The sequence below is a fragment of the Variovorax sp. UC74_104 genome, from assembly GCF_044055375.1.
Lineage (GTDB): Bacteria > Pseudomonadota > Gammaproteobacteria > Burkholderiales > Burkholderiaceae_C > Variovorax.
On the sequence record NZ_CP171978.1, the window covers coordinates 1,979,225 to 2,092,314 of the forward strand.

A 113,090-nucleotide genomic window follows, 5' to 3' on the forward strand; every position below is an offset into this window, starting at 1 on the left:
GCGGGTTGGCCAGCACCAGGCGGCCCTGGCTCCAGCTCGACAGCGCCGCCGACAGCCAGCGCGCCGGCGCGAACAGCACCACCGCGGTCAGCACGCCGGCGAGGGCGCCGAGCAGCGCCCAGCGCCAGCCGCGGCGCGGTCGGGCTTGGGGGACGGGGGGGCGGCTCAGCATGCGGGGCGCTTGTTGCTGCTCATCGCGCCGCGGGCAGCGCCATGACGACGGTGCCGTCCCAGCGCACCGGCGGCGTCTTCGGCGCGTCCTTCGCGCCAGGTGCCGACGGTGCCGGTGTCGAGGCCGGTGCGCGGGTCAGGTGGACTTCGCGCGGCACCGCGTGCGCATTGCCGCGCGCCTGGCCGAGCCATTGGGCGACCGTCGCGGCGGGCGCTGCACGCAGCGAGACGGTGGCGGCGCCGTCGCCGCCGGATGCCATGAGCTGCGCGTTGCTGGTGCCCAGGCCTTCGCGCACGGAGGTCTCGAGCGCGCGCATCGCATCGTCGCGGTTCAGGCGGGGCTGCGATTGCAGCGCCTTCGCGCGGGCCTGCAGCGTGGCCATCTGCTGCAGCTGCGCATCGAGCTGCGCGTGCTCGGCCGGTGCCGCCGACAGCGTGCGCAGCGCGGGAGCGAGCGCTATCCACCACAGCAGCGCCAGCGCCACGAGCGCGGCGGCGGCGGAGACCATGCGGCGCTCGCGCGCTTCCAGGGTGGCCCAGCGGGCCTTGAGCTGTTCGCTGAAATTCATCGGTTGGCCTCGGCCTGTACCAGCAGGAGGTCGCCCTCGGTGCGCACGTTGTAGCCACGCGGCGCCATCGCGCCTGTGATCTGCGAAACCTCCGAGGGCTGCAGCCCCAGGCCGCGCAGGCGCAGCTGGCCGGCGCTGTAGTCGACGGCGCTCGGCACCTTGCCGGGGGGAAGCACGGCGGCGAGCGCGCCGACCATGGGTTCGAAGTCGCTGTTCGCCACGTCGCCCACGGCCTGCTGCAGCGAGGCGACCTCGCGCTGCATCTGCACCGGCGCGTCGACCACGACCTTCACCGAGGGGAAGGTCGCCGTCAGCATCGCCTTGGCGGCCTGGCGCTTCGATTCGAGCGCGTTGCGTTCCTTCCAGGCCCAGGCGTTGAGGCCGATGAGCTGGGTGAGCAGCAGCGCGACCACGCCCCAGCGCGCAGCGCGCCACTCGGGCGCGTAGCGCAGCGTCTGCACCACCGACGCGAATTTCTTGCCCGCGCGCGCGCGGCCGGTCACCGCGAGGTCGAACTGGGCGAGCTCCCATGGCGTGCGCGCGGCCTGCAGCCAGCGCTGCGGCGACTGCACGATGGGCACGCGGCGCTGCAGCAGCGATTCGGCGGCCTCGGCCACGGCGGGTTCGGTAGAGATGACGGCGGTGTCCAGCGGCAGGCCGTCGGACAGGGCCTGGCCGGCGCCGGCCAGCGGCAGCGAGACCACGCCGTCGGCGTCGCACACCGTGAGCCTCGGGGCCTCCGGTTCGCCGGTGACCAGCAGCATCGGCGGACCGTCGGCCGGCTGCGGTGCGAATTCGGGGACGATGCGCACCACGCGGCGGCCGGCTGCCTCGATCCCCTGCACGACGCTGCGCAGCCAGATGCGGTTGCAGGCCGCCACCCACACGGGCGCTCCGGGCTTGGCGTCAGGCTCGAGCGCGAAGTGCAGGGCTTCGGGCTCGTCGAGCAGGTGTTCCTCCAGCAGGCCGTCGAGCACGGCGCGCAGCTTCGACGCGCTGCCCATGCTGCCCTTGGGCAGCGTGACGCGGTGCCACGAGAGAGCCGCGGAGGGAATGCCCAGCATGACCTCCGTGCTCGAGGGCAGCAGCGCCAGCAACGCCCGGCCCTGGTTGCGCAATGCGATGCCGTCGTCGCCTGCCTGGGCCCAGTCGTACTCTCCCGCGGCATCGGCCGGAGGGAGGGGAGCAATGAGCAGCAGGGGAGTCATGTGGATCTTGGAAAAGCCGGTGATTGTAGGTGCGCGTCTGACAAGATGACGCTCTGTTTTTCATAGCGCGTCGCGCAGAGGCTACGCGCGTTGGAGGGCTTTTAGGCTACAAATATTGCATCGAGATCAGGGTTTGACCGTAGTGTCCGTTGCGCCGGCGCCGCGCGTGCGCCAGATCGTCGTCACCGTGACACCGTTTCGCTGTAGCAATGAGCGTTCCTCCACGTAGGTGCGATCGAGCCGCAGCTTGCCGTAGACCTCGAAGAACTGGGTGCCGACGCCGTGCTGGGCGGCGTTGAACGGTGCGGTGCCGCTGGGCAGTGCGGCGTTGGCGGCGGCGATGTCCTTGAAGAAGGCGCGCGAGCGGCGCTCCACCAGCTGGCGCGCGCTGGCGATGTTGAGCGACTCCATGCTGGCGCTGATGGCTTCGGCGCTCGCCGTGTTGAGGTTGAGCGTGGTCTTCACCGGCAGGATCGTCACGTAGGGCTCGAGCGCCGCGGCCGTGGAAGGCGAGAGGCCCAGCCACACCAGTTGCGAAACCTGCTGCGGAAGCAGCGGCGCGGCACCCGAATCGCCGCCGCTGCTGCCGCCGCCACCACCGCTGCTGCCGTCGGTCGAAGTGCCCGTGGCAAGCGCGGCAGCGAGCCCGGTGGTCATCAGGCTGAGCTCCGACGCGGGCAGGCCCAGCAGGTTGAACAGCCGCGTGAAGGTGGCGACGCCCGCGGGCGACGGCTTGCCGTTGTCCACCAGCGCGAGCACGTTGAGCTTGGACTGCGCATCGACGATGCGGCCCGAAAGAAAAGCGTCCGGCAGCCCTTCGAGGTTGTCGCTGGCCACGTTCTTCTCGGCCGAGAGAAAGCTGTTGAGCCGCGCTTCCTCCAACGGAACGGCCCAGGGCTCGCCCAGGTGGTCGGGACCGCCGGCGCGGCCGTCCTCCCCGAGGATGAGGCGCGACCAGTCGAGCGCGCCGATCAGCACCCAGGCCGCCTGCACGCGTGCACGTTCGGCGCCTTCGACCTCGGCCGAGCGCCATTGCTGCCACAGCGCCGCGGCGGCGAAGGTGGCCACCAGCATCACCGTCAGCATCGCGGCGAGCAGGGCGGCGCCGCGCTGGCGGTGCCGTTCGCCGTTTGCTGCTCTTGTTTCGGGCGTCGGCGTCATGAGGTTTTCGGCGCTCCGACGGTCGGCTTGACCCAGTCGCGCGTCAGCGTGCCCGATAGGCCCTCGCCCGGCGGAAGCGTGATGACGAGGCGCACGCCGTCGGGCATGGCGACGACGGGGCCCGAAGGGTTGTTTGGATTGGGCTGCGCCACGGGCAGCTGGCTGGCCGGTACCCAGCTGTTGTCGCGGAAGAAGAAGATCTGCCAGCTGTTGGCCGGCACCAGCGCAACGTCGCTGAAGCCGCCGTTCGAGCCCGCGCCGCCGTCCTGCGCCCAGGCGGCCGCGAGGTTCCAGGCCTGCTGCCAGTCGCCGCGCGTGGTGAAGGGCAGCGATTGCCAGCGCCGCCAGCGCACGCCGTCGGGGCCCGACTTCAGCGTCCACGCCACCACCTGCACCGACGGCGCCGTGTCGTCGCTGCCGCGGCGCGTGAGCCGCAGCACCCGGCCGTCCCAGTCGATGGGGCGCGTCTGCGCGATCGTGGTCACGGCGTCGAGATCGGCGCCCCATTGCGCGAGCGTGGCCTGCAGCGTGAGCACGGTGTCGGCGCGCTGCTGGTTCTGCGTGGTGGCGCGCGACATGCTCTCGAGCCCGCGCCAGCTCACGAGCGAGAGCAGCGCCATCACCGCGATGGCGACGAGCAGCTCGATCAGCGTGAAGCCGCGCGCGGCGCGGATGCCAGCGTGCTGTTGCATCGGCATCGATCAGTACCTCCCCACCACGGTGGAGATGCGCAGGATCGGCGAGTCGGCTTCGTCGCGCACCTGCACGTCGACGCGCCGGAAGTTCGGGTTCAGCGTGGGGATGGTCGAGGTGGTCACGTTGAACGAGACGCCGGCCTGCAGGCAGATCGACCCGGAGTCGCCCACCGCCGGCATCTGGCGCGACAGGCGGGCCTTGGCGAGTTCGTTCTCGGCGCACAGGTCGGCCAGCACGAGGTCGGACTGGCGCTGCGCGTTGCGCGTGAGCGACATGGTGGCCTGCGAGCCTGCGGCCAATGCGATTGCCACGATGCCGAGCGCGATCAGCACTTCGATCAGCGTGAAGCCGCCGGTGCGCGAGGGCGAAGCAGGGTGGCGTCGTCGCGTGTTCATGTCACTGGACCGCCGAGACGGTGAAGGGGCGCACCCCGTCGGTCGAGATGCGCAGCGCACGCGCGGGCGGGCCGGCGGAATAGAGCATGACCTGCTGCGCCGCGATGATCGGATCGGGCCCGAGTTGCAGCGCGGGAACGAGCGTGCCGTTGGCGAGCGAGACCTGGGCGGTGATGCCCTCTGCGGCCCAGCCGTCAGGCAGCGAGCCGGGCAGGAGGCCGTCGAACCTGAAGCTGCCCTCGACCGGCCGCCACCGCACCACGATGCCGCTGGCGCGCGACTGTGCGCGGGCCGACTCGAGCAGTGCCGCAAGCCGGTCGGCCTCGCGGTCGAGGTTGGCGGCGCTGGTGTCGCGGATGGCGAAGCTCACGGCGGCGGTGGCGATCGCGATGATTGCGATCACCACGATCAGCTCCAGCAGTGTGAAGCCGCCTGGCCGGCGGTGGCAGCGGAGTGGATGCGGGGTGAGGGGCGGCGCGTGCGAGCCGCCGCTGCTACTGCCAGCTGCCGATGTCGGCATTCTTGCCCTCGCCGCCGCTCTGGCCGTCGGCGCCGAACGAGAGCACGTCGATCTCGCCCTTGATGCCCGGGTTCAGGTACTGGTACGGATGGCCCCAGGGATCGTTGGGCAGCTTCTCGACGTAGGGCTTCCAGTTGGGAGCGGCCGGGCCGGTGGTCGGGCGGGTGAGCAGCGCCTGCAGGCCCTGTTCGGCGGTGGGGTAGCGCTGGTTGTCCAGGCGGTAGAGCTTGAGCGCCTGCATCAGGTTGTTGATGTCGGTGCGGGCGGCCGTCACGCGGGCGTCGTCGGCGCGCTCGATCACGTTCGGGACGATGAGTGCCGCCAGCACGCCGATGATGACCAGCACGACCATCAGCTCGATCAGCGTGAAGCCGCGTTGGACGGTACGGGTAGCGGCACGGAGGAATTTGTTCATAGCTTGTGCGGACATGATTCGGAAAGCGCGCTGCATGATAATCCGCGGCCATGACAAGTCCTTACTCCGCAGCCCGCTGGCATGCCCCACTTGCAACGACGGGGCTTTGGGCGCTGGCGGCCGGTGCCGCGGTGTTCTGGGCGCTTCGCCTGGCGTCGCCGACGGACGCTGTCGCGGCTGCCGCGGCCATGCCTCGGCCTTCGGTGGCGGCGGACTCCGATTCGGTGGCGCGCCTGCTGGGCGTGCTGCCCGAGTCGCGCACGGCTCCTGTGGCCCCGGAAGCGGCCAGCCGCTTTGCACTTTCTGGCGTGGTGGCCGATCCTTCCAGGCAGGGGGCGGCGCTGATCTCCATCGACGGCAAGCCGCCGCGGCCGTTCCGCGTCGGTTCGACGGTCGGCGAGAGCTACGTGCTGCAGTCGGTGGGCCTGCGTTCCGCGACGATCGGCTTGCGCGCCGACGGTCCGGCCGCGTTCACGCTGCAACTGCCGGTGCGCGCGCCGATCAGCGTTTCCAGCCCCGCGCTGGCGGCGGCACCGGTGTTGGCCGTGCCGCCTGCGACGATGCCGGCGGTCGCGGCTCCGCCGCAAATGCCGCAGCAGCAGATGCAGCCTCCGCCGCCGCAGCCCGGCGGCGCGTTGCTGCAACAACCGGCTGCGATGGCTGCGCCGCTGCAACAACAACAGGCCGCGCAGTAACCCCGTCAGGGCCCGTCAGGGTTCTGGATCGATGAGCGAAGCCGGCCTTGCGCCGGCTTCTGCTTTTTCAGGCCTGAAGGAAGAGCCGGTACGCCGGGTTGGCCGTTTCCTCGACGTAGGGATAGCCCAGCGTCTTGAGGAACGCGTCGAATTCGGCGGACTCGCCGGCCGGCACCTGCAGGCCGACGAGGATGCGGCCGTAGTCTGCCCCCTGGTTGCGGTAGTGGAACAGGCTGATGTTCCAGCTAGGCTGCATCAGGCTCAGGAACTTGAGCAGCGCGCCCGGGCGCTCGGGGAACACGAAGCGCAGCAGGCGCTCATCGTGCGCGAGGCCGGTGCGTCCGCCCACCAGGTGCCGCAGATGCTCCTTGGCGAGTTCGTCGTGCGTGAGGTCGAGCGCATCGAAACCATGCGCAGCGAAGGTCCGTGCGATGACGGCCGATTCACCGCGCGTCGATGTCGTGAGGCCGACGAACACATGCGCCTTGGCCGCGTCGCTGATGCGGTAGTTGAACTCGGTCACGTTGCGCAGCGCGCCGCCGCCCGTGCCCGGCGCTTCCGACTCGCTGGCAGGCATCTCGCCGATCAGTTCGCAGAAGCGGCGGAAGCTGCCGCGCTCCTCGGGCATGGTGACGGCGAACAGGGCCTCGCGCTCCTCGCCGACCTCGGCGCGTTCGGCGACGAAACGCAGCCGGTCGAAGTTCATGTTCGCGCCGCACAGGATCGCCGCATAGGTTTCGCCATGGCGGCCGTGCTGCGCGACATATTCCTTGATGGCCGCGACCGCCAGCGCACCGGCCGGCTCGACGATGCTGCGCGTGTCCACGAAAATGTCCTTGATGGCGGCGCACACCGCATCGGTATCGACGGCGATGTATTCGTCGACCAGCTCGCTGGCGATGCGGAAGGTTTCCTCGCCGACGAGCTTGACGGCGGTGCCGTCCGAGAACAGGCCGACGTCGGGGAGGTTCACGCGCTGATGCGCCGCGACCGACTGCATCATCGCGTCGGAGTCGTTCATCTGCACGCCGATCACCTTGACCTCGGGGCGCACGGCCTTGATGTAGTTAGCCACGCCGGAGATCAGCCCGCCTCCGCCGATCGCGACGAACACCGCGTCGAGCGGGCCTTGGTGCTGCCGCAGGATTTCCATTGCGATGGTGCCTTGGCCGGCGATGACGTCCGGATCGTCGAATGGATGAACGAAGGTCAGGTTCTGCTTCGCCTGCAATTCGAGTGCGTACAGATAGGCATCCGAATAGCTGTCGCCGTGCAGCACGATTTCTCCGCCGAAACCACGCACCGCATCGATTTTGAGTTTGGGCGTTGTCACCGGCATCACGATCACGGCGCGAGTGCCCAGCTTGCGCGCGCCCAATGCAACGCCTTGCGCGTGATTGCCCGCCGAGGCGCAAATCACTCCGCTCGCCAATTGCGCAGGACTCAAATGCGCCATCTTGTTATATGCGCCGCGCAGCTTGAAGCTGAAGACCGGTTGCTGGTCTTCGCGCTTCAATAGAACAGTGCTGCCCAGCCGCTCGCTGAGCGCGCGCGCCTTCTCGAGCGCGGACTCGACTGCAACGTCGTAGACCCGGGCATTGAGTATTTTTCTGAGATAGTCGGCGGGCGTCAGCGTTGTTTTAAGAGGTGCGTCTTGCACGATTTTTTCCAAGGGAGTTTTCATTTGCTAACTGCCGATGATAAGAGGCATCGAGATTGCATGCGAGATATGACATGGACACAAATGTCATAAACCTCTTCAGCAAAGCCCCAGCTGCAAATGATTCGGGTTTTTTTGGACGCACCTATCCCGCGATTCATCCGACCGCAGATCAATTTACAAATGAGCAGAATCTGTTATCAATTTCTGTCAGTGATCTTTCGAAGAAGCTGATGCAAGCGGAGGCCGCGCGCGTTCAGCGAAAGGAAATTGGGCGTGCGACGTGGCAGGTGATGGGCAACAGATTGCGTGCGCACATCGTTCCGTTGCTCGGTGATGTGCCGGCGCAGTCCTTTGCAACCGCGGACGCGCAGCGCTTGATCGATCACCTCGGAGAGCAGGGCTTCACCAGCACGACGATTGCCCAGTACCTGGTGCTGTTGCGCAAGGTCGTGATGCATGGCGTGCACATCGGTGTGCTCCGCGACGCGCCTGCGTTTCCGAAGGTCAAGGTGCGCAGCCAGCCGCGAGGCAGCTTCAGCGTTGCCGAGTACCGCGCGATCATCAGGACCGCGCGCAGCCTGCGCGGGCATTCGCATCCGGTACTCGATCAGCTCGGGGCGGGGGAGCGCTTCTGGATTGCGCGCGAACTGCTTGTGATGCCGGACGAACTGCCTTGGCTTGTCCGATGGATGGTCAACACCTTCGTGCGTCCGAGCGACATCAAGTTCATGAAGCACAAGCACATCGAGGTCGTGCGCGGCAAGCACGTCTATCTGCGGATGAACCTGCCGGAGACCAAGCGGCACAGCCAGCCCATCGTGAGCCTGTGTCCCGCCGTGCGGGTCTACGAATGCCTGCTCGCCTATCGTGAAGAGCACGGATACGGTGGGGCGGAAGACTACGTATTCATGCCCCAGCTGAAGAACCGCGAGCACGCGCTCGCGGTGCTCAACTTCTGCTTCCACTGGGTGCTCGAGAAGGCTGGTCTCGAAAAGGGACCGCTGGGTCAATCGAGGACGCTGTACTGCCTGCGCCATACCGCAATCACGCTGCGGCTTCTGTATGGTCAAGGTATCGACATGCTGACCTTGGCGCGCAATGCGCGCACGAGCGTCAACATGGTCGAGCGTTTCTACGCTTCGGTGTTGAGCGGAGAAATGAATGTGGGATTGCTGCAGAGCCGGCGCAGCCGGGTGAGCTGAAGGGCGGAAAAAGCAAAAAGCCGCCCGGCATGGGCCGGGCGACTTGAGGCTTTGTTGCCGCGTCGAACTGGCGGGAGCCAGCATCGAAGTCAAACAGAAAGCTTGAAAGGCTGGACTATCAGAACGCGTGGCGAATGCCGAAGTCGTAGCCGGTGGAGGTCTTCGGCGTGAACACGCCTTCCGACGCCTTGTAGAAACCCGGGCCGCCCACCGTCAGCGCTGCGCCGTTCTTGTTGCTGACGCGAGCGATCGTGGCGTACAGAGCGGTGCGCTTCGACAGGTTGTGCACATAGCCCAGAGCCAGCTTGTTGGCCTTCGGATCGGCGTTGTTCGCGATGAACGGGCTGTACGGCCGGTTGTAGTCGTACTTGACTGCCGAGTAAGACGCACGGATGAGTCCTGCGCCGACCGGCACGGTCACGCCGAGCAGGTAGCCGTTCAGATCCACGTCGGGGCGGGCTCCGGAGAGGGGCGTGATTTCATAGTCGCGCGAGTTCTTGGCGCGCGACAGTTCACCGAACAGCTTCACCGGGCCGAAGTCGTACGAAGCGCCCAGGTTGAACGTCTTCACCGAATCGGTGGTGCCTGCGTAGTACTGATCGGCAACCGTGCTGTTGCCATAGGACACTGCCACGCCCAGCGGGCCGTTCGCGTAGCCGAAGCGACCGCCGATGTAGCGGCCTGCGCGGCTCTTCGAGGTGCTGCTGTCGTTCGGGGTGAATCTGCCGTTGCTGTACTTGTCGTTCTCGTGGAACGCATACATCACTTGGCCATAGAAACCACCCAGGTTCGGGGGCAGGAAATAGCCGATCGAGTTGCTGGCGCGGAAGTAGTTCTGGTTGCCGCCGAAGCCGCCGGTGTCCTTGGCGCCATAGGTTTCTGCATTGAAGCCGTTGGCCGTGTTGATCAGATTGGCGCCGACGCCGTTCGTACCGAATGGATCGAACACGGTGTCGTTCCAGAACGTCGGGGTGTAGTCGCGGCCGATGCGCAGTTCGCCGAAGCCGCCCGACAGGCTCACGGTCGAGCGACGGACGAAGCTCGCAACGCCGGTGGAGCCGTCGTCAGCGGTGACGGGGGCTTCGAGCCAGAAGCTGGCGGCCAGGCCGCCGCCCAGATCCTCGGTGCCGCGGAAACCCAGCCGGCTGGTGTTGTAGCCGGAGTTGGCCAGCGCCTTGCGGCTGACCTTGACGCTGCCCTGATTCGTATGGAGGGGAGCGCCGAAGCTGTTTTCCAGGACGGTGGGCTTCAGATCGCGCGAGCTGGACGAGTAGCCGCTGATCGACGCGTCGACCACACCGAACAGCGTGACGGACGACTGGGCCGAGGCAACACCGGCAACAGCCAGGGCAGCCAGAGCAACTGCCCTTCAGGCGAGAAAACTAGAGTGGTTTCCGGGGCGGGCGGGAGTGATTCGGGCAGAAAAAAGCCCCGAGCTTTGCAGCTCGGGGCTAAATCCACCAATTGGAAGGGTGGAGGAGACAACTTGCCGCGCATACGTTTGCGCAATGAAATAAAGTATATCGACTGTTTGTTGCGTTGCAACAAGCAAGTGATGCTTTTCCCACACATAAATGGATGCTCGCGTGCATTTTGCCGGCATCCCCCACCTGGAAGTCCGAAAAACCATGGAATGCACAGTAAGTTGGACCGGAGACGCAGGTACCCGATCGGCCATGGGCTTCGTTGCCGAGACCGGCAGCGGCCACGTCCTGATGATGGACGGCGCCCCGGATGCCGCGAAACCCGAGAATGGCGGCCAGAACCTCGCGGCAAGGCCGATGGAGACTGTGCTGGCCGGTACGGGCGGGTGCACCGCCTACGACGTCGTGCTGATCCTGAAGCGCGGGCGGCACCGCGTCGAGCGCTGCAGCGTCAAACTGACCAGCGAGCGCGCGGAAAAAGACCCCAAGGTCTTCACGAAGATCCACATGCATTTCACCGTGGCGGGCAAGGGAATTCCGGCTTCGGCCGTGGAGCGCGCGATTGCCTTGAGCCACGAAACCTACTGCTCCGCCAGCATCATGCTGGCGAAGACGGCCGAGATCACCACCAGTTTCGACCTGATCGAAACCTGAGCCACGCAGGCTAGATGCGGTGCGCCAGCGTGGTCATCACGCGGGACGCCACCCGCATCATCGCCTTGGCCGGCGCCGGGAGCTCCGCCGCGCCGGCATCGACCGCCTGCGACGCATGGCGCGCTTCGTCGAGCTTCATCTGTTCGACCACCGCCCTCGAGGCGCTGTCTCCGGGCGGCAGGCGGTCGAGGTGGCTGTCCAGGTGAGCCTCCACCTGGCGTTCGGTCTCCGCGACGAACCCCAGGCTCAGTGGATCTCCCAGTCGGCCCGCCACCAGGCCGAGGCCAAAAGCACCTGCGTACCAGAGCGGATTCAGGATCGACGGACGGGCGCCCAATTCATCGAGCCGTTGCCGGGTCCATGCCAGGTGATCGGTTTCTTCGTGTGCCGCCTCGATGAAGTGAGCGCGCAACCCCGGATCGCGTGCCACAGCCGCCTGGGCCGTGTAAAGCGCCTGGGCGCAGACTTCGCCGACGTGGTTTACGCGCATCAGCGCTCCGGCTTCCCGGCGTTCGGCCTCGCTCAACTCGCCCGTTGCCTGGGTTGCCTGGGAGGAGGCTGGAGTTGCGCGGGTAGCGTGGGGCCGGGCAAAAAGCGTGCGCAACGCCGAGTCTGCCGCGGTCAGAACTGAGTCGATCATGAGCGTCATGGAGCTATTTGAACGCACATGCGAAATGCCCCGCCGCGGGCTCATGATTTTTCACAATGTGGTGTATCTGGAGCCATAAGTCCTTTGTTGCAGGCGTGCAACGAAACGCGAGGGCCATCCAAGATTTCGGGCGATTTGTTTTGCCCTGCCGCAGCGGCTCTGGTGCAATAGCATCAACTTCCCAAAAGGAGGTTGGCCCGGGGTCCGGTGGGAGCACAAAAGTGCCAGTCACGGTGAGCCCTTCGCACCGGAGCCCTATGTTTAACCTTGGAGAAACTTGCAATGAAAAAATCTCTAGTTGCTCTGGCTGCCCTGGCTGTTGCCGGTGTTGCCTCGGCTCAGTCGTCCGTCACGCTGTTTGGTGTGGTCGACGCGTCGATCAGCGGCTATTCGAACACCGCGCGCGACAACCGCGCGACCGTTTTCCCCAACGCTTTCGGCATTCCCGTCTACCTGAACCAAGGTTCGGTCAAGACCAGCCGTAGGGCACTGGCTAACTCGGGTTACAACTTCGAGCCGCATCGGCTTCCGTGGTACGGAAGACCTGGGCGGTGGCCTGGCAGCCAGCTTCTGGCTCGAAGCTCCGATCTCCAACGACGACGGCCAGCAAGGTATCGCGACGTTCGCTCGTCGTTCGACCGTGAGCCTGTCGGGCGGTTTCGGTGAAATCCGTCTGGGCCGTGACTACACCCCGACGTTCTGGAACGACACCGTGTTCGACCCGTTCGGCACCAACGGCGTTGGCACCAACCTGGTTTCGACGGCTAACGACAATTTCGGTGGCTTCGGCACCCCCCGCAGCTTCGACCGCTCCGTTCACCAACGTGGGTTCGAGCAACTACGTCCGCGCCAGCAACTCGATCGGCTACTTCCTGCCGCCGAACCTGGGTGGCTTCTATGGTCAAGTGCAATACGCTCTGGCCGAGAAGACCAAGTACAACTCGGGCATCTTCACGCCTGACGTGGCCAACAGCCAGCGTCAAGGTCGCTACATCGGCGGCCGCTTCGGCTACGCAAACGGTCCTCTGGACGTTGCGCTGGCTTACGGCAGCAGCACGGTCGGCGACAACTACTACGCTGGCACGACCACCAAGGTCAACACCCTGAACCTGGGCGCTTCGTATGACTTCGGTCCCGTGAAGCTGTTCGGTGAACTGTCGAAGGCCAAGAACAAGATCGACTACGAAGTGACCCCGCTGGCTGGCGGCCGTCCCGACATCGATCTGACCGGCTACCTGCTCGGCGTGACCGTGCCGGTCGGCGCTGGCCTGATCCGCGCTTCGTGGTCGCACGTCAAGCTGGACCAGAACCTGCCGAACAACCCGTTCGCTCTGAACACGCCTGATCCCAAGGCCAACAAGATCGCTCTGGGCTACGTGCACAACCTGTCGAAGCGCACGGCTCTGTACGCAACGATCGCTCGCGTCAGCAACAAGAACGGTGCTAGCTACACGGTTGGCGGCCCGGCTTTCTACAACAACGCAGCTGGCGCCTTCACCCCGAAGAGCTCCACCGGCTACGACTTCGGTATCCGTCACGCTTTCTAATCTGACGCTGGCGCAAGCCAGCTTCGGTTAAAAAGTCAAAAGCCACTCGGCGCAAGCCGAGTGGCTTTTTTTCGTCCGAACCTTCCTCGGATTCCCTCGGGAAACCACGATGCGCACCCCCGGGGAACCCCCGTGCGGGCACGCACCTTGCACTGCTAGCATGCCCGTTCACTTTGCTTGCTGAATGATTGCCTTCGTACTGCGCCGCCTGATCCAGGCCGTGATCGTGATGATCGCGGTCGCGTTCATCGCCTTCCTTCTTTTCCAATACGTCGGCGACCCCGTCGTGTTCCTTCTCGGACAGGACGCCAAGCCCGAGCAGATCCGCGAGCTGCGCGCCGCATTGGGGCTCGATCAACCCTTCTTCGTGCAGTTCTGGCACTTTCTCGTGAATGCGGCGCAGGGCGAGTTCGGGCTGAGCCTGCGACAGGGTGCGAAGGTGTCTCGCCTGATCGGCGAGCGCTTCCCCGCCACGCTCGAACTCGCGCTGGTCGCCGCCGTGCTGGCGCTCTTCATCGGCATCCCGATGGGCGTGTACACCGCGCTGCGCCGCGGCACCTTCATGAGCCAGGTGTTCATGACGGTGTCGCTGCTCGGCGTGTCGCTGCCGACTTTCCTGATCGGCATCCTGCTGATTCTGGTCTTCGCCGTCACGCTGGGCTGGTTCCCGAGCTTCGGCCGGGGCGACACGGTGAAGTTCGGCTGGTGGACCAGTGGCCTCTTCAGCGCCGACGGCTGGCAGCACATCGTGCTCCCGGCGGTGACGCTGGCGATCTTCCAGCTCACGCTGATCATGCGGCTGGTGCGTGCCGAGATGCTGGAGGTGCTGCGCACCGACTACATCAAGTTCGCGCGCGCACGGGGCCTGTCGAACCGCGCCATCCATTTCGGCCACGCGCTCAAGAACACGCTGGTGCCCGTGATGACCATCACCGGCCTGCAGCTCGGCGGCCTGATCGCCTTCGCCATCATCACCGAGTCGGTGTTCCAGTGGCCCGGCATGGGCCTGCTCTTCATCCAGGCCGTGACCTTCGCCGACATACCGGTGATGGCCGCCTACCTGTGCCTCATTGCGCTGATCTTCGTGGTGATCAACCTCGTGGTCGACCTGCTGTATTTCGTGGTCGATCCGCGCCTGCGCGTCGGCAAGGCAGGAGGGCACTGACATGGCGGCAGCCACGCCCATGGTCCCGCGCCTGAAGGCCTCCGGCCGTGCGTTCGCGCACATCGCGAGCTTCTACCCCGAGATCACCGCTTTCCGCCGCGACCTGCACGCCCACCCCGAACTCGGCTTCGAGGAGGTCTACACCTCCGGGCGCGTGCGCGAAGCGCTGCGCGCCTGCGGCGTCGACGAGATCCACGAAGGCATCGGCAAGACCGGCGTGGTCGGCGTCATTCGTGGCCGCTCGACGGCCAGCGGCCGCATGATCGGCCTGCGGGCCGACATGGACGCCCTGCCCATGCGCGAGGACAACGACTTCGGCTGGCGCTCCGCCTGCGACGGCCTCATGCACGGCTGCGGCCACGACGGCCACACGGCCATGCTGGTCGGCGCCGCGCGCTACCTCGCCGAAACGCGCGACTTCGACGGCACCGCAGTGCTCATCTTCCAGCCCGGCGAGGAAGGCTTTGCCGGCGCGCGCGTGATGATCGAGGACGGCCTGTTCGACCGCTTCCCGGTCGACGCCGTCTACGCGATGCACAACTGGCCCGCCATGCCGGCCGGCACCGTCGGCATCAACCGCGGCGCGATGATGGCCGCGGCCGACCGCATCACCATCGAGATCAAGGGCAAGGGCGGCCACGGCGCGCACGCCTACCAGACCATCGACCCGGTGATCGTCGCGGCGCACATCATCACCGCGGCGCAGACGATCGTGTCGCGCAACGTGCGCCCCATCGATGCCGCCGTCATTAGCATCTGCGCGATGCAGGCCGGCGACCTCGGCGCGATGAGCGTGGTGCCCGGAGAGGCGACGCTGGTCGGCACCGTGCGCACCTTCAGCTCGCGCGTGCAGGCGCAGGTCGAGCAGCGCCTGAACGAGCTGTGCGCGGCCATCGCCTCCGGCTTTGGCGCGACCGCCAGCGTCAAGTACGAGCGCATCTACCCGGCCACCATCAACACCTCGCCCGAGGCGATGTTCGCGGCCGACGTGGCCGAGTCGCTGGTCGGCGCGCGCAATGTCGAGCGCAGCATGGAGCCCAGCATGGGCGCTGAAGACTTCTCCTTCATGCTGCAGAAGAAGGCCGGCGCCTACCTGCGCATCGGCCAGGACGTGCGCGACGGCGCCTACCTGCACAACAGCCGCTACGACTTCAACGACGAGATCCTGCCGCTAGGCGCCGCGCTGCATGCCGGCCTGATCGAGCAGGGCATGCCGCTTGCCGCTACCCGCGGTGCGCAGCCAGGGAAAGCAGCCGCCACCGCGGCGACGTGATTTGTTCGATTCCAACCCGAGGAGTGTTCCCATGAGTTTCAAGAAGAATGTGGCTGCGGCCGCCGTTTTGTGCGCCCTGAGCGCCTTCAGCATGGTCGCCGGCGCGCAGACCATCCGCATCGCGAACCAGGGGGACGCGCTATCGCTGGACCCGCACTCGCTCAACGAGTCGCTGCAGCTGAGCACCACCGCCAACGTTTATGAAACCCTGGTTGGACGCAACAAGGACCTGAGCGTCGCGCCGCTGCTGGCCACCAGCTGGAAGCAGACCTCGCCCACGGTGTGGCGCTTCGAACTGCGCAAGAACGTGCAATTCCACGACGGCACGCCGTTCACGGCCGACGACGTTCTCTTCAGCTTCGCGCGCGCCTCGGGCGATGGCTCGGACATGAAGTCGAACACCACCGACATCAAGGAAGTGCGCAAGGTCGACTCGCACACCATCGAGATCGAGACCAAGGGGCCGTTTCCCATTCTTCCCGACGTCATCACGCAGCTCATGATCATGAGCAAGAAGTGGTGCGAGGAAAACAAGGCCGTCACGCCCGTGGACCGCCGCAAGGGCATCGAGAACACCGCCTCGTTCAAGGCTAACGGCACCGGTCCGTACCGCGTGCGCGAACGCCAGCCGAACGTGCGCACCGTGTTCACGCGCAACCCGACCTACTGGGGCAAGATCGAAGGCAACGCGCAGGAAATCATCTTCACGCCGATCGCCAACCCGGCCACCCGCGTCGCCGCGCTGCTCTCGGGCGAGGTCGACGTGATGGAGCCCGTGCCGGTGCAGGACATCGCGCGCGTCAATGCCAGCCCCACCGCGCGAGTCATCGCCGGGCCCGAGCTGCGCACCATCTTCCTGGGAATGGACCAGAAGCGCGACGAACTGCTCTATTCCAGCGTGAAGGGCAAGAACCCGTTCAAGGACAAGCGCGTGCGCCAGGCCTTCTACCAGGCCATCGACATCGTGGGTATCCAGCGCACCGTAATGCGAGGCGCCTCGCGCCCGACGGGCCTGATGGTCGGCCCCGGCATCAACGGCTGGACCGAAGCCCAGGACAAGCGCCTGCCGCTGGACGTCGAAGGCGCCAAGAAGCTGCTGGCCGACGCCGGCTACCCGAATGGCTTCGAAGTCACCATGAACTGCCCGAACGACCGCTACGTCAACGACGGCCAGATCTGCCAGAGCGTGGCCTCGAACCTTGCGAAGATCGGCATCAAGATCAACCTCGCGGCCGAGACCAAGGGCACCTACTTCCCGAAGGTGCTGCGCCGCGATACCAGCTTCTACATGCTGGGCTGGACCCCGACCACCTACGACTCGCACAACGCGCTGACCGCGCTGATGGCCTGCCCCGACGACAAGACCGGAGCCGGCCAGTTCAACCTGGGCGCGTACTGCAATCCGAAGGTCGACGAGCTGACCAAGAAGATCCAGTCGGAAACCGACAAGTCCAAGCGCGACGCGATGATCAAGGAAGCCTTCGACCTCCACACCGCCGACGTGGGCCACCTGCCGCTGCACCAGCAGACGCTGGCCTGGGGTGTGAGCAAGAAGGTGTCGCTCACGCAGATGGCCGACAACTACATGCCGTTCAAGTGGATGAGCATCAAGCCGTAAGACAGCGGGCCGCCCGCACGGCGGCCTGACCATGGGCCCGCTTCTTGCGGGCCCATTCCTTTTTCCCTCACGATGAGAAATAACCCCCACGCTTCCCTTGCTGCGCAAGGTCCGCTGCCCCCCGAGGGGGCCGCTCTTCATCTTGGGGCGGCCCGGCGATGAAAAAAACACTAGCCCGCTGGCTCGACAGCGATGTCGGCTACAGCTTTCGCAACTCGCCCGTGGCGATCGTCGCGGCGTTCATTGCGCTGATCTGCGTGTTCTGCGCGGTGTTCGCCGGCTGGGTCTCGCCTCACAACCCCTTCGACCTGGCCTCCCTGGAACTGGGCGACGCGCGGCTGCCGCCCGCATGGAGCGCCGAAGGCACCTCCAAATATCTGCTGGGCACCGACGACCAGGGCCGCGACATCCTCTCGGCCGTGATCTACGGCGCGCGCATCTCGCTCATCGTCGGCCTGGTGTCGGTGGTGCTGTCGGTGGCCGTCGGGGTGGTGCTGGGCCTGCTGGCCGGCTTCTTCGGCGGCTGGCTCGACTCCTTCCTCATGCGCGTGTGCGACGTGATGCTGTCGTTCCCTCCGATCCTGGTCGCGCTGCTGATCGCCGGCGTCGGCCGCGCGCTGTTTCCGGCGGCGCACGAGTCGCTCGCCTTCGGCGTGCTGATCATCTCCATCTCGCTGACCGGCTGGGTGCAGTACGCGCGCACGGTGCGCGGCTCCACGCTGGTGGAGCGCAGCAAGGAGTACGTGCAGGCCGCGCGCGTCACCGGCGTGGCGCCGCTGCGCATCATGCTGCGCCACGTGCTGCCCAACGTGCTGGGGCCTGTGACGGTGCTCGCCACCATCCAGGTGGCGACGGCGATCATCACCGAAGCCACGCTGTCGTTCCTCGGCGTCGGCGTGCCGCCTACTTCGCCTTCGCTGGGCACGCTCATCAGCATCGGCAACCAGTACCTGTTCTCGGGCGAATGGTGGATCACCGTGTTCCCCGGCCTCATGCTGGTGCTGATCGCGCTCAGCGTGAACCTGCTGGGCGACTGGCTGCGCGACGCGCTCAACCCCCGCCTGCGATGAGAGAGGTAGCGCCATGAGCCTGTTGCAAGTCAAAGACCTCGTCGTCGAATTTCCCCACCGCCGCGGCACGCTGCGCGCACTGGACCGCATTTCCTTCGACATCGCGCCCGGTGAAATTCTGGGCGTGGTGGGCGAATCGGGCGCCGGCAAGTCGCTCACGGGCGCGGCCATCATCGGCCTGCTGGAGCCGCCGGGCCGCGTGGCCGGCGGCGAGATCCTGCTGGAGGGCCAGCGTATCGACAACCTCGGCTTCGATGCGATGCGGCCCATCCGCGGGCGCAAGATCGGCGCGATCTTCCAGGATCCGCTGACCTCGCTGAACCCGCTCTACACCGTGGGCCGTCAGCTGGTGGAAACCATCCGCGCCCACCTGCCGGTGACCGAGGCCGAGGCGCGCAAGCGGGCCATTAGCCTGCTGCAGGACACCGGCATTCCGGCCGCCGAGCAGCGCATCGACCACTTCCCGCACCAGTTCTCCGGCGGCATGCGCCAGCGCGTGGTGATCGCGCTCGCGCTCGCGGCCGAGCCCAAGCTCATCGTGGCCGACGAGCCGACCACCGCGCTCGACGTGTCGATCCAGGCGCAGATCATCCAGCTGCTCAAGCAGGTCTGCAAGGAACGCGGCGCGGCGGTGATGCTGATCACGCACGACATGGGCGTGATCGCCGAGACCTGCGACCGCGTGGCCGTGATGTATGCGGGTCGCATCGCCGAGATCGGCCCGGTGCACGAGGTGATCCACCAGCCGGCGCATCCCTACACCTCGGGCCTGATGGGCTCGATTCCCGACATGACCAGCGACCGCGAGCGCCTCAACCAGATCGACGGCGCGATGCCGCGGCTCAATGCCATTCCGGCCGGCTGCGCCTACAACCCGCGCTGCCCGCGCACCTTCGCGCGCTGCCTGGTCGAGCGCCCCGAGCTCATGCACGCCGGCGCCACGCGCGCCGCCTGCTGGCTGCACGACGCGGCCGACCCGCACGTCGGCCAGGCCGAGATCGCCGCGAGGCACCACGAAGCGATGGCGGCCGGCGAGCGCGCCACGCTCGAGGCGGCCGAGACCATCGTGGAGGTGACGCGATGAGCGCTGTAGTGAACGAGCCGCTCGTCGTCGCCCACGACCTCGCGCGCACCTTCGACGTCTCGCCGCCCTGGCTCAACCGCGTGCTCGAACGCAAGCCGCGCGTGCTGCTGCATGCGGTGGACGGCGTGAGCTTTTCGATCGAGCGCGGCAAGACGCTGGCGCTGGTGGGCGAATCGGGCTGCGGCAAGAGCACCGTGGCGCGGCTGCTGGTGGGCCTCTATGCGCCCACGCGCGGCGGGCTGAAGTTCGACGGGCAGGACGCGCACGCCGCTTTCAAGACGGCTGAAGGCCGCAAGCTGCGCCGCCGCATCCAGATGATCTTCCAGGACCCGTACGCGAGCCTCAATCCGCGCTGGATCGTCGAAGACATCATCGGCGAGCCGCTGCGCGAGCACGACATCCTCACAGACAAGGCCGCGCTGCGCGAGCGCGTGGGCGAGCTGCTGAAGTCGGTGGGCCTGTCGCCGCTGGACATGAGCAAGTACCCGCACCAGTTCTCCGGCGGCCAGCGCCAGCGCATCTCCATCGCGCGCGCCCTGGCCACACAGCCCGAGTTCCTGGTGTGCGACGAGCCCACTTCCGCGCTCGACGTGAGCGTGCAGGCGCAGGTCCTCAACATCATGAAGGACCTGCAGCGCGAGCAGGGCCTGACCTACCTCTTCATCTCGCACAACCTCGCCGTGGTGCGCCACGTGGCCGACCAGGTTGGCGTGATGTACCTGGGCCGGCTGGTCGAGGTGGCGGACAAGCAGGACCTGTTCTCGACGCCGCGCCATCCCTACACGCGCATGCTGCTGGACGCCATTCCGCAGATGAAGCAGACCGGCCGCTCCCGCACCCCGGTGCAGGGCGAAGTGCCGAACCCGCTCAATCCGCCGGCGGGATGCGCCTTCCATCCGCGCTGCCCGCATGCGAATGCGCGCTGCTCGGCGGAGCGGCCGAAGCTGTCGAGCATCGGCGGTGTGCAGGTGGCCTGCCATGCGGTGGAAGAGGGGCGTATCTAGCGGCCGTCTCTTCGGCTTGCGGAAAAGTGTGCGTAAAGGCACGGCGTTGCGCCGCGAACCGCCGCAGAGTCGGGTGATGCCCATGACCACGACCCTCGCTACCTCCGACCTCGGCCGCCGCGGCTTCCTGATGGGCACCGCGCTCGGCGCGACCGCGGTGCTGGCCTCATTGGCCTGCAGCGTGCAGGCCGCGGGCACGGCCGGGCGCCGCATGCCGGTGATCTTCATCGGCCATGGCTCGCCGATGAACGCCATCACCGACAACGCCTTCACGCGCCGGCTGGCAGCGTGGGGCAAGGAGCTGCCGCGGCCGTCGGCGATCCTCAGCGTGTCGGCGCACTGGCTCAGCCGGGGCGCCACCGGCGTCGGGGTGCAGGAGCGGCCGAAGACGATTCACGACTTCGGCGGCTTTCCGCAGGCGCTGTTCGACATCGAATACCCGGCGCCGGGCCATCCGGCCTTCGCCCGCGAGACCGTCGGCGCGGTGAAGCAGGCGCCGGTGATCGCGACCGACCAGTGGGGCCTGGACCACGGCACCTGGACGGTGCTGAAGCACCTCTACCCCAAGGCCGATATCCCGGTGTTCCAGCTCAGCATCGACTACGACAAGCCGGCCGCCTTCCACTACGCGGTGGGGCGCGACCTGGCCGCGCTGCGCGACAAGGGCGTGCTGGTGATGGGCAGCGGCAACGTGGTCCACAACCTGCGCGCCACCGACCGCGGAACGCCGGACGGCCCGAGCGCCAGCCGGCCGTGGGCGCAGTCCTTCGACGATGCCGTCAAGTCCGCGCTGGCGGGCCGGGACGACCGGGCGCTGGTCGACTACGCGAAGCTGGAAGGCGCATCGACCGCGGTGGCGACGCCCGATCACTACTACCCGTTCCTCTACGCGCTGGGCGCCGCCGGCAGCAGCGAGCGCGCGAAGACGGTCTACGAAGGGTTCCAGTCGGGCACGCTCAGCATGCGTTGCCTGCAGTTCGGCTGAGCGGGCCTGGAGCAGCTGAGGGCAGGGCTTACTGCTCCTCGCCCCAGGAGAAGCCGTCGCGCGCGATCATCGCGCTCGATGCGCTCGGCCCCCAGGTGCCGGCCGCGTAGGGGCGCGGGCCGCCGTCCGATTCCCAGCTGTCGATCAGCGGCTCGACCCAGCGCCATGCCTCTTCCTGCTCGTCGCTGCGCACGAAGAGGTTGAGGCGGCCGTCGATCACGTCCAGCAGCAGCCGCTCGTAGGCACCGACGCGCTCGGAGCCGAAGCGCTTGTCGAAGTCGAGGTCGAGCTGCACTGGCGCCAGCTGGGCGGCAGAGCTCTGGTTGCCGTTGCTGCGCTGGCGGTTGTCCTGCGCCTGCGCGAGCATGTGCAGCTCCAGCCCGTCCTTGGGCTGCAGGTTGATCACCAGCTTGTTGACGTTGCCCGCCGGCGCGCGGTAGATGGCGTGCGGCGTGGGGCGGAAGTTGACCTCGATGCGCGCGTCGCGCGAGGCCAGCCGCTTGCCGGTGCGGATGTAGAAGGGCACGCCGGCCCAGCGCCAGTTGGCGATCTCGGTGCGCAGCGCCACGAAGGTCTCGGTGCGGCTGTCTGGGCTCACGCCCGGCTCGTCGCGGTAGCCCTGCACCCGCTCGCCGTAGGCCGTGCCGGCCGTGTACTGGCCGCGCACCGCATGCAGGCCCAGGCTCTCGGGCGTCCAGGGCTTCAGCGCGCGCAGCACCTTGAGCTTCTCGTCGCGGATGGCGTCGGCGTGCGCGTTGATGGGCGGCTCCATGGCCACGGCGCACAGCAGCTGCAGCGCGTGGTTCTGCACCATGTCGCGCAGCGCGCCGGTCTGGTCGTAGAAGGCGCCGCGCTTTTCCACGCCTAGGTCTTCCGCGATGGTGATCTGGATGTTGGCGATGTGCTCGCGGCGCCAGATGGGCTCGAACAGCGCATTGCCGAAGCGCATGGCGAACAGGTTCTGAACCGAGGGCTTGCCGAGGTAGTGGTCGATGCGGAAGACCTGCTTCTCCTTCGAGCACCTTGCCCACGGCGGAGTTGATGGCGCGGTTGGAGGCCAGGTCGTGGCCCAGCGGCTTCTCCAGCACGATGCGGGTGCGCGGGCCGTTCAGGCCGGCTGCGGCGATCTGCTCGACCACCTGGGTGAAGAGCGCGGGGGCGGTGGCCACGTACATCACGACCGTCTTGGCGTCGCGCTGGTTGAGCAGGCCGGCCAGGCGGGCGTAGTCGTCGGGCTTGGAGAGGTCCATGCGCAGGTAGTGCAGCATGGAGGCGAACTTCTTGAATTCCTCCGGCGAGGGGCGCTTGGCGCCTTCGACCGCGCTGAAGCGCGACTGGATCAGCTCCCGGTACTGGTCGTCCGACAGGTCGTCCCGCGCCACGCCGACGATGCGCCCGTCGGGAGGCAGGCTGCCGTGCCGGAAGGCCTGGAACAGCGCGGGCATCAGCTTGCGCCACGCGAGATCGCCAGTACCGCCGAACAGAACGAGATCGAAGCTCATGAGAAAACTTTCCTTCCTTGTCTGAATGCCTGGCCAGGCTGCCCTGGTTGCGACCTTCGTCGAAACCCTGGTCTCAAAGGCGACTGCGCCAGCCACGATGGTACTTGTACGGATTCGCCGGGCCTGTACTAAAGCTACGCTGCCCGATGGCCGCGAGGCCTTTTTTTATTGCCCGGAGCAGGACAGAGGAAGAGATACACCATGAACAAAAGCAAGATTCTTACCGCCGCGGCACTGCTGGGCCTTTCGGCCGCGGCCTCGGCCCAGACCGTCAACGTGATCTGCTCGGTCCAGGCCGAATGGTGCAACGTGATCGCCACCGTCTACGCCCGCACCACCGGCGTGCGGATCAACATGGCGCTCAAGGGCTCGGGCGAGGCCCTGGCCCAGCTGATCGCCGAGAAGGACAACCCCAAGACCGACGTCTGGTTCGGCGGCACCGGCGATCCGCACCTGCAGGCGGCCGAGCAGGGGCTCACGCTCGAATACAAGTCGCCCACGCTGCCGCAGCTGCATCCGTGGGCGCAGCAGCAGGCCAAGCAGTCGGGCTACAAGACGGTGGGCATCTACTCGGGCCCGCTGGGCTTCGGCTACAACCCCGAGCTGCTGGCCAAGAAGAAGCTGCCCGTGCCCAAGACCTGGGCCGACCTGCTCAAGCCCGAGTACAAGGGCGACATCCAGGTGGCCAACCCGGCCTCCAGCGGCACGGCCTATACCATGATCGCCACCCTGGTGCAGCTCATGGGCGAGGACAAGGCCTTCGACTACCTCAAGGCGCTGCACAGGAACGTCGGCCAGTACACCCGCTCGGGCACCGGTCCGATCAAGGCTGTGGCGCGGGGCGAGACGGCCGTGTCGATCAGCTTCGTGCACGACGGCCCGGGCGAGAAGATGCAGGGCTTCCCGGTCGAGACCATCACCCCGAGCGACGGCACCGGCGCGGAGATCGGCTCCATGAGCATCGTCAAGGGCGCGCGCAACCTCGACGCGGCCAAGAAGTTCTATGAATGGGCACTGACGCCCGCCGCACAGGAGCTGGGCGCGGCCAACAAGCAGTTCCAGCTGCCGAGCAACGTGAACGCCAAGCTCGACCCGCGCATCCCTGACTTCAAGAAGATCAAGTTCATCAACTACGACTACGCCAAGTACGGCGCCAGCGCCGAGCGTCGGCGCCTGATCGCGCGCTGGGAGAAAGACGTCAACTCGCTGCCGCGCTAAGTGGAAGCGCGTGCTATCGAAGGCGCGCCGGTCAACCCGGCGTCGCTGGCGGCGGCCCGGCGCTCGCGGCGCTGGATCTGGGCGTGGGTCGCGCTGGGCCTGGCGGCCTACCTGCTGCTGCCCTGGTATGCGATCCAGGACTCGACCTGGTACGAGGCCGTTCCGCAGGTGTTCAGCCAGGCGGAGGGCGCCAATGGCCTGATGCAGGCCGCCACGCAAGGCCGCAGCTGGCTCTTCGTCGGGCTCGCCGGATTGCTGCTGTGCGCCGTGGGCGCGTGGCTTCCGGCCGGCCGGGCGCAGGGGCGCTGGCTGCTCGCTGGCGGGCTGATCGGCGCGCTCGGTCTTGCCGTCACCGGCTTCACCATCGGGGCGCGCGGCTGGAGCGTGGCGGCGCTCAACGCGCAGTTCGGCGAGCTGGCGGTCAACCAGTTCGGCATCGGCGCGGGCGGCTTCGTGGCGCTCACTGCGCTGGTGCTGCTGGCGGCCTTCGGCATCGCGCGGCTGGGGCTTTTCAAGGGCGACCTGTTCGTCTCGGCGGCGGTCGTCGGCTGCGGCGTGCTGATGGCGCTGTTCATCGCCTACCCGGTGAGCAAGGCGCTGTCGGGCGCGTTCTTCAACGAAGACGGACAGTGGTCGGTCGCCGCCTTCGTCGCCCGCGTGTTCACCGAGCGCATCTGGGGCCTGGGCTGCCTCGCGGGTGGCGTGCGCTGCGGCGTGGCCTGGAACACGCTGGTGCTGGCGCTGCTCACGGCGGCGGGCACCACCTTCCTTGGCACGCTGATGGCGCTGATGGCCGAGCGCGGCAGCAAGCGCGGGCAGGGCGCGCTGCGGGTGCTGGCGCTGCTGCCGATCATCACGCCGCCCTTCGTGGTGGGGCTGGGGCTGATCCTGCTGTTCGGCCGCGCAGGCATCGTCAACCAGGTGCTGGAGAGCGTGTTCGGCATCGAGCCCACGCGCTGGTTCTACGGCATGCCGGGCGTGCTGGTGGCGCAGCTCTTCGCCTTCACGCCCATCGCCTTCATGATCATGCGCGGCGTGGTGCAGGGCATCGCGCCCAGCCTGGAGGAGGCCGCGCAGATGCTGCGCGCCGACCGGCGCCGGGCCTTCTTCACCATCACGCTGCCGCTGCTGAAGCCGGGGCTGGCCAACGCCTTCCTGGTGGGCTTCATCGAAAGCATCGCCGACTTCGGCAACCCGGTGGTGGTGGGCGGGCAGTTCTCGGTGCTCTCGACCGACATCTTCTTCGCCATCGTCGGCGCGCAGTACGACCAGGGCCGCGCGGCCTCGCTGGCCTGGGTGCTCACGCTGTTCGCGCTCGGCGTGTTCGCGCTGCAGCGCGGCCTGCTTGGCAAGCAGAACTACACCACCGTCAGCGGCAAGGGCGACGCCGGCATCCCGATGGCGCTGCCAGACGGCGTGCGCCGCACCATCCTGTGCATCGCCGGGCCGTGGATCGCGTTCACTGCCGTGGTCTACCTGTTCGCCTTCGCGGGCGGCTTCGTGCAGACCTGGGGCCGCGACTACACCTTCACGCTCAACCACTTCAAGACGGCGTTCTCGCTCGAATGGGGGCAGTTCGGGCTGGTGTGGGCCGGCACCGCGTGGAACTCGCTGCTCACCACGCTCAAGCTGGCGGGCATCTCGGCGCCCATCACCGCAGCGCTGGGCCTGCTCATCGCCTGGCTGCTGGCGCGCAACGAGTTCAGGGGGCAGGGCCTCTTCGAGTTCGGCGCGCTGCTGGCCTTCGCGATTCCGGGCACCGTGCTCGGCGTGAGCTACATCCTGGCCTTCAACGTGCCGCCCTTCGAGCTCACGGGCACGGGGCTCATCATCGTGCTGTGCTTCATGTTCCGGAACCTGCCGGTGGGCGTGCGCGCCGGCACCGCGGCCTTCAAGCAGCTCGACCGCTCGCTCGACGAAGCCTCGCTGATGCTGCGCGCGTCGACCTCGCAGACGCTCTTCAGGGTGGTGCTGCCGCTGCTCAAGCCGGCGCTGGTGGCCGCGCTGGTCTACAGCTTCGTGCGCGCGATGACGACGGTGAGCGCGGTGATCTTCCTGGTCACGGCCGAGAACGAGCTCGCCACCACCTACATCATCGGCCGCGTGGGCAACGGCGACTACGGCATCGCCCTGGCCTACTGCACGGTGCTGATGATCCTGATGTCGCTGGCGATTGCGCTGGTGCAGTGGGTGGTAGGGGAGCGCAAGTTGGGGCGGCGCGGGGCAGCGCCCGGACACCAGGGGCATCACAAAATGGAAAGCTTGGCACCATGAACGGCATCGAATTCCGCAATGTCACCAAGCGCTACGGCGCAGACAAGAACGCACCCCTGGCCGTCAAGGGCATCAGCTTCGAGGTGCCCGTGGGCACGCTCACCACCATCCTCGGGCCCTCGGGCTGCGGCAAGACGACCACGCTGCGCATGATCGCGGGGCTGGAGTCGCCCACCTCGGGCTCGATCCTGATGGGCGGGCGCGACGTCACCACGCTGGGGCCAGCCGAGCGCAACGTGAGCATGATGTTCCAGAGCTACGCGCTGTTCCCGCACATGAACGTGATCGAGAACGTGGCCTACGGGCCGCGCATGAGCGGCGTGAAGAAGGAAGAGGCCGCGACGCGGGCGCGCGAGGCGCTGCGCGGCGTGGGGCTGGTCGGCTTCGACGAGCGGCTGCCCAGCGAACTCTCGGGCGGCCAGCAGCAGCGGGTGGCGCTGGCGCGCGCGCTGGTGCTGGAGCCGGCGGTGCTGCTCTTCGACGAGCCGCTGTCGAACCTCGACGCCCGGCTGCGCCGCGAGATGCGCGAGGAGATCCGCGCGCTGCAGCAGCGGCTGAAGCTCACGGTGGCCTACGTCACGCACGACCAGAGCGAGGCGCTGGCGGTGAGCGACCAGATCATCGTGATGGACCACGGCGTGATCGCCCAGCGCGGCACGCCCGAGCAGCTCTACGGCCGGCCCGAGAGCGAATTCGTCGCCGGCTTCATGGGCGAGGCGATGGTGTTTCCGGCGGTGGCCGAGGTCGACGGCAGCGTGGCGCTGGGTCCGCTGCGCCTGCAGCCGCGCTACGCGGTGGCGCCCGGCACGGTGAAAGTGGCGGTGCGGCCCGAGGCCTGGCGGATCGGAGGTGCCGACGCCACAGGCGGCCTGCCCGCCACGCTGCGCAAGTCGGCCTACCTCGGCAGCTTCTACGAATACGGCTTCGACACCAGCCTGGGGCCGGTCTTCGTGGTGTCGACCGACCTGTCCAGCCCACTGGCGGCCGGCGCCCAGGCCACCCTGTCCCTGGGAGCCCATGGCGTGAGCGTGGTGCCGGGCGCATGAAACAATGGGGCCATGAACGTGGTTTTCGACCTGGGCGCCGTGCTGTTCGCATGGGAGCCCACCCGGCTGGTACAGGCCCATCTCGCCCCACACGCCCCCACTGAAGCCGCCGCGGCGGCCATGGGCCGCGTGCTCTTCCATCACGACGACTGGACCAGCTTCGACTGCGGCACCCGCACGCTGGCCGATTCCATCGCCCGCATGTCGGCCCGGCTGGCGCTGCCGCCCGAGCCGTTGTTCGCCATGCTCGACGGGCTGGGCGAGCGGCTGGAGCCCATCGGCGTCACGGTCGAGATGCTCGAGCAGCTGATTTCGCACCGCGATGCCGGTCAGCCCGTGCGCCTGTACTACCTGTCGAACATGCCCGCGCCGTATGCCCGCGCCATCGAACGCCGGCACGCCTTCATGGGGCGCTTCGACGGCGGCGTGTTCTCGGGTGACGTGAAGTTCCTCAAGCCCGAGCGCGAGATCTACGAAGTGCTGGCGATGCGCTACAGCCTCGATCCGGCGCAGACCGTGTTCATCGACGATTCCGCCGCCAACGTGGAGGCTGCACGCGCCTTCGGCTGGCAGGCCATCCACTGCACCTCGCCGGCCATGCTGCCATCGCAGCTGCAGCGCTACCTGCCGGTCAGTATCACCTTGCCGGTGTCGAACCCCAGGCTGCGGGCGTAGTCCAGTTCGGCCTGCAGCACCGCGTCTTCCAGGCGCGGGGCGCGCGACAGCACCCAGAGGTACTCGCGGTCGGGCGTGCCGACCAGCGACACCTGGTAGTCGCGGTCGAGCTTCAGGATCCAGTAGTCGCCCCAGACCATGGGCAGCCAGCCCAGCCACGCCGGGGCGAATCGCACCTCCAGACGGCCCGCGCCGGGCTGGCCGGCCACGGGCACCACGCGGGCGGTGCCGACGGCCTCGTCGAAATTCCCGTCCTCCCTCACGCAGCGGTTGCGCACCTGCACGGTGCCGTCCGATTGCAGCGTGTATTCGGCCGTCACGGGGCCGGCGCACTGCTTCTGGAAGCGGTTCGGCAGGCGCGCCTGCTCGTGCCAGAGGCCCGCATAGCGCTCCAGGTCGACCGGCGCCACCACCTGCAGCGGCGCGCGCATCAGCGGCGCGCCGTCGGCCGGGCCGGCCGGCCGCGCCAGGCGGGCGCGGGCAGCGCTGCGCGCCGCGCCCATCGTGAACCACGCGGCCACCCCGCCGACGACGAAGGCCGTGGCCATCGCCCCTATCGCGTTGCCGGTGCGGCGGTCATCGAAAGGCTGGACGGCTGCGGCGCCGGTGCGCGGGCGTTGGGTCATTGAGGCACTCCTGGAGGATGAAGACATTCGGCGTAGGCCTCAGGCTAGCCATCGCAGGCGTGCGTGACCGTAAGCCGCGGACCACAGGCGCTGTAGGGCACGGGGGCCGGGAAGATGGGCCGGGAGGGGGCCGACAACCCCACCGGCCGCAGGCTGATGGAGCCGCGTTGAAACCCGTGCTACGGTGCGCATGAAAGCATCGGCCGGCGCGCAACTGCGTGCAGGTCTTGTCACAACCGGCACAGGATAATGATTTCATGAACCAACTCGATGCACTCCGCCAGTGGACCACCGTCGTCGCCGACACCGGCGACTTCAAACAGCTCAGCATTTCCAAGCCGCAGGACGCGACCACCAACCCGTCGCTGATCCTCAAGGCCGTGCAGAAGCCCGAGTACCGGCCTCTGCTCGACGAGACCGTGAAGAAGCACGCAGGCAAGCCGCTCGACGAGGTCATCGACCGCCTGCTGGTGAGCTTCGGCACCGAGATCCTCTCCATCATTCCGGGCCGCGTCTCCACCGAGGTCGACGCCCGCCTGTCCTTCGACACGGCCGCGACCATCGCGCGCGGCGAGCGCATCGTGGCGCTGTACAAGGCCGAAGGCATCGACACCGAGAAGCGCCTGCTCATCAAGGTGGCCTCCACCTGGGAAGGCATCGAGGCCGCGCGCCAGCTGGAGCGCAAGGGCATCCGCACCAACCTGACGCTGTTGTTCTCCTTCGCGCAGGCCGTGGCCTGCGGCGCGGCGGGCGTGCAGCTGATCTCGCCCTTCGTGGGCCGCATCTACGACTGGTACAAGAAGTCCGCCGGCTCCAGCTGGGACGAATCCGCGAACGCCGGTGCCAACGACCCGGGCGTGAAGTCGGTGCGCCAGATCTACGGGTACTACAAGCAGCACGGCGTCAAGACCGAGGTGATGGGCGCGAGCTTCCGCAACGTCGGCCAGATCAAGGCGCTGGCCGGCTGCGACCTGCTGACCATCAGCCCCGAGTTGCTGGCCGAGCTGGCCGCGAGCAACGAGCCGCTGCAGCGCGCGCTCGACCCCAAGTCCACCGGCGCCGACGTCGCCAAGGTCAGCTACGACGAGGCGGGCTTCCGCTTTGCGCTCAATGAAGACGCCATGGCCACCGAGAAGCTGGCCGAAGGCATCCGCGCCTTCGCGGCCGACGCCGTGAAGCTCGAGAAGCTCATGCAGGAAAGCGGCAAGTAAAGATGGCCATGACCCTTCGCTGCGACCGCGCGCCGGCCTGGGCGCAACTGCAGTCCGCCTTCGAGACTGCGGGCCGCCAGTTCGACCTGCGCCATGCCTTCGTGGAAGACGCCGGCCGCTTCGAGCGCTTCAGCCAGGAGGCGCCCCACGTCTTCGCCGACCTGTCGAAGAGCCTGATCGACGCGCGCACCGAGGAGCTGCTTTTCAAGCTGGCCCGCGAATGCGGCCTGGAGGCGCACCGCGACGCCATGTTCGCCGGCGAGCACATCAACAACACCGAGGACCGCGCCGTGCTGCACACGTTGCTGCGCGCGCCTGCCGATGCGCCCACGGGCCCGAAGACGGCCAGCAAACTGCGCGAGGTGCATGCCACGCTCGACGCGATGCTGGCCTATGCGGAGAAGGTGCGCGCCGACCACACGATCACCGACGTGGTCAACATCGGCATCGGCGGCTCCGACCTCGGCCCGCAGATGGCGGTGCTGGCGCTGGCCGAGTTCGCCGCGCCGGGCAAGCGCTTCCACTTCGTCTCGAACGTCGACGGCCACGAGCTGGCCGGCGTGCTGCAGGGGCTGGCGCCGGAGCACACGCTGTTCCTCATCGCCTCGAAGACCTTCACCACCGCCGAGACGATGACCAACGCGCAGTCGGCCAAGCGCTGGTACGAGCAATCGGGCGGCACCGACATCGCGGGCCACTTCGCCGCGCTCACCACCAACGTGGAAGCCGCGAAGAAGTTCGGCATCGACACCACCTTCGGTTTCTGGGACTGGGTGGGCGGGCGCTATTCGCTGTGGTCGGCCATCGGGCTGCCGATCGCGCTGGCCATCGGCGCAGATGGCTTCCGCAGGCTGCTCGCCGGCGCGCATGCGATGGACGAACACTTCCGCACCGCGCCGCTGGAGCGCAACCTGCCGGTGCGCCTGGGCCTGCTCGACGTCTGGTACCGCAACTTCCACAAGTTCACCAGCCGCAGCATCGCGCCGTACCACAGCGCTCTGAAGCGCGTGCCGGCCTACCTGCAGCAGCTCGAGATGGAGAGCAACGGCAAGCAGGTGGATGCAGACGGCAAGCCGCTGGCCTTCGGCACCTCGCCGGTGCTGTGGGGCGAGCCCGGCACCAACGGCCAGCACGCCTACTTCCAGATGCTGCACCAGGGCACCGACGTGACGCCGCTCGAGTTCGTGGCGGTGCGCGATGCCTCGCATGACCTCCAAGGCCATCACCCGAAGCTGCTGGCCAATGCGCTCGCGCAGGCGCAGGCGCTGATGGTGGGCAAGCTCGACGAGGGCGGCCACAAGAACTTCCCCGGCAACCGGCCGAGCACCTTCTTCGTGTTCGAGAAGCTCACGCCCGAGGCGCTGGGCGCCTTCCTCGCGATGTACGAGCACCGCGTGTTCACCAGCGGCGCGCTGTGGGGCATCAACAGCTTCGACCAGTGGGGCGTGGAACTCGGCAAGGTGCTGGCCAAGGACATCGAACCGCGCCTTGCATCGGGCGACGTCACGGGGCTCGATGCCTCCACCGCGGGCCTGCTGAAGCGGCTCGCAAGCTGATCCTGCGCCCGCAGCAAAGGCTTTTCGGAGCCTTTTGTTTTAAGCCGGGCTATGGCTTACGGCTGTATTTGCCGTTGAAAGACGCGTCGATATGATGGCCCGGGGAAATTTCCCTGGGACCAACACAAAGAGGAGTCGATCAATGGATTTTCAAACAGCGGTCAAGACATGTCTGAGCAAGTACGCGGACTTCACGGGGCGCGCATCGCGCTCCGAGTTCTGGTGGTTCGTGCTCGCACAGCTCGTCGTTCTCATCGTGGCGAGCCTGATCCATCGCTTCGTGTACGGCATCGCGGCGCTCGGCCTGCTGCTGCCCGCACTGGCCGTGGGAGCGCGCCGCCTGCATGACATCGGCAAGAGCGGCTGGTTCCTGCTGCTGGCCCTCATTCCGCTCGTCAACCTCGTGCTGATCTACTTCTACGTGCAGCCGACGCAGCCGGAATCGAACAGCTACGGCGAGCCGCCGGCCGCCTGAGTTTCAAAAGAAGAAGAGAGGAAAGGGCCGCGCGAGCGGCCCTTTTCCTTTGGGGCGGGAGTGCCTGCGGTCGAGGTTCAGGCCGCAGCCTCCGCCGCCGTTTGTGCCGCGGTGTGCGCCGGCGCGCCGCTCGCCATGCGCACGCACAGGTCGAAGGCCTGCTGCAGCCCCTCGATCTTCGCGATGCCCTTGCCCGCGATGTCGAAGGCGCTGCCGCTGGCCGAGGTGGCCACCGGCACCGGCAGGCCGCCGTGCAGCGTCACGCCCTGCTCGAAGCCCATGAGCTTCATCGCGATCTGGCCCTGGTCGTGGTACATCGACACCACCGCATCCACGTCGCCGCGCCGCGCGCCAATGAACACCGTGTCGGGCGAGAAGGGACCGCGCGCATCGAGGCCCTCTGCGCGCAGCTGCTCGATGGCGGGCGCGATGATCTCGATCTCCTCCATGCCGATGGAGCCGCCGTCGCCCGCGTGCGGATTGAGTCCCGTCACCGCGATGCGCGGCCGCGCCACGCCCGCGCGCTGCAGGGCATTGGCGATGATCTTCACCGCATCGCTCACGCCCTGCACCGTGATGTGGCCGGCCACGTCCTTCAGCGGAATGTGCGAGGTCACGCGCGAGGTCCACAGCGAGCCGGTGAGGTTGAACTCGCAGACGAAGCCTTCCACCGCGAAGCGCTCCTGCATGTAGCGCAGCTCGTCCTCGTGCACCAGGCCGCCCAGGCGCAGCGAATGCTTGTTGAGCGGCGCGAAGAGGATGCCCTCCGCCTGCCCGCGCCGAACCGCCAGCGTGGCCAGCTCCAGCGCTTCGAACGAGGCCCGGCCCGAGTGTTCGTTCGATTCGCCCAGCACCGGTTCTCGGCCCTCCATCCAGTCCCTGGCGAGGACGGTGGGGCGGCCGTCCTCGAAGCGCACTGCGTCGAGGCTGTCCACCCGCAGCGGGTCCAGCTTTTCGCCCGCGATGCGCTCGCCGGACGCGAGCACGACCGGGTCGGCGATCAGCAGCACCGCGCGCGGCGTCGAGGTTGCGCTGCCGCGCGAGCAGCTTCACCGCCATCTCGGGGCCGATGCCGCTCGGGTCGCCGAGCAGCACGGCGATGCGCGGCTTGGCGGAAGTCGTGCCTGAAGCCTGGGAGGATGGGGAGGAGGGGAGGGACATGGTGTCGATCGGATGGGTTGAGGAAAAGATGGAAGAGGAAGCCGGCCGCCTCATTCGGCCTTGATGTTGGCGTCGCGCACGAGCTGGCCGTAGTGGTCGAACTCCTGCCGGTTCATCGCCGCGAAGGGTTCGCCGGTCAGCCCGCCGGGCTCGCCGCCCAGGGCCTTGATGCGCGTCTGCACGTCGGCCAGCTTCAGCGTGCGCGAGAGCTCGGCGCTCAGCCGCTCCACCGCGGGGCGCGGTGTGCCGGCCGTGACGTAGAGGCCGTACCAGGTCGACACGTCGGCGCCCTTGATGCCCTGCTCGGCCAGCGTGGGCACGTCGGGCAGCTCGGGCGAGCGCTGCGGCGCGCTCACGGCCAGCGCGCGGAACTTGCCGGCCTTGATCTGGCCCATGGCCGAGGAGGTGCTGTCGAACATCATGTCGACCTCGCCCGCGATGATGTCGACGTGCGCCTGCGAGCTGCCCTTGTAGGGCACGTGGATCGACTTCATGCCCGTGGCCAGGTTGAAGGCCTCGCCGCCCACGTGCTGCGTGCTGCCGATGCCCGAAGAGGCGTACTTGAAGCTGCCGGGCTTCGCGGCCATGGCCGCCACCAGGTCCTTCACCGACCTGTAGGGCGAGCTGGCGGACACCACCAGCACGTTGGGCATCACGGCCACCAGGCCCACGGGCTGCAGGTCCTTGAGCGGGTCGTACTTGAGCTTGAGGATGTGCGGTGCCACCGCCTGCGCCGTGTTGGTGGCCAGCAGCAGCGTGGCGCCGTCGGCCGGCGCGCGGGCGGTGAGCTCGCCGGCGATGGTGTTGGATGCGCCCGGCCGGTTCTCCACCACCACGGGCTGCTTGAGCGCGGGCGAGAACTTGTCGGCCAGCACGCGCGCCAGGATGTCGGTGCCGCCGCCGGGCGAGGCGCCGACCATGATGCGCATCGGCTTGTCGGGGTAGCTTGGCTGCTGCGCGCCGGCCAGTGCCGCCGCCAGCAATGCCACGGCGGCCAGCCCGCCCAGCCCTGCAAGCCTTGCGGCGTGGGCGAGAAAAGAAGGCTTCATCGGGTTTGTCTCCTGCTTGTTGTGGGGCAAGCGTACGGAGCAACGCCCGCGCGATCCAATCGAAAAAGGCCGGGGCTCCATATACTTTTGTACATGACTCAAGGCCCCTCCGACGCCTCTCTGATGCTCCTCGTGCGGCCGCGCCAATTGCTTCTGCTGGCCCGGCTCGACGCCCATCGCCACCTGGGCCGGGCGGCCGAGGCCATGAACATCAGCCAGCCGGCGGCCACCAAGCTGCTGCAGCAGCTGGAGGATTCGCTGGGCGAGAAGCTCTTCGAGCGCCTGGCGCGCGGCATGGAGCCCACGCCCTACGGCGAGATCCTGATCCGCTACGCGCGCCGCGTGCTCAGCGACTTCGGCACCGCCCGCGAGGAGATGCTGGCCCTGCGCTCGGGCCTGAGCGGCGCCCTGCGCGTGGGCAGCGTGCCCGGCGCGGTGCCGCAGCTGCTGGCGCCGGCGCTGGTGGAATACCACCGCAGGCACCCGCAGGTGGCGGTGTCGGTGGTGGTCGAGACCAGCGACGTGATCCAGGCGCAGCTGGAGCAGGGCGACGTCGATTTCGTTCTGGGCCGCCTCACCGACGGCCACGACGAGGCGAAGTACGCGAGCGTGCCGCTGCTGGGTGAGTCGCAGGTGGTGGTGGTGCGCGCCGCCCATCCGGTGTTCGAGCGCGGCAGCGTCACGCTGGCCGAGATGGCGGGCTGGTCGTGGGTGCTGCAGCCGCCGGGCTCGCCGCAGCGCGGGCGCTTCGAGGCGGCGATGCGCGAGGCGGGCATTGCCGACCGGCTCGACATCATCGAAACGGCATCGCCCATCGCCATCACCGCGCTGCTGGAGAACTCCGACATGGCGGCCGTCATGCCCGCCTCGCAGGCCGGCCACTATGCCCGCCTGGGCGTGCTGCGCGTGGTGCCAGTGGAACTGCCGGTGCGCGTGCCGCCGATCTGCCTGATCACCCGCACCGACCGGGCGCTGTCGCCCGCGGCGGCGCAGCTGCGGCGGCAGCTGCTGGGCAGCGCCTGAGGCCTTTGGCTTGCTGATTTCCATGCTGTATTGCATCGATTAGGGATTTCACTAGCCAATCAATGCATGAAAGTACTGGTGATGGCGGCCCCAGTACCAAAACCGCAGGCACGCTTCTCCAGAATTCGCGGCACGGCGACCCGACAGACAGAAAGAGGGCGTCGCTCACTTCCTCTAGGAGACAACATGAAGCGTTTTCTGAAAGCGGGCCTCGTCCTCGCACTGATCGGTACGGGCGTCGTCTCGCAGGCCGCCACCGAACTCGTGATCGCGACCGTGAACAACGGCCACATGATCGAGATGCAGAAGCTCACCCCCTTCTTCGAGAAGGCCAACCCCGACATCAAGCTCAAGTGGGTCACGCTGGAAGAAGGCACGCTGCGCCAGCGCGTGACCACCGACATCGCCACCAAGGGCGGCCAGTTCGACGTGATGACCATCGGCCTGTACGAGACGCCGATCTGGTCGAAGAAGGGCTGGCTCAAGCCCATCGCCACCGACGCCGCCTACGACGTGGACGACCTGCTGCCCGCCATCCGCGACGGCCTGTCGAACGAGGGCAAGCTCTACGCCGCGCCGTTCTACGGCGAGAGCTCCATGCTCATGTACCGCAAGGACCTGGCCGACAAGGTGGGCGTGAAGTTCCCCGAGCAGCCCACCTGGGCGCAGGTGAAGGAGTTCGCCGACAAGGCCAACGACCCGAAGGCGGGCGTCTACGGCATGTGCCTGCGCGGCAAGCCGGGCTGGGGCGACAACATGGCCTTCCTGACCACGCTGGTCAACACCAACGGCGGCCAGTGGTTCGACATGCAGTGGAAGCCGCAGATCGACACCAAGCCCTGGAAGGACGCGATCACCTTCTACGTCGACCTGATGAAGAAGGACGGCCCTCCGGGCGCCTCGGCCAACAGCTTCAACGAGAACCTCGCGCTCTTCAACGAAGGCAAGTGCGCGGCGTGGGTGGACGCGACCATCGCGGCTTCGTTCATCAGCGACCCGAAGCAGTCGAAGGTGGCCGACAAGGTGGCCTTCGCGCAGGCGCCCACCGCCGCCACGCCCAAGGGCGCCAACTGGCTGTGGTCGTGGAACCTCGCCATTCCGGCCAGCTCGACCAAGGACGAGGCGGCGCAGAAGTTCATCAAGTGGGCCACTTCGAAGGACTACATAGCGCTCGTGGCCAAGGAAACCGGCTGGGCCTCGGTGCCGACCGGCACGCGCAAGTCGACCTACGCGAACCCCGAGTTCCAGAAGGTCGCCAAGTTCGCCGCGGCCGAGAAGAAGGCGATCGACAGCGCGAACCTGACGGACAGCACGCTGCCGAAGTCGCCTTACGTGGGTGTGCAGTACGCGGCCATTCCCGAGTTCCAGGCGATCGGCGTGGCGGTGGGGCAGCAGATGAGTGCGGCGCTGTCGGGCAAGGTCACTGTCGACCAGGCGCTGAAGACTTCGCAGAACGCCGCAGAGCGCGAAATGAAGAAGGCTGGCTACTACAAGTAAGCCGCTTTCTTCCCTCTCCCCTCGGGGAGAGGGCAGGGTGAGGGGGCGGCGTGCCCACCGCATGGGCCGCATGCCCTCACCCCAACCCTCTCCCGCGAGCGGGAGAGGGGGCAACAGCCCCCGGAGAGGACACACAATGAAAAGACTCCTGCCACGCGCCCTCATGGCGCCCGCCGTGCTCACGCTCTTCGCCTGGATGATCGTGCCGCTGGTGATGACGTTGTACTTCTCGTTCGTGAACTACAACCTCATGCAGCCCGGCGAGCGCACCTTCGCGGGCATCGAGAACTTTCACTACTTCATCACCGACCCGGACTTCTGGCCGGCCACATGGAACACGCTGCTCTTGATCGGCAGCGTGATCGTCATCACCGTGGTGCTCGGCGTGCTGCTCGCGCTGCTGGTGAACGAGCCGTTCCCGGGGCGTGGCATCGTGCGCGTGCTGCTGATCTCGCCCTTCTTCGTCATGCCCGCGGTCAACGCGCTGCTGTGGAAGCACATGATGATGAACCCCATCTACGGCGTGCTCGCCGACGTGTGGCGCGCCTTCGGCGCCCAGCCCGTCGACTGGCTCACCGACGTGCCGCTGCTGTCGGTGATCATCATGGTGGCCTGGCAGTGGCTGCCCTTCGCCTGCCTGATCTTCATCACCTCGCTGCAGTCGCTCGACCGCGAGCAGATGGAGGCCGCGCGCATGGACGGCGCGAGCGCGTTCCAGCGCTTCTTCTATCTCACCGTGCCGCACCTCGCGCGCCCCATGGCGGTGGTGATCATGATCGAGATGATCTTCCTGCTCAGCGTGTTCGCCGAGATCGCCATCACCACCAACGGCGGCCCGGGCAACGAGAGCACGAACATGACCTACATGATCTTCAAGCAGTCGCTCATGAACTTCGACGTGGGCGTGGCTTCGGCGGGTGCGCTCTTCGCGGTGGTGCTGGCCAACATCGTGGCCGTGTTCCTCATCCGCATCATCGGCAAGAACCTTGACTGAGGAGCCCCGCGCCATGCAACAGACACAAGCTCCCAGCAACTTCCTGCCGCAGCTGCTGCGCACCGTCGGCGCGTGGGCCGTCGCGCTGCTGCTGTTCTTTCCGCTCGGCTGGCTGTTTCTCACGGCCTTCAAGACGGAGCTGCAGGCGATCCATGTGCCGCCGCTCTTCATCTTCGAGCCCACGCTCGACAACTTCGGCGAGGTGCAGCGCCGCAGCGACTACTTGCTGTACGCGCGCAACTCGCTCATCACCAGCCTGGGCTCGACCATCCTGGGCCTGCTGATCGCGGCGCCGGCCGCGTACTCGATGGCCTTCTTCCGCACGAAGAAGACGCGCGACATCCTGATGTGGATGCTGTCGACCAAGATGATGCCGGCCGTCGGCGCGCTGGTGCCGATCTACGTGATCGCGCAGACCGCGGGCATGTTGGACTCGCTCACCGCGCTGACCATCGTGTTCACGCTGTCGAATCTGCCGATCATGGTGTGGATGCTCTACAGCGCCTACAAGGACATTCCGCCCGAGATCCTGGAGGCCGCGCGCATGGACGGCGCCAACCTCTGGACCGAGTTCCGCCACGTGGTGATGCCGCTGTCGGTGGGCGGCCTCGCATCCACCGGCCTGCTGTGCCTGGTGCTGAGCTGGAACGAGGCCTTCTGGGCGCTCAACCTCACCTCCGCCAAGGCCGGCACGCTGGCCACCCTCATCGCCTCGTACTCCAGCCCCGAGGGGCTGTTCTGGGCCAAGTTGTCGGCCGCTTCGCTGATGGCGATTGCGCCCATCGTGGTGTTCGGCTGGTTCAGCCAGAAGCAACTCGTGCAAGGCCTGACCTTCGGTGCCGTCAAGTAAAGAAAGGGAGACATCTCATGGCCTACCTCGAACTCAAGAACATCAAGAAGAGCTTTGGTGAAGTCAACATCATCAAGGGCGTCGACCTGCAGATCCAGAAGGGCGAGTTCATCGTCTTCGTCGGGCCCTCGGGCTGCGGCAAGTCGACGCTGCTGCGGCTGATTGCCGGGCTGGAGCCGATCACCAGCGGCAACCTGCTGCTGGACGGCAAGGACATCACCTGGGCACCCTCGGGCAAGCGCGACCTCGCGATGGTGTTCCAGAGCTATGCGCTCTATCCGCACATGAGCGTGTACGACAACATGTCCTTCGCGCTCAAGCTGGCCGGCGTCTCGAAGAGCGAGATCAAGACGAAGGTCGAGTACGCGGCGAAGACGCTGAACCTCACGCAGTACCTCGACCGCACGCCGAAAGACCTTTCGGGCGGCCAGCGCCAGCGCGTGGCCATCGGCCGCGCCATCGTGCGTGCGCCGAAGGTTTTCCTGTTCGACGAGCCGCTGTCGAACCTCGATGCCGCGCTGCGCGGCAACACGCGCGTGGAGATCCACAAGCTGCACCGCGCGCTCGGCGCAACCACCATCTACGTGACGCACGACCAGGTCGAGGCCATGACGCTGGCCGACCGCGTGGTGGTGCTGAAGGACGGGCTCATCGAGCAGGTCGGCACGCCGCTGGAGCTGTACGACCGCCCGGCCAACCAGTTCGTCGCGCAGTTCATCGGCATGCCGTCGATGAACATGGTGGCGGCGAATGCGATTCCTTCCTTCTCCGCCGCGACCGGCGGGCGCTTGCCGGCCGACGGCTTCCTGGGCGTGCGCCCCGAGGGGCTGCGTGTGCATCCGAAGCAGGGCGCGCCGGTGTCGGACGTGCTCGGCCGCGTCGAGCTGATCGAGGCGCTGGGCGCGGACACGCTGATCCACGTCGACGTGGGCGGCGTGCCGCTGATCGCGCGGCAGAACGACCGCACGCCGCTGCAGGCCGGCGACGACGTGGCTGTGGAACTCGATCCGTCGGTGCTGCATCTCTTCAACCGCGAAGGCCGCTCGGTCGCCGCGTGAGCCCAACTTTCCGTCCACCGTCTTTTCAACGGACCTTCTCGTGACCATTGCGCAAACTCCACCGGCTCTTTCCGAGTTCACGGTGCTCCATCTCGGCCTGGGCTCGTTCCACCGGGCCCACCAGGCCGTGTACCTGCAGCGGCTGATCGACGCCGGCGACACCCGCTGGTCGCTCTCGGGCGCCAACATCCGGCCGGACATGGCCGAAGTCGTCGCGGCGCTCGAAGCGCAGGGCGGGCGCTACACGCTCGAGACCGTCTCGCCCGCGGGCGAATACCGCTACGAAGAGATCTCCGCGATCCGCGAGGTGCTGCCCTGGGAGCGCTCGCTGGCCAAGGTGATCGCGCGCGGCGCGGCGCCCTCGACGCGCATCGTGTCCTTCACCGTGACCGAGGCCGGCTACTACCTCGACGACAAGGGCCGGCTCGACCTGTCGTTCCCCGACCTCGCGGCCGACGTGGAGCGTGCGCGCCGCGGCGAAAGCGGCGAGACCGAAGGCAAGGGCGTGACCATCTACGGCGCCGTCTGCGCCATCCTGCGCGCGCGCAAGGCCGCGAACGCCGGCCCGCTCACGCTGCTGAACTGCGACAACCTGCGCCACAACGGCGACCGCTTCCGCGCCGGCCTGCTGGAGTTCATCGAACTCGCGGGCGACGCCGACCTGCTCGCATGGGTGAACGCGAACACGCGCTGCCCGAACGCGATGGTCGACCGCATCACGCCGCGCCCGCCGCCCGAGCTGCGCGCGCGCGTGAAGGCCGCCACCGGGCGCGACGACGCGGCCGCCATCACCGGCGAGAGCTTCATCCAGTGGGTGATCGAGGACGACTTCGCGGCCGGCCGGCCCGACTGGGGCCGCGTGGGCGTGGAGCTGGTCGAGTCGGTGCAGCCGTATGAAGAGGCGAAGATCCGCATCCTCAACGCCACACACAGCTGCATTGCCTGGGCGGGAACGCTCGTGGGGCTCGGCTTCATCCACGAGGGCACGCATGACGCGGCCATTCGCAAGATGGCCTACGACTACGTCACCGACGACGTCATTCCCTGCCTGACTCCCAGCCCCATCGACCTCGCGGCCTACCGCGACGTGGTGCTCGACCGCTTCGGCAACCCCGCCATCCGCGACACCAACCAGCGCGTGGCGGCGGACGGCTTCTCGAAGATCCCGGGCTTCATCGCGCCGACGGTGCGCGAGCGCCTTGCGGCCGGCCAGCCCATCGAGAGCGTGGCGATGCTGCCCGCGCTGTTCCTGGCCTTCCTGCAGCGCTGGCACAAGGGCGCGCTGCCCTATGTCTACCAGGACCAGGGCATGGACGAAGCCGTGGCGCACGCGATCTGCGACGCAGCAGACCCTGTCCTCGCGCTGTGTTCCGACGCGGGGCTGTGGGGCAACATCGCGGGCGACGCTCGCCTGATCGATGCCGTGCGCCGTGCCAGCGAACGCGTCGCGCGCTTCGTGCAGGCAGCGGGGCGCAGGCCATGAGCGGCCGGCTGCAGGACAGGCACGTGCTGCTGACCGGCGCGGGCGGCGGCATCGGCCTGGCCGTGGCGGCGGCCTGCATCGCCGAGGGCGCACGCTGCACGGTGATCGACCGCGCACCCGCCGCCCCCGAGGCGGTGCGCGCGCTGCAGCAGCGCCACCCCGAAAGCCTCGCCTACATCGCGGCCGACGTGACCGACACGCAGGCCATCGCCCACATGCTGGCCGAGGCGCAGGTCGCCTTCGGGCCGATCCACACGCTCTTCAACAATGCGGCGGTGTTCGACCTCGCGCCGCTGCTAGACAGCGACGAGGCCTCGTTCGACCGGCTCTTCGCCGTCAACGTGAAGGGCATGTTCTTCGTGATGCAGGCGGTGCTGCGCCACATGGTGGAGGCCGGCACGCAGGGTGCGTCGGTCATCAACATGGCGTCGCAGGCCGGGCGGCGCGGCGAGGCGCTGGTGTCGCACTACTGCGCGACCAAGGCGGCGGTCATCAGCTACACGCAGAGCGCCGCGCTGGCCATGGCGCCGCACGGCATCCGCGTCAACGGCATCGCCCCCGGTGTGGTCGACACGCCGATGTGGGACCATGTCGACAGCCTGTTCGCCAAGGCCGAAGGACTGCCGCCCGGAGAGAAGAAGCGGCAGGTCGGCCTGGCGGTGCCGCTCGGACGCATGGGCGTGCCGGACGACATCGCGGGGGCGGCGGTGTTCCTCGCCAGCGACGAGGCGCGCTACATCACGGCGCAGACCCTCAACGTCGACGGCGGCAACGTCATGAGCTGAGACCCGATGAACCAAGACTTCCACCTGTACCTCGACAGCGCCGACATGGCCGAGCTGCAGGCCTGCCTGCCGCACCCGGTGGTGCACGGCGTGACGACCAACCCCACGCTGCTCAAGCGCGCCGGCATCGGCCGCGCCGACGTGCCCGGCCTGCTACGCCGCTGCATCGAGCTGGGCGCCCGGCAGGTGCAGGCGCAGGTGTATTCGCAGGACGTCGACGGCATGCTGGAGGACGCGCAGGCGCTGCTCGCGCACTTCGCGCCCGGCCAGCTGGTGGTGAAGATCCCGGCCACGCGCCAGGGCTTCACGGCCGGCGCGCGGCTCATCGCGCAGGGCGTGCCGGTCACCTGGACGGCGGTTTACGCGCCCGAGCAGACGCACTTTGCGGCACAGCTGGGCGCCGCCTATGCCGCGCCTTACCTGGGCCGGCTGGAAGACTCCGGCGCCGACGGGCTGGGGCTGATCGCGCAGATGCAGGCGCTGGTGGCGCAGCGGCCTTCATCGGGCACGCGGCTGCTGGTGGCCAGCATCCGCTCGCGCGAGGCGTATCTTTCTCTGCTGAAGATCGGCGTGGGCTCTATCACCATCCCGCCGCGCCTGTTTTCCGAGCTGCTCGATCATCCCGCCACGCTGGCCGCGGAAAGCGGCTTCCTGGCCGACGCGCGCGACCTGCCCTGATCCAGAATCCAGCCATCATGCGCATAGCACTCACGGGCGAAGCCCTCATCGATTTCACCGCCAGCGAGGCTGGCAACCTGGCGTTCCTGGGGCACGAGGGCGGCTCGCCGCTCAACACGGCCGTGGCCTGCGCGCGGCTCGGCCAGCCGACGGGCTTTCTCACGCAGCTGTCCACCGACCTGTTCGGCGAGCGGCTGATGGGCTTCCTGCAGCGCAACGGCGTGGACACCAGCTTCATCCTGCGCAGCAGCGCGCCTTCGACGCTGGCCTTTGTCGAGCGCACGCCGCAGACCAACCGCTACGCCTTCTATACGCAAGGCAGCGCCGACGCCACCTGGGCGCCCGAGCCGCTGCCGCAGCTGCCGGCGGAGTGCCGCTTCCTGCACTTCGGCTCGATCTCGCTGCTGCAGGACCCGGCCGCCACGCGCATCGCCGACCTGATCGCGGCAAACCGCGGGCAGCGCGTGATCGTGTTCGACCCGAACGTGCGGCCCAGCCTCATCACCGACATGGCCGCCTATCGCGAGCGCGTGTACGGCTGGTTCGGCATTGCCGACCTGGTCAAGCTCAGCGACGAGGACGCGGCGCTGCTCGCGCCCGGCCAGCCCGTCGATGCGCTGGCTGCCGAGTGCCTGAAGGCCGGCGCGCGCGCCGTGATCGTCACGCGCGGCGGCGACGGCGCGACGCTCTGGCGCACCGGCCATGCGCCGCTGAGCGTGGCGGCGCCGCGCGTCACCGTGGTCGACACCATCGGCGCGGGCGACACCTTCACGGCCGGGCTGTCGGTGGCGCTGCTCTCGCGCGGCATCGAGCAGCCCGGTCAGCTCAGTGGGTTGACCGACGAAGACTGGAAGGCCGTGATGGGTTTCGCCGCCACCGCCGCCGCCCTCAACTGCACCCGCGAGGGTGCCGATCCACCGACGCTGGAGGCGGTTCACGCCGCGCTGGCGAAGGCACAAAATACCGCTGTTGCTGCTGCTTCCCGGCCCTGAGCCGTGCTGCCATCATGACGACGTCCACTCGCAAGCGCTCGATTCCCCGCCAGCGCCAGCCCGAACTGGAGCGCGACTTCGCGCGGTCTCCCTCGCTGGGCTACGAGGCCCCGGAAGAAACCGGCGTGGTGCGCTGCCTCGCCCACGGCTTCCCGAGCCCGCTGGTGCGGTGGCACTTCCATGAGGACTACGAGCTGCACCTGATCACCGAGACATCGGGCAAGGCCTTCATCGGCGACTGGATCGGGCCCTTCCAGCCCGGGCACCTGGTGCTGTGCGGGCCGCGGCTGCCGCACAACTGGATCTCGCTCGACGTGCCCGAGGGCGGCGCGGCGGGGCGCGACCGCGTGATCCAGTTCCGCCACGAGCCCATCGAGCATGCGGCCGAGCAGATTCCCGAGCTGCGCGAGGTGATGCAGCTGCTGGAGCGGGCGCGCCACGGCATCGAGTTCTTCGGCATGTCGCAGCAGGCGCAGTCGCACTGGGACCGCATCAAGGCCGCGCGCGGCGTGCGCCGCCTGGGCCTCTTCTTCGACTTCATGGCCGACCTCGCGCAATGCACCGACTACCGGCTGCTGTCGAGCGTGCAGATGCAGGGGGCGCAGGGCGCCGATGGCGACGCGCAGGTCGACCAGATCAACGGCATCGTCAACCGCATCACCAACAACATGGCCGAGCCGATCTCGATGTCGGACGTGGCGGCCGAGCTGGGCATGAGCGAGAGCCGCTTCAGCCGCTTCTTCAGGCGCTCCACCGGCAACAGCTTCACCGACTTCGTCAACCGCGTGCGCATCAACAGCGCCTGCCACCTGCTGATGCAGACCGACCACTACGTGACCGACATCTGCTACCAGGTCGGCTTCAACAACGTGGCGAACTTCAACCGGCGCTTCCTGGAGATCAAGGGCATGACGCCGAGCGAGTTCCGCAAGCAGGCCGACACCCGCTTCGGCAGCGGCATCTCTTCCTAAGCACCGACACAAAACCAGGGGGCTCATCTTGTATCTGGGACTCGACCTCGGCACGTCCGAGCTCAAGGCGCTCTTGCTCGCCGACGACCATCGCATCGTGGGCGTCGCCCGCGCGCCGCTCACCGTCGAAAGGCCGCAGCCGCTGTGGTCGGAACAGGCGCCGCAGCAGTGGTGGCAGGCGCTCGAGGAGGTGATGCGCGCGCTCGGCAAGTCGCATCCCGAGGAACTCGCGGCGGTTCGCGCCATCGGCCTTTCGGGCCAGATGCACGGGGCCACGCTGATCGACGAAGCGGGCGAGGTGCTGCGCCCCGCGATCCTGTGGAACGACGGCCGCAGCGGCGCGCAATGCGAGGCGCTCGCGCGTGACGTGCCCAGGCTCGGCGAGATCGCGGGCAACCTCGCGATGCCCGGTTTCACCGCGCCCAAGCTGCTGTGGGTGCGCGAGCACGAGCCCGAGATATTCAGCCGCGTCGCCCGCGTGCTGCTGCCGAAGGACTGGCTGCGCTTCATGCTCAGCGGCGAGGCCGTCAGCGAGATGTCGGATGCGGCGGGCACGCTGTGGCTCGTCGTGGGCGCGCGCGACTGGTCCGACGAACTTCTCGCTGCCACGGGGCTGACGCGCGCGCACATGCCGAGGCTGGTCGAGGGCAGCGAGGTGTCGGCACAGCTCAAGCCCGAACTGGCCGCGCGATGGGGCCTGCCCGATGGCGTCAAGATCGCCGGCGGTGCCGGCGACAACGCGGCGAGCGCTGTCGGCATGGGGCTGGTCGAGCCGGGGCAGGGTTTCGTATCGCTCGGTACTTCGGGCGTGGTGTTCGTTTCGACCGACCGCTTCCTGCCCAACCCCGCGCAGGCGATGCACGCCTTCTGCCATGCGCTGCCGAAGCGCTGGCACCAGATGTCGGTGATGCTCTCGGCCGCCAGCGCCGTGAGCTGGGCCGCGAAGACTTTCAGGTTCGCCGACGAGGCAGCGCTGCTCGAAGCCGCCGCAAGCGTTCCGCTGGCGCAGCGCGAACGCTGCCCGCTCTTCCTTCCGTACCTCTCGGGCGAGCGCTCGCCGCACAACAACCCGAACGCGCAGGGCGTGCTGTTCGGGCTCACGCATGCGCACGGTCCGGCGGAGATCGCCTATGCCGTGGTCGAGGGCGTGAGCTTCGGCCTGCGCGACGGCTTCGACACCCTGCGGCTGCCGCAAGACATGCCGATGCGCGAGATGGCGCTGGTCGGCGGCGGCGCGCGCAGCGTCTGGTGGGGGCAACTGCTCGCCGACATCTTCGGCGTGCCGCTCACGCTCTATGCCGGCAGCGAGACGGGCGGCGCGCTGGGTGCGGCACGGTTGGCCTGGCTGGCGGATGGGGGCGAGGTGGCCGAGGTGTGCACGCTGCCACCGGTGAAGCAGAAGTTGATGCCATCGGCCGAAGGCGCCGACGTTCATCGAACGAGGCACGCGCGCTTCCAGGCCCTGTACAAGTCCCTGCGAGACCAGTTCCAGTAACTGGCACGATCGCCACGACCATGAAAAAAAGCCCGTCGCAGACGGGCTTTTTTTCATTTCGCGGGACACCGCCGGATCCGGCTTCGCCGGTCCGCAGGTGTCGCCCCCGGTAGGGGGTAGGCGTAGCGGACACGAAGTGCCGCGCAGCCTGGGGGCGAGCAATTACATGCCCATGCCGCCCATGCCACCCATGCCGCCCATGTCGGGCATGCCGCCGCCGGCAGGAGCGTCGTCCTTCGGAGCGTCAGCCACCATGGCTTCGGTCGTCAGCAGCAGCGAGGACACCGAAGCGGCGTTCTGCAGTGCGGTGCGGGTGACCTTCGTCGGGTCCAGGATGCCCAGCTCGAGCATGTCGCCGTACGTGTCGTTGGCGGCATTGAAGCCGTAGTTGCCCTTGCCGGCCAGAACCGCGTTCACCACCACCGAGGCTTCGCCGCCGGCGTTGTTCACGATTTCGCGCAGGGGAGCTTCGATGGCCTTCAGCACCAGCTTGATGCCGGCGTCTTGATCAGCGTTGTCGCCCTTGACCTTGTCGCCCACGGCTTGCTTGGCACGCAGCAGAGCCACGCCGCCGCCGGCAACCACGCCTTCTTCCACTGCAGCGCGGGTGGCGTGCAGGGCGTCTTCGACGCGAGCCTTCTTTTCCTTCATTTCGACTTCGGTGGCAGCGCCGACCTTGATCACGGCAACACCGCCGGCCAGCTTGGCCACGCGCTCTTGCAGCTTTTCACGGTCGTAGTCGCTCGTGGCTTCCTCGATCTGCACGCGCACTTGCTTCACGCGGGCTTCGATGTCGGCAGCAGCGCCGGCGCCGTCGATGATGATGGTGTTTTCCTTGCCCACTTCGATGCGCTTGGCCTGGCCCAGGTCGGCCAGCGTCACCTTCTCGAGCGTCAGGCCCACTTCTTCAGCGATGACCTTGCCGCCCGTCAGGATGGCGATGTCTTCCAGCATGGCCTTGCGGCGGTCGCCGAAGCCAGGAGCCTTGACGGCCACGACCTTCAGGATGCCGCGGATCGTGTTCACCACCAGCGTAGCCAGGGCTTCGCCTTCGACTTCTTCGGCAATGATCAGCAGCGGACGGCCGGCCTTGGCGACTTGTTCCAGCGTGGGGAGCAGGTCGCGGATGTTGCTGATCTTCTTGTCGAACAGCAGCACGAAGGGGTTGTCGAGCAGCGCCGATTGCTTCTCGGGGTTGTTGATGAAGTAGGGCGACAGGTAGCCGCGGTCGAACTGCATGCCTTCGACGACGTCGAGTTCGCTTTCGAGCGACTTGCCGTCTTCGACAGTGATCACGCCTTCCTTGCCGACCTTGTCCATCGCGTCGGCGATGAGCTTGCCGATGGTTTCATCGCTGTTGGCCGAGATCGAGCCGACTTGAGCGATTTCCTTCGACGTGGTGGTGGGCTTCGAGGCCTTCTTCAGCTCTTCGACCAGGGCCGACACGGCCTTGTCGATGCCGCGCTTCAGGTCCATCGGGTTGATGCCGGCGGCCACGTACTTGAAGCCTTCGCGAACGATGGCTTGAGCCAGCACGGTCGCGGTGGTGGTGCCGTCACCGGCGTTGTCGCTGGTCTTGGAGGCCACTTCCTTCACGAGCTGGGCGCCCATGTTCTGGAGCTTGTCCTTCAGTTCGATTTCCTTGGCGACCGACACGCCGTCCTTCGTGACGGTGGGGGCGCCGAACGAGCGCTCGAGCACCACGTTGCGGCCCTTGGGGCCCAGGGTCACCTTGACTGCGTTGGCCAGGATGTTCACACCCTCGACCATGCGTGCGCGGGCTTCGCCGCCGAAGACTACGTCTTTTGCTGCCATGTTCTATTACTCCGAATGGGGATCTGTTGAATTACTTCTCGACGACTGCGAACAGGTCGTCTTCCTTCATGACGAGCAGCTCGTCGCCGCCGACCTTGACGGTCTGGCCGCTGTACTTGCCGAACAGGACGCGGTCGCCGACCTTCACGGTCAGAGCGGCCAGTTCGCCCTTGTCGTTGCGCTTGCCCGGGCCTACGGCCAGGACTTCACCCTGATCGGGCTTCTCGGCGGCTGCGTCGGGGATCACGATGCCCGATGCGGTCTTGGTTTCGCTGTCAACACGCTTGACGATCACGCGATCGGCCAAAGGACGAAGTTTCATTGCATCTCCTGGATGTATGGATAAGAAACGGGTTTGTGGTCGGGTGCCGGACCGGGGACCGGCAGCCCATCGACTGGAAGCGAGGCCGTTGTTAGCACTCATCAGCAGCGAGTGCTAATCATAAGGGCAATCGATGACGTTTCAAGGATGCGGGTGGGCTTGTCGGTAGGGCTGTGGGTCCGCTGGGATGCGGCACCGGGCATTCATGACCGCGCCAGAACGCCAATCGGAAATTAAATCCGGGTAAAAATGAGCGCAAAGAGGTCGATGGACAGCCCTGCGGTTACCAGAGCCCGGGAACCAACCTCCAGCGGACACGATGGACGTAGTCCGCATACCCGTAAAGCTCGGCCTGCAGCAGGCGATCTTCCCAGGAGGTCCGCAAGACCAGGACGGCCGAAGCGAGCGCCGCAGGGGCGAGCGCCCAGAAGGAGCCCAGCGCAAGTGCCATGCCGAAGAACAACGCAAGCGCTGCGGCATAGCCCGGGTGGCGAACGAACCGATAGGGCCCTGCATCGATCACGCGCTGCTGGCGTTCGGACTGGATGCGCACGCCAGGCTCGAAGAACGGATTCACGGCCTGTGCCCACGCGGTCAGGGCGATCCCGCCGAGCAGCGCGATGTAGCCTAGCACCATGAGCCAAACAGGGACCTCCGACCAGTGATGGCGCCCGGCATCGAGTGCCGCCACGGGGAGGATGGCCACCATCGCGGGAAGAATGACCGCGAGCAATGCCTTGTCCCAACCCTTGGTGCCCGGCTGGATGCGGCTGCGCGCGCGATAGATCAGCGGATTGACCCGCGCGAGCACCATCGCCGAGACGCCGAAACCAAGCACCAGCACTGCGAGGAACACCCATCCTGGGCGCCAGCCGATCGAGCCTGCAGGCAGGAAGACGAGCGCGAGCAACGCCAGGGGCGACCCGATCGCGTAGGCGATCGCCATGCGGGGAGAGATCGATGGCGGTTCCTTGGGTGCTTCCATGGTTTGGCGACTTTGACACGGCCTTCGCCATCTCCGGGCACTGCTTCGAGTAGCCCCGCCAGTGCTGCTGGGAATGATGTGTTCGGGAGGCCGTGGCTGGCGCGTGCGCGAAAAGGGGCGGGAGGGGAGGAAGCGATTGTCTCCCCGCCACCGCTGTCACCCCAGCCGCAGCAGCGCCGCCGAGGCTGCGCACACCAGCAGAAACGGAATGCTGATGCGATGGAACTCGCTCAGCCCATTGGGCAGCTTCGCCAGCCGCAGCGCGATCAGGTTGGCCAGTGAGCCCAGCACGCAGCCGAAGCCGCCTACGCTCACCCCGGCCGCCAGGGCGGGCAGGTCGCGCACGTGGCCGTCCAGCAGGATGGCCGCTGGCACGTTGCTGATGAACTGCGAGGTGACGATGGCTGCGAGGTACGCACGCCAGCCCTCGGTGATTGGCCAGTGGCCCAGCAGCGCCACCACCGCAGGCAGTTCCGCCAACTGCCGCAGGTCCACGAACATCAGCGCGATGATCGCCAGCAGCGCCCAGTCGATGCCGCGCAGCACACGCGGATAGCTCAGCAGGAACACGCCGAACACCACGCCCAGGCCCGCGAGCAGCCAGTGCCGGTCGAGCGCGATCACGAAGCCGATGAAGAGCAGCCCCGACAGCGCCAGCATGCGCGGCTGTACCGCCGCCGCTTCGGCCTGCGGCTTGAGCTCGATTGGCGTGCGCGGCACCAGCAGCCACACGGCCACGAACACCCAGAACAGCATCACCGCCACCGTCGGGCCCATCATCCCCATGAAGGCGACGAAGCCCTCGCCGGAGCGGTGCCACAAATAGAGGTTCTGCGGATTGCCGATGGGCGTGAGCGCGGAGCCCGCGTTCACCGCGAGCGCCTGCAGCACCACCAGGCGTGCCAGCGGCAGGTGCGCCTGGGTGGCGAGCACGCGTGTCAGCGGCACCAGCAGGAACAGGCTTACGTCGTTGGTGACCAGTGCCGAGAGGAATGCTGCGCTGGCCGTCAGCAGCATCGCCAGGCTGCGCTGGTTGTGCGTGCGCGCCAGAAGGCGCTGGGCGGTGGCCTGCAGCATGCCGCTCTTCTCCACGCCCTGGGTGATGGCCAGCAGGCCGGCGAGCGCGCCCACGGTCTGCCAGTCGACCAGGCGCAGCCAGTCCATGGGCGCGCGCGGGCGCAGGAAGGCGAACAGCACCGCCACGGCGACCAGCACCCACAGCAGGCCGTTGCCGCTGCTTTCTCCTTTGCCGGGTGCGGGAGCATCGCCGGACAGCGGGGCCTGGAGCGTCACCGAAACATGCTCCTTGTTCATGCGGCTGCTCCCCCGAACGTGGAAGCACCGGATGCAACTGCCTTCACGGGGCGGCGAGTCTCGGGCATCGCCAGCGCGAACAGGATCAGTGCGATGGCCGCAATGCCCGCCAGCAGCACGAAGGCCGTGCCGTAGCCCGACGTGTGGGCGACCGCACCCGCCACGAGGTTGCTGAGCGCCGCGCCCAGGCCCACGCAAGCCGCGGCAATGCCCAGTGCGAAGTTGAAATGCCCGCTGCCGCGCGTGAGGTCGCTGATCATCAGCGTGAGCATCACGCCGAAGATGCCCGCGCCCACGCCGTCGAGCACCTGCAGCGCCAGGAGCGCGGCGGGGCTGTCCGCGAGCAGGTAGAGCAGCCCGCGCACCGGCAGGACCGCGAAGCCCACGAGAAAGATCGGCTTGCGCGCGAGCCGTGGCGCCCATCGGCCTACCGCCAGGCCGATGGGAATGGTGACGAGCTGCGTGACGATGACGCCCGCCGACATCCACAGCGCGCCCGATGCGTCGGCGCGCGAACTCACCTTCTGCGCCACCAGCGTGAGCATTGCGGCGTTGGCCAGGTGAAAGAGAAAGCAGCACAGCAGCAGGACGACCAGGCGGCGGTCGTACCAGCGCCCGGCAGGTTCGCCCGGCATCGCGGCGGCATCCACCGCGTCGGCGCCGCGCGCAAGCCGGGGATCGACATCGCGGTTGCGGATGAGCAGTGCCGCCGCAATCGTCGGCACGGCCATTGCCGTTGCATAGAAGAACATCGCGTGCGCGCCGTAGAAGTGCCCCACTGCCCCCGTGCCCAGCGCCCACAGCACCGTTCCCGCGGCCGTGATGGCGGCGTTGCGGCCGATGCGGCCTTCCAGTCCGGCGCGGCCCACCATGCCCAGGCTGATGGCTGCGAGGGCCGGCGCCACCAGCGTGCCCGCGGCTCCGATCAGCGACTGCCCCGCGAGGATCACTCCATAGCCCGGCCAGTTCGCCATCGCCACCAGCGTCAGCGCGATGAGCGCGATCGCTCCCGCGATCCAGCGCGGCTTGTGGCGCGCGCTGTCGATCAGGGCACCGGCCGGCGCCTGCGCCACCAGCCCCACCAGCGCCGACACGAACATCACGCTGCCGATGCGCTGCGGGTCCCATGCCAGCGTGCCGGTCATGAAGATCACGAGGAATGGCCCCACGCCTCCCTGGATGTCGGGAGCGAAGAAGGCGAGGGCATCGAGCGCGCGCACGCTGCGCGCGGTGGGAACTGGAGCGGTCATCGCGGCGGGCTCAGGAGTTGGCGGCAGGCTGCGGGGCGAACACGGGAGCGGGCACTGGCAGCACGGGTGCCGTCGGGGTCATCGGGCCCATCGGAGCCATGAGGTGGCGGTGGTGGGGACCGCGCGGCCCGACAGGCCCGACAGGCCCGCCAACCAGTTCGCGCACGCTGTCCGCGCTCTGGCCCAGGCTCGTCGCCTCGACGGCGCTGCCGTTGGGGCCGCGCGTTCCCCAGCCTTGCGCGAAGAGCTGCGCGCCCGGCTGGAGGATCGATCCATAGACGGCGCCGATGTGCGGCGGGAAGCGCACGATGGACCTGTCGGCCAGGATCACGCCGTGCACGTCGCCGCGGTCGGTGTAGAGCAGCCGCTCGATGCGCCCGCCGACGGACATCGCCGACAGCGCGGCCAGGTCGCGCAGACCGGGGGGAAACATGCCCGGGGCGGGCGGCTGGTCGACCACGGTGCGGCCGTTGGCTTCGAGCGTGAGCGCACGCATGACCGGAACGTTGGGCGCGCGCCAGCCGGCGATGCGCACCGTGTCTCCAGGCTTGAGGATCTGCATCACGCTTGTCGACAGGTGCGGGGGGAAGGCGACCTGCGTGCCGTCGGTCAGGAGCAGGCCGTCGGCCTCGCCGTTGGGGTTGAGGAGCCATTGCGCGACGCGGCCTTGCACCGTCATGCCGGCCTCGGGCGCCAGGGCCGGATGGGGCGGGGGAAACGCGCCCGCGGGAGGGGGCGGCGGCATCTGCGCGAACGCGGCGCTGCCGGCGAGCAGGCCGGTGACCAGGCCGGCGGTGGCGATCAGGGAGAAACGTGGCGTCATGAAAGGCTCCTTTGAAGTGTCAGGTGCCTAAGACAAACCACACAACGTGCCAGCCCGCGTTTCCTTTGAAATCAACGACTTGCGTGAAGCGGGCGGTACCGGACCGTACGGTCCGGGGACAAGGGGCGTCCGCTTTGCGGACACCCGGCCTATTCGATGCCGTACTGCGTCAGCTTGCGATACAGCAGCTGGCGGTGGATGCCAAGACGCCGCGCGGCCTCGGTGCGATTGCCCTGCGCCTGCGCGAGCGCGTTCTCGATGAGCAGGCGTTCGAGCCGCTCGACCGCGCCGGGCAGTTCCTCCTGGAACCAGTCGGCCGGCAAGGCCTGCTCGGGCTCCGCCGGCCGGGCCTGCCCCAGCACCAGGTTCAGGTCCGCACTGCCGATCACGCGATGCCGTACCAGCGCCTGGCAACGCTCCATCACGTTGCGCAGCTCGCGCACGTTGCCGGGCCAGGGCTGGCTCAGCAGCGTCTGCGCAGCCTCCGCGGAAAGCACCTTGGGCGCATCGGGCGAGGCCGCGCGCCGCAGGAAATGCTCGGCCAGCGGAATGACGTCGGCGAGCCTCTCGCGCAGCGGCGGCAGGCGGATCGACAGCACGTCGAGCCGGTACATCAGGTCTTCGCGAAAACTTCCCTCGCGCACGGATGCGGCCAGGTCCCGGTGCGTGGCGGCGACCACGCGCACATCGACCTTCACGGTCTTGTGGCTGCCCAGCGGCGTGACCTCGCCCTCCTGCAGCACGCGCAGGATCTTGGCCTGCACGGCAAGCGCCATGTCGCCGATTTCGTCGAGCAGCAGCACGCCGCCGTCGGCCGCGCGAAAGCAGCCTGCGCGCTCGGTGGTCGCGCCGGTGAAGGCGCCGCGCACGTGGCCGAAGAGTTCGCTTTCGAGAAGCTCCTTCGGGATCGCCGCGCAGTTGATCGCGACAAAGGGCTTGTCCGCGCGCGCCGAATGCCGATGCAGTGCGCGCGCCACCATTTCCTTGCCGGTGCCCGTCTCGCCGAGCACCAGCACCGGCATCGCGTTCGCCGATGCGAGGCCGATGCGTTTCTGCACTTCGCGCATCGCGTGGCTGGCGCCGATCAGGTCGTCGTCGCCATCCGTGCCCGTGGAAGCCGTTGCCGTGCCCTGTTGGCGTTGCAGCGCCCGGTCGAGGACTTCGCGCACGCCCTCCCTGCTGATCGGCTTGGCGAGATGGTCGAAGGCGCCGAGCCGCATCGCCTCGATGGTGTTGCCGGCACTCGCGAAGGCCGTGAGCACGATCACCGGCGGTACGCGCGCGAGCCTTGCGCGCATGGCTTCGAGCGTCTGCAGGCCGTCCATGCCGGGCATGCGATGGTCGAGGAAGACGGCGTCGAAGCGCGTTCGCGCCATGGTGTCGAGCGCCTCGTCGCCGCTCGCGACGCCTGTCGCCTCGTGGCCCAGGCCCTGCAGCGTCTCGGCCAGCGTGTCGCGGAATGCGTCGTCGTCGTCGATGATCAGGAGGTGCGCCATGGAAGCTCCAGTTCGAAGCGCGTGCCGCTTTCCAGCGCCACGTGGCGCAGGTCGCCGCCATGCGCCAGCGCCACTTCGCGCGAGAGGGCCAGGCCCAGGCCGGTGCCGTCGGCGCGTCCGGTGGCGAATGGCTCGAAGAGACTGGACTGCAAGGCTTCGGGCACGCCGCTGCCGTCGTCGTCCACCCGGATGCAAAGCAGCTGCGCGTCGTTCGTCGAGGCCGACAGCGTGACGTGTCCGTCCCGGGGCGCATGGCGCACGGCGTTGTCGAGCAGGTTGTCGACGGCGCGGGCGAGATGCACGGGGTCGAAGACGGCCTGCGCGGGGTCGGTGTGCTGCAAGGCGGCGTGCACGCCCGCCGCGCGGGCCTTGTCGCCGATGGTCGCGAGGCGCTCCGCGAGCCAGGAATGCAGATCGACCTGCACCGGCGCGAGCGTCACAGGCTGCACGAGCGCGAGCAGGCTCTGCACCAGCCCGTCGAGCCGGTCGATCTGCCCGACGATCACCCGCAGCGCGTCGCCCTGCTTCTCGGGCGCGGCGGCCAGTGCGTTCTCGGCCTTCAGCCGCATCGTGGCGATGGGGTTGCGGATCTCGTGCGCGATGCCGCCGGTCATGCGGCCCAGCGCGGCCAGACGCTGGTCGCGGTTGCGCTGCTGCGCGGCCTCGCGCAGGTGGACGCGGGCTTCGTCGAAACGCAGGCGATAGTGGTTGAATCCGTCGACGATGCGGTCGAGTTCACGCACGCCGGTGCGCGGCAGCTCGGGCATGGCGCCGCCGCTGACGTCGGCTTCCGCGAGCCGCGTCTCCAGCCGCTGCACCTGGCGCAGTCCGCGAAACAGGATGAGCCCCAGCCACAGTCCGGAGGCGAGCACCGCGGCCAGCAATACGCCCAGCCCCACGCGCAGGCTGCCCTGGGCGGCCAGGGCGCCGCCGTTGGTGCGCGTCATGGTCCATGCCACGAGATTCCCGGCCGGCGACGCCAGCGGGCAGGCCGAGACGATCAGCGCCTCGCGGCTGCCGCGCACCACGTCGGTCTGCGGTGCCTGGGTGCGTGCGGCGAGCTGGGAGAGCTCGACGATGAGCGGCTGCTCGGCAGCGGGCACGTCGCGCTTGACGCTGCTGCCTTCATAGGTGGGGTAGGCGTAGGCCAGGAGCCCTGAATTCGTGCCCGCGCCGGCCTGCCATACGCCGCCTTCGACGTGCGGAGCCTCGATGAGCACGAGCTGCAGCAGCACCTGCAGCAGATCGACCTTCGGCTCGGCGGCGCCGGTGGCGGCCTTGGCATAGCGCGCCGCGATCGCCTGGCACGACTGCTCGGTGGCGGCCCGGCCCGCTGCGACCTGGGCACCGGCGCTCGCGCGGTAGAGCGTGAGCATCACCACCGCCAGTGCGGCGCAGACGCTGAACAGCAATACCCAGAAGAAGACAAGTTGGCTGCGTAATGACTTCATTCGTCCGGCGACGCGTGGACATGGGTTCCTCGAAAGTGCGAGCGGGCGCAGGCCCGGCAGGCACGAGACACGGGTCGAGTATGCCTCGCGGTCTGGAACGCGAATGCCGATGCCGATCCCGCTGCCGAACGCGGCAAGGCCGGCGTGCTCGCAGCGAGCACGCCGGCCTCGGCAGGGATCGGGTGCTCAGGTCAGGATGCGCGGGCCGTCAGCCACTTGTCGGACGCGAGGGGGGCGCCGACGATGCGCATCTCGCCTATGCTTCCAAGGAAACCCGTCGACATGTTGCCGGCCCACTGGCCGCAGCCGATGGCCAGCTGCTGCGTGGGCGCGACGAACTGGATGCCCTGCATGTTCGTGTTGTTCCGCAGCACGGGCGCCCCCTCCACGTACATCGTGGTCGCGTACGACGCGGACGGATCGTTGACGATGGCGACGTGCAGCCACTGGCCGGCCGATACGCCGCCCGACCAGCAGGTGAGGTTGGTCGCCTGGCTTGTCGGCGCGACCTCCCACTGGAATTCCATGAGGTTCGAGAACGCGAACATCAGCGCGCAGTCGCCATCGTCCGAGGCGAAGCCGGGCAGGTTCGATCGCGCGCCCAGGCGGTAGAGGATGCCCATCCAGCCGTTCTTCGTCGCGTCGAAGCCGGGGTCGATGTACACGAAGGCCTCGATGGTGTAGCCCTTGGGGAAGGTCTCCACGTTCAGCGCCGAGGCCTGGTCCGTCGTGAAGTAGGTGAACCTGGTTTTGGTGGCGTTCAGGAAGCGCAGGCTGCCGGGCGCGGCCGACAGCGGATGGTGGCTTTTCGACCAGGCCAGGTCGCCGGACTGTCCCGCCCAGGTGTTCACCGAGATCGGGTTCTTGCCGCCGGGTGCGACGTCCGCGATCTGCTGCCCGGGCTGATAGGGAAAGAGCTGCCCCTCCACCGCCGACGGATTGAAGAAGCGCCAGTGCGCGAGCGTGTTGTCGACCTTCGGGTAGTCGTCGGGGCCCGCCGGAAGGGCGGCCGCCTTCTGCGGGGGCTGGCTGTAGTTGGTCAGGATGAGCCTCTTCGCCGCATCGGTCAGGCTGCCGTCCGCCGACCCGGTGGGCACGGAGAAGCCGGGATTGAAGGAAGAAAAGCGCTGGGCGAAGTCGATGTCCAGCGTGAACGACTGGTTCGAATCCGACAGCCATGCGGCGTCGAACTCGTTGAGCGTCGCGGCCGGCTTCAGGGGCACCCACGGCGAGAACGAGCTGGCGACGATCTTCCTGTTGGTCAGGTCGAACTCGAACATGCGCATGAGGCCGTTGCCGCCCATGTAGGCCATCTGGTAGTCCACCACCATCAGGTGCACGTCGTTGCCGCGGGAGTTCTTCTTCGTGCTGAAGCACGAGCCGTGGTAGTGGCCGCTGACGGCCATGAAGATCTGGTCGTTGTCCTTGATCAGCTTGTCCCACATGTAGTTCGAGTAGGCGGTGTCCGCGGCGGTCTTGCCGTCGCTGCCGATGCCCACCAGCTGGTGATTGACGAGGATGACCGGGATCGTCTTGTTGGCCTGGACGACCTGGTTGGCCCAGGCGATCGCGTCGTCGGACGCCCGCCACGACATCGAGAGCACCAGGAACCTGTTTCCCTCGGCCTGGAAGACGTGGTACTCGTGGAAGCCGGAAGAGTGTCTTCCTCCGAAGGTGGCCTGCTGTTTCGCGCGCTCCGGCGGGAAGACCTTGAGGTACGGCTCCAGCAGGCCGGCGCGGTGGCTGCCGCCATCCTGGTAGCCGTCGTCATTCGCGAAGCCCGTGACGCCGACGCCCCAGTCGGGGCCCCACTGCATGTCGGAATCGATGGCGCCCACGTCGTGGTTCCCGGCGCAGATGGAGTAGGGCTGCTTGGCGGCCTCGAGCACCTGCATCGCCTGGCTCGCAAGCTCCCATTCCTTCGTGACCTGGCCGTTGCCGAGCTGGCCGTTGCCCACGAGGTCGGTGGTGGGGCTCCAGGGCATCGAGTTTTCAGCCGTGTAGTACCACGACTGGTCGACGATATCGCCCAGGTGAATCGTGAACGGCATTTTCAGCTGGCCGGCATTTTGGGCGATCCATTGCGTCTGGGACTTGAATGGATTGTCGAATCTGGGATCGATGCCCGCATACAGCTTCTGATAAAGCCCATGCATTTTTTCCGAGGCGTACCGGGGATAGAACTGGGTGTCCGGGAGCACGGAAATCGTGAAGCTGGATATTTTCTGGGCTGGAGTGCCGGATGCCGCGGGCGGCGGTGCGCTGGCGGGCGAGCCCGCTGGCGTGCCGCCCGTTCCCGTGGCCGGAAATGGAAATGCGCCGGCGCCATTGCTGCCGCCACCGCCGCAGCCGGGCAGCGCGGCCGCCGCCACGCCCGTGAAAGAGCCTGCCAGCATCAGTTTCAGCAATTCGCGGCGCCTGTTTTCCGGCACGCGAGCCAATTGATGGAGATCGATATTTTCGTTGTCGAGGGGAATGTGTTTTTTCATGGCATCTGAATTCGGAATTCATCAAATTCTTTTTCCGGCATTCGAGTGGCCGAAAAACATGAACTTTATTGACCGAATATGATGCTTTTGTGAATTGATTGCCGCGCAAATTCGAATATTCGGGTGCCATTGCCTCAATATCCGGGGTAATCGCGCAATGCAATTCCGGCGATCTGGAATTGAGCTGACGAGCGGCTGACCGGACGGCCCGCGGCGGAGCAATTCGGCAGATTTCGGCGCGCCGCCGCCACGTTTGCGAAGCTTTCCCGCCGGCTGCTCAGAGCCTGGAAAGCGGCAGCTGCATGTCGGCGAGCTGCTGCGGATCGACGCTGGTGCCGCGTTCGATCAGCCGCCGAGCAAAGCGCAGGTCGCGCGCCGAGTTCGGGCCGAGCGCTGCGGCCACCTTGCCGCCGTCGAGGAAGAACATGACGAAGCTGTCGCCCTGCGGGTCGCCGCGCGTTACCGCATGGTGTTGTGGCGCCGGCATGCCGAATATCTGGAGGTTGATGCCGTACTGGTCGGACCAGAACCACGGAAGCGGCTGGTGATCCACTTCGATGCCAAGGGCGGACCGCGCCGCCGCAATGCCCTGCTCCTGGGCGTTCTGCCACGATTCGAGCCGCATCCGGCGGCCGGCGCGTTCGCAATGCCAGACCGCCACGTCGCCCGCCGCAAGGATGTCGGGGTCGGAAGACCGGCACTGCGAATCGACCACGATGCCGCCCTCGCACGCGAGCCCCGCTTCTCGCGCCAGCTCGTCGTTGGCGACCAGGCCGATGCCGGCCAGCACCAGGTCGCAGGCCAGCGTTCGCCCGTCGCTCAGCGTCGCCCTCAGGCTCTTGCCATCCGCGTCTTGTTCCAGCCGCTCGATGCCCGTGCCCAGATCGACGCGAACGCCGCGCGAGGCGTGGAGCCGAAGCAGGTAGCCGGAGATTTCCGGCGGCACGGTGCGCTCGCACAGGCGCTCCATGGCCTCCACGACCGCGACGTCGAGCCCTTTGCCGCGGGCCGTCGCCGCGACTTCCAGGCCGATCCACCCTCCGCCGACGACCAGCAGCCGCTTGCCCGCGACGAGCGCCGCACCCAGCGCGGCGGCGTCGTCGATGCTGCGCAGCGTGAACACGCCGGGCAGGTCCGCGCCGGGAATGGCCAGCCGCCGTGCCCGGCCGCCGGTGCACAGGATCAGCCTGTCGTACCGCACGGTCTTGCCGCCGCTCAGGTGCAGTTGCTTCGTCGTCCGGTCGATGCGCGTCGCATCCACGCCGGGCCGCCAGTCGACATTCAGCGCATCGAAGGCTTCGGGCTTCTGCAGGTGCGTGGTCTCGGCCGGTGCTTCTCCGGCGAGCACCGACTTCGACAGCGGCGGGCGCTCGTACGGGCGATGGCGTTCGTTGCCGACCAGCACGACCCTGCCGCCGAAGCCCTCGGCGCGCAGCGTCTGTGCCGCCCATCCGCCGGCCTGGCCGGCGCCGACGATCGCGATCGTGCCGTCTTGCATGTGCATGGCTTTGCGCTGCGGCTCAGCCCAGCGAGAGGAACACCCGTCCGCCCTCGATCTTCACCGGGTAGGCGCGGATCGCCTCGGTCACCGGCGCGCAGGCGGGCGCGCCGGTGCGCACGTCGAACCTGCCCTGGTGCAGCGGGCACTCGATCTCGTGGCCTTCGAGAAAGCCTTCGCACAGGCGGGCGTGGCCGTGCGTGCAGATGTTGTCGGTGGCGTAGACGCTGCCCTCGACGCTGTAGAGCGCGACATCACGGCCGGCCACGGAGACGCCGATCACGTCGTCCGCCGGTACGTCGTCGAGTGCGGCGGCATCGGTCCATTGCAGATCACTCATGGCAGTCCTCAGATCGGGTAGATGACGGAGTTGGGGATCATCTCGCTGTCGTAGATGACCTGGCGCGAGGCGAACTTCAGGCCCTGTTCCGTTCGCACGACGACGTCGATGTAGCGGCCCACGCTGAACACCGTCGAGAGCTCCGAGAGCTTGGTGCGGAAGACGGCGTAGTTGGCCTCCGACTCGATGCGGCCCGGCTCGGCCTTGCGCACCACCGGCGCGCCCACCACGTGGCGCTGGTAGTACGGGTCGTGGAAGAGGGTCTCGCGGATGCCGTAGACGCGGTCCTTCAGCATGCCCTTGCTCTCGAAGGACAGCGTGGCGAGCGGAAAGCCGCGTTCGTGGTTCTCGCGCGGCTGCAGGCGGTAGCTGCAGTCTTCGGTGAAGAACTCGGGCCACAGCTCCCACTGGCTGGAACTCACCGCATGGGCATAGCCCGCATAGAGCTGCGAAAGCTCGAAGTATTCCTGGAAGTCCATCTCAAGCCTCCATCACCTTGCGCCAGTACTCGTACATGCCGCGGATCAGCGTCTCGGTGACCATGTGGTCCGTGTCGCCGACCTCGCGCCCGCCGAGCTCGGCCAGCGTGCGGTGGAAGGGCTTCTGCTCGAAGCCCTTCTGCGAGAGCTCGATCACCTCGCCGTCGTCGGCCGAGACGAAGCCCGCGGGGCCGAAGAGGTTGGCCTGCCGCAGACGGCGCTGCGTCATTTCCTCGGTGTCGTCCTCGAAGCCGAAGTGCGTCCACACGAAGTCGAAGGCGCCGGGGCCGCTGGGCTGGATGTGCCGCGTCGAGACGCTGTTGACCTGCTGCTGCAGGATCACGCTCGGGAAGAGCGTCATCATCACCGCCGTCGGGCCGCCCCACCAGGGCTCGGGCACGATGTCGAGGAAGCGGGGGTCGTTGAGCTGCATGCTTTCCTTGAAGCTCGACACCTGGGTCACCTGGTCCGCCTTGCCGCTCGCGCCGCGCGTGGAGATCATGGCCGCGTGGCGGTGGTGCCGGTCCATCTTCAGCTCCGACTTGTTGTCCGCGCGCCAGAGCCCGAAGGTCACGAACCAGGTGTGCAGCAGGCCCGGGTGGTACGGGTCCTTGATGTTCTCCTGCATGAGCTTCCAGTTGCCCGGAATGCGCTGGCGGTTGTAGCCCAGGATGGTGAGCTTGCGGCCGTTGAAGAGCCGGTCGAAGTAGCCCAGGATCTCGGGGCCCATGAAGTCTTCGAGCGACTCGACGTCGGGGTCGAAGGCCGCGAAGACCACGCCGCCGCGCCTGGCCACCTTGAGCTTGTTGAGTCCGTGGTCGGCGGTCTTGAAGTCGGCAGGCATGCCGCCGTTGACCTTGCCGTCCTGCTTCACGCCGCGCCGGAAAGGCACGCCCTGCAGGTCGCCCGTGAGCGTGTAGTTCCACTGGTGGTAGGGGCAGGTGAAGCCGCCTTCCTTGCGGTTGCCGTGCCGCTCGCGGCAGAACTGCATGCCGCGATGGGCGCACACGTTCTCGACGACGCTGATGGAGTCTTCCGCGTCGCGCACCATGATCACCGAGCGCTCGCCCACCACTGTTCGCTTGAAGTCGCCGACTTGCGGGATCTCGGCCTCGAGGCCCACGTAGCTCCAGTGGCCGCGGTAGAAGAAGCGCTCCAGCTCCTGGCGGTGCAGGTCGGCCTCGGTGTAGGCCATGAAGGGAATGCGGCTGGTGCCCTGGCTTTCCCAATGGATCTTCCGGGGGAAGACCGCCGATGTGTCGTCCATGTTCTTGTCTCCTGTGCCGGCCCTTTGGGGGGCGGCGTCGTGGGTGCGTCGATGATCCCCATTCGGGCGTCATCGCTCAATAGAATGTGATCAATAGTTCATATTGATTTCGAGAATGTGAGACGACGCGCATGGAACTCAAGGACATCGATCTCAACCTGCTGGTCGTCTTCCAGCAGTTGCTCGTCGACCGCAGGGTCTCGAAGGTGGCGAGCAGCCTCGGTCTCTCGCAGCCGGGCGTGAGCAACGCGCTCGCCCGACTGCGCAAGCTCACCGACGACCCGCTCTTCCTGCGCACGCCCGGCGGCATGGAGCCCACGCCCTACGCACAGCAGCTCGCCGAACCCACGGCGCGTGCGCTGCAGGTGATCCACGCGGCGATCAACAGCAAGGCCTCCTTCGATCCGGCCACCTCGAAGCGCGCCTTCACAGTCGGCATGACGGACATCGGCGAGATCTACTTCCTGCCCAGGCTGATGAAGGAGATCGCGCGCGTCGCACCCCACGTGTCGCTCAGCACCGTGCGCAACACCGCGGTCAACCTGCAGGACGAGATGGAGGCGGGCCACGTCAACCTCGCGATCGGCCTGCTGCCGCAGCTGAAGGCAGGCTACTTCCAGCGCAGGCTCTTCAAGCAGGACTACGTGTGCGTGTTCAGGCGCGGCCATCCGCTGGACGGCCGCAGGAAGGTGTCGCTCGACGACTTCTCGGCCGCCGAGCACGTGGTGGTGATCTCGGCGGGCACCGGCCACGGCAACGCGGACGAGTTCCTCGACCGCAAGAAGATCGTGCGCAAGGTGGTGCTGACGGTGCCGCACTACGTGGCGGTCGGCCACATCCTGCACGACTCGGACCTCGTCGCGACGGTGCCCGAGAAGCTCGCGCAGGCATTGGCCGGACCCTTCGGCCTCTCCTACGTGCGCCATCCGGCGAAGCTGCCGAGATCGCGATCAACCTGTTCTGGCACGGCCGCTTCCACAAGGACCCGGCGATCGGCTGGCTGCGCTCGCTGATCGTCGGGCTGCACGGGGAGGGGCTTCGGACGGACACCCGGCCACAGGTCCGCAGCGGCTAACCGAGCCTTAAAACGGCTAACGGGTTTTTAAAGCCCTCCCGTCAGCATCCTCGCCAGCAAACACTGGATTTCAACCCCGAGGATCTTCATGACGAAGCCAAGCCCCCTTCGAGCCGAGGCAGGAAGAAGCGCCACGCGCGCGCAACTTTCACGGTCATCGCGGTGGGCGCCGCCGTGGCTGCGCTCGCTGGTCATCGGGCTGTGCGGCAAGGGAGCTTCGGACTGGCACCCGGCCACTGGTCCACGGTGGTTAATCGAGCCTTAAAACGGCTAACAGGTTTTTAAAGCCCTCCCGTCAGCATCCTCGCCAGCAAACACTGGATTTTTCAACTCCGAGGATCTTCATGACGAAGCCGAGCCGCCTTGCGAATCGAGGCAGGAAGCGCCGCGCGCGCGTATCTTTCATATTCATCGCGCTGGGTGCCGCCTGCGCCGCCGGTCTTTCGCCGGCATGGGCGCAGATCGCGGAGGGCACCGCGGGCGAGGCAGCCTTGCCGCAATGGGGGCTCGGCATCGGCGCGAGCATGGAACGCAAGCCTTACCGCGATTTCAAGGACAAGACCCGGGCCATTCCGATCGTGGCCTACGAGAACCGCTGGATCAGCGTGGTGGCGCCGGGTGTGGACGTGAAGCTGCCGTCCGCGGGGCCTGTGTTGCTGCGCCTGCGTGCGCGCTATGCGGGCGACGGCTACGAGGCCGGCGATTCACCCTACCTCGCCGGCATGGACAAGCGCAAGGGCGGCATCTGGCTGGGCGGGGCGGCCATCTGGCGCACCGACATCGCCAATCTGTCGGCGGAGCTGCTGGCCGATGGTTCGGGCAACAGCAAGGGCACGAGGTTCGAGGTACAGGTGGACCGGCGCTTTTCCGCGGGTTCCTTCGGCTTCACGCCGCGCCTGGCGCTGCAGTGGGTCGACCGCAAGTACGTCGATTACTACTATGGCGTGAAGGCCGCCGAGGCCCGCTCCGGCCGCGCCGCGTATGCGGGCCAGGCCACCACCAGCCTCGAGGTCGGCCTGCGCGTGGACTACGCGGTGGCACCGAAGCAGACGATGTTCCTGGACCTGGGCGCGACCCGCTTCGGCAGCGGCATCAGGAACAGTCCGCTGCTCAGCCGCTCGAGCCAGACCAGCGTGCGCGCCGGATACGTCTACAAGTTCTGAGCGTCGGGGTGCGCCGTTGCCGCAGGGAACACGATGCGCACGGCGAAGCCCCGCCCGTCCAGCCCATCCCCCGGTTTCGATCGTCGCGTGATGCAACTGGGCGATGCCGGCCACCAGCGACAGGCCGATGCCGCTTCCGCGCGCCGAGGTGCCGGCGGCCCGGTGGAAGCGCTCGAAGATCGCCTTGCGCTCCGACGGCGGCACGCCGGGGCCGTCGTCGGCCACTTCCAAATACACCTTTCGCGCCTGTCCCGGCGCATCGGCCGGCCGGTGGCCGCAGCCGACCCTGACGCGGCCGGCTTTGGAGGTGTAGCGCAGCGCGTTGTCGATCAGGTTGCGCAACAGGATGCCCATCTCGTCGATGTTGCAGCGGATGGTGCACTTGCGTATGTCGATCAGGATCGAGCGCTCCTGCTGCAGCGCATGGGCGTCGAAGTCGCGCGTGACGTGCAGGACGAGATCGCCCAGGTCCGCCAGCGTGTGCTGCGGCGCATTGGCACCCGCGTTCAGGCGTGCCAGGTCGAGCAGCTGCTCCGACAGCCGCGAGCTGCTCTGCGCCACGCGAAGCAGCTTGGTCAGTGCCACGTCCTTGTCGGCCGCGGTGCCCGCGCGCAGCGCGATCTGGGCCTGTGCCTGCAGCGCGGCCAGCGGCGTGCGCAGCTCGTGCGCCGCATCGCCGATGAAGCGGCGCTCGCCCTCGATCGATTCGGCAAGCTGCAGCAGCAGATGGTTGAACGACGCCACCAGCGGGTGAAGCTCGCGGGGCAGGGCGTCCGCCGACAGCGGGGTGAGATCGAACCTGCGGCGGCTGCGCATCGCGGCTTCCAGCGCCGCCACCGGCTTCAGCGAGCTATGCACCACCATCCACACGAGTCCACCCACTGCCAGCAGCAGGATGGACGTGCGCACCAGGCCGGTCAGCGCGTTGTTGCGGACTTCGGCATCCACCACGCTGTGGAGATTGCCGACCTGCACATGGATGCGGCCCGTGGAGTCCGAGACCGAATAGACGCGCCAGCGCTGTCCCGCGATCTCGGTGGTGGCGGGGCCATCCTCGAAGCTGGGCTGCAAGGGGGTGGCCGGCGCGCCTGGCGAGGGCACCGCGAGCTGCCGCCGGTCGATCCAGACCTGGAACGCCAGCTTCTCGCTCTGCGCCAGCGCCGGGTTGCGCAGCCGCAGGGCGGGCCCCGTGACCGTCAGGTCGGCGTCGGCGGGAATCGTGGTGAGCAGCCGGGTGGCGATGGTCTTGAGCTTGTCGTCCCAGGTGCTCGTCTTGTTGTGGGTCAGGTAGGCGAACAGCAGCGCGAGGGCCACGATCCAGCACAGGACGATGGTCGCGCCGATCATCGCGACCATGCGCGCATGCAACGACTTCGGCTTCACGGCGAAGGCTGGCCGACGACGTAGCCCTGGCCGTGCACCGTGCGGATCAGGTCGTCGCCGAGCTTGCGGCGCAGCTGGTGGATGAACACGGCGATCGTGTTGCTCTCGACCACGCTGGCGGTTCCGTAGACCACGTCCTGCAACTGGTCGCGCGTGACGACGTGGCCGGGGCGCTCGAGCAGGGCGGTCAGCGTGCGGTACTCGTGCGCGCTCAGCGGCACCGTGACGCCGGCCCTGGTAACCACCCGGCGGCTGCGGTCGACCTCGACGTCGCCGCGCGAGAACACGGGTATCACGCGTCCCTGGCTGCGGCGAATGACCGAACGCACGCGGGCCCATAGTTCGTCGAACTGGAAGGGCTTGACGAGGTAGTCGTCGGCGCCCGCGTCGAGTCCGTGGATGCGCTCGCTCAGCTGGTCGCGTGCCGTGAGGATCAGCACGGGGGTCGGGTCGTAGCGGCTTCTCATCGACCGCAGCACCGTCAGCCCCGATTCCCCGCCCGGCAGGCCCAGATCCAGCAGCACGGCGGCATAGGCGTGATCGATCAGTGCGACGCGGGCGGCCGACGCACTGCCGACGCGGTCGATCGACCAGCCGCCCTGCCGCGCGCCGTCGCACACGGCTTCTCCCAGCATGTCGTCGTCTTCCACTAGAAGCAGGTGCATGGGGCAGGATCTTTGGTGGCCGAAGGGCGGCAGGCCGGATGATGGCCGGGGATTATTAGTATCTTTTTAAGAGCCGCGGCGCTGCAACGCAGCCGAGGCCGCACCGCCGCCGGCCGACTGGTTGGCTGGCCGGTCGACTGCAGTCGCTGCTACAGCTGGTCCGTCGGCACGAACCACGAGAACAGCAGCAGCTGCAGCCGCGTCAGCATGCTCGAATCGGGTTCGCTGTCGAGCACCTCGTTGTCGACGTCGCCGGTGCCCACCCACTGCACGTTCTGGCCGTCGGGCTTGAGCGTGACGCGGTAGACGCCCTCGATGTCGTCGAGCTGGTAGGCGAAGAGCAGCGCCTGGGTCAGGTCGAAGCTGCGCACGCGCACGCCGAACTCGGTGTTCAGCCGGGCGGAGCGCGGGTCGAGGTTCATGGAACCGAGTAGCACCCACTGCCTGTCGACCAGCGCCAGCTTGGCGTGCAGCCGCCCGCGTGCCTTCTTGAGCAGCGTGCGGAACTGGTCGCTGCGCTTGAGCTGCTGCGTGCTCACCTCGTAGAGGTTCACGCCCAGCTTGAGCATGTCGACGCGGTAGCGGTTGTAGTTGATGTTGACCAGCGGCTCGTCGCTGTCGGCCAGCGAATTGGTGATGACGGTGATGCTCACGCCGAGCTCGCGGCCCATGCGGATGCGCTCCATGCCCTCGTCGCCCGGAATGAAGTAGGGCGAGATCACCACCACGCTCGAACGGGCCGTCGCCAGCATCTCGTGGAAGCGCTGCGCGAGCGGCTCGACGGGGTGGGCCATCACGCCCAGCGCCTTGTTGGGGCTGTCGGCGGAGGCGTGGGCCTCGGCGCGCATCCACTTGGCCTCGCCGATGTCGGCGAGTTGGGCGCCCAGGGGCGGATCGCCGAGCACGTCGGAGACCGGCAACGGGTCGGGCGGCGGGGCATGGGCGGGGGAGGTGGCTTCCTCGAAGTCATCCTTCAGCGCCTGCGGCGTGCGGCTGGTGCCGGCCACCCGCTGCAGGGGGTAGACCACGTCGCTGTTCCAGTAGGTGTCGAAGATGGCGGCGGATTCGGCACCACGGGGCCGGCCAGCAGCAGCTCGAAATCGATGAAGTTCGCGCTGTCGCTGCGCAGGAAGTATTCGTCGGCAAGGTTGCGGCCGCCCGCGATGGCCATGGCGCCGTCGGCCACGAACAGCTTGTTGTGCATGCGGTGGTTGAGCCGGCGGAAGTCGGTGAAGAACTCCAGCCAGCGCCCGGAGGAGTGGTCGCGGGCGTTCACGAAGGGGTTGAACAGCCGCACCTCGGCATTGGGCTCGGCGGCCAGACCGAGCAGCAGACGGTCCATGCCGGCCGTGTAGAAGTCGTCGAGCAGCAGCCGCACGCGCACGCCGCGGCGGGCGGCGTTGCGCATCTCGCGCAGCAGCAGGCGGCCGGTCTTGTCGTTGCCGAGCTGGTAAGTCTGGATGTCGAGCGACGACCTGGCGCGGCGCATCAGCTCCAGCCGGGCATCGAGCGCGAAGGAGGCCTCGATCAGCGGCCGCATGCTGCTCAGGCCGTCTGGCGGGGTGTTGAGGGCTATGGCCGCTCGGCCCAGGTCGGTGGCCGGCGAGGCCGCGATGGCCAGCGTGGGCGCCTCGGGCGTGCGCGGAGGAAGGCCGGCGCAGCCGGTGAGCGCGGCGGCAGCCAGGAAGGCCATCAGCCGCAGAGCCGGACCGCGCAGAGCGGGAAACAGAAGGGCGATGAGCTTGAGCATGAGGGCTGCCGACGCACGGGGGCGTGCGGGCGGCATCGTAGCCGCTTCGCGTTCGCGCAGAAGACGCAATTTCGCAACGCAACGCCCTTCGCTCAGGGCGGTGATTCTGGGAAGCGGAAATTTGTCACGCCTAAAATGCGAATCGTTCTTATTAATTTGTAGAGGAGCGGAGCGGGATGAAGAGGTTGGTGGCGCGGCGCAAGGCTGCATCGGTGCTGGCGGGATGCCTGGCGATCTATACACAGCAACAGGTGCTGGCCCAGGCGACGAATGAGGCCTCGCTGCCGGAAGTGCGGGTCGATGCCGGGGCCGAGACGGCGACCACGCCGGTGATCGGCTACCGCGCGAAGAACGCCGTCACCGCCACCAAGACCGACACGCCGCTCGCGGAGACGCCGCAGTCCGTCACGGTGGTCACCCGGGACCAGATGGTCGACCAGGGCGCGGCCAACCTGCAGGATGCGCTCACCTACGCCGCCGGCGTGCGCTCCGACGCCTACGGCATCGACTCCCGCTCGGACGGCTTCCTGATCCGCGGCAGCGAGCCGACGATCTACCTCGATGGACTGCAGACCTACTCCTCCGGCTGGTACACCGCCACCGCCCGGCCCGACCCCTACACCCTGGAGCGCCTCGAGGTGCTGCGCGGGCCCGCGGGCATGCTCTTCGGTGCGGGCAATGCAGGCGGCGTGGTCAACATGGTCAGCAAGCGGCCCCAGCAGGAGGCGTACCGCGAAGTGGGCGTGCAGCTCGGCTCCTTCGGCCGCAAACAGGTGCAGGCCGATCTCACCGGTGCGCTGACCGCGGACGGCGACTGGTCCTACCGGCTGGTGGCGCTGCAACGCAAGGCCGACACCCAGGTCGACTACGTTCCGGACGACCGCTCGCTCATCATGCCGTCGCTCACCTGGCGGCCGAACGCCGCTACCTCGCTGACGCTGCAGGCTCTGTGGCAGAAGGACAAGACCGGCAGCACCGCGCAGTTCTTCCCGTGGCAGGGCACGGTCCTGCCGAACATCAACGGCCCGCTGCCGTCGAGCCGGTTCATCGGCGAGCCTGGCGACGGGTACGACACGGAGCGCAAGACCTTCGGCTGGCTGTTCGAGCACAAGTTCGACGACCGGTGGACCTTCCGGCAGAACTTCCGCGCGTCGCGCACGTTCAACGACTCGCACTACCACTACGCCGATTCCTTCTCGGTGCCTGGCGGCTGGTCGCTCGACCCGGTGGGCCAGCGCATGCTCGGGCGCTACAACGACAAGTCTCTGGCCTGGACCAGCATGTCGGGCATCGACAACCACGTCGAGGGCCACTTCGACACCGGCGCGGTGCGCCACACGCTGCTCGTGGGCGCCGAGTACTCCCGCCAGCGCCAGGACAAGACCGAAGGCTCGGTGTACAGCTCCATCGATGCCTATGCGCCGGTCTACGGCATCGGCTACGTGCCGGTCACCGAACTGGCGCGCAAGCCCCGCACCACGCAGCGCAATGCCGGCATCTACGTGCAGGACCAGATGAAGTGGAACAACTGGATCTTCGTGGCCGGACTGCGCCATGACCGGAGCACCGCCGGCACGGCGGGCAGCGCATCGGAGACGACCAGCGCCACCTCGCGCCGCCTGGGCGTGATGTACACGCTGCCCTCCGGCTGGTCGCCTTACCTGAGCTACACCGAGTCCTTCACCCCGCAGGCGGGCACCGACGTCGACGGCAAGCTCTTCAAGCCGCTGCGCGGCGAGCAGGTGGAAGCCGGCGTCAAGTACCAGCCCCAGGGCTCGCCCACCAGCTTCACGGCCTCCGTGTACTCGCTGAAGGAAAAGAACCGCACGGTGTTCGACCGCACCAACCCGGACTACGGCCGGCAGGTCGACGCGACGAAGAACAAGGGCGTCGAACTCGAGCTCAAGACCACCCTGGCGCGCGACTTCGACCTCATCGCCAACTACACCTACATCGACGTCGACCACAAGCTCACCGACACGCCGCGCAACCAGGTGTCTGTGTGGGGCAAGTACCGCTTCTCGATCGCGGGCGTGCCCGGCTTCTCGGCCGGCGCCGGCGTGCGCTACATGAGCGGCTTCCGAGACGTGGACGGTGCCAGCGCAGGGCCGTACGTGTCGTCGGTCGCCCTGCTCGACCTGATGCTCGCCTACGAGTCGGCCAAGTGGCGCTACGCCCTGAACATCAACAACGCGACCGACAAGACCTACTTCAGCACCTGCCTCGCGCGCGGCGACTGCTGGTACGGCGCGCGCCGCAACATCGTCGCCAGCGCGACCTACCGCTTCTAGAAACCATTTCTTCGACAGAGCAGCCACGACATGAACAGCCGAAAGATCAAGACCTGGGCCTGGGTGCACAAGTGGAGCAGCCTCGTGTGCACGGTGTTCATGCTGCTGTTGTGCATCACCGGCCTGCCGCTGATCTTCCACCACGAGATCGGCCACCTGCTGGGCACCGAGGTCGAGGCGCCGAAGATGCCGGCGGATACGCCGCGCGTCAGCCTCGACCGCGTGCTCGAGGTGGCGAAGGCCAGGCATCCCGACCGGGTGGTGCAGTTCGCCTCGCAGCCCGAGGACGACGACGGCCTCTGGTTCGTCACGCTCACGCCCACGCCGGAACCCACGGACGACTTCAAGTCGGTCGCGGTCGATGCGCGCACGGGTGCCGTGCTCGCCCAGCCGAAGTTCGACGAAGGCTTCATGTACGTGATGTTCAAGCTGCACGTCGACCTCTTCGCGGGGCTGCCGGGCAAGCTGTTCCTAGGCTTCATGGGCCTGCTGCTGCTGGTGGCCGTGGTCTCGGGCGTGGTGCTGTATTCGCCCTTCATGCGCAAGCTCGACTTCGGCACGGTTCGGCGCGAGAAGCGCCCGCGCCTGAAGTGGCTCGACCTGCACAACCTGCTGGGCATCGTCACGCTGGTATGGGTGTTCGTGGTGGGCGCCACCGGCATGATCAACACCTGGGCTGACCTGGTCATCAAGTACTGGCAGTACGACCAGCTCAGCGCGCTGCTCACGCCCTACAAGAACGAGCCCGTCGTGGCGGTGAACGAGCGCGCCTCGGTGCAGCGTTCGATGGAAGTCGCGCTGCAGGCCGCGCCCGGCATGAAGCTGTCTTTCATCGCATTCCCGGGCACCTCGTTCTCGAGCCCGCACCACACGACCTTCTTCCTGCGCGGCAACGAGCCCTTCACGTCGAAGCTGCTACAGCCCGTGCTGGTCGATGCCAAGACGGCCGAGGTGACCGCCTCGCCCAAGCTGCCCTGGTACCTGTGGGCGCTGTTGGTGTCGCAGCCGCTGCACTTCGGTGACTACGGCGGCATGCCGATGCAGATCATCTGGGCGCTGCTCGACATCGCGACCATCATCGTGCTGGGCAGCGGCCTGTATCTCTGGCTCAAGCGAGGCAACACGGTGCCTTCGGCCTCCAGGAAGGCGAAGGAGCACGAAGAGCGGAAGCCGGCCGAGCCCGTCGGCGTCGCGCAGCCCGAGCCGGCCGCGGCACAGAAGGGCCAGGCATGAAGCAGCAGCATCACGGTTTCTGGCACATGTGGGGCTGGCCCGTCGTGCTGGGCGTGCTCACCACCTTCGGGTTGATCTCGGCGCTCTTCAGCGATGGCGGCCTGGGCGACATCCTGGCCTGGATCGCGCTGGGCATTCCGTGCCTGGCGTGCGTCTGGTACGGCTGGTGCAGGCGGCCGGCCGACAAGGCCGGCGAGTCCTAGTTTTCCCTGAGAGTCGCGCCACTGCGACACGCTCGGCCTGCGCGCCAAAGCAGAATCGGCGCGATGAAGAATCTCGCGCCCGTCGCATTCACCGCCGCCGGCTTTCTCCTCCTGATCGCTGCGCCGCCGGCCGCACGGGCGCAGCAGGATCAGCCCCCGACCGACCCGGGTGCAGGCAGCAGCAACGGCGCGAGCCTGCGCGAGATCACCGTGACCGTGCCCCGCGGCGAGGTCGCGCCGTTCAACGTGCCCGGTTCGGTCGACCGCGTCGACGGCAGCGAGATGCGCGACAGCCGCCTGCAGGTGAACCTGTCCGAAGGCCTCGGCGCGGTGCCGGGGCTGCAGGTGCAGAACCGGCTGAACTACGCGCAGGACCTGCAACTGTCCATCCGCGGCTTCGGTGCGCGCTCGACCTTCGGCGTGCGCGGCGTGCGGCTGTATGTCGACGGCATCCCAGCCACCTTGCCCGACGGGCAGGGCCAGACCTCCAACATCGACATCGGCTCGCTCGACCGCATCGAGGTGCTGCGCGGGCCGTTTTCCGCGCTCTACGGCAATTCGTCCGGCGGCGTGGTGCAGGCCTTCACCGCTTCGGGCGAGGGGCCGCCGCGCCTGTCGTATTCGCTCGCGGGCGGCAGCTTCGGCACCTGGCGGCAGTCGCTGCAGCTCAGCGGGTCGCAGGGCGCGGTGGACTATCTGCTCGGCGCGAGCCGCTTCCACACCGACGGCTGGCGCGAGCACAGCGCCGCGAAGCGCGACATCGCCAACGGCAAGCTCGGCATCGCGCTGGACAACGGCGACAAGCTCACGCTGGTGTTCAACAGCGTGCGCATCGACGCGCAGGACCCGCTGGGCCTCACAGCCGACCAGTACGCCCTGGCGCCGCGCAACGCGCCGCTGGCCACGCAGTACGACACCCGCAAGACTGTCGAGCAGACGCAGGCCGGCCTGCTCTACGAACATCGCATCGATGCCACGCAGGGCCTGCGGCTCATGGTCTACGGCGGCCAGCGCAAGACCGTGCAGTTCCAGTCGATCCCGCCGTCGGCGCAGCAGAACCCGTTGCACACGGGCGGCGTGATCGACCTCTCGCGCCAGTACGGCGGCGTCGACCTGCGCTGGAACGCCGCCCTCACGCTGGCGGGCCGGCCCTTCGACATCGTGGCCGGCCTGGGCTACGACAGCCTGCGCGAGAAGCGCCGAGGCTACGAAAACTACCTGGGGCCGGTGTCGGCGCCGGTGCTCGGCGTGCAGGGACGGCTGCGGCGCAACGAGCGCAACGAGGCCTGGAACCTCGATCCCTACGCGCAGGCCACCTGGCGGCTCACCGACCGCTGGACGCTGGAGGCCGGCGTGCGCCGCAGCAGCGTGCACTTCGATTCGCAGGACCGCTACATCGTCGGCACCAACCGCGACGACAGCGGCAGCGCGCGGTACAGCAAGACCCTGCCCGTGGCTTCGCTGCGCTACCAGGCGACTCAGGACCTCGCACTCTACGGCTCGATCGGCCGCGGCTTCGAGACGCCGACGCTGAACGAGCTTTCCTACCGGGCCAACGGCGCGAGCGGCCTCAACTTCGCACTGCGGCCATCGGTGAACGACAGCGTCGAGATCGGCGCCAAGGCGCGGCTGGCCGGAGGACTGCTCACGGCCGCGCTGTTCCAGACCCGCACGCGCGACGAGATCGTGACAGACACCAACGTCGGCGGCCGCGCGACATTCCAGAACGCCGGCAGCACGAAGCGCAACGGCTTCGAGCTGGGCTGGCAGCACGAGACCGCCAATCACTGGCGCACGCAGCTTGCCTACACCTGGCTGGACGCCACCTACCGCGACGCCTTCTGCTCGCCGTCCCCGTGCGCCGCTGCGAACAGGGTGGCGGCGGGCAACCGCATTCCAGGCATCGCGCGGCAGTCGCTGTTCGCGTCGCTGGGCTGGGTGCCGCCCGAAGGCTGGCGCGCGGGCATCGAGATGCGCGCGCTCGGCCGCATCCAGGCCAACGACGCCAACACCGCGAGCGCGCCGGGCTATGCCGTCGCGGCGGTGTATGCGGGCTATCTGAAGAAATGGGAGCGCTGGGAATTCAACGCCTTCGCGCGCGTCGACAACCTGTTCGACCGGCGCTACGTCGGCTCGGTGATCGTCAACGAAGGCAATGCGCGCTATTACGAGCCTGCGCCTGGCCGCAACTGGACGGTGGGGCTGAGCGGCGCCTACCGCTTCTGAAGCCCCACCTTTTTTCCGCTCAGCTTACTTGAGGCCGGCTGCTGCGCGCAGTGCCGGTGCCTGCGTCGTCGCTTCCCAGGTGAACTCGGGCTCCTCGCGGCCGAAGTGGCCGTAGGCGGCGGTCTTCTGGTAGATCGGGCGCAGCAGGTCGAGCATCTGGATGATGCCCTTCGGACGCAGGTCGAAGTGCTCGCGCACCAGTTCCGCGATCTTCTCGTCGGGGATGACGCCCGTGCCTTCGGTGTAGACCGTGATATTCATCGGCTGTGCCACGCCGATGGCGTACGCCACCTGGATCTGGCACTGGCGCGCCAGGCCGGCGGCCACGATGTTCTTGGCGACGTAGCGTGCGGCGTAGGCGGCCGAGCGGTCGACCTTCGACGGATCCTTGCCCGAGAACGCGCCGCCGCCGTGCGGGCAGGCGCCGCCGTAGGTGTCGACGATGATCTTGCGGCCGGTGAGGCCGCAGTCGCCTGCGGGCCGCCGATGACGAAGCGGCCGGTCGGGTTGATCAGGTAGCGCGTGTTCTGCAGCCACTCCTTGGGCAGCACGGGCTTGATGATCTCCTCGATGATCGCTTCGTTGAACGAAGCCTTCATCTTGGTGGGCGTCTCGCTCTGGTCGGGGCTGTGCTGGGTGGAGAGCACCACGGTGTCGATGCTGTGGGGCTTGCCGTCCACGTAGCGCATCGTCACCTGGCTCTTGGCGTCGGGGCGCAGGAAGGGCAGGCGGCCGTCCTTGCGCAGCTGGGCCTGGCGCTCGACGAGGCGGTGCGCGTAGTAGATGGGCGCGGGCATCAGCTCGGGCGTTTCGTCGCAGGCGTAGCCGAACATCAGGCCCTGGTCGCCGGCGCCGGTGTTCAGGTGGTCGTCCGATGCGTGGTCGACGCCCTGGGCGATGTCGTTGGACTGCTTGTCGTAGCAGACCATCACGGCGCAGCCCTTGTAGTCGATGCCGTACTCGGTGTTGTCGTAGCCGATGCGCTTGATGGTGTCGCGCGCGACCTGGATGTAGTCGACGTGCGCGTTGGTGGTGATTTCGCCGGCCAGCACCACGAGGCCGGTGTTGGTCAGCGTTTCGGCTGCCACGCGGCTGCGGGGGTCCTGCTCGAAGATCGCGTCGAGGATGGCGTCCGAGATCTGGTCGGCGACCTTGTCGGGATGGCCTTCGGAGACGGATTCGGACGTGAAGAGGAAGTCGTTCGCCATTTGTTCAAAACTCCTTGAATGACTTGGCGCGTTGCCAACTCTGCGGAGCTCTGGCGAACGCTTTAGCAGATGCCGATTTCTCGACCCGGCACAATCGCATTGCTGCGCTTGTGTTTGTCGCCCTGCAAGTTGTTCCGTAACTCGGCGACAATTTGCATTCTATTCGAGCCGCGCAATACCATGCGCGCGCGTCCGTGTTTTGACCCCCTCCCGTATTCGATGATCACCCTGTTCCGCCTGCTTGCCCGCGTGCCGATGCCGCTGATGCATCGGCTCGGTGCATTGCTGGGCTGGCTGGTCTGGTGGAGCGCGCCCGGCTACCGCCGCCGCTTCAAGGCCAACGCCGAGAGCGCGGGCTTCGGCCCCGAGCAATACCGTCCCGCCATCGCCGCGGCCGGCAAGATGGCTTCAGAGCTGCCGTGGCTCTGGCTGCGGCCCCAAGGGGAAACCGTGCTGCATCGCGTGGTGCGCTGGGAAGGCATCGAGGCCTTCGAGGCCGCCATGCAGGCGAAAAAGGGCGTCATCCTCGTCGCGCCGCACCTCGGCAGCTGGGAGATGTGCGGCCAGGCAATCGGCGAGCGCTTTCTCTCCACCTACGGACCCATCACCGCACTGTTCCGCCCGGCCCGCAAGAAATGGATGGCCGACCTGATCGCCGCCGGCTCGCGCGACAGGCCCGGCCTGCAGACCCTGCCCACCAACAACACCGGCGTGCGCGGCCTGATCCGCACGCTGCGCAGCGGCGGCTACACCGGCATCCTGCCCGACCAGGTGCCCCCGCTGGGGCAGGGCGTGTGGGCGCCTTTCCTGGGCCGCCCGGCCTACACCATGACCCTGCTTCCCCGACTCGCGCAACAGACCGGCGCGGCCTGTTTCCTCAGCGTGTGCGAACGCCTGCCGAATGCGGCCGGCTACGTGATCCGCTTCGAGCCCATCGTCGGCACCGCACTGACCGACCCGTCCGCACCCATCGAGGATGCCGCTGCCGCGATGAACGATGCCATCGGCCGCCTCATCCACAGCCTGCCGGGCCAGTACGTCTGGGACTACGCCCGCTACAAGGAGCCGCGCGCCGAGCGCGTGGTTGCCGCCGCCGGGGAGGCCGCATGAGCCTCGGTTCCCGACTCGGCATCGGCTTCATGCGGGTGATCGCGCCGCTGCCGCTGCCCGTGGTGCGCGGTTTCGGTGCGTTCCTCGGCCGCATCCTGCACACCGTCGCAGTGCCGCGGCGGCGCGTGGTCGACACCAACCTGGCGGTCTGCTTCCCCGAGAAGTCGGAAGCCGAGCGCCGCGCGATCGCGAAAGAGACCTTCGTCTACGTGGCGCAGTCGTGGCTGGACCGCGGCTGGCTCTGGCATGCGCCCGAGAAGACGGTGGCCAGCCGGCTGAAGATCGTCGGCGCGGCCTCGGAGATCCGCGAGATCGCGCGCGGCGACGAGCCCATGATCCTCTTCGCGCCGCATTTCTACGGCCTCGACGCGGCAGCCACCGCGCTCACGATGCACACGGCGCGCCCCTCGGCCACCATCTACACGACCCAGCGCGACCCCATGATCGACGCCTGGATCCGCGAGGGCCGCACCCGCTTCGGCGACGTGGCGGCGCTCAACCGGGTGGACGGCATCAAGCCGGTGCTGCAGGGCCTGCGCAAGGGCGGCCTGCTGTACCTGCTGCCCGACATGGACTTCGGTCGCGACCAGACCATCTTCGTGCCGTTCTACGGCGTGCAGGCGGCCACCGTGCCGTCGCTCTCGCGCTTCGCGCGGCTGGGCAAGGCGAAGGTGGTGCCGGTGGTGGCAAAGCTCACGCGCGAGGGCTACGAAATCGAGATCCTGCCGACCTGGCAGAACTTTCCGACCGATGACGTCGAGGCCGACACGGCGCTCATGAACGAACGGCTGCAGGGGTATATCGACACGATGCCTTCGCAGTACTACTGGGTGCACCGGCGGTTCAAGACCCGCCCCGAAGGCGAGCCTCCCATCTACTGATCGACGCGGCCCTCAGGGGTTGCGCTGCAGGAAGCCCTCGATCTCGCGCGCGACCAGCTGCGGCTGCTCGTGCACGATCCAGTGCGTCGCGTTCGGCACTTTCTTGATCTCGAGCTTGGGCACGTATTCGTCGAGCCCTTCGAGCAGGCCGGGCAGCAGGGCCGCGTCGTCGAGCGCCCAGAACACGAAGGTCGGCACTTCCACCACGAGCCGCTCGCGCGGCAGCACGGGGATGCCGTCGATCGTCTGGCCGGGCAGCGGCGGCTTCATGGGCGTCACGCGGTAGAGGTTGCAGGCGCCCGTGAGGCCCGCGCTCCAGACCTCGCGGTATTGCTGCTTCACTTCCTCGGTGAGCCAGCCGAAGCCGTCGGGACCGGCCTTCATCAGCAGGAAGAAGGGCCACATGCGCTTGAAGTCGTCGGCAGCGAGCAGCGCCTCGGCGTCGGGGCGCGCGAGGAAGTTCATGTAGGCGCTTGCCTGCTGCTGCGCCGGATTGTTGCGAAGCTCGCGGGTGAAGGTGCCCGGGTGCGGCGAATTGATGATGACCAGCTTGCCGACCTGCTGCGGGAAGGCGTTGGCATAGCCCCAGCCGAAGGCGCCGCCCCAGTCGTGGGCGACCAGCGCGGCCATGGTGCCGTCGGCGCTCTCGGTGGCGGCGAGCTGCTGGATGTCCTGGATCAGCAGATGCGGCTTGTAGGCGGCCACGTCGGTCGGCGAGCTCGACTTCTCGAAGCCGCGCAGGTTGGGCGCCACGCAGCGGTAGCCGCCATGGGCGGGGTCCGAGAAGTATTCGAGCAGTTCGTCCCAGATGAAGGCGGCCTCGGGGAACCCGTGGAGGAACACCATCAGCGGCCGGCCCGGCTGGCCGGCGGCGCGGCAGCTCAGGGTGGTGCCGTTGGGCAGGCTGCGTTGGAATGTCTCGATCATGCTTCTTGTCTCCTTCGGGTTGACTGGCGTCGCTATTGTTTTGATAGTGAACTTCGCAGATGGGACGGTCGGTGCAGCCTGCCGGATCGTCAGGCGCCTTCCGGTGGCGGCGGTGGCTCGGGCTCGGCGGCCGGTGCGTCGGCGCCCTCCGGGTGCACCCAGCGCCACAGCAGCTCCGCCGCCTCGCCCACGCCTTGCTTCTTGAGGGCCGAGAACAGTTTCACCTCGCCGCCGCCGGCCTGCAGTCGCGTAATGGACAGCACCTTGGCGCCCTCGCTGCGGGTGAGCTTGTCGGCCTTGGTCAGCAGCACGAGGAACTTCAGGCCTTGCTGCACGCGCGGACGGATCACGTCGAGCAGGATCTCGTCGAGCTCGGTCAGGCCGTGGCGCGGATCGCACATGAGCACCACGCCGCGCAGGCTCTCGCGCGTCATCAGGTAGTTGCCCATCACGCGCTGCCAGCGCAGCTTGGCCTCGCGCGGCACGGCCGCATAGCCGTAGCCGGGCAGGTCGGCGAGCACCGCGTCATCGACCTTCTGCTTGCCGATGCCGAACAGGTTGATGTGCTGCGTGCGGCCGGGCGTCTTGGAGGCGAAGGCCAGGCGCGTCTGCTGCGTCAGGGTGTTGATGGCGGTCGACTTGCCCGCGTTGGAGCGGCCGACGAAGGCGATCTCGGGCAGATCCAGGGGAGGCAGGTGCTCCAGCTGCGGGGCGCTGGTGAGGAAGTGGGCGGTGTGGAGCCAGCCCAGCGCCGCACGTTCGCGCTCGGCGACCTGGGGGTCCGCGGCGGGCGCCGCGCGGGGAGGATAGGCTGCGGGCTTTGCGCGCGGGAAGGGCATCTACGGACTTTCGAAACAGGGCCCACATTGTAGAATCGTGAGGTTTTGCGCCATAAATTCGAAGCCCCCGATATGAAGTTGTTTGCCAATATTGTGCTTGCGGCCCTCGTGGGCATCGCATCCAGCGTGAGTTTTGCAGCCGATGAACACGCGGCTGCTCCTGCCGCCCCGGCGGCCGCCAAACCGGCCAAGCCGGACCCCGCCAAGGGGGATGCGCTCTTCAACGCAACGCCGGCAAACAGCCAGAGCTGCGCCTCCTGCCACAACGCCGACGGCAACTCCGCCATCGCCGCCAACCCCAAGCTGGCGCAGCAGCATCCCGAATACATCCTCAAGCAGCTGCAGGACTTCAAGTCCGGCGCCCGCAAGAGCGCGATCATGAAGCCGCTGGCCTCGGCGCTGTCGGAAGAAGACATGCGCAACATCGCCTGGTTCGTGGGCTCGAAGAAGGTCAAGCCGGGCTTCTCGAAGGACAAGGACACCATCGCGCTGGGCGAGAAGATCTACCGCGGCGGCATCGGCGATCGCCAGATCCCCGCCTGCGCCGGCTGCCACAGCCCCAACGGCGCCGGCATTCCGGCCCAGTACCCCCGCCTGGGCGGCCAGAACGCCGACTACACCGTGGCCCAGCTCACTGCCTTCCGCGACAACGTCCGCCTGAACAGCCTGCCCATGACCGGCGTCGCCGCCAAGCTCAACGACAGGGAAATCAAGGCGGTCGCCGACTACATTGCCGGTTTGCGTTGATGATGACGCTCCCTGGAGCGTGACCAGCCGCCGATAACAATCCCAGACAAAGGGCGGGCCGATCCAGCAGGATGGCCCGCCCTTTTTTGTTTTTCTCCTTCTCCTTCCTTCCTACCTTCGCCCGATGTCCGTCTCCACCCATGGCCTTCGCGTTCATCGCGGCCCGCAGGTGCTTCGCGCCGCGGTGGAGCTGCTGTCGTCGATGCGTTTCGCGATCGCGCTGCTCACCATCATCTGCATCGCGTCGATCATCGGCACGGTGCTCAAGCAGCACGAGCCGATCAACAACTACATCAACCAGTTCGGGCCTTTCTGGGCCGAGCTGTTCCGCGCCGCGCGGCTCGACTCGATCTACAGCGCCTGGTGGTTCCTGCTGATCCTGCTGTTCCTGGTGGTCAGCACCACGCTGTGCATCGTGCGCAACACGCCGCGCATCCTGGTCGACCTCAAGACCTTCAAGGAAGACATCCGCGCGCAGAGCCTGAAGGCTTTCGGCCAGCGTGCGGAGAGCAGACTTGGTGAAGCCCCCGAGGCAGCGGCCAACCGCATCGCGCAGCTGCTGGTGAGCGGGGGATGGAAGGTCAAGCTGCAGCGGCGCGAGGCCAGCGGCAATGGCAAGAACGACGCAGGCTGGATGGTCGCGGCGCGCGCCGGCGGCGCCCACAAGCTCGGCTACATCGCGGCCCACAGCGCGATCGTGCTGGTGTGCATCGGCGGCTTGTTCGACGGCGACCTGGTGGTGCGCGCGCAGACCTGGTTCAACGGCAAGAGCGTGTTCACCGGCGGCGGCATGATCGCCGACGTGCCGCCGCAGCACCGGCTGTCGGCCAGCAACCCGACCTTCCGCGGCAACATCCTCGTGCCCGAGGGCGGGCAGGGCAGCATCGCCATCCTGAACCAGTCCGACGGCGTGCTGCTGCAGGAGCTGCCGTTCTCCATCGAGCTGAAGAAGTTCATCGTCGACTACTACTCGACCGGCATGCCCAAGCTCTTCGCGAGCGAAGTCGTGCTGCACGACCGCGAGACCGGCGAGCAGGTGCCCGCGCGCATCGAGGTCAACCACCCGGCCAGCTACAAGGGCGTGGAGATCTACCAGTCGAGCTTCGATGACGGCGGCTCCAAGGTGAAGCTCAAGGCCGTGCCGATGGCTGCCGCGGCCAAGCCCTTCGAGGTGGAGGGCGTCATCGGTGGCCCGAGCACCGAGATCACCAATGGCAAGGACAAGCTCACGCTCGAATACGCCGCGCTGCGCGTGATCAACGTCGAGAACTTCGCCGACGCCAACGCCATGGGCAGCGGCGCCGACGTGCGAAAGGTCGACCTGCGCCACGACATCGAGTCGCGCCTGGGTGCCGCCAACAAGACCAACAAGCCGAAAGTGCTGCGCAACATCGGCCCGAGCATCGGCTACAAGCTGCGCGACGCTGCCGGCCAGGCGCGCGAATACCAGAACTACATGGTGCCGGTCGACACCGGCGACGGCCAGCCGGTGTTCCTGCTGGGCATGCGCGAGAAGCCCGAGGAGCCGTTCCGCTACCTGCGCGTGCCGGCCGACGAGCAGGGCTCGATGGACGGCTTCGTGCGCATGCGCGCCGCGCTAGGCGACGCCGCCACGCGCGAGCGCGCCGTCGAGCGCTACATCGCCAAGGCCACCGATCCCAAGCGTCCCGAGATGGCCGAGCAGCTGCGCGTGTCGGCCACGCGCGCGCTGGCGCTTTTCGCGGGCAGCGAGCGCGCCAAGGCCGACGCCACCACCGCGGGCGGCTGGCAGGCGATTGCCGAGTTCATGGAAACCAACGTGCCCGAGGCCGAGCGCGAGCGCGCCGGCGGGGTGCTGGTGCGCATACTCAACGACGTGCTGTTCGAGGTGCTCAACCTGAGCCGCGAGGGCGCCGGCCTGGCCGCGCTGCGCAACGACGAGAAATCGCAGGCCTACCTGACGCAATCCGTGCTCGCCATCAGCGACGCGCACTTCTACCCGGCCCCGGTCGCGATGATGATGACCGACTTCACCCAGGTTCAGGCCAGCGTGTTCCAGGTGGCGCGCGCCCCCGGCAAGAACATCGTCTACCTGGGCTGCCTGTTGCTGATCGTCGGCATTTTTGCCATGCTGTACGTGCGCGAGCGCCGCCTGTGGGTGTGGCTGGCACCCGACGGCACGGCTTCCGAAGGCGACGCACCCGCGACGACGGCCGCCACGATGGCTTTCTCGGTGAATCGCAAGACCATCGACAGCGACCGCGAATTCGAGCATCTCAAACGCAAGCTGCTCGCCCTGAACGGATAAGACCACGAGACAACATGAACACCACGACCCTCACGCTCAATGAAAGCTGGCTCTCGCGCCGCAACCTGTTCGACTGGGTGTTCGCGGCGCTGGTGGTGGCCGGCGGCCTGTTCGCCTTCGCGCGCTACGCGGGGTCGATGGATTCCTACGAGAAGCCGATCCTCGCCGCGGCGGTGATCGCGACCATCGCCATCGGCTGGTTCTGGCGGCCGCTGCGGGTGCTGGCGATCGCGGTGGCTGCGGCCTCGCTGCTGGCCATCGCCTCGTACCAGGGCGACCTGGCGCGCGCCGACACGGTGTTCTGGCTCAAATATTTCCTGTCGAGCCAGTCGGCCATTCTCTGGATGAGCGTGCTGTTCTTCATGAGCACGCTGTTCTACTGGCTGGGCTTCTTCGGCGGAAAGCAGGCGGACACCTTCGATGCCATCGGCTCGCGCCTGGCGTGGGCGGCGGTGACGATGGCGCTGATCGGCACCATGGTTCGCTGGTACGAAAGCCACCAGCTCGGCCCGGACATCGGCCACATCCCCGTGAGCAACCTGTACGAGGTGTTCGTGCTGTTCTGCTGGCTGACGGCGGCCTTCTACCTGTACTTTGAGGAACGCTACGGCACGCGTGCACTCGGTGCCTTCGTGATGCTGGTTGTCAGCGCGGCGGTGGGCTTTCTGCTCTGGTACACGATCGTGCGCGAGGCGCACGAGATCCAGCCGCTGGTGCCCGCATTGCAGAGCTGGTGGATGAAGCTGCATGTGCCGGCCAACTTCATCGGCTACGGCACCTTCGCGCTCGCGGCCATGGTCGCCTTCGCCTACCTCATCAAGGAACAGGCGGACGAGAAGCGCTGGTACAAGCTCACGCCGATCTGGCTGCTGGGCGTGGCGCTGTGCTTCGTGCCGGTGGCGTTCCGCCAGCGCGTGCAGGAGGCCGGCGGCAGCTACTGGGTGATCTACGCGGGCATCTCGGCGCTGATCGCCGCGGGCATCCTGCTGGGGCGCAAGCGCATCGCCGCGCGCCTGCCGGCCAACGAGGTGCTCGACGACGTCATGTACAAGTCGATCACCGTCGGCTTCGCCTTCTTCACCATCGCCACCGTGCTGGGCGCCCTCTGGGCCGCCGACGCCTGGGGCGGCTACTGGAGCTGGGACCCGAAGGAGACCTGGGCGCTGATCGTCTGGCTCAACTACGCGGCCTGGCTGCACATGCGGCTGGTGAAGGGCCTGCGCGGCACCGTGGCGGCCTGGTGGGCGCTGGGCGGGCTGGCGGTCACGACCTTCGCCTTCCTGGGCGTGAACATGTTCCTGAGCGGGTTGCACAGCTACGGCACCCTGTGAATGCAGGCCCGCGGGCTTTCGCGAAGAATTATTGAAACCGCGCGCTTCGGCGGCGCGTAACCAGATCAGGGTCGGCCACGAACTACCCTGAGCACAACGATTCCGCGAAAGGCCCGTCATGTCGTTCCAATCCCGTCCGATCCGCCGCAGCAGCAACAGTGGCGGCAACGGTTTCATCCATCCGCTGTCCAGCGAGATCACGCCCCGGGAGGTCTACGAAGGCCGCCGCGACATGCTGAAGCTCATGGCCGGCGGTGCTGCGGGAGCCGCGCTGGCGGCGTTCGCGTCGCGTGAAGCCCTGGCCCAGGTCGAGCGCCCCAACAAGCTGGCGCCGCTGCCCGGCGCGAAATCGGCGGTTCCTGGCGCCGTCTCGATGGAAAAGGTCACCGACTACAAGGACGCTTCCACCTACAACAACTTCTACGAGTTCGGCACCGACAAGGCAGACCCTGCCAAGAACGCCGGCACGCTCAAGACGCGCCCGTGGACGGTGGAGGTCGAGGGCCTTGTCAAGAAGCCGGGCAAGTACGGCATCGAAGACCTGCTCAAGCTCAGCGCGCAGGAAGAGCGCATCTACCGCCTGCGCTGCGTCGAGGGCTGGTCGATGGTCATCCCGTGGGTCGGCTATTCGCTGGCCGAGCTCATCAAGAAGGTCGAGCCGCAGGGCAACGCCAAATTCGTCGAGTTCGTGACGCTGGCCGACCCCAAGACCATGCCCTTCGTGGGCTCGCGCGTGCTCGACTGGCCCTACACCGAGGGCCTGCGCATGGACGAGGCGATGCATCCGCTCACGCTGCTGGCCTTCGGCATGTACGGCGAGGTGCTGCCCAACCAGAACGGCGCGCCGGTGCGACTGGTGGTGCCGTGGAAGTACGGCTTCAAGTCGGCCAAGTCGATCGTGAAGATCCGCTTCGTCGAGAAGGAGCCGAGCACTGCCTGGAACAAGGCTGCGGCCAACGAATACGGCTTCTATTCGAACGTGAACCCCAACGTCGACCATCCGCGCTGGAGCCAGGCCACCGAACGCCGCATCGGCGACGGCGGCGGGCTGTTCGCCAAGCGGCGCAAGACGGAGATGTTCAACGGTTACGAAGCGCAGGTCGGCCAGCTCTATGCAGGCATGGACCTCAAGAAGAACTACTGAAATGGGGCTCGCCCCCGGGCTGCGCGCACTTGGTGTCGCGCGCGCCTTCCCTCTGCCGGGGGCAACACCTGCGGGCCGGCAGAGCCGGTTCCGCGGTGTTTCTCGAAGGTGCGACGTCTCTTTTTTCATGGAGTGTCTTGTGAACAAGCTGCTCATGCATCCTGCGACCAAGCCGGTCATCTTCCTGCTGTGCCTGCTGCCGTTCGCGCTGCTGGCCTATGGTGCGTTCACGGACGGGCTGGGTGCCAACCCCGCGGAGTTCCTGATCCGCGCCACCGGCGACTGGACGCTGCGCTTCATCTGCATCGTGCTGGCGGTGACGCCGCTGCGCGTGATGAGCAAGTGGAACGCACTCGCGCGCTACCGCCGCATGCTGGGCCTGTTCGCGTATTTCTACGTGGTGCTGCACCTGCTGTGCTACGCCTGGTTCGACATGGGCTTCGAGTGGGCCGACATCGCGAAGGACATCGCCAAGCGGCCGTTCATCCTGGTGGGCTTCTCGGCCTTCGTGCTGCTGACGCCGCTGGCGGCCACGTCGTTCAACCGCGCGATCAAGGCGATGGGCGCGAAGCGCTGGCAGATGCTGCACAAGCTGGTCTACCTGATCGCGGGGCTCGGCCTGCTGCACTTCTTCTGGATGCGCGCGGGCAAGAACAACTTCGCGGAAGTGTTCGTCTATGCCGCGATCATTGCGGTGCTGCTCGCGTGGCGCGTATGGAACTTCGCGAGCAAGCGCGGCAAGGGAAAGCCGGCGTCGGCCGGCGCGGTGCGTACCGGCTGATGCCGGGAAAGGGCAATCAGCCGTCGATCTCGCTGCGCAGCTGGTCTTCCATCGTCTCGCGACGGCGGATCAGCTTTGCGCTGGCACCGCTCACCAGCACTTCGGCGGCGCGGCCGCGCGTGTTGTAGTTGCTGGACATGCTCATGCAGTACGCGCCCGCCGACAGCACGGCCAGCAGGTCGCCCGACAGCACGTTGAGCGCGCGGTCGCGGCCCAGCCAGTCGCCGCTTTCGCAGACCGGGCCGACCACGTCGTAGGTCGTGGCATTGCCGCTGCGGGCACGCACCGGCTCGATGCGCTGGAAGGCCTGGTACATCGCGGGGCGGGGCAGGTCGTTCATGGCCGCGTCGACGATGCAGAAGTTCTTGTCCTCGCCGGGCTTGGTGTAGAGCACTTCGGTGACGCACACGCCGGCGTTGCCGACCAGCGAACGGCCCGGCTCGATCACCAGCTTGCGCTTGCCGAAGCCGCGCGCGTCGAGCTTGGCCAGCAGCTGCTGCCACAGCGCATCGGCCTTGGGCGGCACTTCGCCGTTGTAGTCGATGCCCAGGCCGCCGCCGAAGTCGAGGTGATGGATCGGCACACCGGCCGCCTCGATGGATTCCACCAGGTCGAGCACGCGGTCGCAGGCGTCGAGGTAGGGCGAGGCTTCGGTGATCTGCGAGCCGATGTGGCAGTCGATGCCCACCACCTCCAGCCCCGGCAGCCGTGCGGCGTGCTTGTAGGCCTCGACGGCGCGGTCGTGCGCGATGCCGAACTTGTTGCCCTTCAGGCCGGTGGAAATGTAGGGATGCGTCTTCGGATCGACGTTCGGATTGATCCGGATGCTGATCGGCGCGCGCTTGCCTTCGGCAACAGCCACTTCGTTGAGCACGTCGAGTTCGGCTTCGCTCTCGACGTTGAAGCAGGCGATGCCGGCGGCAAGGGCCTGGCGCATTTCGGCGCGGGTCTTGCCCACGCCCGAGAAGATGATCTTCTTCGGATCGGCGCCGACGGCCAGCACGCGCGACAGCTCGCCGCCCGAGACGATGTCGAAGCCGCAGCCGGCTTCCGCGAACACGCGCAGCACGCCGAGCGAGGAGTTGGCCTTCATCGCATAGCAGATGAGGGCGTCGCGTCCTTCGAAGCCGCGCTGGTAGGCGGCCAGCGCGTCCAGCATCCATTGCTGCGAGTAGACGAAGAGGGGGGTGCCATGTTCGCGGGCCAGCGCATCGAGCGCCACGCCTTCGACGTGCAGCGCGCCATCGCGCTCCGCGATGTGCGGCTGGCCGGGCAGGGAGTTGGCGGTTGCGCTCACTTGCGTTGCTCCGTGCCGGTGTTGTTGCTGTTACCCGCCGGTGCGCTGGCGGCTGCGGCCGGCGCGGGCACAGCCTGGTTGGAAGGTGTGGAGGAGGTGGAGGACGGCGAAGGCCGCAGGCTCTCGGGCGTCATGAGCTCCGGCAGCGTGGCGCGCCCGGCGGCGGCAGGATCGGTCGGCAGGTACAGCGGACCGCGCTGCCCGCAGGCCGCAACGAGCCCGGCGGCGCCCACGGCGAGGCAGACCATGAGCGCAGCGCGGACGCGGGCGCTCACTAGAATTTGGTGAACGTTCAACATGGCGAAATTGTAATGACCGACACCGAGTACATGGATCGCGCCGAGGCTGCCCTTGCAGCCATCGAGCTGGGCTGCGATCGCATCAACGAAACGACCGACGCGGACATCGACAACCAGAGGGTGGGCGGGATGATCACGATTTCATTCCGCAACGGCAGCCAGCTGATCGTGAACCTGCAGAAGCCCCTGCAGGAAATCTGGCTCGCCGCGCGTTCCGGCGGTTACCACTACCGCCATGACGGCAAGGCCTGGGTCGACACCAAGACCGGCGAGGAGTTCTTCGGCAACCTCTCGCGCGAAGCGACTCTTCAGGCCGGGCAGCCGCTGACCTTCGCGGCCGCCTGATCCTGTCCTTTGCTCGCGTCCGTCGTCCTCAGTTGCGGAACAGGTCGAGGATGCGGTTGCGCTCCTCGGGCGGGGCCGGCGCGCTCACGGGGGCACCGGTCAGGGCCTCCACCGGCGCCACGGGTGCGGATTCCACGCCCAGGCTCGCAACGCCGCGTCCCGGCGCGTAGTCGTCGTAGTACCACTCGCCGCCGACGTTCACGATGCCCGCGGGCGGGTTGGCCGACAGCTCGGTCACCGGCACGCCCTTGATGGCGGTTTCCATGTAGGCGATCCAGATCGGCAGGCTCAGCCCGCCGCCGGTCTCGCGGTCGCCCAGGTTGCGCGGCGTGTCGTAGCCGATCCACGAGATGGCCGTCATGGTGGGCTGGAAGCCGGCGAACCATGCGTCCAGCGAGTCGTTGGTGGTGCCGGTCTTGCCGTACAGGTCGGGACGCTTGAGCATCGCCTGCGCCTTCGCGGCGGTGCCGCCGCGGGCCACGGAGTTCAGCAGCGTGTCCATGATGAAGGCGTTGCGCTGCGGAATGACGCGCAGCGATTCGTTCAACAGGGGGGGCTGCTTGTCGACCAGCACCTTGTCCTTGTGGTCGGTGATGCGGGTCACGAGGTACGGATTGACGCGATAGCCGCCGTTGGCGAACACCGAATAGCCCACCGCCATCTGCATCGGCGTGACCGAGCCCGCGCCCAGCGCCATCGGCAGGTAGGCCGGGTGCTTTTCCTTGTCGAAGCCGAAGTTGGTGATCCACTCCTGCGCGTAGCGCGTGCCGATGGACTGCAGGATGCGGATCGACACGAGGTTCTTCGACTTCATCAGCGCGGTGCGCATCGACATCGGGCCGTCGTAGCCGCCGCCGTAGTTCTTGGGCTCCCAGGGCTGGCCGCCGGTGGTGCCGGCGTCGAAGAAGAGCGGGCCGTCGTTGATGACCGTGGCCGGCGTGAAGCCCTTTTCGAGCGCCGCGGAATAGATGAACGGCTTGAAGCTCGAACCCGGCTGGCGCCAGGCCTGCGTCACATGGTTGAACTTGTTCTTGCCGAAGTCGAAGCCGCCCACCAGTGCCTTGATGGCGCCGTCGCGCGGGTCCATGGCGACGAATGCGCCTTCGACCTCGGGCAGCTGCGTGATCTCCCAGGTGTTCTTGGGCGTCTTCACCACGCGGATGACCGCGCCGCGGCGGATCTTGATGTTCGGCGGGGCCTTGTCGGAGAGGCCGGACTGCGCGGGCTTGAGGCCGTCGCCGGTGATCTGCACCGGGTCGCCGTTGCCGCGCACGGCGTCGATCTGCTTGGGCGTGGCCTTGAGCACCACTGCCGCCATCACGTCGCCGTTGTCGGGGTGGTCGCTGAGTGCGTCGTCGACCGCTTCGTCGAGGTCCTTGGGGTCGTTCGGCAGGTCGACGAACTTCTCGGGGCCGCGGTAGATCTGGCGGCGCTCGTAATCCATGATGCCCTTGCGCAGCGACTTGTAGGCCGCGGCCTGGTCGGCAGCGACCAGCGAGGTGTAGACCTTCAGGCCGCGCGTGTAGGTGCTGTCGCCGTACTGGGCATACATCAGCTGGCGCACCGTTTCGGCGACGTACTCGGCGTGCAGGCGGTTCGGGTCGGCCGCGTCACGCAGATGCAGCTCTTCCTTCTTGGCTTCCGCGGCCTGCTCGGCGGTGATGAAGCCGGCTTCCTGCATGCGGTCGATCACGTAGAACTGACGGCCGCGCGCGCGCTGGGGATTGTTGACCGGGTTGTTTGCGCCCGGCGCCTTCGGCAGGCCGGCCAGCATGGCGGCCTGCGCGATGGTGAGCTCCTGCAGGGGCTTGCCGAAATAGGCTTCGGAAGCGGCGGCGAAGCCGTAGGCGCGGTTGCCGAGGTAGATCTGGTTCAGATAGATCTCGAAGATCTGGTCCTTGGTAAGCAGGTGCTCCAGCTTGAAGGTCAGTAGCACCTCGTAGATCTTGCGGGTTAGCGTTTTCTCGGAGCTCAGGTAGACGTTGCGCGCCACCTGCATCGTGATGGTCGATGCGCCCTGGCTCTTCACGCGGTTCATGTTGGCCAGGCCGGCGCGCACCATGCCCTTGTAGTCGACCCCGCCGTGGTCGTAGAAGCGGGCGTCTTCGGCGGCCAGGACGGCGTCCTTCACGACCTTCGGAATCGCCGAGATCGGGGTGAGGTTGCGGCGCTCCTCGCCGAACTCGCCGATCAGGATGCCTTCGGCCGAGAACACCCGCAGCGGCAGCTTGGGCCGGTAGTCGGAGAGTTCGCTGATGTCAGGCAGGTTCGGATAAGCGACCGCGAGGGCCACTGCCACCACGCACAGCACCGCGAGCACGCCGGCCAGCGCGATGCCGAAGCACCAGAAGAAAAAGCGCAACAGCCATTTCAGCCAGGTCGGGCGCGTGGGGGGAGGGGTCTTGGCTGGCCCTTTGGGGCTGGAAGTTTCTTGCATGAGGGGCCGCACAGAGTCACCCGACATTATAAAAAGCCGGCCTCTCCACACGATCCGATCTTTGAGGGGCTTGCATTGCCCTAATTCAAAAGTTACAAAATGCGGTTTTGACGTCAGGTTTTGACAACGCTTCAGGGTTTTGCCCTTCGGCGTTGCTTGGTTGCCGCTACGCCTGCTGCTAGCATGCAACCGAATTCAATTTTTTCTATTGGTTACAAATACAGGGGAAGAGGAACCTGCCTTGGCTGCTCTTGGATCATTGTTTCGTCGTCAGAACGCTCCCCTGCTGGGGCTGGACGTAAGTTCGTCCAGCGTCAAGCTGGTCGAGCTCGGCCGTGAGGCCAGCGGCAAGCTGGTCCTGGAGCGCTGCGCCATCGAGCCCCTCGAACGTGGCTGGATCACCGACGGCAACGTCGAAAAGTTCGACGAGGTGGCCGAGGCCGTGCGCCGCGTCATCCGCAAGAGCGGCACGCGCACCCGCAACGTGGCGCTCGCGCTGCCGCCTTCGGCCGTCATCACCAAGAAGATCATTCTTCCCGGCGGCATGAGCGAGCAGGAGCTCGAAGATCCAGGTCGAATCCGAGGCCAACCAATACATCCCGTTCTCGCTGGACGAAGTCAGCCTCGACTTCTGCGTGACCGGGCCGAGTACCACTTCGGCCGGCGACGTGGAAGTGCTGATCGCCGCATCGCGCAAGGAAAAGGTCCAGGACCGCGAAGGCTTGGCGGAAGCCGCCGGCCTGAAGGCGATGATCCTCGACGTCGAGTCCTATGCCTCACGCCTCGCGACCGCCCGCCTGATCGAGCAGCTGCCCGGCAAGGGCGTCGATTCGATCGTGGCGCTGTTCGAAGTGGGCGCCTTCACCACCAGCATGCAGGTCCTGCGCAACCAGGAAGTGCTGTACGACCGCGACCAGGCGTTCGGCGGCGCCCAGCTCACGCAGCTGATCGTGCGCCAGTACGGTTTTTCCGCGGAAGAGGCCGAAGCCAAGAAGCGCAGCGGCGACCTGCCCGACGACTACGGCTCCGGCGTGCTCAAGCCCTTCGTCGAAAGCATCGCGCAGGAAATCGCGCGTGCGCTCCAGTTCTTCTTCACCAGCACGCCGCACAACCGCGTCGACTACGTCCTGCTGGCAGGTGGATCGGCTTCGCTGCCGGGTCTGACCAATGCCGTCACGCGGCAGACGTCGTTCGCCTGCTCGCTGCTCAATCCCTTCGAAGGGATGGAAATCAGCTCGAACGTCCGGGAGAAGAAGGTCCGCCGCGAGGCCCCGTCCTATCTGACCTCCTGCGGGCTGGCCATGCGGAGGTTCCTGCAGTGATCCTCATCAACCTGCTTCCGCACCGCGAAGCTGCACGCAAGCGCAGGCGCGAGGCCTTCTATGGCACCCTGGGCGCCGCGGCGCTTCTGGGCGGCCTGATCGCGGTCCTGGGCTACCTCTGGTTCGAGGCCCAGATCTCGGCGCAGCAATCGAAGAACAGCTTTCTCCAGGCCGAGATCAAGAAGCTCGAAGTCGAGATCAAGGAAATCTCGACCCTGCAGGAAGAAATCGCCGCGCTGCGCGCGCGCCAGCAGGCGGTCGAAGACCTGCAGGGCGACCGCAATCTTCCCGTCCACCTGCTCAACGAACTGGTCCGGCAACTGCCCGACGGCGTCTACCTGACCAACATGAAGCAGGACAACCAGACTGTCACGCTGCAAGGCATGGCGCAGTCGAACGAGCGCGTCTCGGAACTGCTGCGCAACCTGGGCAACAACAGTCCGTGGCTGGTGAAGCCCGAGCTGGTCGAAATCACGTCGGCGAACGTTAACCTGAATCCGCGCGACCAGCGTCGCGTGGCGAACTTCACGATGCGCATTGGCCTGAAACGCCCCACCGATGCTCAGAAGGCCGCAGCCGAAAAGGCGCTGGCCGCAACCGCGCAGTCCAAGGGGTAACCGATCATGGCAAGCAATCGCCCCTCCCAGAAAGTCGATGTCGCGGCTGCGCTGCAGCGCGTCGGCGACCAGTTCCGCGGGCTCAATCCGAACGATCCGTCGACATGGCCAGCGGTGCCCCGCTACGCGCTCTGCCTGGCCGTCACGGCGCTGGTGCTCGTTGCGCTCTGGTTCGCCTGGCTCACCAATTCGAACGACGAACTCGAGAGCGAACGTTCCAAGGAAATCGCGCTCAAGACCGACTACCAGAAGAAGGTGGCACAGGCTGCCAACCTCGAACTGCTGAAGAAGCAGCGCGAGCAGGTGCAGCAGTACGTGACCCTCCTCGAGAAGCAGCTGCCCAGCAAGGCCGAAATGGACGCCCTGCTGTCGGACATCAACCAGGCGGGCCTGGGGCGCAGCCTCCAGTTCGAGCTGTTCCGTCCGGGGCAGGTGTCGGTGAAGGACTACTACGCCGAGCTCCCGATCGCCGTGCGCGTGACCGGGCGCTACCACGACATGGGCGCCTTCGCCGCCGACGTGGCGGGCCTCTCGCGCATCGTGACGCTGAACAACATTTCCGTCACCCCGCAAAAGGACAAGGACGTGCTGACGATGGATGCCACCGCGCGTACCTACCGTTACCTCGATGACGACGAGCGGGCCGCGCAGAAGCGTGCCTCCGCACCGAAGGCGAAGAAATGAAGATCGTCGCCAAAGTACTGTGGCTGACGCTGGCGGCGTCGGCACTGAGCGCCTGCGATTCCGACCAGGAAGACCTGCAACGGTGGATGGCCGAGCAGCGCGCCCAGGTGAAGCCCTCGGTGCCGCCCATCTCCGAGCCGAAGAAATTCACCCCGCAGGCATACACCGAAGCCTCAGCCTTCGAGCCTTTCAACATCCTGAAGCTGACCCAGGCGCTGCGCCGCGAATCGAACCAGCCGAGCACTTCCGAGCTGATCGCGCCTGAGCTGGCGCGCCGCAAGGAGGCGCTGGAGGCCTTCCCGCTCGACTCGATGGCCATGGTCGGCAGCATGAACCGCAACGGCCAGCCGGTGGCGCTGGTTCGTGTCGACAAGCTGCTCTACAAGGTTCGCGTCGGCGAATACCTGGGACTCAACTACGGGCGTATCACCCGAATCAACGAAACCGAAGTCGCCCTGCGTGAGATCGTGCAGGACGCCGCCGGTGAATGGATCGAACGCGTCGCGACGCTGCAGCTGCAAGAGAGTGCGAAATGAACCATAAGAAATCAACGATGGCACAGTGGCTGCGCGCTGCCGGCCTGGGTCTGCTGGCCTTCGGTGCATTGGCCGTGGCCCATGCGCAAAATGCCATCGAAGCCGTGACCAGCTCCACGCAGTCCGGTTCGGAAGTGATCCGCATCGATCTTGCGCAGCCGCTCGCCGCGGTGCCCGCCGGATTCACCGTCCAGACGCCGGCGCGCATCGCGCTCGACTTCCCGGGCGTTACCAACGCCATCGGCCGTTCCGCCATCGAAGTGAACCAGGGCAACCTGCGTTCGGTGAACGTGGTGCAGGCCGGTGAACGCAGCCGCGTGGTGCTGAACCTGAAGCAGGCGACCGCCTACAAGGCCGAGATCCAGGGCAAGTCGCTGCTGGTGGTGCTGGACCCGGTGGCCGGGCCGGCGCTTGCCGCATCGCCCGCCAGCACGGCCTTCGCGGAAAACCGCAACCGCGACATGCTGCCGCTGAAGGACGTCGATTTCCGCCTCGGCTCGGACAGCACGGGCCGGGTCATCGTCGATCTTCCCAACAACCAAGTGGGTGTCGACGTCAAGCAGCAGGGCAAGAGCCTCGTCGTGGAATTCACCAAGTCGACGCTGCCCGAGGGCCTGCGCCGCCGCCTCGACGTGGCCGATTTCGGCACCCCGGTACAGCTGATCACCTCGCAGCAGACTGGCGACCGCGTCCGCATGACGATCGACGCCAAGGGCGACTGGGAGCACAGCGCCTACCAGAGCGAGAACCAGTTCGTGGTCGAAGTCCGTGCCCGCAAGGTCGACCCGACCAAGCTGACCCAGGGCGTGGGCTACAACGGCGAGAAGCTGTCGCTGAACTTCCAGAACATCGAGATCCGTTCGCTGCTGCAGGTGATCGCCGACTTCACGAACTTCAACATCGTGACCTCGGATTCGGTGAGCGGCGCCCTGACGCTGCGCCTGAAGGACGTGCCCTGGGACCAGGCGCTCGACATCATCATGCAGGCGAAGAACCTGGGCATGCGCAAGAACGGCAGCGTGCTGTGGATCGCGCCCAAGGATGAGATCAACGCCAAGGAAAAGCTCGAATTCGAGGCGAAGGCCGCGATCGAGAACCTGGAGCCGCTGCGCACCCAGTCGTTCCAGCTCAACTACACCAAGGCGATCGCCATTGCGCAGGGCCTGACCGGCACAGGAGCTGGCGGCGGCGGTGGTGGCGGCGGCACGACGACTCGTATCCTGAGCCCGCGCGGCAGCGTGATCGCGGAGTCGCGTACCAACCAGCTTTTCGTGTCGGATGTTCCCTCACGGCTGGCGCAGGTGGCAGAGTTGATCCAGAAACTTGACGTTCCTGTGCGCCAGGTGCTGATCGAAGCCCGTATCGTCGAAGCTTCGGATACCTTCGGCAAGTCGCTGGGCGTGCGCCTGGGCGGCGGTATCGCGGGCGAACGCTTCGCGTCTTCCGGCGGAAACCGGGCGTTCGGGAATCTCGGCGTCATGCCGGTCACCACGCCGGGCACCAATGGCGGTGCCACCACGGCCACGAGCACGTTCACCAACTCCAACTTCATCAACCTTCCCGCAGGCGATGCCGGCGGCACCGGCAACGCGGCAGGCACCTTCGCGATCTCGCTCTTCAATTCGAGCTTCTCGCGCATGCTGAACCTCGAGATCTCGGCGCTCGAAGCAGACGGCAAGGGCAAGCTGGTGTCCAGCCCCCGCGTCATCACGGCCGACCAGACCAAGGCGCTGATCGAGCAGGGCGAGGAAATCCCGTACCAGCAGGCCACCTCCAGCGGTGCGACCTCGATCTCGTTCCGCAAGGCGGTGCTGAAGCTGGAAGTCACGCCGCAGATCACGCCGGAAGGCAACATCATCCTGACGCTGGACGTGAGCAAGGACGCCCGCGGCGTGAACACCTCGGCAGGCCCTGCGATCAACACCAAGCACGTGCAGACCGAGGTGCTGGTGGAGAACGGCGGCACGGTCGTCATCGGTGGTATCTTCGAGCTCACCGAAACCAATGACGAATCGCGCGTGCCGGTGCTGGGTGAAGTGCCCTATCTGGGAGCACTGTTCCGCAAGCGCGAACGCGTTGCCAACAAGACTGAAATGCTCGTCTTTATCACCCCGAAGATGATTACCGACCGCAACGCCGCGCGCTGACGCGCGGGCGTAGCAGCCACCGCGTGGCGGTCGCACTCGTCGGCTTGCCCGGCGCCGGAAAATCCGCAGTGGGCCGGCGCCTGGGGATGCGGCTGGACCTTCCTTTCGTGGACACCGATCACGTGATCGAGCAGCGCATCGGCTGCTCGATCCGTGATTACTTCGAGCGCGAGGGCGAAATCGCCTTCCGCGATCTCGAACAGACCGTGATCGCCGACCTCGCGGCCAATGCCCAGGGCGTGCTGGCTACCGGAGGCGGCGCTGTGCTGCGGGAAGCCAACCGCACGCAGCTGCGCGATCACTTCCACGTGATTTACCTGCGTTCCTCCCCCGAAGACCTGTTCCGGCGCCTTCGCCACGACGTCAAGCGCCCCCTGCTCCAGGTGGCCGATCCGCTGGGGCGGCTGCGGGAGCTGCATGACGCGCGCGACCCGTTCTATCGGGAAACCGCCCACGACGTGGTCGACACCGGACGCCCGACGATCGCCATGCTGGTGAACATCATCGTGATGCAGCTCGAGCTGGCGGGCGTCGTCGAGCCGGGCGCGCATCCCGAGGATCCCCCCGCCTGAGCCCCCGGGCCGCGCAGCGCCTAAACTCGCTGCCCATGTCCCTGTCCGAACTCTCCGCCCCGCCAGAACGCGTCGACATCCAGCTCGGCGACCGCAGCTATCCGATCCTGATCGGCGCCGGCCTGCTGGACGACCCGCGGAGCTTCGATGCCGTGCCCACCTCGGCCACGGCCCTCATCGTCAGCAACACCACGGTGGCGCCGCTCTATGCCAAGGCGCTGCAATCCGCCCTGGCAGGCCGTTTCAGGGCGGTCCACCTGCTCGAGCTGCCCGATGGCGAGGCCTACAAGAACCTGCAGACGCTGAACCTGATCTTCGACGAGCTGCTGGGCCGCGGCAGCGACCGCAAGACGGTGCTTTTCGCGCTCGGCGGCGGCGTGGTCGGCGACATGACCGGCTTCGCGGCCGCCAGCTACATGCGCGGCGTGCCCTTCGTGCAGGTGCCGACCACGCTGCTGGCGCAGGTCGACTCCTCTGTGGGCGGCAAGACGGCCATCAACCACCCGCTGGGCAAGAACATGATCGGCGCGTTCTATCAGCCGCAGCTCGTGGTCTGCGACCTGGGTACGCTGCAGACGCTGCCGCCGCGCGAACTCAGCGCCGGCCTGGCCGAAGTCATCAAGTACGGCCCGATCCACGACATGGCCTTTCTCGACTGGATCGAGGCGAACATCGATGCGCTCGTCGCGCGGGAGCCGGCCGCGCTGGCCCATGCCGTCAGGCGCAGCTGCGAGATCAAGGCGCTGGTGGTGGGGCAGGACGAGCGCGAAAACGGCCTGCGCGCCATCCTCAATTTCGGCCATACCTTCGGCCACGCGATCGAATCGGGGCTCGGCTATGGCGAATGGCTGCATGGCGAGGCCGTCGGCTGCGGCATGGTCATGGCGGCACGGCTGTCGCAGCGGCTCGGCGGCGTCGATGCCGCCTTCGTCGAACGGCTCACGCGGCTGATCGACCGGGCCGGCCTGCCGATCGTCGGCCCGGCGCTGGGCGCCGACCGCTACCTGGAGCTGATGCGCGTCGACAAGAAATCGGAGGCCGGCGAGATCCGCTTCGTGGTGATCGACCGGCCCGGCTCCGCGGTGGTCCGCAGCGCGCCCGACGCACTCGTGCGCGAAGTGCTCGCGCAGAGCTGCGCGCAGCAATGAGCCTTGCGGCCTATGCCTGCCTGCCCGCGCGCTCGCGCGGCCGTCGGCATGCCGAACCGCCCGCGCCCACGCGCGATGCCTTCCAGCGCGACCGCGACCGGATCGTGCATTCCACCGCCTTCCGCCGGCTGGTCTACAAGACGCAGGTTTTCCTGAACCACGAAGGCGACCTCTTTCGCACCCGGCTCACGCATTCGCTCGAAGTCGCCCAGCTGGGCCGTTCGATCGCGCGGGCGCTGCGCATCAACGAGGACCTGGTCGAGGCCATCGCCCTGGCGCACGACCTGGGCCACACGCCCTTCGGCCACGCCGGCCAGGACGCACTCGACGACTGCATGGCCGGCCACGGCGGCTTCGAGCACAACCTGCAGAGCCTGCGCGTGGTCGATGCGCTGGAGCATCGCTATCCGCAGTACGACGGCCTGAACCTCAGCTTCGAGACGCGCGAAGGCATCCTCAAGCACTGCTCGCGCGCGAACGCAGAGCGGCTCGAGGCAGCGGAGCCCAACGGCGTGGCGCGGCGCTTTCTCGACCGCACCCAGCCGGGGCTTGAGGCGCAGCTGTGCAACCTGGCCGATGCCATCGCCTACAACGCCCACGACATCGACGACGGCGTGCGCTCGGGGCTCATCACGGTCGAGCAGCTGTCCGATGTCGAGCTGTTCGAACGCCATCGCCGCGAGGCGCTGGCCGAGCATCCGCACCTGCAGGGGCGCCGCGTGCTCTACGAAGCCATCCGGCGCATGCTGAGCGCGCAGGTCTACGACGTGATCGACGCGACGCGCGCGGCGCTGGAGGCTCTCGCGCCGGCCGACGCCGATGCCGTGCGCAAGGCGCCGCCCGTCGTGGCGTTCAGCAGCACCATGCAGGCCCAGTCGGAAGACCTGAAGCGCTTTCTCTTCCGCAACCTCTACCGGCACCCGCAGGTCACGCAGACCACGGACCAGGCGCGGGAAGTGGTGCGAGAGCTGTTCGCGGCCTACCTGGAGCGCGGCGCCGAGATGCCGGCTTCCTACGACGAACGCCAGGACAGGCCCCGTGCCGTCGCCGACTACATCGCCGGCATGACCGACCGCTTCGCCGTGCGCGAGCATGAGCGGCTGACCGGCAGGCGAGGCATCGCATGAGCGGGCAGGCCGGCAAGCCGCGCGTTCCGATTGCCGCGCTGGCCGTCCTGCTGGGCGGCGTCAGCGGCTCCCTGCATCTGGGCAAGCTGCCGCCCGCCGTGCCGGCGCTGCAGGCATCGCTCGGCATCGGGCTGGTGGAGGCGGGTTTCCTGCTCGCGCTGGTCCAGGTCGCCAGCATGACGCTGGGGCTGCTGGTCGGGCTGGCGGCGGACACCATCGGGCTTCGCCGCAGCATGTTGACCGGGCTGATCGTGCTGACGCTTGCCAGTCTTCTCGGCGGCGCAGCCGGTACCGGACTCGGTGGCGACGGCGCGCACGCCGTGCAATGGCTGCTGGTGCTGCGCGCCGTGGAAGGCGTCGGCTTCCTGCTGGCGGTGATGCCCGGGCCCGGGCTGATCCGCGCCCTGACCCCTCCGGGGGCAGACAAGGCGGTGCTGGGCCTGTGGGGTGCCTACATGCCGCTGGGCGTGGCCCTGGCCCTGCTGGTCGGGCCGGCGTTCATCGGCTGGGGCGGCTGGGTGGATTGGTGGTGGGCGCTGTCGGCCGTGTCGGCCGTGGCGGCGCTGGGGCTTTGGCTCGTGGTGCCGGCGGACCGGCTGCGCCCGGCCGTCACGGGTTCGGCTTCCGGCGGTTGGGGGGCACGGCTGCGCGCCACCGTCGGCGCCCGCGCGCCCTGGCTGGTCGCGCTGAGCTTCGCCGTGTACTCGTCGCAATGGATCGCCGTGATCGGCTTCCTGCCGGCCATCTACGCGGGCGCGGGCGTGCCGGCTGCGTGGAACGCGGTGCTCACCGCGCTGGCGGCCGCGATGAACATCGTCGGCAATGTCGCCGGCGGACGCTGGCTGCAGCGTGGCGTGGCTCCGCAGCGCCTGCTGCAGCTCGGCTTTCTCACCATGGCGCTGGCCGGCTTGGCCGCTTTCGCGCAGATGGGGCAGGGCGCCGACGCGCTGGGCCTGCCGCCGGTGCTGCGCTACATCGCCGTCTGCGCCTTCTCGCTGGGAGGCGGCATGGTGCCCGCCACGCTCTTCCTGCTGGGCGTGAGGCTTGCGCCCGGGCCCGCCACCGTTTCGACGACCATCGGACTCATGCAGCAGGCCTCGGCGCTGGGCCAGTTCCTGGCGCCGCCCGCGGTGGCGTGGCTGGCGCATTGCGTCGGCGGCTGGCACTGGACCTGGGCGGCCACGCTGGCCTGTTCGCTGGTCGGCATGGCGATCGCGCGGCGCCTGGGGCGCATTCGCCCCGCTGCGGAGATGGCATGACGGGCCCGGCGACAATCGGGGCCGCCCAGGCCGAGGCCGACACGCGGCGCTGGCTCGAACGCGCGGTGATCGGCCTCAACCTGTGTCCCTTCGCGAAAGCCGTGCACGTGAAGGAGCAGATCCACTACGCCGTGTACGAGCCCGCCGAAGAGCCCGACCTGATGGACGTGCTGCTTGCCCAGGCCGAAGAACTCGTGGCGCTGGAAGCCGCGGTGCGCGACACAACCCTTCTGATTGCACCGAACGCCTTGCCCGATTTCCTGGATTTCAACGACTTCACGGCGCGCGCCGAACGCCGTCTCGCCCGCGCCGGATTCGACGGCGTGCTGCAGCTCGCGAGCTTCCATCCGCGGTTCCAGTTCGCCGGAACCGAAGCCGAGGACATCGGCAACGCGACCAATCGCGCGCCGTACCCCACGCTGCACCTGCTGCGCGAGGACAGCGTGAGCCGCGCGGTCGAGGCCTTTCCGGAGGCGGAGGAGATCTTCGAGCGCAACATCGAGAGGCTCGAGGCGCTGGGTGCCGAAGGCTGGGCACGACTCGAGGTCGGCCCGGGGAGCGCCAAGCCATGAACACCAAGACCGCACCGAAGACGAACAAGGCCGCCAAGGCCGACGCCGAACTGGCCGAGGTGCTGCGCCCCGGCCAGTCGGTCGAGCTGCTCAAGGAACTGCACATCCTGACCCGCGAGGGCCGGCTCAACCAGGATTCGCGGCGCAAGCTCAAGCAGGTCTACCACCTGTTCCAGTTCATCGAGCAACTCCTGCGCGAGCTGCCGGAAGAGGGCGCGGGCGCCACGCTGGCCGACCATGGGGCGGGCAAGTCGTACCTGGGCTTCATCATCTACGACCTGTTCTTCCGGGCGAGGTCGGGCGACGGGCATGTCTACGGCATCGAGACGCGCGGCGAGCTGGTCGAGCGTTCGCGCGAGCTCGCAAAGCGTCTGGGCTTCGAGCGCATGTCGTTCCTGAACCTCACGGTGGCCGAGTCGGCCCGGGCGAGCGAGCTGCCGGAGCAGATCGACGTGGTGACGGCGCTGCATGCCTGCGACACCGCCACCGACGACGCCATCGCCTTCGGCTTGGCCAAGAAGGCGCGCTGCATGGTGCTGGTGCCCTGCTGCCAGGCCGAAGTGGCCGCCTGCCTGCGCGAGACCAAGGCGCTGGCGCTGTCGCGCACGCCGCTGGCCGAGCTGTGGCGCCATCCGCTGCACACGCGCGAGATCGGCAGTCAGCTCACCAACGTGCTGCGCTGCCTGTATCTCGAAGCCAACGGCTACAGCGTCACGGTGACGGAACTGGTCGGCTGGGAGCACAGCATGAAGAACGAGCTGATCCTGGCGCGTTACACCGGCCAGCGAAAGGCGAGCGCGGCGGCTCGGCTGCGCGAGCTGCTGGCGCAGTTCGGGCTCGACAAGCTCGGCGACACGCGCTTCCGGCTCGCCTGAGCGCGGGCGCGCAACCCGCGTCAGCCGGATCGAATTCATCCATGGCCCGTCTTCCGCGCCTCACGCTGGCCGACATGCCGCACCACGTGATCCAGCGCGGCAACAACCGCCAGCCGATCTTCATGGACCGCGCGGACCACGAGAAGCTGCTCGCGCTCTTGTCCGAGAACGCCACGCGCTTCGGCGTCGCGGTGCATGCCTACGTGCTGATGGACAACCACTTCCACCTTCTGGCCACGCCGGACAGCACCACCGGCCTGCCGCAGCTCATGCAGTCGGTGGGGCGCAGCTACGTGCGCTACTTCAACGACCGCCATGGCCGCAGCGGCACGCTGTGGGAGGGGCGCTACAGGTCAACGCTGATCCAGACCGACCGCTACCTGCTGACCTGCATGGCCTACATCGACCTCAACCCGGTGCGGGCGGGCATGGTGGCCGACGCGCGCGACTTTCCGTGGTCCAGCCACGGCCACTACGCCGGCCTGCGGCACGACAAGCTGCTGACGCCGCATCCGCTGTACTGGGAACTCGGCAACACGCCGTTCGCGCGCGAGGCGGCGTATGTCGAACTGGTGCGCGCCGGGGTGCGCACGGCCGATCAGAAGGCTCTGACCGAAGCCACCCTGCGGGGCTGGGCAGCCGGCGACGACGACTTTCTGGAAAGCCTGCAGAAGTCCACGGAGCGCCGCGTGGTCAAGGCAAAGGCCGGACGGCCGCCTTCGAACTCCCAGTCCTGATCCGGAAAACAGCCTCCATGCGCTGCATGGATTGGCTCTTTTGCTCCTTATTTTGATGTGTCCCTGATTTTATTCCTATCGAAAAACTCAACATTTAAATGGAATCCGACCCCTATTAAAGTGTTTGGCATTCTTTGTGCAACGCAATATGCTCCGATTCCCTGCGAAAACTGAAGGAGCGCGCCATGACGACGGCTGCCGAGATCAAGCATCTCCAAGAACACGGTCTTTATTCCGCTGCCGACGAGCACGACGCCTGCGGCGTCGGCTTCGTTGCACACATCAAGGGCGAGAAAAGCCACGCCATCGTGCTGCAGGGCTTGAAGATCCTCGAGAACCTCGACCATCGCGGCGCAGTGGGCGCTGACAAGCTGATGGGCGACGGCGCCGGCATCCTGATCCAGCTGCCCGACCACCTTTACCGCGAGGAAATGGCCAAGCAGGGCGTCACGCTGCCCCCGCCGGGCGAATATGGCGTCGGCATGATCTTCCTGCCGAAGGAGCACGCCTCCCGCGAAGCCTGCGAACAGGAAATGGAGCGCGCGATCAAGGCCGAAGGCCAGGTGCTGCTCGGCTGGCGCGACGTGCCGGTCAACCGCGACATGCCCATGTCGCCCACCGTGCGCGAAAAGGAACCGCTGCTGCGCCAGGTCTTCATCGGCCGCGGCAACGACGTCATCGTGCAGGACGCGCTGGAACGCAAGCTCTACGTGATCCGCAAGACCGCCAGCGCCAACATCCAGCGCCTGAAGCTCAAGCACAGCAAGGAATACTACGTTCCCAGCATGTCGAGCCGCACCGTGGTCTACAAGGGCCTGCTGCTGGCCGACCAGGTCGGTACCTACTACCTCGACCTGCAGGACAAGCGCTGCGTCTCGGCCCTGGGCCTGGTGCACCAGCGCTTCTCGACCAACACCTTCCCCGAGTGGCCGCTGGCCCACCCGTACCGCTACGTCGCCCACAATGGCGAAATCAACACGGTCAAGGGCAACTACAACTGGATGAAGGCCCGCGAAGGCGTCATGTCGTCGCCCGTGCTGGGCGCCGACCTGCAGAAGCTCTACCCGATCAGCTTCGCCGGCCAGTCCGACACCGCCACCTTCGACAACTGCCTCGAGCTGCTGACGATGGCCGGCTACCCCATCAGCCAGGCCGTGATGATGATGATTCCCGAACCCTGGGAACAGCACGCCACCATGGACCCGCGCCGCCGCGCGTTCTATGAGTACCACGCCGCCATGCTCGAACCGTGGGACGGCCCGGCCTCCATCGTGTTCACCGACGGCCGCCAGATCGGCGCCACGCTCGACCGCAACGGCCTGCGCCCCTCGCGCTACTGCGTGACCGACGACGACCTGGTCATCATGGCCTCCGAGTCGGGCGTGCTGCCCGTGCCCGAGCAGAAGATCGTGCGCAAGTGGCGCCTGCAGCCCGGCAAGATGTTCCTGATCGACCTGGAGCAGGGCCGCCTGATCGACGACGAGGAGGTCAAGGCCAACCTCGCGAACAGCAAGCCCTACAAGCAATGGATCGAGAACCTGCGCATCAAGCTCGACAGCGTGAAGGCGGAGGCCGCTGAGGCGGTCAAGGCACCGCTGTCGCAGGTGCCGCTGCTCGACCGCCAGCAGGCCTTCGGCTACACGCAGGAAGACATCAAGTTCCTGATGAGCCCGATGGCGCAAGCTGGTGAAGAAGGCATCGGCTCCATGGGCAACGACAGCCCGCTGGCCGTGCTCTCGAGCAAGAACAAGCCGCTGTACAACTACTTCAAGCAGCTTTTCGCACAGGTCACGAACCCGCCGATCGACCCGATCCGCGAAGCCATCGTGATGTCGCTGGTGTCCTTCATCGGCCCCAAGCCGAACCTGCTGGACATCAACCAGGTCAACCCGCCGATGCGGCTCGAAGTGAGCCAGCCGATCCTCGACTTCGACGACATGGCGAAGCTGCGCGACATCGGCAAGTACACGCAGGGCAAGTTCAAGAGCTACGTGCTCGACATCACCTACCCGCTCGCCTGGGGCGACGAGGGCGTCGAGGCCAAGCTGGCGTCGCTGTGCGCCGAAGCCGTCGATGCCATCAAGGGCGGCAACAACATCCTGATCGTGAGCGACCGCGGCGTGAGCCCCACGCAGGTGGCCATTCCCGCCGTGCTGGCGCTGTCGGCCGTGCACCAGTACCTGGTGCGCGAGGGCCTGCGCACCACGGCCGGCCTGGTGGTCGAGACCGGTTCGGCGCGCGAGGTGCATCACTTCGGCGTGCTGGCGGGCTACGGCGCGGAAGCCGTGCACCCGTACCTCGCCATGGAAACGCTGGTGGCCATGCACGCCGACCTGCCGGGCGAGCTGAGTGCCGACAAGGCGGTCTACAACTACGTCAAGGCCATCGGCAAGGGTCTGTCGAAGATCATGTCGAAGATGGGTGTCAGCACCTACATGAGCTACTGCGGTGCGCAGCTGTTCGAGGCCATCGGCCTGAACAGCGAGACGGTGAACAAGTACTTCACCGGCACCGCCAGCCGCGTGGAAGGCATCGGCGTCTTCGAGATCGCCGAGGAAGCCATCCGCATGCACAAGGCCGCCTTCGGCAACGACCCGGTGCTCGCCAACATGCTCGACGCCGGCGGCGAATACGCCTGGCGCACGCGCGGCGAGGAGCACATGTGGACGCCCGACGCCATCGCCAAGCTGCAGCACAGCACGCGCTCCAACAACTGGAACACGTACAAGGAATACGCGCAGCTCATCAACGACCAGAACCGCCGCCACCTCACGCTGCGCGGCCTGTTCGAGTTCAAGATCGACCCGGCCAAGGCCATTCCGGTGGACGAAGTCGAGCCCGCTGCCGAGATCGTCAAGCGCTTCGCCACCGGCGCGATGTCACTGGGCTCCATCAGCACCGAGGCGCACTCGGTGCTGGCCGTGGCCATGAACCGCATCGGCGGCAAGAGCAACACGGGCGAGGGCGGTGAAGACCCCGCGCGCTACCGCAACGAGCTCAAGGGCATCCCGATCAAGCAGGGCGACACGCTGCGCAGCATCGTCGGCGCCGAGAACGTCGAGGTCGACCTGCCGCTGAAGGACGGCGACTCGCTGCGTTCGCGCATCAAGCAGGTCGCGTCGGGCCGCTTCGGCGTCACGGCCGAGTACCTGCACTCGGCCGACCAGATCCAGATCAAGATGGCCCAGGGCGCCAAGCCCGGCGAGGGCGGCCAGCTGCCGGGCGGCAAGGTCACGCAGTACATCGGCAAGCAGCGCTATGCCGTGCCGGGCGTGGGCCTCATCAGCCCGCCGCCGCACCACGACATCTACTCGATCGAAGACCTGGCGCAGCTCATCCACGACCTGAAGAACACCGCGCCGCACGCCAGCATCAGCGTGAAGCTGGTGAGCGAGATCGGCGTGGGCACGATCGCTGCAGGCGTCGCCAAGTGCAAGAGCGACCACGTCGTGATCGCCGGCCATGACGGCGGCACGGGTGCTTCGCCCTGGTCGTCGATCAAGCATGCGGGCAGCCCGTGGGAAATCGGCCTGGCCGAGACGCAGCAGACGCTGGTGCTCAACCGCCTGCGCAGCCGCATCCGCGTGCAGGCTGACGGCCAGATGAAGACCGGCCGCGACGTCGCCATCGGCGCGCTGCTGGGCGCCGACGAGTTCGGCTTTGCCACGGCGCCGCTGGTGGTCGAGGGCTGCATCATGATGCGCAAGTGCCACCTGAACACCTGCCCGGTGGGCGTGGCCACGCAAGACCCGGTGCTGCGCAAGAAGTTCTCGGGCAAGCCCGAGCACGTCGTCAACTACTTCTTCTTCGTCGCGGAAGAAGTGCGCCAGATCATGGCCCAGCTCGGCATCCGCAAGTTCGACGACCTGATCGGCCGCGCCGACCTGCTCGACATGCGCAAGGGCATCGAGCACTGGAAGGCTGCCGGCCTGGACTTCAGCCGTCTGTTCGCGCTGCCGAACGTGCCGGCCGAGGTGCCGCGCTTCCATGTCGAGAACCAGGACCACGGCCTCGACAAGGCGCTGGACGTCAAGCTCATCGAGAAGTCGCGTCCCGCCATCGACAAGGGCGAGAAGGTGCAGTTCATCGAGGTGGCGCGCAACGTCAACCGTTCGGTGGGCGCGATGCTCTCGGGCGCGCTGACCAAGGTGCATCCGCAGGGCCTGCCCGACGACTCGATCCGCATCCAGCTCGAAGGCACGGGCGGCCAGTCGTTCGGCGCCTTCCTGGCGCGAGGCATCACGCTGTACCTGATCGGCGACGCCAACGACTACACCGGCAAGGGCCTCTCGGGCGGCCGCGTGGTGGTTCGCCCCAGCCTCGACTTCCGCGGCGAAGCGGCGCGCAACACCATCGTCGGCAACACCGCGCTGTACGGCGCGACCACCGGCGAGGCCTACCTGTGCGGCGTGGCCGGCGAACGCTTCGCAGTTCGCCTGTCGGGCGCCACGGCGGTCATCGAAGGCACCGGCGACCACGGTTGCGAATACATGACCGGCGGCACGGTGGCCGTGCTCGGCAAGACCGGCCGCAACTTCGCAGCCGGCATGAGCGGCGGCGTCGCCTTCGTCTACGACGAGGACGGCCAGTTCGCATCGCGCTGCAACCTGTCGATGGTCTCGCTCGAAAAGGTGCTGACCTCGGCCGAGCAGACCGCCAGCGTGCACCGCAAGATCTGGCATGGCGGCGAGACCGACGAGGCCCAGCTGAAGAAGCTGCTCGAGGAACACCACCGCTGGACCGGCAGCAAGCGCGCGCGCGAGCTGCTCGACAACTGGTCCGTGTCGCGCACGAAGTTCGTGAAGGTCTTCCCCAACGAATACAAGCGCGCGCTCGCCGAACTGCACGACCGCAAGGTCGAGCTCACGAGCAGCGGCAACAACGCGCACATCGGCCTGGAGCCGCACGCGCTGGCCGCCCCCGCACCGCAGTCGGCTCCCGCCGCCGCTTGAAGATCAACCAACACAACGAGCCCCCGCATCGCATGCAGCGCGTGAAACTGTCTCGACCCCTTCGGGGAACACCGCGGAACCGGCTTTGCCGGGCCGCCGGTGTTGCCCCTCGAGGGGGGAGGCGGCTACACGCAGTGAGCAAGCGACGGGGGTGTGAAAGGAACCACGATGGGAAAGATCACCGGCTTCATGGAGCATGAGCGCATCGAAGAGGGCTACAAGCCCGTCGACGAACGCGTCAAGCACTACAAGGAATTCGTCGTCGGCCTGAACACCGAACAGGCCAAGGTGCAGGGTGCGCGCTGCATGGACTGCGGCACGCCGTTCTGCAACAGCGGCTGCCCGGTCAACAACATCATTCCGGACTTCAACGACCTCGTGTACCGCAACGACTGGCAGAACGCCTTCGCGGTGCTCGACTCGACCAACAACTTCCCCGAGTTCACCGGCCGCATCTGCCCCGCGCCCTGCGAGGCAGCCTGCGTGCTCAACGTGAACGACGACGCTGTCGGCATCAAGTCGCTGGAGCACGCGATCATCGACCGCGCCTGGGACGAAGGCTGGGTGGCGCCGCGCGTCGCCAAGCACAAGACCGGCAAGAAGGTGGCGGTGGTGGGTTCGGGCCCGGCCGGCATGGCGGCGGCTCAGCAGCTGGCGCGCGCCGGCCACGACGTGACGCTCTTCGAGAAGAACGACCGCATCGGCGGCCTGCTGCGCTACGGCATTCCCGACTTCAAGATGGAGAAGTCGCACATCGACCGCCGCGTCGAGCAGATGAAGGCCGAAGGCGTGGTGTTCCGCACCGGCGTGATCGTCGGCGCCGCGAAGGATCCGCTGGGCAAGGGCTCCAAGGTCACGAACCTGGCCAAGGAAACCGTCACGCCCGAACAGCTGCAGAAAGAGTTCGATGCCGTGCTGCTCACCGGCGGCGCCGAGCAGTCGCGCGACCTGCCGGTGCCCGGCCGCGACCTCGACGGCATTCATTTCGCGATGGAGTTCCTGCCGCAGCAGAACCGCGTCAACGCGGGCGACAAGGTCAAGGGCCAGCTGCGCGCCGACGGCAAGCACGTGATCGTCATCGGCGGTGGCGATACCGGCTCCGACTGCGTGGGCACCAGCAACCGCCATGGCGCGGTCAGCGTCACGCAGTTCGAGCTGATGCCGCAGCCGCCCGAGGAAGAGAACCGCCCGCTGACCTGGCCGTACTGGCCGATCAAGCTGCGCACCAGTTCCAGCCATGAAGAGGGCTGCGAACGCGAGTTCGCGATCTCCACCAAGGAGTTCATCGGCGAAAAGGGCAAGGTCACCGGCCTGAAGACCGTTCGCGTCGAGTGGAAGGACGGCAGGATGCAGGAAGTGCCCGGCAGCGAGCAGGTGCTCAAGGCCGACCTGGTGCTGCTCGCCATGGGTTTCGTGAGCCCGGTGGCCAACGTGCTCGACGCCTTCGGCGTGGAGAAGGACGCACGCGGCAACGCCCGCGCAACGGTCGATTTCATCGGCGGCTATGCAACCAACGTTCCGAAGGTCTTTGCCGCGGGCGACATCCGCCGCGGACAGTCGCTGGTGGTGTGGGCGATTCGCGAAGGCCGCCAGGCTGCGCGATCGGTGGACGAATTCCTGATGGGTTTCAGCGACCTGCCTCGCTGATCCGCGCGGATCGCGTTCGGCGAGAGCGAGTTCCTGACGAGGGTCTGACGGCCGCCGCGCTGAATTTTGTTTCAGTTTCGCGGGGGCGGCCACGGCCCCGTTATCATCCGCGTCAAACCGCATGCCGGGATGCTTGAAAGAGCGCCCCGGCATTTTTATTGAGATGGACCCAGCCGCACCACTGCCACATCCCTTCGTAGAGTTTCGCGACGTCAGATTCGGCTATGGCGCACGCGCCATCCTCGATGGCGTTTCGTTCGCCGTGCCGCGCGGCAAGGTGACGGCGCTGATGGGCGCCTCAGGCGGCGGCAAGACCACGGTGCTGCGCCTGATCGGCGGACAGCAGAAGGCGCAGCGCGGCGAGGTGCTCTTCGACGGCAGCGATGTCGGCAAGATGGAAGCGAGCGCCCTCTACGCGGCGCGGCGGCGCATGGGCATGCTGTTCCAGTTCGGTGCGCTCTTCACCGACATGAGCGTGTTCGACAACGTGGCGTTCCCGCTGCGCGAGCACACGCAGCTCTCCGAGGCGCTGGTGCGCGACGTGGTGCTCATGAAGCTCGACGCCGTCGGCCTGCGCGGCGCGCGCGACCTGATGCCCAGCGAGGTGTCGGGCGGCATGGCGCGGCGCGTGGCGCTGGCGCGTGCCATTGCGCTCGACCCCGACCTCGTGATGTACGACGAGCCCTTCGCCGGCCTCGACCCGATCTCGCTCGGCACGGCCGCGCGCCTGATCCGCCAGCTGAACGACGCGCTCGGGCTCACCAGCATCATCGTGTCGCACGACCTCGAAGAAACCTTCCGCATCGCCGATCACGTGATCATCCTTGCCAACGGCGGCATCGCCGCGCAGGGCACGCCCGCCGAGGTGCGCGAAAGCGCAGATCCGCTGGTTCATCAGTTCGTCAATGCGCTGCCCGACGGGCCGGTGCATTTCCATTACCCGGGCGTCAGCATCGAGGACGACTTCGGCAACGTCGAAGGAGGGCGCTCATGACCTGGTGGAAGCCATCCGACGCCGGCTTTGCCACGCGCCGCCACCTGGCCAACCTGGGCTACGGCGCGAAGCTCTTCATGCGGCTGGTCGGTCCGGGCGCGCGGATCATGCGCCGCTTCGGGCTGGTGCGCGACCAGATCCATTTCCTGGGCAACTACTCGCTGGCGATCATCGGCGTGTCGGGCCTGTTCGTGGGCTTCGTGCTCGGGCTGCAGATGTACTACGCGCTGCAGCGGTATGGGTCTTCCGAAGCGCTCGGCCTGCTGGTCGCGCTGAGCCTGGTGCGCGAACTCGGTCCGGTGGTGGCGGCATTGCTTTTCACCGGCCGCGCCGGCACTTCGCTGACGGCCGAGATCGGCCTCATGAAGGCCGACGAGCAACTGAGCGCCATGGAGATGATGGCCATCGACCCGGTGCAGCGCGTGCTCGCGCCGCGCTTCTGGGCCGGCGTCATCACCATGCCGCTGCTGGCGGCCGTGTTCAGCGCGGTCGGCATCCTGGGCGGCTACGTGGTGGGCGTGATGATGCTGGGCGTGGACCCGGGCGCGTTCTGGGGTCAGATGCAGGGCGGCGTCGACGTGTGGCGCGACGTCGGCAACGGCGTCATCAAGAGCATCGTCTTCGGCTTCACCGTGACCTTCATCGCGCTGCTGCAGGGCTACGAGGCCCAGCCCACGCCCGAGGGCGTGTCGCGCGCGACCACGCGGACCGTGGTGTCGGCGTCGCTGGCGGTGCTGGGGCTGGACTTCCTGCTCACCGCCATGATGTTCAGCATATGACCAGGCACACCCCCAGGCTTGCCCACTTCGTGTGGCCGCCAACCCCCTTGCAGGGGGCAACACCTGCAGCCCGGCAAAGCCGGTTCTGCGGTGTTCCCCGAATGAGCCAAACCGCTGGAATTTAGGAAGAGTCGATATGCAACGTTCCAACAACGACATCTGGGTCGGCCTGTTCGTCCTGATCGGCGCTGCTGCGCTGCTGTTCCTCGCGCTGCAGTCGGCCAACCTGCTGAGCCTGAACTTCCAGAAGACCTATTCGGTCACGGCGCGCTTCGACAACATCGGCGGCCTGAAGCCGCAGACCGCGGTGAAGAGCGCGGGCGTGGTGGTCGGCCGTGTGGAATCCATCTCCTTCAACGACAAGACCTTTCAGGCAGACGTCACGCTGGCTTTGCAAAACCGTTACAGTTTTCCCAAGGACAGCTCGCTCAAGATCCTGACCAGTGGCTTGCTCGGCGAGCAGTACATCGGAATCGAGGCGGGCGCCGAGGACAAGAACCTGCAAGCCGGCGACACCATCACTGCGACCCAGTCGGCCGTGGTGCTGGAAAACCTGATCAGCCAGTTCCTGTACAGCAAGGCGGCGGAGGGAAATTCCACGTCTGGAACAGCCAACAAGAAATGAAAACACGATCTTCTTTGTCTTTTGCTATGAATAACGTAGCAAATTGCGCCCGCTGGATTGGCGCCGGCGCAGTACTCGCCCTGGCCGCCGGTTGCGCGACTGGCCCCAGCGCCAACCCCGCCGACCCCTTCGAGCCGTTCAACCGCGGCGTCTCGCGCTTCAACGACGCCGTCGACGATGCCGTGCTGGTCCCCGCGGCCACGGCCTACCAGAACGCGCTGCCCTCCATGGTGCGCACCGGCGTGAACAACTTCTTCAGCAACATCGGCGACGTCTGGAACCTGGCCAACAACGTGGCCCAGCTCAAGCTGCAGAACAGCGCCGAGACCTTCATGCGGCTGAACGTCAACACCATCTTCGGCCTCGGCGGCGTGCTGGACGTGGCGACCGAGGCGGGCATCCCGCGCCACGAGGAAGACTTCGGCCAGACCCTGGGCTACTGGGGCGTGGGCTCCGGCCCGTACGTGGTGCTGCCGCTGCTGGGCTCCTCCACGCTGCGCGACACCGCCGCCAAGCCGCTCGACATGTGGGGCGACCCGCTGGGCCATGTGGAAGACATCCCCTGGCGCAATTCGCTGACGGTGCTGCGCGTCGTCGACACGCGCTCGCAGTACCTGCGCGCGAGCCGCCTGCTCGGCGACGCGGCGCTCGACAAGTATTCGTTCACGCGCGATGCGTACCTGCAGCGCCGCCGCAGCCAGGTCTACGACGGCAACCCGCCCGACGACGGCGGCGGCATGGACAAGGGCGCCGACAAATAAAGACCACGCAGGGAGGGCAGGCCGCTTGCATCCGGTTGCAAGGCTTCACCTCCCGGACAGGAACCCCGTCGGCCCGGTGGGGCTCGAATCCGTTCCTGTCTCAGCAGCCGGTTTTTTCCGGGTGCCTGCGGATTTTCAAACTTGAATGAGGGACTCTCCATGAACAACAAGACCCTGCAACGTCGCGATCTCGGCCGCCTGGCTCTGGCCGGCGCACTGCTGTTCAGTGCCGCCGTCGCCTTCGTCCAGCCCGCGCGTGCCGCCGACGAGGCGCCCGATGCACTGGTCAAGCGCCTGTCGACCGACGTGCTCGAGACGATCAAGGCCGACTCGTCCATCAAGTCGGGCGACGTCAACAAGATCATGGTGCTGGTCGACAGCAAGATCATGCCGAACGTCAACTTCCAGCGCATGACCGCCTCGGCCGTCGGCCCGGCCTGGCGTACCGCCACTCCCGAGCAGCAGAAGCGCCTGCAGGACGAATTCAAGGCCCTGCTGGTCCGCACCTACGCCGGCGCGCTCGACCAGGTGACCGACCAGACCGTCACCGTGCGTCCGTTCCGCGGTTCGCCCGACGACAAGGACGTGCTGGTGCGCACCGAGGTCAAGGGCCGCGGCGATCCGGTCCAGCTCGACTACCGCCTCGAGAAGACCCCCGGCCAGGGCGCCGGCTGGAAGGTCTACAACCTGAACGTGCTGGGCGTGTGGCTGGTCGATACCTACCGCACCCAGTTCGCGCAGGAAATCAACAAGAGCGGCATCGACGGCCTGATCGCCGCGCTGGCCGCGCGCAACAAGGGCAACGGCAAGGGCTGAGCCGGAGCCGCGCGCAATGCTGGTCCTGCCCGCCCGACTGACCCATGACGAGGCCCCCGCCTGCATGCGCATGCTGCAGCAGGGGCTCAAGGGCCAGGCCGACTCGTCGTCGACCGTGGTCGACGCGACGGCGCTGACCCATTTCGACTCCTCTGCGCTGGCCGTGCTGCTCGAATGCCGGCGCGAATCGAGCGCTCTGGGGCGCGGTTTCTCAGTCAAGGGGCTCTCGCCCCGGCTGCGCGAACTGGCGGCCCTGTACGGCATTGCCGGACTGTTGCCCGCCGCGCCCTGACCCGTTGGCCCCGGCGGGGGCGGCATGAGGGTATCGGGCCGCTGCAAGGCAGCTTGTAGAGCGGCACCTTAAAATCGCGGGCTTCCATGCCCGCGATCTCATTCCAGTCGGTCTCCAAGACCTATCCCCCTTCCAGACAGCAGAAAGCCCAGGGCAAGTCCGGGCTCAAGGCGGTCGATGAGGTCAGCTTCCAGATCGAGGAGGGCGAGTTCTTCGGCCTGCTCGGCCCGAACGGCGCGGGAAAGACCACCCTGATCAGCATGCTCGCCGGCCTTTCGCGGCCCACGGCGGGCGCCATCAGCGTCCATGGATTCGACGTGCAGCGCGAGTACGCGCAGGCGCGCCGGCAGCTCGGCATCGTGCCGCAGGAGCTGGTGTTCGATCCCTTCTTCAACGTGCGCGAGTCGCTGCGCATCCAGTCGGGCTACTTCGGCATCACCAACAATGAGGCCTGGATCGACGAGCTGCTGCAGAGCCTGGGCCTGGCCGACAAGGCCACGGCCAACATGCGCCAGCTCTCGGGCGGCATGAAGCGCCGCGTGCTGGTGGCGCAGGCACTGGTGCACAAGCCGCCGGTGATCGTGCTCGACGAGCCCACCGCCGGCGTCGACGTCGAGCTGCGCCAGACGCTCTGGCAGTTCGTGGCCAGGCTCAACAAGCAGGGCAGCACCGTACTGCTCACCACCCATTATCTCGAAGAGGCCGAGGCGCTGTGCAGTCGCATCGCGATGCTCAAGCTCGGCAAGGTGATCGCGCTCGACCGCACCAGCGAGCTGCTGAAATCGGCCGCGAGCAACGTGCTGCGCTTCAAGACCGACGCCATGCTGCCCTGGGCGATCGCACAGCACGCGCGTATCACCGGGCGCATCGTGCAGCTGCCGGCGCAGAACGCCCATGAAGTCGAACAACTGCTGGCCGCCATTCGCGAAGCCGGGGTCACGGTGGAAGACGTGGAAATGCGCAAGGCCGACCTGGAAGACGTGTTCATCGACCTGATGGCCGGCGAGCAGACTCCGCTGGAGGTGGCGCGATGAGCGCCGCGCCGGGCCGCCCCAAGCAAGCGAAGCTCCCCCTCGGGGGAAGCACGGGCACGCAGTGCCGTGCAAGGGGGCCTCATGATGGCCGTCACTGGCTGGCGCGCGCTGCTCTACAAGGAAACGCTGCGCTTCTGGAAGGTCGGCTTCCAGACCGTGGGCGCGCCGGTGCTCACCGCGCTGCTGTACCTGATGGTGTTCGGCCACGTGCTCGAAGACCACGTGAAGGTCTACGGCACCGTCGGCTACACCGCCTTCCTCGTTCCGGGCCTGGTGATGATGAGCGTGCTGCAGAACGCCTTCGCCAACAGCTCGTCGTCCATCATCCAGAGCAAGATCATGGGCAACCTGGTCTTCGTGCTGCTCACGCCGCTGTCGCACTGGGGCTGGTTCTTCGCCTACGTGGGCTCGTCGATCATCCGCGGGCTGGCCGTGGGCCTGGGCGTGTTCGTGGTGACGGTGCTGTTCGCGCAGCCGAGCTTCGTCGCGCCGGGCTGGATCCTGGTGTTCGCGCTGCTGGGCTCGGCCATGCTGGGCACGCTGGGACTCATCGCCGGGCTCTGGGCCGAGAAGTTCGACCAGATGGCGGTGTTCCAGAACTTCCTGATCATGCCCATGACCTTCCTGTCGGGCGTGTTCTATTCGATCGGCTCGCT

At 67.4% G+C, this 113,090-nt stretch carries 99 protein-coding genes and 6 pseudogenes (2 of these 105 running past the window's edge); 66 read left to right on the plus strand and 39 right to left on the minus strand.

Going from position 1 to position 113,090, the window contains the following annotated elements; translation table 11 throughout:
- The 8 genes from gspN to gspG form a co-directional block, all read right to left on the minus strand.
- Window positions 1-172, minus strand: partial view of a type II secretion system protein N gene (gene gspN / locus ACHMXA_RS09190; protein ID WP_395320285.1) — the 5' end (the start) only. Its footprint begins 629 nt before the window's first position; the window shows 172 of its 801 coding nt (coding positions 1-172); the start codon lies at window positions 170-172; its stop codon lies beyond the left edge, outside the window.
- Window positions 173-191: 19 nt separating this feature from the next.
- Window positions 192-740, minus strand: a complete 549-nt coding sequence (gene gspM, locus ACHMXA_RS09195) for a type II secretion system protein GspM (protein ID WP_395320287.1) — start codon at window positions 738-740, stop codon at window positions 192-194.
- Window positions 737-1,948, minus strand: coding sequence for a type II secretion system protein GspL (gene gspL, locus ACHMXA_RS09200; RefSeq protein ID WP_395320289.1), 1,212 nt, complete (start codon window positions 1,946-1,948; stop codon window positions 737-739). Before gspL ends, gspM begins: the two co-directional genes overlap by 4 nt.
- 126 nt (window positions 1,949-2,074) lie before the next feature.
- On the minus strand, window positions 2,075-3,109 hold the full coding sequence (gene gspK, locus ACHMXA_RS09205) for a type II secretion system minor pseudopilin GspK (RefSeq protein ID WP_395320291.1): 1,035 nt from the start codon (window positions 3,107-3,109) through the stop codon (window positions 2,075-2,077).
- Window positions 3,106-3,801 carry a type II secretion system protein J gene (locus tag ACHMXA_RS09210; protein ID WP_395320293.1) on the minus strand — a complete coding sequence of 232 codons (696 nt, stop codon included), beginning with the start codon at window positions 3,799-3,801 and terminating at the stop codon, window positions 3,106-3,108. Before ACHMXA_RS09210 ends, gspK begins: the two co-directional genes overlap by 4 nt.
- A gap of 9 nt (window positions 3,802-3,810) precedes the next feature.
- Window positions 3,811-4,200, minus strand: coding sequence for a type II secretion system minor pseudopilin GspI (gene gspI / locus ACHMXA_RS09215; RefSeq protein WP_395320295.1), 390 nt, complete (start codon window positions 4,198-4,200; stop codon window positions 3,811-3,813).
- 1 nt (window position 4,201) lies between these two features.
- A complete protein-coding gene (locus ACHMXA_RS09220; RefSeq protein ID WP_395320297.1) occupies window positions 4,202-4,720 on the minus strand; it encodes a prepilin-type N-terminal cleavage/methylation domain-containing protein in 519 nt (172 codons plus the stop codon).
- Window positions 4,695-5,135, minus strand: coding sequence for a type II secretion system major pseudopilin GspG (gene gspG / locus ACHMXA_RS09225; protein ID WP_019654497.1), 441 nt, complete (start codon window positions 5,133-5,135; stop codon window positions 4,695-4,697). The genes ACHMXA_RS09220 and gspG overlap by 26 nt, the downstream gene beginning before the upstream one ends.
- 50 nt (window positions 5,136-5,185) lie before the next feature.
- On the opposite strand from gspG, the gene ACHMXA_RS09230 reads away from it, so the two are divergent.
- Entirely contained in the window at window positions 5,186-5,830 is a 645-nt protein-coding gene (locus tag ACHMXA_RS09230; RefSeq protein ID WP_395320299.1) for a hypothetical protein, read from the plus strand.
- A gap of 67 nt (window positions 5,831-5,897) precedes the next feature.
- Here ACHMXA_RS09230 and ilvA read toward each other — a convergent pair whose 3' ends face one another.
- Window positions 5,898-7,514 carry a threonine ammonia-lyase, biosynthetic gene (gene ilvA / locus ACHMXA_RS09235; RefSeq protein WP_395320301.1) on the minus strand — a complete coding sequence of 539 codons (1,617 nt, stop codon included), beginning with the start codon at window positions 7,512-7,514 and terminating at the stop codon, window positions 5,898-5,900.
- A gap of 50 nt (window positions 7,515-7,564) precedes the next feature.
- Here ilvA and ACHMXA_RS09240 point away from each other — a divergent pair, with 50 nt between their 5' ends.
- Entirely contained in the window at window positions 7,565-8,695 is a 1,131-nt protein-coding gene (locus ACHMXA_RS09240; RefSeq protein ID WP_395320303.1) for a hypothetical protein, read from the plus strand.
- A gap of 118 nt (window positions 8,696-8,813) precedes the next feature.
- On the opposite strand, the gene ACHMXA_RS09245 is transcribed toward ACHMXA_RS09240, so the two are convergent.
- Window positions 8,814-10,052, minus strand: a complete 1,239-nt coding sequence (locus ACHMXA_RS09245; protein ID WP_395321267.1) for a porin — start codon at window positions 10,050-10,052, stop codon at window positions 8,814-8,816.
- 271 nt (window positions 10,053-10,323) lie between these two features.
- Here ACHMXA_RS09245 and ACHMXA_RS09250 point away from each other — a divergent pair, with 271 nt between their 5' ends.
- A complete protein-coding gene (locus ACHMXA_RS09250; protein ID WP_007834112.1) occupies window positions 10,324-10,773 on the plus strand; it encodes an OsmC family protein in 450 nt (149 codons plus the stop codon).
- 10 nt (window positions 10,774-10,783) lie between these two features.
- On the opposite strand, the gene coq7 is transcribed toward ACHMXA_RS09250, so the two are convergent.
- Window positions 10,784-11,422, minus strand: coding sequence for a 2-polyprenyl-3-methyl-6-methoxy-1,4-benzoquinone monooxygenase (gene coq7 / locus ACHMXA_RS09255; protein WP_395320305.1), 639 nt, complete (start codon window positions 11,420-11,422; stop codon window positions 10,784-10,786).
- Window positions 11,423-11,704: 282 nt separating this feature from the next.
- Here coq7 and ACHMXA_RS09260 point away from each other — a divergent pair.
- The 8 genes and pseudogenes from ACHMXA_RS09260 to ygiD all read left to right on the plus strand — a co-directional run bounded on the left by ACHMXA_RS09260 (window position 11,705) and on the right by ygiD (window position 21,168).
- A pseudogene (locus tag ACHMXA_RS09260) lies at window positions 11,705-12,969 on the plus strand (porin).
- A gap of 184 nt (window positions 12,970-13,153) precedes the next feature.
- Complete coding sequence (locus ACHMXA_RS09265) at window positions 13,154-14,134, plus strand: ABC transporter permease (RefSeq protein ID WP_176668580.1); 981 nt, start codon at window positions 13,154-13,156, stop codon at window positions 14,132-14,134.
- A 1-nt stretch (window position 14,135) separates the two neighbouring features.
- Window positions 14,136-15,407, plus strand: coding sequence for a M20 aminoacylase family protein (locus ACHMXA_RS09270; RefSeq protein WP_395320308.1), 1,272 nt, complete (start codon window positions 14,136-14,138; stop codon window positions 15,405-15,407).
- Window positions 15,408-15,438: 31 nt separating this feature from the next.
- Window positions 15,439-17,025 carry an ABC transporter substrate-binding protein gene (locus ACHMXA_RS09275; protein WP_395320310.1) on the plus strand — a complete coding sequence of 529 codons (1,587 nt, stop codon included), beginning with the start codon at window positions 15,439-15,441 and terminating at the stop codon, window positions 17,023-17,025.
- A 158-nt stretch (window positions 17,026-17,183) separates the two neighbouring features.
- Window positions 17,184-18,095, plus strand: a complete 912-nt coding sequence (locus ACHMXA_RS09280; protein WP_176668583.1) for an ABC transporter permease — start codon at window positions 17,184-17,186, stop codon at window positions 18,093-18,095.
- A gap of 13 nt (window positions 18,096-18,108) precedes the next feature.
- Entirely contained in the window at window positions 18,109-19,179 is a 1,071-nt protein-coding gene (locus tag ACHMXA_RS09285; RefSeq protein ID WP_395320313.1) for an ABC transporter ATP-binding protein, read from the plus strand.
- A complete protein-coding gene (locus tag ACHMXA_RS09290) occupies window positions 19,176-20,183 on the plus strand; it encodes an ABC transporter ATP-binding protein (RefSeq protein WP_176668585.1) in 1,008 nt (335 codons plus the stop codon). The genes ACHMXA_RS09285 and ACHMXA_RS09290 overlap by 4 nt, the downstream gene beginning before the upstream one ends.
- 82 nt (window positions 20,184-20,265) lie before the next feature.
- Window positions 20,266-21,168: a 4,5-DOPA dioxygenase extradiol gene (ygiD, locus tag ACHMXA_RS09295; protein WP_395320315.1), complete on the plus strand. Its 903-nt coding sequence runs from the start codon at window positions 20,266-20,268 to the stop codon at window positions 21,166-21,168.
- A 28-nt stretch (window positions 21,169-21,196) separates the two neighbouring features.
- Here the strand turns inward: ygiD and zwf are convergent.
- Window positions 21,197-22,670 (minus strand): annotated as a pseudogene (gene zwf, locus ACHMXA_RS09300) (glucose-6-phosphate dehydrogenase).
- 201 nt (window positions 22,671-22,871) lie between these two features.
- Here zwf and ACHMXA_RS09305 point away from each other — a divergent pair.
- Genes ACHMXA_RS09305 through ACHMXA_RS09320 form a run of 4 tightly spaced genes read left to right on the plus strand, consistent with a single transcriptional unit; the run spans window position 22,872 to window position 27,883 of the window.
- Window positions 22,872-23,888, plus strand: a complete 1,017-nt coding sequence (locus ACHMXA_RS09305) for an ABC transporter substrate-binding protein (RefSeq protein WP_176668587.1) — start codon at window positions 22,872-22,874, stop codon at window positions 23,886-23,888.
- Complete coding sequence (locus ACHMXA_RS09310; protein WP_395320318.1) at window positions 23,889-26,162, plus strand: ABC transporter permease; 2,274 nt, start codon at window positions 23,889-23,891, stop codon at window positions 26,160-26,162.
- Entirely contained in the window at window positions 26,159-27,208 is a 1,050-nt protein-coding gene (locus tag ACHMXA_RS09315; protein ID WP_395320320.1) for an ABC transporter ATP-binding protein, read from the plus strand. Before ACHMXA_RS09310 ends, ACHMXA_RS09315 begins: the two co-directional genes overlap by 4 nt.
- A gap of 12 nt (window positions 27,209-27,220) precedes the next feature.
- The gene (locus ACHMXA_RS09320; RefSeq protein ID WP_395320322.1) at window positions 27,221-27,883 is read left to right on the plus strand and encodes an HAD family hydrolase; all 663 of its coding nucleotides are present in this window, start codon (window positions 27,221-27,223) and stop codon (window positions 27,881-27,883) included.
- Here the strand turns inward: ACHMXA_RS09320 and ACHMXA_RS09325 are convergent.
- The gene (locus tag ACHMXA_RS09325; RefSeq protein WP_395320324.1) at window positions 27,829-28,509 is read right to left on the minus strand and encodes a lipocalin family protein; all 681 of its coding nucleotides are present in this window, start codon (window positions 28,507-28,509) and stop codon (window positions 27,829-27,831) included. The two genes, ACHMXA_RS09320 and ACHMXA_RS09325, sit on opposite strands and share 55 nt — an antisense overlap.
- A gap of 257 nt (window positions 28,510-28,766) precedes the next feature.
- On the opposite strand from ACHMXA_RS09325, the gene tal reads away from it, so the two are divergent.
- The 3 genes from tal to ACHMXA_RS09340 all read left to right on the plus strand — a co-directional run bounded on the left by tal (window position 28,767) and on the right by ACHMXA_RS09340 (window position 31,751).
- Window positions 28,767-29,720 carry a transaldolase gene (gene tal, locus ACHMXA_RS09330; protein WP_395320326.1) on the plus strand — a complete coding sequence of 318 codons (954 nt, stop codon included), beginning with the start codon at window positions 28,767-28,769 and terminating at the stop codon, window positions 29,718-29,720.
- A 2-nt stretch (window positions 29,721-29,722) separates the two neighbouring features.
- The gene (pgi, locus tag ACHMXA_RS09335) at window positions 29,723-31,276 is read left to right on the plus strand and encodes a glucose-6-phosphate isomerase (protein WP_395320328.1); all 1,554 of its coding nucleotides are present in this window, start codon (window positions 29,723-29,725) and stop codon (window positions 31,274-31,276) included.
- 142 nt (window positions 31,277-31,418) lie between these two features.
- Window positions 31,419-31,751 (plus strand): DUF805 domain-containing protein, encoded by a 333-nt coding sequence (locus ACHMXA_RS09340; protein ID WP_395320330.1) that lies wholly within the window; start codon window positions 31,419-31,421, stop codon window positions 31,749-31,751.
- Between the two features lie 77 nt (window positions 31,752-31,828).
- On the opposite strand, the gene ACHMXA_RS09345 is transcribed toward ACHMXA_RS09340, so the two are convergent.
- Entirely contained in the window at window positions 31,829-32,761 is a 933-nt protein-coding gene (locus ACHMXA_RS09345; protein ID WP_395320332.1) for a 4-hydroxythreonine-4-phosphate dehydrogenase PdxA, read from the minus strand.
- A 201-nt stretch (window positions 32,762-32,962) separates the two neighbouring features.
- Window positions 32,963-33,961, minus strand: coding sequence for a Bug family tripartite tricarboxylate transporter substrate binding protein (locus tag ACHMXA_RS09350; RefSeq protein WP_395320334.1), 999 nt, complete (start codon window positions 33,959-33,961; stop codon window positions 32,963-32,965).
- A 93-nt stretch (window positions 33,962-34,054) separates the two neighbouring features.
- On the opposite strand from ACHMXA_RS09350, the gene ACHMXA_RS09355 reads away from it, so the two are divergent.
- The 11 genes from ACHMXA_RS09355 (at window position 34,055) to xylB (ending at window position 45,787) form a co-directional block, all read left to right on the plus strand.
- Window positions 34,055-34,984 (plus strand): LysR family transcriptional regulator, encoded by a 930-nt coding sequence (locus ACHMXA_RS09355; protein ID WP_395320336.1) that lies wholly within the window; start codon window positions 34,055-34,057, stop codon window positions 34,982-34,984.
- 186 nt (window positions 34,985-35,170) lie between these two features.
- Window positions 35,171-36,481, plus strand: a complete 1,311-nt coding sequence (locus ACHMXA_RS09360; RefSeq protein ID WP_176668597.1) for a sugar ABC transporter substrate-binding protein — start codon at window positions 35,171-35,173, stop codon at window positions 36,479-36,481.
- Between the two features lie 136 nt (window positions 36,482-36,617).
- Complete coding sequence (locus tag ACHMXA_RS09365; protein WP_395320339.1) at window positions 36,618-37,475, plus strand: carbohydrate ABC transporter permease; 858 nt, start codon at window positions 36,618-36,620, stop codon at window positions 37,473-37,475.
- A 13-nt stretch (window positions 37,476-37,488) separates the two neighbouring features.
- Window positions 37,489-38,325: a carbohydrate ABC transporter permease gene (locus ACHMXA_RS09370; RefSeq protein ID WP_125948578.1), complete on the plus strand. Its 837-nt coding sequence runs from the start codon at window positions 37,489-37,491 to the stop codon at window positions 38,323-38,325.
- A 17-nt stretch (window positions 38,326-38,342) separates the two neighbouring features.
- Window positions 38,343-39,383: an ABC transporter ATP-binding protein gene (locus ACHMXA_RS09375; protein ID WP_395320341.1), complete on the plus strand. Its 1,041-nt coding sequence runs from the start codon at window positions 38,343-38,345 to the stop codon at window positions 39,381-39,383.
- Between the two features lie 82 nt (window positions 39,384-39,465).
- Window positions 39,466-40,866, plus strand: a complete 1,401-nt coding sequence (gene dalD / locus ACHMXA_RS09380; protein WP_395321269.1) for a D-arabinitol 4-dehydrogenase — start codon at window positions 39,466-39,468, stop codon at window positions 40,864-40,866.
- Complete coding sequence (locus ACHMXA_RS09385; RefSeq protein WP_395320343.1) at window positions 40,863-41,651, plus strand: L-iditol 2-dehydrogenase; 789 nt, start codon at window positions 40,863-40,865, stop codon at window positions 41,649-41,651. The genes dalD and ACHMXA_RS09385 overlap by 4 nt, the downstream gene beginning before the upstream one ends.
- A gap of 6 nt (window positions 41,652-41,657) precedes the next feature.
- Window positions 41,658-42,329 carry a transaldolase family protein gene (locus ACHMXA_RS09390; RefSeq protein WP_395320345.1) on the plus strand — a complete coding sequence of 224 codons (672 nt, stop codon included), beginning with the start codon at window positions 41,658-41,660 and terminating at the stop codon, window positions 42,327-42,329.
- A 17-nt stretch (window positions 42,330-42,346) separates the two neighbouring features.
- Window positions 42,347-43,321 (plus strand): carbohydrate kinase, encoded by a 975-nt coding sequence (locus tag ACHMXA_RS09395; protein ID WP_395320347.1) that lies wholly within the window; start codon window positions 42,347-42,349, stop codon window positions 43,319-43,321.
- A 14-nt stretch (window positions 43,322-43,335) separates the two neighbouring features.
- Window positions 43,336-44,292 (plus strand): AraC family transcriptional regulator, encoded by a 957-nt coding sequence (locus ACHMXA_RS09400; RefSeq protein ID WP_176668604.1) that lies wholly within the window; start codon window positions 43,336-43,338, stop codon window positions 44,290-44,292.
- Between the two features lie 28 nt (window positions 44,293-44,320).
- Window positions 44,321-45,787, plus strand: coding sequence for a xylulokinase (gene xylB, locus ACHMXA_RS09405; RefSeq protein ID WP_395320350.1), 1,467 nt, complete (start codon window positions 44,321-44,323; stop codon window positions 45,785-45,787).
- A gap of 162 nt (window positions 45,788-45,949) precedes the next feature.
- Here the strand turns inward: xylB and groL are convergent, their stop codons facing one another.
- From groL to ACHMXA_RS09450, 9 genes are all read right to left on the minus strand, one after another.
- Window positions 45,950-47,602: a chaperonin GroEL gene (groL, locus tag ACHMXA_RS09410; protein ID WP_093196550.1), complete on the minus strand. Its 1,653-nt coding sequence runs from the start codon at window positions 47,600-47,602 to the stop codon at window positions 45,950-45,952.
- 31 nt (window positions 47,603-47,633) lie between these two features.
- Window positions 47,634-47,924 carry a co-chaperone GroES gene (locus tag ACHMXA_RS09415; protein ID WP_007835162.1) on the minus strand — a complete coding sequence of 97 codons (291 nt, stop codon included), beginning with the start codon at window positions 47,922-47,924 and terminating at the stop codon, window positions 47,634-47,636.
- A gap of 283 nt (window positions 47,925-48,207) precedes the next feature.
- Window positions 48,208-48,909 carry a methyltransferase family protein gene (locus ACHMXA_RS09420; RefSeq protein ID WP_395320353.1) on the minus strand — a complete coding sequence of 234 codons (702 nt, stop codon included), beginning with the start codon at window positions 48,907-48,909 and terminating at the stop codon, window positions 48,208-48,210.
- Between the two features lie 156 nt (window positions 48,910-49,065).
- Window positions 49,066-50,223, minus strand: coding sequence for an SLC13 family permease (locus ACHMXA_RS09425; protein WP_395320355.1), 1,158 nt, complete (start codon window positions 50,221-50,223; stop codon window positions 49,066-49,068).
- Window positions 50,220-51,473 carry an MFS transporter gene (locus ACHMXA_RS09430; RefSeq protein ID WP_395320357.1) on the minus strand — a complete coding sequence of 418 codons (1,254 nt, stop codon included), beginning with the start codon at window positions 51,471-51,473 and terminating at the stop codon, window positions 50,220-50,222. The genes ACHMXA_RS09425 and ACHMXA_RS09430 overlap by 4 nt, the downstream gene beginning before the upstream one ends.
- A gap of 10 nt (window positions 51,474-51,483) precedes the next feature.
- Window positions 51,484-52,296: a hypothetical protein gene (locus tag ACHMXA_RS09435; protein WP_395320359.1), complete on the minus strand. Its 813-nt coding sequence runs from the start codon at window positions 52,294-52,296 to the stop codon at window positions 51,484-51,486.
- Window positions 52,297-52,445: 149 nt separating this feature from the next.
- Window positions 52,446-53,792, minus strand: a complete 1,347-nt coding sequence (locus tag ACHMXA_RS09440) for a sigma-54-dependent transcriptional regulator (RefSeq protein WP_395320361.1) — start codon at window positions 53,790-53,792, stop codon at window positions 52,446-52,448.
- A complete protein-coding gene (locus ACHMXA_RS09445; protein ID WP_395320363.1) occupies window positions 53,777-55,243 on the minus strand; it encodes a sensor histidine kinase in 1,467 nt (488 codons plus the stop codon). The genes ACHMXA_RS09440 and ACHMXA_RS09445 overlap by 16 nt, the downstream gene beginning before the upstream one ends.
- Before the next feature lie 191 nt (window positions 55,244-55,434).
- Complete coding sequence (locus tag ACHMXA_RS09450; RefSeq protein ID WP_395320365.1) at window positions 55,435-57,294, minus strand: LamG-like jellyroll fold domain-containing protein; 1,860 nt, start codon at window positions 57,292-57,294, stop codon at window positions 55,435-55,437.
- Here ACHMXA_RS09450 and ACHMXA_RS09455 point away from each other — a divergent pair.
- Window positions 57,277-57,741, plus strand: a complete 465-nt coding sequence (locus ACHMXA_RS09455) for a hypothetical protein (RefSeq protein WP_395320367.1) — start codon at window positions 57,277-57,279, stop codon at window positions 57,739-57,741. The two genes, ACHMXA_RS09450 and ACHMXA_RS09455, sit on opposite strands and share 18 nt — an antisense overlap.
- A 268-nt stretch (window positions 57,742-58,009) precedes the next feature.
- On the opposite strand, the gene ACHMXA_RS09460 is transcribed toward ACHMXA_RS09455, so the two are convergent.
- Genes ACHMXA_RS09460 through ACHMXA_RS09475 form a run of 4 tightly spaced genes read right to left on the minus strand, consistent with a single transcriptional unit; the run spans window position 58,010 to window position 61,316 of the window.
- Entirely contained in the window at window positions 58,010-59,230 is a 1,221-nt protein-coding gene (locus ACHMXA_RS09460) for an NAD(P)/FAD-dependent oxidoreductase (protein WP_395321271.1), read from the minus strand.
- A gap of 22 nt (window positions 59,231-59,252) precedes the next feature.
- Window positions 59,253-59,570, minus strand: coding sequence for a non-heme iron oxygenase ferredoxin subunit (locus ACHMXA_RS09465; RefSeq protein WP_395320369.1), 318 nt, complete (start codon window positions 59,568-59,570; stop codon window positions 59,253-59,255).
- 8 nt (window positions 59,571-59,578) lie between these two features.
- A complete protein-coding gene (locus ACHMXA_RS09470; RefSeq protein ID WP_395320371.1) occupies window positions 59,579-60,049 on the minus strand; it encodes an aromatic-ring-hydroxylating dioxygenase subunit beta in 471 nt (156 codons plus the stop codon).
- A 1-nt stretch (window position 60,050) separates the two neighbouring features.
- Window positions 60,051-61,316, minus strand: a complete 1,266-nt coding sequence (locus ACHMXA_RS09475; protein WP_395320373.1) for an aromatic ring-hydroxylating dioxygenase subunit alpha — start codon at window positions 61,314-61,316, stop codon at window positions 60,051-60,053.
- Window positions 61,317-61,447: 131 nt separating this feature from the next.
- Here ACHMXA_RS09475 and ACHMXA_RS09480 point away from each other — a divergent pair.
- Window positions 61,448-62,391, plus strand: a pseudogene (locus tag ACHMXA_RS09480) (LysR family transcriptional regulator).
- A 295-nt stretch (window positions 62,392-62,686) separates the two neighbouring features.
- On the opposite strand, the gene ACHMXA_RS09485 reads toward ACHMXA_RS09480, so the two are convergent.
- Complete coding sequence (locus ACHMXA_RS09485) at window positions 62,687-62,917, minus strand: hypothetical protein (RefSeq protein WP_395321432.1); 231 nt, start codon at window positions 62,915-62,917, stop codon at window positions 62,687-62,689.
- On the opposite strand from ACHMXA_RS09485, the gene ACHMXA_RS09490 reads away from it, so the two are divergent.
- Window positions 62,916-63,554 (plus strand): MipA/OmpV family protein, encoded by a 639-nt coding sequence (locus tag ACHMXA_RS09490; protein WP_395321273.1) that lies wholly within the window; start codon window positions 62,916-62,918, stop codon window positions 63,552-63,554. The two genes, ACHMXA_RS09485 and ACHMXA_RS09490, sit on opposite strands and share 2 nt — an antisense overlap.
- A 132-nt stretch (window positions 63,555-63,686) precedes the next feature.
- On the opposite strand, the pseudogene ACHMXA_RS09495 reads toward ACHMXA_RS09490, so the two are convergent.
- The 4 genes and pseudogenes from ACHMXA_RS09495 to ACHMXA_RS09510 all read right to left on the minus strand — a co-directional run.
- Window positions 63,687-64,910: pseudogene (locus ACHMXA_RS09495) on the minus strand (sensor histidine kinase); the annotation flags it as partial.
- Between the two features lie 23 nt (window positions 64,911-64,933).
- A complete protein-coding gene (locus ACHMXA_RS09500) occupies window positions 64,934-65,602 on the minus strand; it encodes a response regulator transcription factor (RefSeq protein WP_395320375.1) in 669 nt (222 codons plus the stop codon).
- 149 nt (window positions 65,603-65,751) lie between these two features.
- Entirely contained in the window at window positions 65,752-66,630 is an 879-nt protein-coding gene (locus tag ACHMXA_RS09505) for a phospholipase D-like domain-containing protein (RefSeq protein ID WP_395320377.1), read from the minus strand.
- Window positions 66,576-67,352, minus strand: coding sequence for a phospholipase D-like domain-containing protein (locus tag ACHMXA_RS09510; RefSeq protein WP_395320379.1), 777 nt, complete (start codon window positions 67,350-67,352; stop codon window positions 66,576-66,578). Before ACHMXA_RS09510 ends, ACHMXA_RS09505 begins: the two co-directional genes overlap by 55 nt.
- A gap of 176 nt (window positions 67,353-67,528) precedes the next feature.
- On the opposite strand from ACHMXA_RS09510, the gene ACHMXA_RS09515 reads away from it, so the two are divergent.
- The 4 genes from ACHMXA_RS09515 (at window position 67,529) to ACHMXA_RS09530 (ending at window position 73,305) form a co-directional block, all read left to right on the plus strand.
- Window positions 67,529-69,643 carry a TonB-dependent siderophore receptor gene (locus ACHMXA_RS09515; RefSeq protein WP_395320381.1) on the plus strand — a complete coding sequence of 705 codons (2,115 nt, stop codon included), beginning with the start codon at window positions 67,529-67,531 and terminating at the stop codon, window positions 69,641-69,643.
- A 30-nt stretch (window positions 69,644-69,673) separates the two neighbouring features.
- Entirely contained in the window at window positions 69,674-70,876 is a 1,203-nt protein-coding gene (locus ACHMXA_RS09520) for a PepSY-associated TM helix domain-containing protein (protein WP_395320383.1), read from the plus strand.
- Entirely contained in the window at window positions 70,873-71,079 is a 207-nt protein-coding gene (locus ACHMXA_RS09525) for a hypothetical protein (protein WP_395320385.1), read from the plus strand. The genes ACHMXA_RS09520 and ACHMXA_RS09525 overlap by 4 nt, the downstream gene beginning before the upstream one ends.
- Before the next feature lie 63 nt (window positions 71,080-71,142).
- The gene (locus ACHMXA_RS09530) at window positions 71,143-73,305 is read left to right on the plus strand and encodes a TonB-dependent receptor domain-containing protein (protein ID WP_395320387.1); all 2,163 of its coding nucleotides are present in this window, start codon (window positions 71,143-71,145) and stop codon (window positions 73,303-73,305) included.
- A gap of 24 nt (window positions 73,306-73,329) precedes the next feature.
- Here ACHMXA_RS09530 and metK read toward each other — a convergent pair.
- Window positions 73,330-74,513: pseudogene (gene metK, locus ACHMXA_RS09535) on the minus strand (methionine adenosyltransferase).
- A gap of 219 nt (window positions 74,514-74,732) precedes the next feature.
- On the opposite strand from metK, the gene ACHMXA_RS09540 reads away from it, so the two are divergent.
- Entirely contained in the window at window positions 74,733-75,623 is an 891-nt protein-coding gene (locus ACHMXA_RS09540; RefSeq protein WP_395320389.1) for a lysophospholipid acyltransferase family protein, read from the plus strand.
- Window positions 75,620-76,504 carry a lipid A biosynthesis acyltransferase gene (locus tag ACHMXA_RS09545; RefSeq protein ID WP_395320391.1) on the plus strand — a complete coding sequence of 295 codons (885 nt, stop codon included), beginning with the start codon at window positions 75,620-75,622 and terminating at the stop codon, window positions 76,502-76,504. The genes ACHMXA_RS09540 and ACHMXA_RS09545 overlap by 4 nt, the downstream gene beginning before the upstream one ends.
- Window positions 76,505-76,516: 12 nt before the next feature.
- On the opposite strand, the gene ACHMXA_RS09550 is transcribed toward ACHMXA_RS09545, so the two are convergent.
- Window positions 76,517-77,431: an alpha/beta fold hydrolase gene (locus ACHMXA_RS09550; RefSeq protein ID WP_395320393.1), complete on the minus strand. Its 915-nt coding sequence runs from the start codon at window positions 77,429-77,431 to the stop codon at window positions 76,517-76,519.
- 89 nt (window positions 77,432-77,520) lie between these two features.
- A complete protein-coding gene (yihA, locus tag ACHMXA_RS09555) occupies window positions 77,521-78,270 on the minus strand; it encodes a ribosome biogenesis GTP-binding protein YihA/YsxC (RefSeq protein WP_395320395.1) in 750 nt (249 codons plus the stop codon).
- A 72-nt stretch (window positions 78,271-78,342) separates the two neighbouring features.
- On the opposite strand from yihA, the gene ACHMXA_RS09560 reads away from it, so the two are divergent.
- The 5 genes from ACHMXA_RS09560 (at window position 78,343) to ACHMXA_RS09580 (ending at window position 84,560) form a co-directional block, all read left to right on the plus strand.
- Window positions 78,343-79,017 carry a cytochrome c gene (locus tag ACHMXA_RS09560; RefSeq protein WP_176667929.1) on the plus strand — a complete coding sequence of 225 codons (675 nt, stop codon included), beginning with the start codon at window positions 78,343-78,345 and terminating at the stop codon, window positions 79,015-79,017.
- 124 nt (window positions 79,018-79,141) lie between these two features.
- Window positions 79,142-81,304, plus strand: a complete 2,163-nt coding sequence (locus ACHMXA_RS09565) for a cytochrome c biogenesis protein ResB (protein WP_395320398.1) — start codon at window positions 79,142-79,144, stop codon at window positions 81,302-81,304.
- Window positions 81,305-81,318: 14 nt separating this feature from the next.
- Window positions 81,319-82,635, plus strand: coding sequence for a c-type cytochrome biogenesis protein CcsB (gene ccsB, locus ACHMXA_RS09570; protein ID WP_395320400.1), 1,317 nt, complete (start codon window positions 81,319-81,321; stop codon window positions 82,633-82,635).
- 118 nt (window positions 82,636-82,753) lie between these two features.
- On the plus strand, window positions 82,754-83,779 hold the full coding sequence (gene msrP / locus ACHMXA_RS09575) for a protein-methionine-sulfoxide reductase catalytic subunit MsrP (protein WP_395320402.1): 1,026 nt from the start codon (window positions 82,754-82,756) through the stop codon (window positions 83,777-83,779).
- Window positions 83,780-83,918: 139 nt separating this feature from the next.
- Window positions 83,919-84,560, plus strand: a complete 642-nt coding sequence (locus ACHMXA_RS09580) for a sulfite oxidase heme-binding subunit YedZ (RefSeq protein ID WP_395320404.1) — start codon at window positions 83,919-83,921, stop codon at window positions 84,558-84,560.
- A 16-nt stretch (window positions 84,561-84,576) separates the two neighbouring features.
- Here ACHMXA_RS09580 and lysA read toward each other — a convergent pair whose 3' ends face one another.
- Together lysA and ACHMXA_RS09590 are read right to left on the minus strand one after the other, a co-directional pair.
- Complete coding sequence (lysA, locus tag ACHMXA_RS09585; RefSeq protein WP_395320406.1) at window positions 84,577-85,857, minus strand: diaminopimelate decarboxylase; 1,281 nt, start codon at window positions 85,855-85,857, stop codon at window positions 84,577-84,579.
- Entirely contained in the window at window positions 85,854-86,132 is a 279-nt protein-coding gene (locus ACHMXA_RS09590; protein ID WP_395320408.1) for a lipoprotein, read from the minus strand. The genes lysA and ACHMXA_RS09590 overlap by 4 nt, the downstream gene beginning before the upstream one ends.
- Window positions 86,133-86,168: 36 nt before the next feature.
- Between ACHMXA_RS09590 and cyaY the strand changes: the two genes are divergently transcribed.
- Window positions 86,169-86,501: an iron donor protein CyaY gene (cyaY, locus tag ACHMXA_RS09595; protein ID WP_395320410.1), complete on the plus strand. Its 333-nt coding sequence runs from the start codon at window positions 86,169-86,171 to the stop codon at window positions 86,499-86,501.
- Between the two features lie 28 nt (window positions 86,502-86,529).
- Here cyaY and ACHMXA_RS09600 read toward each other — a convergent pair whose 3' ends face one another.
- Entirely contained in the window at window positions 86,530-88,938 is a 2,409-nt protein-coding gene (locus ACHMXA_RS09600; RefSeq protein ID WP_395320412.1) for a penicillin-binding protein 1A, read from the minus strand.
- Between the two features lie 241 nt (window positions 88,939-89,179).
- Between ACHMXA_RS09600 and ACHMXA_RS09605 the strand changes: the two are divergent.
- From ACHMXA_RS09605 to ACHMXA_RS09710, 22 genes and pseudogenes are all read left to right on the plus strand, one after another.
- Window positions 89,180-90,260 (plus strand): annotated as a pseudogene (locus ACHMXA_RS09605) (pilus assembly protein PilM).
- Window positions 90,257-90,877 carry a PilN domain-containing protein gene (locus ACHMXA_RS09610; protein ID WP_176667938.1) on the plus strand — a complete coding sequence of 207 codons (621 nt, stop codon included), beginning with the start codon at window positions 90,257-90,259 and terminating at the stop codon, window positions 90,875-90,877. Before ACHMXA_RS09605 ends, ACHMXA_RS09610 begins: the two are co-directional and overlap by 4 nt.
- A 6-nt stretch (window positions 90,878-90,883) precedes the next feature.
- Entirely contained in the window at window positions 90,884-91,561 is a 678-nt protein-coding gene (locus ACHMXA_RS09615) for a type 4a pilus biogenesis protein PilO (protein ID WP_176667939.1), read from the plus strand.
- Window positions 91,558-92,097: a pilus assembly protein PilP gene (locus ACHMXA_RS09620; RefSeq protein ID WP_093196402.1), complete on the plus strand. Its 540-nt coding sequence runs from the start codon at window positions 91,558-91,560 to the stop codon at window positions 92,095-92,097. Before ACHMXA_RS09615 ends, ACHMXA_RS09620 begins: the two co-directional genes overlap by 4 nt.
- Complete coding sequence (gene pilQ / locus ACHMXA_RS09625) at window positions 92,094-94,244, plus strand: type IV pilus secretin PilQ (protein ID WP_395320415.1); 2,151 nt, start codon at window positions 92,094-92,096, stop codon at window positions 94,242-94,244. Before ACHMXA_RS09620 ends, pilQ begins: the two co-directional genes overlap by 4 nt.
- Before the next feature lie 23 nt (window positions 94,245-94,267).
- The gene (locus tag ACHMXA_RS09630) at window positions 94,268-94,816 is read left to right on the plus strand and encodes a shikimate kinase (RefSeq protein ID WP_395320417.1); all 549 of its coding nucleotides are present in this window, start codon (window positions 94,268-94,270) and stop codon (window positions 94,814-94,816) included.
- Window positions 94,817-94,851: 35 nt separating this feature from the next.
- On the plus strand, window positions 94,852-95,964 hold the full coding sequence (aroB, locus tag ACHMXA_RS09635; protein ID WP_176667942.1) for a 3-dehydroquinate synthase: 1,113 nt from the start codon (window positions 94,852-94,854) through the stop codon (window positions 95,962-95,964).
- Window positions 95,961-97,091, plus strand: coding sequence for a deoxyguanosinetriphosphate triphosphohydrolase (locus ACHMXA_RS09640; RefSeq protein WP_395320420.1), 1,131 nt, complete (start codon window positions 95,961-95,963; stop codon window positions 97,089-97,091). The genes aroB and ACHMXA_RS09640 overlap by 4 nt, the downstream gene beginning before the upstream one ends.
- Window positions 97,088-98,350, plus strand: a complete 1,263-nt coding sequence (locus ACHMXA_RS09645; protein WP_395320422.1) for a CynX/NimT family MFS transporter — start codon at window positions 97,088-97,090, stop codon at window positions 98,348-98,350. The genes ACHMXA_RS09640 and ACHMXA_RS09645 overlap by 4 nt, the downstream gene beginning before the upstream one ends.
- Window positions 98,347-98,922 (plus strand): DUF1415 domain-containing protein, encoded by a 576-nt coding sequence (locus ACHMXA_RS09650; protein ID WP_395320424.1) that lies wholly within the window; start codon window positions 98,347-98,349, stop codon window positions 98,920-98,922. The genes ACHMXA_RS09645 and ACHMXA_RS09650 overlap by 4 nt, the downstream gene beginning before the upstream one ends.
- The gene (locus tag ACHMXA_RS09655) at window positions 98,919-99,797 is read left to right on the plus strand and encodes a class I SAM-dependent methyltransferase (RefSeq protein ID WP_395320426.1); all 879 of its coding nucleotides are present in this window, start codon (window positions 98,919-98,921) and stop codon (window positions 99,795-99,797) included. Before ACHMXA_RS09650 ends, ACHMXA_RS09655 begins: the two co-directional genes overlap by 4 nt.
- A gap of 41 nt (window positions 99,798-99,838) precedes the next feature.
- Entirely contained in the window at window positions 99,839-100,534 is a 696-nt protein-coding gene (locus tag ACHMXA_RS09660; RefSeq protein WP_395320428.1) for a transposase, read from the plus strand.
- Between the two features lie 185 nt (window positions 100,535-100,719).
- Window positions 100,720-105,486 (plus strand): glutamate synthase-related protein, encoded by a 4,767-nt coding sequence (locus ACHMXA_RS09665; RefSeq protein ID WP_395320430.1) that lies wholly within the window; start codon window positions 100,720-100,722, stop codon window positions 105,484-105,486.
- Between the two features lie 168 nt (window positions 105,487-105,654).
- Window positions 105,655-107,133 (plus strand): glutamate synthase subunit beta, encoded by a 1,479-nt coding sequence (locus tag ACHMXA_RS09670; RefSeq protein ID WP_176667949.1) that lies wholly within the window; start codon window positions 105,655-105,657, stop codon window positions 107,131-107,133.
- 163 nt (window positions 107,134-107,296) lie between these two features.
- Window positions 107,297-108,127, plus strand: coding sequence for an ABC transporter ATP-binding protein (locus tag ACHMXA_RS09675; RefSeq protein ID WP_395320433.1), 831 nt, complete (start codon window positions 107,297-107,299; stop codon window positions 108,125-108,127).
- Window positions 108,124-108,906: a lipid asymmetry maintenance ABC transporter permease subunit MlaE gene (mlaE, locus tag ACHMXA_RS09680; RefSeq protein WP_093196380.1), complete on the plus strand. Its 783-nt coding sequence runs from the start codon at window positions 108,124-108,126 to the stop codon at window positions 108,904-108,906. Before ACHMXA_RS09675 ends, mlaE begins: the two co-directional genes overlap by 4 nt.
- Before the next feature lie 136 nt (window positions 108,907-109,042).
- Window positions 109,043-109,531, plus strand: coding sequence for an outer membrane lipid asymmetry maintenance protein MlaD (mlaD, locus tag ACHMXA_RS09685; protein ID WP_093196378.1), 489 nt, complete (start codon window positions 109,043-109,045; stop codon window positions 109,529-109,531).
- Between the two features lie 26 nt (window positions 109,532-109,557).
- Window positions 109,558-110,292: a VacJ family lipoprotein gene (locus ACHMXA_RS09690; protein WP_176667951.1), complete on the plus strand. Its 735-nt coding sequence runs from the start codon at window positions 109,558-109,560 to the stop codon at window positions 110,290-110,292.
- 159 nt (window positions 110,293-110,451) lie between these two features.
- Entirely contained in the window at window positions 110,452-111,108 is a 657-nt protein-coding gene (locus tag ACHMXA_RS09695) for a phospholipid-binding protein MlaC (protein WP_176667952.1), read from the plus strand.
- A 16-nt stretch (window positions 111,109-111,124) separates the two neighbouring features.
- Window positions 111,125-111,400 carry a lipid asymmetry maintenance protein MlaB gene (locus ACHMXA_RS09700; RefSeq protein WP_126182675.1) on the plus strand — a complete coding sequence of 92 codons (276 nt, stop codon included), beginning with the start codon at window positions 111,125-111,127 and terminating at the stop codon, window positions 111,398-111,400.
- An 86-nt stretch (window positions 111,401-111,486) separates the two neighbouring features.
- On the plus strand, window positions 111,487-112,434 hold the full coding sequence (locus tag ACHMXA_RS09705) for an ABC transporter ATP-binding protein (protein ID WP_019654414.1): 948 nt from the start codon (window positions 111,487-111,489) through the stop codon (window positions 112,432-112,434).
- Between the two features lie 81 nt (window positions 112,435-112,515).
- Window positions 112,516-113,090, plus strand: the 5' portion of a protein-coding gene (locus ACHMXA_RS09710; protein ID WP_395320437.1) for an ABC transporter permease. Its footprint extends 190 nt past the window's final position; only the first 575 of its 765 coding nucleotides appear in the window; it begins with the start codon at window positions 112,516-112,518; the stop codon falls past the right edge of the window.

Excerpts from the sequence above, each read along its gene's own strand:
- gspM (WP_395320287.1), bottom strand. The coding sequence starts at position 740 with ATGAATTTCAGCGAACAGCTCAAGGCCCGCTGGGCCACCCTGGAAGCG.
- gspL (WP_395320289.1), bottom strand. The coding sequence starts at position 1,948 with ATGACTCCCCTGCTGCTCATTGCTCCCCTCCCTCCGGCCGATGCCGCG.
- gspK (WP_395320291.1), bottom strand. The coding sequence starts at position 3,109 with ATGACGCCGACGCCCGAAACAAGAGCAGCAAACGGCGAACGGCACCGC.
- ACHMXA_RS09210 (WP_395320293.1), bottom strand. The coding sequence starts at position 3,801 with ATGCAACAGCACGCTGGCATCCGCGCCGCGCGCGGCTTCACGCTGATC.
- gspI (WP_395320295.1), bottom strand. The coding sequence starts at position 4,200 with ATGAACACGCGACGACGCCACCCTGCTTCGCCCTCGCGCACCGGCGGC.
- ACHMXA_RS09220 (WP_395320297.1), bottom strand. The coding sequence starts at position 4,720 with ATGCCGACATCGGCAGCTGGCAGTAGCAGCGGCGGCTCGCACGCGCCG.
- gspG (WP_019654497.1), bottom strand. The coding sequence starts at position 5,135 with ATGAACAAATTCCTCCGTGCCGCTACCCGTACCGTCCAACGCGGCTTC.
- ACHMXA_RS09230 (WP_395320299.1), top strand. The coding sequence starts at position 5,186 with ATGACAAGTCCTTACTCCGCAGCCCGCTGGCATGCCCCACTTGCAACG.
- ilvA (WP_395320301.1), bottom strand. The coding sequence starts at position 7,514 with ATGAAAACTCCCTTGGAAAAAATCGTGCAAGACGCACCTCTTAAAACA.
- ACHMXA_RS09240 (WP_395320303.1), top strand. The coding sequence starts at position 7,565 with ATGGACACAAATGTCATAAACCTCTTCAGCAAAGCCCCAGCTGCAAAT.
- ACHMXA_RS09250 (WP_007834112.1), top strand. The coding sequence starts at position 10,324 with ATGGAATGCACAGTAAGTTGGACCGGAGACGCAGGTACCCGATCGGCC.
- coq7 (WP_395320305.1), bottom strand. The coding sequence starts at position 11,422 with ATGACGCTCATGATCGACTCAGTTCTGACCGCGGCAGACTCGGCGTTG.
- ACHMXA_RS09265 (WP_176668580.1), top strand. The coding sequence starts at position 13,154 with ATGATTGCCTTCGTACTGCGCCGCCTGATCCAGGCCGTGATCGTGATG.
- ACHMXA_RS09270 (WP_395320308.1), top strand. The coding sequence starts at position 14,136 with ATGGCGGCAGCCACGCCCATGGTCCCGCGCCTGAAGGCCTCCGGCCGT.
- ACHMXA_RS09275 (WP_395320310.1), top strand. The coding sequence starts at position 15,439 with ATGAGTTTCAAGAAGAATGTGGCTGCGGCCGCCGTTTTGTGCGCCCTG.
- ACHMXA_RS09280 (WP_176668583.1), top strand. The coding sequence starts at position 17,184 with ATGAAAAAAACACTAGCCCGCTGGCTCGACAGCGATGTCGGCTACAGC.
- ACHMXA_RS09285 (WP_395320313.1), top strand. The coding sequence starts at position 18,109 with ATGAGCCTGTTGCAAGTCAAAGACCTCGTCGTCGAATTTCCCCACCGC.
- ACHMXA_RS09290 (WP_176668585.1), top strand. The coding sequence starts at position 19,176 with ATGAGCGCTGTAGTGAACGAGCCGCTCGTCGTCGCCCACGACCTCGCG.
- ygiD (WP_395320315.1), top strand. The coding sequence starts at position 20,266 with ATGACCACGACCCTCGCTACCTCCGACCTCGGCCGCCGCGGCTTCCTG.
- ACHMXA_RS09305 (WP_176668587.1), top strand. The coding sequence starts at position 22,872 with ATGAACAAAAGCAAGATTCTTACCGCCGCGGCACTGCTGGGCCTTTCG.
- ACHMXA_RS09315 (WP_395320320.1), top strand. The coding sequence starts at position 26,159 with ATGAACGGCATCGAATTCCGCAATGTCACCAAGCGCTACGGCGCAGAC.
- ACHMXA_RS09320 (WP_395320322.1), top strand. The coding sequence starts at position 27,221 with ATGAACGTGGTTTTCGACCTGGGCGCCGTGCTGTTCGCATGGGAGCCC.
- ACHMXA_RS09325 (WP_395320324.1), bottom strand. The coding sequence starts at position 28,509 with ATGACCCAACGCCCGCGCACCGGCGCCGCAGCCGTCCAGCCTTTCGAT.
- tal (WP_395320326.1), top strand. The coding sequence starts at position 28,767 with ATGAACCAACTCGATGCACTCCGCCAGTGGACCACCGTCGTCGCCGAC.
- pgi (WP_395320328.1), top strand. The coding sequence starts at position 29,723 with ATGGCCATGACCCTTCGCTGCGACCGCGCGCCGGCCTGGGCGCAACTG.
- ACHMXA_RS09340 (WP_395320330.1), top strand. The coding sequence starts at position 31,419 with ATGGATTTTCAAACAGCGGTCAAGACATGTCTGAGCAAGTACGCGGAC.
- ACHMXA_RS09350 (WP_395320334.1), bottom strand. The coding sequence starts at position 33,961 with ATGAAGCCTTCTTTTCTCGCCCACGCCGCAAGGCTTGCAGGGCTGGGC.
- ACHMXA_RS09355 (WP_395320336.1), top strand. The coding sequence starts at position 34,055 with ATGACTCAAGGCCCCTCCGACGCCTCTCTGATGCTCCTCGTGCGGCCG.
- ACHMXA_RS09360 (WP_176668597.1), top strand. The coding sequence starts at position 35,171 with ATGAAGCGTTTTCTGAAAGCGGGCCTCGTCCTCGCACTGATCGGTACG.
- ACHMXA_RS09365 (WP_395320339.1), top strand. The coding sequence starts at position 36,618 with ATGAAAAGACTCCTGCCACGCGCCCTCATGGCGCCCGCCGTGCTCACG.
- ACHMXA_RS09370 (WP_125948578.1), top strand. The coding sequence starts at position 37,489 with ATGCAACAGACACAAGCTCCCAGCAACTTCCTGCCGCAGCTGCTGCGC.
- ACHMXA_RS09375 (WP_395320341.1), top strand. The coding sequence starts at position 38,343 with ATGGCCTACCTCGAACTCAAGAACATCAAGAAGAGCTTTGGTGAAGTC.
- ACHMXA_RS09385 (WP_395320343.1), top strand. The coding sequence starts at position 40,863 with ATGAGCGGCCGGCTGCAGGACAGGCACGTGCTGCTGACCGGCGCGGGC.
- ACHMXA_RS09390 (WP_395320345.1), top strand. The coding sequence starts at position 41,658 with ATGAACCAAGACTTCCACCTGTACCTCGACAGCGCCGACATGGCCGAG.
- ACHMXA_RS09395 (WP_395320347.1), top strand. The coding sequence starts at position 42,347 with ATGCGCATAGCACTCACGGGCGAAGCCCTCATCGATTTCACCGCCAGC.
- ACHMXA_RS09400 (WP_176668604.1), top strand. The coding sequence starts at position 43,336 with ATGACGACGTCCACTCGCAAGCGCTCGATTCCCCGCCAGCGCCAGCCC.
- groL (WP_093196550.1), bottom strand. The coding sequence starts at position 47,602 with ATGGCAGCAAAAGACGTAGTCTTCGGCGGCGAAGCCCGCGCACGCATG.
- ACHMXA_RS09415 (WP_007835162.1), bottom strand. The coding sequence starts at position 47,924 with ATGAAACTTCGTCCTTTGGCCGATCGCGTGATCGTCAAGCGTGTTGAC.
- ACHMXA_RS09420 (WP_395320353.1), bottom strand. The coding sequence starts at position 48,909 with ATGGAAGCACCCAAGGAACCGCCATCGATCTCTCCCCGCATGGCGATC.
- ACHMXA_RS09425 (WP_395320355.1), bottom strand. The coding sequence starts at position 50,223 with ATGAACAAGGAGCATGTTTCGGTGACGCTCCAGGCCCCGCTGTCCGGC.
- ACHMXA_RS09430 (WP_395320357.1), bottom strand. The coding sequence starts at position 51,473 with ATGACCGCTCCAGTTCCCACCGCGCGCAGCGTGCGCGCGCTCGATGCC.
- ACHMXA_RS09435 (WP_395320359.1), bottom strand. The coding sequence starts at position 52,296 with ATGACGCCACGTTTCTCCCTGATCGCCACCGCCGGCCTGGTCACCGGC.
- ACHMXA_RS09440 (WP_395320361.1), bottom strand. The coding sequence starts at position 53,792 with ATGGCGCACCTCCTGATCATCGACGACGACGACGCATTCCGCGACACG.
- ACHMXA_RS09445 (WP_395320363.1), bottom strand. The coding sequence starts at position 55,243 with ATGAAGTCATTACGCAGCCAACTTGTCTTCTTCTGGGTATTGCTGTTC.
- ACHMXA_RS09450 (WP_395320365.1), bottom strand. The coding sequence starts at position 57,294 with ATGCCGTTCACGATTCACCTGGGCGATATCGTCGACCAGTCGTGGTAC.
- ACHMXA_RS09460 (WP_395321271.1), bottom strand. The coding sequence starts at position 59,230 with ATGCAAGACGGCACGATCGCGATCGTCGGCGCCGGCCAGGCCGGCGGA.
- ACHMXA_RS09465 (WP_395320369.1), bottom strand. The coding sequence starts at position 59,570 with ATGAGTGATCTGCAATGGACCGATGCCGCCGCACTCGACGACGTACCG.
- ACHMXA_RS09470 (WP_395320371.1), bottom strand. The coding sequence starts at position 60,049 with ATGGACTTCCAGGAATACTTCGAGCTTTCGCAGCTCTATGCGGGCTAT.
- ACHMXA_RS09475 (WP_395320373.1), bottom strand. The coding sequence starts at position 61,316 with ATGGACGACACATCGGCGGTCTTCCCCCGGAAGATCCATTGGGAAAGC.
- ACHMXA_RS09490 (WP_395321273.1), top strand. The coding sequence starts at position 62,916 with ATGGAACGCAAGCCTTACCGCGATTTCAAGGACAAGACCCGGGCCATT.
- ACHMXA_RS09485 (WP_395321432.1), bottom strand. The coding sequence starts at position 62,917 with ATGCTCGCGCCGATGCCGAGCCCCCATTGCGGCAAGGCTGCCTCGCCC.
- ACHMXA_RS09500 (WP_395320375.1), bottom strand. The coding sequence starts at position 65,602 with ATGCACCTGCTTCTAGTGGAAGACGACGACATGCTGGGAGAAGCCGTG.
- ACHMXA_RS09510 (WP_395320379.1), bottom strand. The coding sequence starts at position 67,352 with ATGCTCAAGCTCATCGCCCTTCTGTTTCCCGCTCTGCGCGGTCCGGCT.
- ACHMXA_RS09515 (WP_395320381.1), top strand. The coding sequence starts at position 67,529 with ATGAAGAGGTTGGTGGCGCGGCGCAAGGCTGCATCGGTGCTGGCGGGA.
- ACHMXA_RS09520 (WP_395320383.1), top strand. The coding sequence starts at position 69,674 with ATGAACAGCCGAAAGATCAAGACCTGGGCCTGGGTGCACAAGTGGAGC.
- ACHMXA_RS09525 (WP_395320385.1), top strand. The coding sequence starts at position 70,873 with ATGAAGCAGCAGCATCACGGTTTCTGGCACATGTGGGGCTGGCCCGTC.
- ACHMXA_RS09530 (WP_395320387.1), top strand. The coding sequence starts at position 71,143 with ATGAAGAATCTCGCGCCCGTCGCATTCACCGCCGCCGGCTTTCTCCTC.
- ACHMXA_RS09540 (WP_395320389.1), top strand. The coding sequence starts at position 74,733 with ATGATCACCCTGTTCCGCCTGCTTGCCCGCGTGCCGATGCCGCTGATG.
- ACHMXA_RS09545 (WP_395320391.1), top strand. The coding sequence starts at position 75,620 with ATGAGCCTCGGTTCCCGACTCGGCATCGGCTTCATGCGGGTGATCGCG.
- ACHMXA_RS09550 (WP_395320393.1), bottom strand. The coding sequence starts at position 77,431 with ATGATCGAGACATTCCAACGCAGCCTGCCCAACGGCACCACCCTGAGC.
- yihA (WP_395320395.1), bottom strand. The coding sequence starts at position 78,270 with ATGCCCTTCCCGCGCGCAAAGCCCGCAGCCTATCCTCCCCGCGCGGCG.
- ACHMXA_RS09560 (WP_176667929.1), top strand. The coding sequence starts at position 78,343 with ATGAAGTTGTTTGCCAATATTGTGCTTGCGGCCCTCGTGGGCATCGCA.
- ACHMXA_RS09565 (WP_395320398.1), top strand. The coding sequence starts at position 79,142 with ATGTCCGTCTCCACCCATGGCCTTCGCGTTCATCGCGGCCCGCAGGTG.
- ccsB (WP_395320400.1), top strand. The coding sequence starts at position 81,319 with ATGAACACCACGACCCTCACGCTCAATGAAAGCTGGCTCTCGCGCCGC.
- msrP (WP_395320402.1), top strand. The coding sequence starts at position 82,754 with ATGTCGTTCCAATCCCGTCCGATCCGCCGCAGCAGCAACAGTGGCGGC.
- cyaY (WP_395320410.1), top strand. The coding sequence starts at position 86,169 with ATGACCGACACCGAGTACATGGATCGCGCCGAGGCTGCCCTTGCAGCC.
- ACHMXA_RS09600 (WP_395320412.1), bottom strand. The coding sequence starts at position 88,938 with ATGCAAGAAACTTCCAGCCCCAAAGGGCCAGCCAAGACCCCTCCCCCC.
- ACHMXA_RS09615 (WP_176667939.1), top strand. The coding sequence starts at position 90,884 with ATGGCAAGCAATCGCCCCTCCCAGAAAGTCGATGTCGCGGCTGCGCTG.
- ACHMXA_RS09620 (WP_093196402.1), top strand. The coding sequence starts at position 91,558 with ATGAAGATCGTCGCCAAAGTACTGTGGCTGACGCTGGCGGCGTCGGCA.
- pilQ (WP_395320415.1), top strand. The coding sequence starts at position 92,094 with ATGAACCATAAGAAATCAACGATGGCACAGTGGCTGCGCGCTGCCGGC.
- aroB (WP_176667942.1), top strand. The coding sequence starts at position 94,852 with ATGTCCCTGTCCGAACTCTCCGCCCCGCCAGAACGCGTCGACATCCAG.
- ACHMXA_RS09640 (WP_395320420.1), top strand. The coding sequence starts at position 95,961 with ATGAGCCTTGCGGCCTATGCCTGCCTGCCCGCGCGCTCGCGCGGCCGT.
- ACHMXA_RS09645 (WP_395320422.1), top strand. The coding sequence starts at position 97,088 with ATGAGCGGGCAGGCCGGCAAGCCGCGCGTTCCGATTGCCGCGCTGGCC.
- ACHMXA_RS09650 (WP_395320424.1), top strand. The coding sequence starts at position 98,347 with ATGACGGGCCCGGCGACAATCGGGGCCGCCCAGGCCGAGGCCGACACG.
- ACHMXA_RS09655 (WP_395320426.1), top strand. The coding sequence starts at position 98,919 with ATGAACACCAAGACCGCACCGAAGACGAACAAGGCCGCCAAGGCCGAC.
- ACHMXA_RS09660 (WP_395320428.1), top strand. The coding sequence starts at position 99,839 with ATGGCCCGTCTTCCGCGCCTCACGCTGGCCGACATGCCGCACCACGTG.
- ACHMXA_RS09665 (WP_395320430.1), top strand. The coding sequence starts at position 100,720 with ATGACGACGGCTGCCGAGATCAAGCATCTCCAAGAACACGGTCTTTAT.
- ACHMXA_RS09670 (WP_176667949.1), top strand. The coding sequence starts at position 105,655 with ATGGGAAAGATCACCGGCTTCATGGAGCATGAGCGCATCGAAGAGGGC.
- ACHMXA_RS09675 (WP_395320433.1), top strand. The coding sequence starts at position 107,297 with ATGGACCCAGCCGCACCACTGCCACATCCCTTCGTAGAGTTTCGCGAC.
- mlaE (WP_093196380.1), top strand. The coding sequence starts at position 108,124 with ATGACCTGGTGGAAGCCATCCGACGCCGGCTTTGCCACGCGCCGCCAC.
- mlaD (WP_093196378.1), top strand. The coding sequence starts at position 109,043 with ATGCAACGTTCCAACAACGACATCTGGGTCGGCCTGTTCGTCCTGATC.
- ACHMXA_RS09690 (WP_176667951.1), top strand. The coding sequence starts at position 109,558 with ATGAATAACGTAGCAAATTGCGCCCGCTGGATTGGCGCCGGCGCAGTA.
- ACHMXA_RS09695 (WP_176667952.1), top strand. The coding sequence starts at position 110,452 with ATGAACAACAAGACCCTGCAACGTCGCGATCTCGGCCGCCTGGCTCTG.
- ACHMXA_RS09700 (WP_126182675.1), top strand. The coding sequence starts at position 111,125 with ATGCTGGTCCTGCCCGCCCGACTGACCCATGACGAGGCCCCCGCCTGC.
- ACHMXA_RS09705 (WP_019654414.1), top strand. The coding sequence starts at position 111,487 with ATGCCCGCGATCTCATTCCAGTCGGTCTCCAAGACCTATCCCCCTTCC.